The organism is Candidatus Venteria ishoeyi, from assembly GCF_030378065.1.
Lineage (GTDB): Bacteria > Pseudomonadota > Gammaproteobacteria > Beggiatoales > Beggiatoaceae > Venteria > Venteria ishoeyi.
In genome coordinates this window covers 1-115,343 of record NZ_JAUCGJ010000002.1, presented here as the reverse complement: position 1 = coordinate 115,343, position 115,343 = coordinate 1, and the positions used below count along the sequence as shown (strand labels likewise).

General features: G+C 45.0%; 98 protein-coding genes. 59 read left to right on the top strand and 39 right to left on the bottom strand.

The annotated features are described in order from the left end of the window. Positions 1-108: 108 nt before the first annotated feature. The gene (gene msbA / locus QUF61_RS01220; protein ID WP_289680069.1) at positions 109-1,875 is read right to left on the bottom strand and encodes a lipid A export permease/ATP-binding protein MsbA; all 1,767 of its coding nucleotides are present in this window, start codon (positions 1,873-1,875) and stop codon (positions 109-111) included. 173 nt (positions 1,876-2,048) lie between these two features. Here msbA and QUF61_RS01215 point away from each other — a divergent pair, with 173 nt between their 5' ends. Genes QUF61_RS01215 through QUF61_RS01195 form a run of 5 tightly spaced genes read left to right on the top strand, consistent with a single transcriptional unit; the run spans position 2,049 to position 6,199 of the window. Then, positions 2,049-2,483 carry a DUF1425 domain-containing protein gene (locus QUF61_RS01215; protein ID WP_289680067.1) on the top strand — a complete coding sequence of 145 codons (435 nt, stop codon included), beginning with the start codon at positions 2,049-2,051 and terminating at the stop codon, positions 2,481-2,483. Between the two features lie 2 nt (positions 2,484-2,485). After that, positions 2,486-2,908 carry a rhodanese-like domain-containing protein gene (locus QUF61_RS01210; RefSeq protein ID WP_289680065.1) on the top strand — a complete coding sequence of 141 codons (423 nt, stop codon included), beginning with the start codon at positions 2,486-2,488 and terminating at the stop codon, positions 2,906-2,908. A gap of 12 nt (positions 2,909-2,920) precedes the next feature. Next, positions 2,921-3,664: a pteridine reductase gene (locus tag QUF61_RS01205; RefSeq protein WP_289680064.1), complete on the top strand. Its 744-nt coding sequence runs from the start codon at positions 2,921-2,923 to the stop codon at positions 3,662-3,664. After that, the gene (gene mobA, locus QUF61_RS01200; protein ID WP_289680063.1) at positions 3,664-4,230 is read left to right on the top strand and encodes a molybdenum cofactor guanylyltransferase MobA; all 567 of its coding nucleotides are present in this window, start codon (positions 3,664-3,666) and stop codon (positions 4,228-4,230) included. The genes QUF61_RS01205 and mobA overlap by 1 nt, the downstream gene beginning before the upstream one ends. A 34-nt stretch (positions 4,231-4,264) precedes the next feature. After that, positions 4,265-6,199 carry a DNA repair helicase YoaA gene (locus tag QUF61_RS01195; RefSeq protein WP_103921484.1) on the top strand — a complete coding sequence of 645 codons (1,935 nt, stop codon included), beginning with the start codon at positions 4,265-4,267 and terminating at the stop codon, positions 6,197-6,199. Positions 6,200-6,330: 131 nt separating this feature from the next. Here QUF61_RS01195 and acs read toward each other — a convergent pair whose 3' ends face one another. The 4 genes from acs to QUF61_RS01175 all read right to left on the bottom strand — a co-directional run bounded on the left by acs (position 6,331) and on the right by QUF61_RS01175 (position 12,653). Then, positions 6,331-8,265, bottom strand: coding sequence for an acetate--CoA ligase (gene acs / locus QUF61_RS01190; protein ID WP_103921485.1), 1,935 nt, complete (start codon positions 8,263-8,265; stop codon positions 6,331-6,333). A gap of 123 nt (positions 8,266-8,388) precedes the next feature. Then, the gene (locus QUF61_RS01185; RefSeq protein WP_289680062.1) at positions 8,389-9,189 is read right to left on the bottom strand and encodes a hypothetical protein; all 801 of its coding nucleotides are present in this window, start codon (positions 9,187-9,189) and stop codon (positions 8,389-8,391) included. A 118-nt stretch (positions 9,190-9,307) separates the two neighbouring features. Then, entirely contained in the window at positions 9,308-9,940 is a 633-nt protein-coding gene (gene plsY / locus QUF61_RS01180; RefSeq protein WP_289680061.1) for a glycerol-3-phosphate 1-O-acyltransferase PlsY, read from the bottom strand. 22 nt (positions 9,941-9,962) lie between these two features. Then, positions 9,963-12,653 carry a penicillin-binding protein 1A gene (locus QUF61_RS01175; RefSeq protein WP_289680060.1) on the bottom strand — a complete coding sequence of 897 codons (2,691 nt, stop codon included), beginning with the start codon at positions 12,651-12,653 and terminating at the stop codon, positions 9,963-9,965. Between the two features lie 436 nt (positions 12,654-13,089). Here QUF61_RS01175 and lon point away from each other — a divergent pair, with 436 nt between their 5' ends. From lon to fdx, 9 genes are all read left to right on the top strand, one after another. Beyond that, positions 13,090-15,564, top strand: coding sequence for an endopeptidase La (gene lon, locus QUF61_RS01170; protein WP_289680059.1), 2,475 nt, complete (start codon positions 13,090-13,092; stop codon positions 15,562-15,564). 251 nt (positions 15,565-15,815) lie between these two features. Then, on the top strand, positions 15,816-16,325 hold the full coding sequence (iscR, locus tag QUF61_RS01165) for a Fe-S cluster assembly transcriptional regulator IscR (protein WP_103921490.1): 510 nt from the start codon (positions 15,816-15,818) through the stop codon (positions 16,323-16,325). An 18-nt stretch (positions 16,326-16,343) separates the two neighbouring features. Then, positions 16,344-17,558 (top strand): IscS subfamily cysteine desulfurase, encoded by a 1,215-nt coding sequence (locus QUF61_RS01160; protein ID WP_103921491.1) that lies wholly within the window; start codon positions 16,344-16,346, stop codon positions 17,556-17,558. 112 nt (positions 17,559-17,670) lie between these two features. After that, positions 17,671-18,051, top strand: coding sequence for a Fe-S cluster assembly scaffold IscU (iscU, locus tag QUF61_RS01155; protein WP_103921492.1), 381 nt, complete (start codon positions 17,671-17,673; stop codon positions 18,049-18,051). A 15-nt stretch (positions 18,052-18,066) separates the two neighbouring features. Next, the gene (gene iscA, locus QUF61_RS01150) at positions 18,067-18,390 is read left to right on the top strand and encodes an iron-sulfur cluster assembly protein IscA (RefSeq protein ID WP_103921493.1); all 324 of its coding nucleotides are present in this window, start codon (positions 18,067-18,069) and stop codon (positions 18,388-18,390) included. Positions 18,391-18,484: 94 nt separating this feature from the next. Then, a complete protein-coding gene (locus QUF61_RS01145; protein ID WP_103921494.1) occupies positions 18,485-19,003 on the top strand; it encodes a hemerythrin domain-containing protein in 519 nt (172 codons plus the stop codon). Positions 19,004-19,088: 85 nt separating this feature from the next. Further along, positions 19,089-19,625 carry a Fe-S protein assembly co-chaperone HscB gene (gene hscB / locus QUF61_RS01140; protein WP_103921495.1) on the top strand — a complete coding sequence of 179 codons (537 nt, stop codon included), beginning with the start codon at positions 19,089-19,091 and terminating at the stop codon, positions 19,623-19,625. A gap of 183 nt (positions 19,626-19,808) precedes the next feature. Beyond that, positions 19,809-21,704 carry a Fe-S protein assembly chaperone HscA gene (hscA, locus tag QUF61_RS01135; RefSeq protein WP_289680055.1) on the top strand — a complete coding sequence of 632 codons (1,896 nt, stop codon included), beginning with the start codon at positions 19,809-19,811 and terminating at the stop codon, positions 21,702-21,704. Further along, complete coding sequence (fdx, locus tag QUF61_RS01130; protein ID WP_103921497.1) at positions 21,701-22,039, top strand: ISC system 2Fe-2S type ferredoxin; 339 nt, start codon at positions 21,701-21,703, stop codon at positions 22,037-22,039. Before hscA ends, fdx begins: the two co-directional genes overlap by 4 nt. Before the next feature lie 94 nt (positions 22,040-22,133). On the opposite strand, the gene QUF61_RS01125 is transcribed toward fdx, so the two are convergent. From QUF61_RS01125 to purL, 15 genes are all read right to left on the bottom strand, one after another. Then, positions 22,134-23,015, bottom strand: coding sequence for a DUF4197 domain-containing protein (locus tag QUF61_RS01125; protein ID WP_289680053.1), 882 nt, complete (start codon positions 23,013-23,015; stop codon positions 22,134-22,136). A 21-nt stretch (positions 23,016-23,036) separates the two neighbouring features. Further along, positions 23,037-26,324, bottom strand: coding sequence for a response regulator (locus QUF61_RS01120; RefSeq protein WP_103921499.1), 3,288 nt, complete (start codon positions 26,322-26,324; stop codon positions 23,037-23,039). A 14-nt stretch (positions 26,325-26,338) separates the two neighbouring features. Continuing rightward, positions 26,339-27,091, bottom strand: coding sequence for a substrate-binding periplasmic protein (locus QUF61_RS01115; RefSeq protein ID WP_289680051.1), 753 nt, complete (start codon positions 27,089-27,091; stop codon positions 26,339-26,341). A 127-nt stretch (positions 27,092-27,218) separates the two neighbouring features. After that, positions 27,219-28,916 (bottom strand): two-component system response regulator, encoded by a 1,698-nt coding sequence (locus QUF61_RS01110; RefSeq protein WP_103921501.1) that lies wholly within the window; start codon positions 28,914-28,916, stop codon positions 27,219-27,221. Between the two features lie 159 nt (positions 28,917-29,075). Then, positions 29,076-30,839: a response regulator gene (locus QUF61_RS01105; RefSeq protein ID WP_103921502.1), complete on the bottom strand. Its 1,764-nt coding sequence runs from the start codon at positions 30,837-30,839 to the stop codon at positions 29,076-29,078. Between the two features lie 9 nt (positions 30,840-30,848). Further along, a complete protein-coding gene (locus QUF61_RS01100; RefSeq protein WP_289680047.1) occupies positions 30,849-35,588 on the bottom strand; it encodes a PAS domain S-box protein in 4,740 nt (1,579 codons plus the stop codon). Between the two features lie 38 nt (positions 35,589-35,626). Next, on the bottom strand, positions 35,627-35,821 hold the full coding sequence (locus QUF61_RS01095; protein WP_103921504.1) for a hypothetical protein: 195 nt from the start codon (positions 35,819-35,821) through the stop codon (positions 35,627-35,629). 68 nt (positions 35,822-35,889) lie between these two features. Then, on the bottom strand, positions 35,890-37,638 hold the full coding sequence (locus tag QUF61_RS01090) for a PAS domain S-box protein (protein WP_177428591.1): 1,749 nt from the start codon (positions 37,636-37,638) through the stop codon (positions 35,890-35,892). Between the two features lie 116 nt (positions 37,639-37,754). Continuing rightward, complete coding sequence (locus QUF61_RS01085) at positions 37,755-38,360, bottom strand: Yip1 family protein (protein ID WP_103921506.1); 606 nt, start codon at positions 38,358-38,360, stop codon at positions 37,755-37,757. A gap of 27 nt (positions 38,361-38,387) precedes the next feature. Continuing rightward, the gene (locus tag QUF61_RS01080; protein WP_289680044.1) at positions 38,388-39,683 is read right to left on the bottom strand and encodes an FGGY-family carbohydrate kinase; all 1,296 of its coding nucleotides are present in this window, start codon (positions 39,681-39,683) and stop codon (positions 38,388-38,390) included. A gap of 3 nt (positions 39,684-39,686) precedes the next feature. Then, the gene (locus tag QUF61_RS01075; protein ID WP_289680042.1) at positions 39,687-41,366 is read right to left on the bottom strand and encodes a tetratricopeptide repeat protein; all 1,680 of its coding nucleotides are present in this window, start codon (positions 41,364-41,366) and stop codon (positions 39,687-39,689) included. A gap of 26 nt (positions 41,367-41,392) precedes the next feature. After that, positions 41,393-42,643 carry a hypothetical protein gene (locus tag QUF61_RS01070; protein ID WP_289680041.1) on the bottom strand — a complete coding sequence of 417 codons (1,251 nt, stop codon included), beginning with the start codon at positions 42,641-42,643 and terminating at the stop codon, positions 41,393-41,395. 10 nt (positions 42,644-42,653) lie between these two features. Then, on the bottom strand, positions 42,654-43,661 hold the full coding sequence (gene hemB, locus QUF61_RS01065) for a porphobilinogen synthase (protein ID WP_289680040.1): 1,008 nt from the start codon (positions 43,659-43,661) through the stop codon (positions 42,654-42,656). A 34-nt stretch (positions 43,662-43,695) separates the two neighbouring features. Beyond that, a complete protein-coding gene (locus QUF61_RS01060) occupies positions 43,696-43,890 on the bottom strand; it encodes a hypothetical protein (RefSeq protein ID WP_103921511.1) in 195 nt (64 codons plus the stop codon). Between the two features lie 272 nt (positions 43,891-44,162). Beyond that, positions 44,163-48,026, bottom strand: a complete 3,864-nt coding sequence (purL, locus tag QUF61_RS01055; RefSeq protein WP_289680038.1) for a phosphoribosylformylglycinamidine synthase — start codon at positions 48,024-48,026, stop codon at positions 44,163-44,165. Between the two features lie 456 nt (positions 48,027-48,482). On the opposite strand from purL, the gene QUF61_RS01050 reads away from it, so the two are divergent. After that, on the top strand, positions 48,483-48,947 hold the full coding sequence (locus tag QUF61_RS01050) for a rhodanese-like domain-containing protein (RefSeq protein ID WP_103921514.1): 465 nt from the start codon (positions 48,483-48,485) through the stop codon (positions 48,945-48,947). 70 nt (positions 48,948-49,017) lie between these two features. Here the strand turns inward: QUF61_RS01050 and QUF61_RS01045 are convergent, their stop codons facing one another. Continuing rightward, complete coding sequence (locus QUF61_RS01045; protein WP_289680036.1) at positions 49,018-51,249, bottom strand: NADP-dependent isocitrate dehydrogenase; 2,232 nt, start codon at positions 51,247-51,249, stop codon at positions 49,018-49,020. A gap of 327 nt (positions 51,250-51,576) precedes the next feature. Between QUF61_RS01045 and QUF61_RS01040 the strand changes: the two genes are divergently transcribed. The 11 genes from QUF61_RS01040 (at position 51,577) to QUF61_RS00990 (ending at position 62,540) form a co-directional block, all read left to right on the top strand. Beyond that, positions 51,577-51,807, top strand: coding sequence for a type II toxin-antitoxin system VapB family antitoxin (locus QUF61_RS01040; protein WP_103921751.1), 231 nt, complete (start codon positions 51,577-51,579; stop codon positions 51,805-51,807). After that, on the top strand, positions 51,807-52,070 hold the full coding sequence (locus QUF61_RS01035) for a type II toxin-antitoxin system RelE family toxin (protein WP_286019525.1): 264 nt from the start codon (positions 51,807-51,809) through the stop codon (positions 52,068-52,070). The genes QUF61_RS01040 and QUF61_RS01035 overlap by 1 nt, the downstream gene beginning before the upstream one ends. 194 nt (positions 52,071-52,264) lie before the next feature. Further along, a complete protein-coding gene (gene aspS / locus QUF61_RS01030; protein WP_289680035.1) occupies positions 52,265-54,079 on the top strand; it encodes an aspartate--tRNA ligase in 1,815 nt (604 codons plus the stop codon). Beyond that, the gene (locus tag QUF61_RS01025; protein WP_103921754.1) at positions 54,079-54,813 is read left to right on the top strand and encodes a hypothetical protein; all 735 of its coding nucleotides are present in this window, start codon (positions 54,079-54,081) and stop codon (positions 54,811-54,813) included. The genes aspS and QUF61_RS01025 overlap by 1 nt, the downstream gene beginning before the upstream one ends. Further along, positions 54,810-55,889 carry an Obg family GTPase CgtA gene (gene cgtA, locus QUF61_RS01020; protein ID WP_289680034.1) on the top strand — a complete coding sequence of 360 codons (1,080 nt, stop codon included), beginning with the start codon at positions 54,810-54,812 and terminating at the stop codon, positions 55,887-55,889. Before QUF61_RS01025 ends, cgtA begins: the two co-directional genes overlap by 4 nt. 5 nt (positions 55,890-55,894) lie before the next feature. Then, a complete protein-coding gene (gene proB / locus QUF61_RS01015) occupies positions 55,895-57,016 on the top strand; it encodes a glutamate 5-kinase (RefSeq protein WP_103921756.1) in 1,122 nt (373 codons plus the stop codon). Positions 57,017-57,048: 32 nt separating this feature from the next. Next, positions 57,049-57,468, top strand: coding sequence for an SseB family protein (locus QUF61_RS01010; RefSeq protein WP_103921757.1), 420 nt, complete (start codon positions 57,049-57,051; stop codon positions 57,466-57,468). 357 nt (positions 57,469-57,825) lie between these two features. Continuing rightward, a complete protein-coding gene (gene ruvB / locus QUF61_RS01005) occupies positions 57,826-58,902 on the top strand; it encodes a Holliday junction branch migration DNA helicase RuvB (RefSeq protein WP_103921759.1) in 1,077 nt (358 codons plus the stop codon). Continuing rightward, on the top strand, positions 58,899-59,312 hold the full coding sequence (gene ybgC, locus QUF61_RS01000) for a tol-pal system-associated acyl-CoA thioesterase (protein WP_289680032.1): 414 nt from the start codon (positions 58,899-58,901) through the stop codon (positions 59,310-59,312). The genes ruvB and ybgC overlap by 4 nt, the downstream gene beginning before the upstream one ends. A 117-nt stretch (positions 59,313-59,429) precedes the next feature. Further along, positions 59,430-59,870 carry a hypothetical protein gene (locus QUF61_RS00995; RefSeq protein WP_289680031.1) on the top strand — a complete coding sequence of 147 codons (441 nt, stop codon included), beginning with the start codon at positions 59,430-59,432 and terminating at the stop codon, positions 59,868-59,870. A 36-nt stretch (positions 59,871-59,906) separates the two neighbouring features. Continuing rightward, the gene (locus QUF61_RS00990; protein ID WP_289680030.1) at positions 59,907-62,540 is read left to right on the top strand and encodes a serine/threonine protein kinase; all 2,634 of its coding nucleotides are present in this window, start codon (positions 59,907-59,909) and stop codon (positions 62,538-62,540) included. 119 nt (positions 62,541-62,659) lie between these two features. Here the strand turns inward: QUF61_RS00990 and QUF61_RS00985 are convergent, their stop codons facing one another. The 11 genes from QUF61_RS00985 to QUF61_RS00935 form a co-directional block, all read right to left on the bottom strand. Further along, complete coding sequence (locus QUF61_RS00985) at positions 62,660-63,427, bottom strand: OmpA/MotB family protein (protein ID WP_289680029.1); 768 nt, start codon at positions 63,425-63,427, stop codon at positions 62,660-62,662. Between the two features lie 15 nt (positions 63,428-63,442). Further along, complete coding sequence (locus QUF61_RS00980; RefSeq protein WP_289680027.1) at positions 63,443-63,982, bottom strand: GTP-binding protein; 540 nt, start codon at positions 63,980-63,982, stop codon at positions 63,443-63,445. Between the two features lie 6 nt (positions 63,983-63,988). Next, positions 63,989-65,182 carry a hypothetical protein gene (locus tag QUF61_RS00975; RefSeq protein WP_289680026.1) on the bottom strand — a complete coding sequence of 398 codons (1,194 nt, stop codon included), beginning with the start codon at positions 65,180-65,182 and terminating at the stop codon, positions 63,989-63,991. Between the two features lie 161 nt (positions 65,183-65,343). Continuing rightward, positions 65,344-65,703: a CZB domain-containing protein gene (locus QUF61_RS00970; RefSeq protein ID WP_103920747.1), complete on the bottom strand. Its 360-nt coding sequence runs from the start codon at positions 65,701-65,703 to the stop codon at positions 65,344-65,346. A 40-nt stretch (positions 65,704-65,743) separates the two neighbouring features. Further along, a complete protein-coding gene (locus QUF61_RS00965) occupies positions 65,744-66,106 on the bottom strand; it encodes a roadblock/LC7 domain-containing protein (protein WP_103920746.1) in 363 nt (120 codons plus the stop codon). Positions 66,107-66,212: 106 nt separating this feature from the next. Further along, entirely contained in the window at positions 66,213-67,547 is a 1,335-nt protein-coding gene (locus QUF61_RS00960) for a thioredoxin family protein (protein WP_289680024.1), read from the bottom strand. A 157-nt stretch (positions 67,548-67,704) separates the two neighbouring features. Further along, positions 67,705-68,283 (bottom strand): 5-formyltetrahydrofolate cyclo-ligase, encoded by a 579-nt coding sequence (locus QUF61_RS00955; RefSeq protein ID WP_103920750.1) that lies wholly within the window; start codon positions 68,281-68,283, stop codon positions 67,705-67,707. Positions 68,284-68,531: 248 nt separating this feature from the next. After that, entirely contained in the window at positions 68,532-68,864 is a 333-nt protein-coding gene (locus tag QUF61_RS00950; RefSeq protein ID WP_103920744.1) for a cell division protein ZapA, read from the bottom strand. Between the two features lie 28 nt (positions 68,865-68,892). Next, positions 68,893-69,102 carry a TIGR02449 family protein gene (locus tag QUF61_RS00945; RefSeq protein ID WP_286019409.1) on the bottom strand — a complete coding sequence of 70 codons (210 nt, stop codon included), beginning with the start codon at positions 69,100-69,102 and terminating at the stop codon, positions 68,893-68,895. A 12-nt stretch (positions 69,103-69,114) separates the two neighbouring features. Continuing rightward, positions 69,115-69,834: an MlaA family lipoprotein gene (locus tag QUF61_RS00940; RefSeq protein WP_289680021.1), complete on the bottom strand. Its 720-nt coding sequence runs from the start codon at positions 69,832-69,834 to the stop codon at positions 69,115-69,117. A 120-nt stretch (positions 69,835-69,954) separates the two neighbouring features. Next, positions 69,955-71,586 carry an alpha-D-glucose phosphate-specific phosphoglucomutase gene (locus QUF61_RS00935; RefSeq protein ID WP_289680019.1) on the bottom strand — a complete coding sequence of 544 codons (1,632 nt, stop codon included), beginning with the start codon at positions 71,584-71,586 and terminating at the stop codon, positions 69,955-69,957. Positions 71,587-71,979: 393 nt separating this feature from the next. Between QUF61_RS00935 and QUF61_RS00930 the strand changes: the two genes are divergently transcribed. The 20 genes from QUF61_RS00930 (at position 71,980) to QUF61_RS00835 (ending at position 93,188) form a co-directional block, all read left to right on the top strand. Next, positions 71,980-72,300, top strand: a complete 321-nt coding sequence (locus QUF61_RS00930; RefSeq protein ID WP_103920740.1) for an XkdW family protein — start codon at positions 71,980-71,982, stop codon at positions 72,298-72,300. A gap of 35 nt (positions 72,301-72,335) precedes the next feature. Next, positions 72,336-74,420 (top strand): DUF4350 domain-containing protein, encoded by a 2,085-nt coding sequence (locus QUF61_RS00925; protein ID WP_289680018.1) that lies wholly within the window; start codon positions 72,336-72,338, stop codon positions 74,418-74,420. Positions 74,421-74,562: 142 nt separating this feature from the next. Continuing rightward, positions 74,563-75,048, top strand: a complete 486-nt coding sequence (gene moaC / locus QUF61_RS00920) for a cyclic pyranopterin monophosphate synthase MoaC (protein WP_289680016.1) — start codon at positions 74,563-74,565, stop codon at positions 75,046-75,048. 171 nt (positions 75,049-75,219) lie between these two features. After that, positions 75,220-75,642 (top strand): cyclic nucleotide-binding domain-containing protein, encoded by a 423-nt coding sequence (locus QUF61_RS00915; protein WP_103920737.1) that lies wholly within the window; start codon positions 75,220-75,222, stop codon positions 75,640-75,642. 1 nt (position 75,643) lies between these two features. Further along, on the top strand, positions 75,644-78,490 hold the full coding sequence (locus QUF61_RS00910; RefSeq protein WP_103920736.1) for an NTP/NDP exchange transporter: 2,847 nt from the start codon (positions 75,644-75,646) through the stop codon (positions 78,488-78,490). 64 nt (positions 78,491-78,554) lie between these two features. Then, positions 78,555-79,412, top strand: coding sequence for a hypothetical protein (locus QUF61_RS00905; protein ID WP_103920735.1), 858 nt, complete (start codon positions 78,555-78,557; stop codon positions 79,410-79,412). 87 nt (positions 79,413-79,499) lie between these two features. Continuing rightward, positions 79,500-79,871, top strand: a complete 372-nt coding sequence (locus tag QUF61_RS00900; RefSeq protein WP_103920734.1) for a hypothetical protein — start codon at positions 79,500-79,502, stop codon at positions 79,869-79,871. 141 nt (positions 79,872-80,012) lie between these two features. Further along, positions 80,013-81,032, top strand: coding sequence for a protease SohB (gene sohB / locus QUF61_RS00895; protein WP_103920733.1), 1,020 nt, complete (start codon positions 80,013-80,015; stop codon positions 81,030-81,032). 32 nt (positions 81,033-81,064) lie between these two features. After that, positions 81,065-82,522, top strand: a complete 1,458-nt coding sequence (locus QUF61_RS00890) for an HD domain-containing phosphohydrolase (protein ID WP_289680012.1) — start codon at positions 81,065-81,067, stop codon at positions 82,520-82,522. Positions 82,523-82,643: 121 nt separating this feature from the next. Further along, complete coding sequence (locus QUF61_RS00885) at positions 82,644-84,911, top strand: transglycosylase domain-containing protein (protein ID WP_289680010.1); 2,268 nt, start codon at positions 82,644-82,646, stop codon at positions 84,909-84,911. Positions 84,912-85,021: 110 nt separating this feature from the next. After that, entirely contained in the window at positions 85,022-85,948 is a 927-nt protein-coding gene (locus QUF61_RS00880) for a diguanylate cyclase domain-containing protein (RefSeq protein WP_289680009.1), read from the top strand. Continuing rightward, entirely contained in the window at positions 85,945-87,099 is a 1,155-nt protein-coding gene (locus tag QUF61_RS00875; protein ID WP_289680008.1) for a saccharopine dehydrogenase NADP-binding domain-containing protein, read from the top strand. Before QUF61_RS00880 ends, QUF61_RS00875 begins: the two co-directional genes overlap by 4 nt. A gap of 79 nt (positions 87,100-87,178) precedes the next feature. After that, the gene (locus tag QUF61_RS00870) at positions 87,179-88,435 is read left to right on the top strand and encodes a glutamate-5-semialdehyde dehydrogenase (protein ID WP_289680006.1); all 1,257 of its coding nucleotides are present in this window, start codon (positions 87,179-87,181) and stop codon (positions 88,433-88,435) included. Between the two features lie 76 nt (positions 88,436-88,511). Further along, positions 88,512-89,501 (top strand): hypothetical protein, encoded by a 990-nt coding sequence (locus tag QUF61_RS00865; RefSeq protein ID WP_103920727.1) that lies wholly within the window; start codon positions 88,512-88,514, stop codon positions 89,499-89,501. 72 nt (positions 89,502-89,573) lie between these two features. Next, positions 89,574-89,822: a hypothetical protein gene (locus QUF61_RS00860; protein ID WP_289680005.1), complete on the top strand. Its 249-nt coding sequence runs from the start codon at positions 89,574-89,576 to the stop codon at positions 89,820-89,822. Beyond that, the gene (locus QUF61_RS00855; protein ID WP_289680003.1) at positions 89,815-90,069 is read left to right on the top strand and encodes a type II toxin-antitoxin system RelE family toxin; all 255 of its coding nucleotides are present in this window, start codon (positions 89,815-89,817) and stop codon (positions 90,067-90,069) included. The genes QUF61_RS00860 and QUF61_RS00855 overlap by 8 nt, the downstream gene beginning before the upstream one ends. A gap of 58 nt (positions 90,070-90,127) precedes the next feature. Beyond that, the gene (gene nadD, locus QUF61_RS00850) at positions 90,128-90,760 is read left to right on the top strand and encodes a nicotinate-nucleotide adenylyltransferase (RefSeq protein ID WP_289680002.1); all 633 of its coding nucleotides are present in this window, start codon (positions 90,128-90,130) and stop codon (positions 90,758-90,760) included. Positions 90,761-90,765: 5 nt separating this feature from the next. Beyond that, positions 90,766-91,176, top strand: a complete 411-nt coding sequence (gene rsfS, locus QUF61_RS00845; protein ID WP_103920724.1) for a ribosome silencing factor — start codon at positions 90,766-90,768, stop codon at positions 91,174-91,176. Positions 91,177-91,293: 117 nt separating this feature from the next. After that, positions 91,294-91,782, top strand: coding sequence for a hypothetical protein (locus QUF61_RS00840; RefSeq protein WP_103920723.1), 489 nt, complete (start codon positions 91,294-91,296; stop codon positions 91,780-91,782). Continuing rightward, on the top strand, positions 91,779-93,188 hold the full coding sequence (locus tag QUF61_RS00835) for a dihydrolipoyl dehydrogenase (RefSeq protein ID WP_103920722.1): 1,410 nt from the start codon (positions 91,779-91,781) through the stop codon (positions 93,186-93,188). Before QUF61_RS00840 ends, QUF61_RS00835 begins: the two co-directional genes overlap by 4 nt. 171 nt (positions 93,189-93,359) lie before the next feature. On the opposite strand, the gene QUF61_RS00830 is transcribed toward QUF61_RS00835, so the two are convergent. The 4 genes from QUF61_RS00830 to QUF61_RS00815 form a co-directional block, all read right to left on the bottom strand. Continuing rightward, positions 93,360-93,572, bottom strand: coding sequence for a hypothetical protein (locus tag QUF61_RS00830; protein WP_103918747.1), 213 nt, complete (start codon positions 93,570-93,572; stop codon positions 93,360-93,362). Between the two features lie 239 nt (positions 93,573-93,811). Beyond that, positions 93,812-95,557, bottom strand: a complete 1,746-nt coding sequence (locus QUF61_RS00825) for a hypothetical protein (protein WP_289679998.1) — start codon at positions 95,555-95,557, stop codon at positions 93,812-93,814. A 317-nt stretch (positions 95,558-95,874) separates the two neighbouring features. Next, positions 95,875-96,324: a hypothetical protein gene (locus QUF61_RS00820; protein ID WP_289679996.1), complete on the bottom strand. Its 450-nt coding sequence runs from the start codon at positions 96,322-96,324 to the stop codon at positions 95,875-95,877. Positions 96,325-96,426: 102 nt separating this feature from the next. Continuing rightward, a complete protein-coding gene (locus tag QUF61_RS00815; RefSeq protein WP_289679993.1) occupies positions 96,427-98,235 on the bottom strand; it encodes an Lcl C-terminal domain-containing protein in 1,809 nt (602 codons plus the stop codon). A gap of 223 nt (positions 98,236-98,458) precedes the next feature. On the opposite strand from QUF61_RS00815, the gene QUF61_RS00810 reads away from it, so the two are divergent. Further along, positions 98,459-99,292 (top strand): DUF6502 family protein, encoded by an 834-nt coding sequence (locus QUF61_RS00810; RefSeq protein WP_289679991.1) that lies wholly within the window; start codon positions 98,459-98,461, stop codon positions 99,290-99,292. Next, the gene (locus tag QUF61_RS00805) at positions 99,279-100,757 is read left to right on the top strand and encodes a DUF5666 domain-containing protein (RefSeq protein WP_289679989.1); all 1,479 of its coding nucleotides are present in this window, start codon (positions 99,279-99,281) and stop codon (positions 100,755-100,757) included. Before QUF61_RS00810 ends, QUF61_RS00805 begins: the two co-directional genes overlap by 14 nt. Positions 100,758-100,960: 203 nt before the next feature. On the opposite strand, the gene QUF61_RS00800 is transcribed toward QUF61_RS00805, so the two are convergent. Beyond that, the gene (locus QUF61_RS00800; RefSeq protein ID WP_103920717.1) at positions 100,961-102,649 is read right to left on the bottom strand and encodes a GspE/PulE family protein; all 1,689 of its coding nucleotides are present in this window, start codon (positions 102,647-102,649) and stop codon (positions 100,961-100,963) included. 148 nt (positions 102,650-102,797) lie between these two features. On the opposite strand from QUF61_RS00800, the gene amrS reads away from it, so the two are divergent. The 8 genes from amrS (at position 102,798) to QUF61_RS00760 (ending at position 107,865) form a co-directional block, all read left to right on the top strand. Further along, positions 102,798-103,835, top strand: a complete 1,038-nt coding sequence (gene amrS, locus QUF61_RS00795; RefSeq protein ID WP_289679986.1) for an AmmeMemoRadiSam system radical SAM enzyme — start codon at positions 102,798-102,800, stop codon at positions 103,833-103,835. 14 nt (positions 103,836-103,849) lie between these two features. Continuing rightward, positions 103,850-104,320 carry a copper chaperone PCu(A)C gene (locus QUF61_RS00790; RefSeq protein WP_289679985.1) on the top strand — a complete coding sequence of 157 codons (471 nt, stop codon included), beginning with the start codon at positions 103,850-103,852 and terminating at the stop codon, positions 104,318-104,320. 136 nt (positions 104,321-104,456) lie between these two features. Beyond that, positions 104,457-104,780: an ArsR/SmtB family transcription factor gene (locus QUF61_RS00785; protein ID WP_103920714.1), complete on the top strand. Its 324-nt coding sequence runs from the start codon at positions 104,457-104,459 to the stop codon at positions 104,778-104,780. Positions 104,781-104,814: 34 nt separating this feature from the next. Next, a complete protein-coding gene (locus QUF61_RS00780) occupies positions 104,815-105,018 on the top strand; it encodes a YgaP family membrane protein (RefSeq protein ID WP_103920713.1) in 204 nt (67 codons plus the stop codon). Between the two features lie 6 nt (positions 105,019-105,024). Beyond that, entirely contained in the window at positions 105,025-105,489 is a 465-nt protein-coding gene (locus tag QUF61_RS00775) for a rhodanese-like domain-containing protein (RefSeq protein WP_289679983.1), read from the top strand. 155 nt (positions 105,490-105,644) lie between these two features. Continuing rightward, positions 105,645-106,163 carry a protein-export chaperone SecB gene (secB, locus tag QUF61_RS00770; RefSeq protein WP_103920711.1) on the top strand — a complete coding sequence of 173 codons (519 nt, stop codon included), beginning with the start codon at positions 105,645-105,647 and terminating at the stop codon, positions 106,161-106,163. Between the two features lie 83 nt (positions 106,164-106,246). After that, positions 106,247-107,251, top strand: coding sequence for an NAD(P)H-dependent glycerol-3-phosphate dehydrogenase (locus QUF61_RS00765; RefSeq protein WP_289679982.1), 1,005 nt, complete (start codon positions 106,247-106,249; stop codon positions 107,249-107,251). Between the two features lie 35 nt (positions 107,252-107,286). After that, complete coding sequence (locus tag QUF61_RS00760) at positions 107,287-107,865, top strand: hypothetical protein (RefSeq protein ID WP_289679981.1); 579 nt, start codon at positions 107,287-107,289, stop codon at positions 107,863-107,865. A gap of 26 nt (positions 107,866-107,891) precedes the next feature. On the opposite strand, the gene QUF61_RS00755 is transcribed toward QUF61_RS00760, so the two are convergent. After that, complete coding sequence (locus QUF61_RS00755) at positions 107,892-110,636, bottom strand: hypothetical protein (protein WP_289679980.1); 2,745 nt, start codon at positions 110,634-110,636, stop codon at positions 107,892-107,894. After that, a complete protein-coding gene (locus QUF61_RS00750; RefSeq protein WP_289679978.1) occupies positions 110,617-111,699 on the bottom strand; it encodes a helix-turn-helix domain-containing protein in 1,083 nt (360 codons plus the stop codon). The genes QUF61_RS00755 and QUF61_RS00750 overlap by 20 nt, the downstream gene beginning before the upstream one ends. Positions 111,700-111,966: 267 nt before the next feature. Between QUF61_RS00750 and QUF61_RS00745 the strand changes: the two genes are divergently transcribed. The 3 genes from QUF61_RS00745 to QUF61_RS00735 all read left to right on the top strand — a co-directional run bounded on the left by QUF61_RS00745 (position 111,967) and on the right by QUF61_RS00735 (position 115,054). Then, on the top strand, positions 111,967-112,446 hold the full coding sequence (locus QUF61_RS00745) for a hypothetical protein (RefSeq protein WP_103920706.1): 480 nt from the start codon (positions 111,967-111,969) through the stop codon (positions 112,444-112,446). Between the two features lie 552 nt (positions 112,447-112,998). Further along, the gene (locus QUF61_RS00740) at positions 112,999-114,690 is read left to right on the top strand and encodes a TIGR03032 family protein (protein WP_289679976.1); all 1,692 of its coding nucleotides are present in this window, start codon (positions 112,999-113,001) and stop codon (positions 114,688-114,690) included. Positions 114,691-114,709: 19 nt separating this feature from the next. Next, positions 114,710-115,054, top strand: a complete 345-nt coding sequence (locus tag QUF61_RS00735) for a hypothetical protein (RefSeq protein WP_289679974.1) — start codon at positions 114,710-114,712, stop codon at positions 115,052-115,054. Positions 115,055-115,343 lie beyond the last annotated feature (289 nt).

Here is a 115,343-nt window from a genome sequence, read left to right as displayed (position 1 = left end):
TTATACCCAGTTTACCCGTGATATTTCACGGTAAATCTATTTAAGCTGTTTAAACTGAGTTTAATTGCTTGATAGTGTATAGCAGGTTTAAGCAATTAAATCTGGATACTACCCCACCTTCTGTATTGCGTACAGGCGCGCATAATGCCCATTTTTTTCCAGCAACTGCGCATGGTTGCCAATTTCCACAATCCGTCCCTGTTCCATCACCACGATACGATCAGCATTTTCAATTGTTGACAGGCGATGGGCAATAATCAAAGTGGTACGGTTTTGTTTCAGCAATTCCAATGAAGCCTGCACCTGTTTTTCCGCATGAGTATCCAGTGCGGAAGTGGCTTCGTCAAAAATTAATATTGGCGCATTTTTCAGCAGCGCGCGGGCAATTGCCAGACGCTGGCGCTGACCGCCTGAGAGTTTAACGCCGCGCTCGCCGATCATGGTATCCAGACCTTCCGGCATGGCATCAATAAACTCCAGGGCATAGGCGGCTTTTGCCGCTTCCCGGATTGCTTCTCTGTCCACATCAGCCATGCTGCCATAAGCAATATTCGCGGCAATACTGTCGTTAAACAATACCACATCCTGGCTCACCAAGGCCAAGTTATCACGCAGGCTTTTTAAGGGTAAGTCCCGAATATCGATACCATCAATCAATAATTGTGCTTCGCCACTACCTTCTGAAGCACCGCCTGCTGATACATCAGCAGGTAAATCATAAAATCGTGGCACCAGATTAGCCAGCGTAGTTTTGCCACTGCCGGATACGCCCACCAAGGCCACACTTTCACCAGGATGAATATCCAGGTTAATCGCCTCTAACACGGCGGGCATGGCGCTGCCATCGCTGTCAGTATAATGAAAGCTTAAGTCTTTAAATTGCAAGCGCCCGGATAAGGTAGATACCGCATGTTTGCCAGCATCTTTTTCAGGGCGCTGATCAATTAAAGCAAAAATACTTTCAGCGGCAGCCAGTCCCTGCTGAATCTGCTCATTAACTTTTGTCAGACGTTTAATAGGAGCAAGTAACATGCCCATTGCAGTAAATAACGAGACAAATCCACCCACGGAAATATCACCCTGGTTAGATAAGCTTGCTGCAATAAAAATAATTAAAGCCAGCGCCAAAGCGGTCAGAGTCTGCACCAGAAAAATACTAATATGAGAAATGACTTTGGTTTTAACTTCTAAAAAGCGCACCTGATCACTGGCAGTATAAAAACGCTTGGCTTCATAATCCTGACCACCAAAAATTTTGACCAGCTTATGCCCACTGATGGCTTCTTCCAGAATCCGCGTCACCTCTCCCATAGCATTTTGCATGGACAGATTATCACGGCGTAATTTTTTACTGGCAATGCGCACCACGACAATAATCACCGGCACAATTAAAAAAATAATTACCGATAACTGCCAGTTAAGATATAACATCCAGGCCAGCAAACCAGTAATTGCCAGGCTGTCACGCACCAGAATCACCAAGGCATCGGTGGTGGCTAACATCACCCGGTTGGCATCATAAGTCACCTTAGACAGCAAAGCCCCGGAAGAAGCATTATCAAATTCGGTGCTGGGCAGGCTCAGCAAACGCGCAAACATAATCTCACGCAGATCCAGTACCACTTTTCCCGCCACCCAGGTTAAACCCACCTGACTGACAAACGTTGCGCCGCCACGCACCAGCGCTAATAAAATCAGCCATAGCGGAATCATTTTCACGGTTTCCGGGTCTTTGCCGACAAAACCATCATCTAATAAAGGCTGCAATAGCGCAGGCAACAGCGGTTCCGTAAGGGCGCTGATCACCATTGCCAGCAACACCAGCGAAAAAACCCGCCAGTAGGGTTTGACCGAAGCCAATAAACGAAAATACATAGGCGAAATAGAATAAGGTAGGGAAAGAAAAGGCGTTAGACGATTTCTGTTAAAGAAAATAGCATTCATCATCAGTATAATTTATTTATGCTATTGTACCGGAATGAAGGTCAATAATGATGTAATAATTAACCTGAGTTCAGGTTAATTAGAAAAAACACCAGGAGTCAATCATGAAACTGAAATTATTCATCGTATTAACTGGCTTATTTTTAGTGACGGCTTGTACCGGCCCGGATTATAGCGCAGGCTCGGAAGGGCGCTTAAATGCACAGGGGCAGGCCAATATCAGCCAGTATCCAAATTCTGACGTGTTTATTCGCCAGTTAAAAGGGGAATGGGTGGGCGATCAGTATCGTGCGCGCGTCATTATTGAAAACACCAGCAGCATGACGGAAACCATGCAATATCAATTTAACTGGTACAATGCCGCAGGCGATGAGTTGGATATTGATGGTCATGCCTGGATCCCCGTTACGGTTTATGGGCATAATCAAAAAACCTTGACCAGCTTAAGTGCTGATCCCGGTGCGGTTAATTTTAGAGTGGTTGTGCGTCATTTATCTGGCACCACAACCTTTAAAACCAATTTCTTTGGAATTAAATAATCATGAATGCCATCAAATCCATCACGCCCAAAGCTGCGTTTGATTTAATTGAACAAGAGCCACGCGCGATTTTTGTTGATGTGCGCTCATCCATGGAGTTTCTGTTTGTCGGACACCCTAAAGGGGCGATTAATATCGCCTGGATTGATGAACCGGACTGGAGTATCAATCCGGATTTTGTTAAGCAGGTGCGCAAACTGGTATTGGGTGGTGTACATGAGCAAGGCAGTAACGACAGCGTGCCGGTAATTTTAATTTGTCGCAGTGGCGTGCGTTCTCTGGATGCGGGAGAAATCTTGCTGCAAGCAGGTTTTTCCAGGGTTTATAATGTGTTGGAAGGCTTTGAAGGCGCGCTGAATGCCAATCACCAGCGCAGCACAGTGGGCGGCTGGCGTTTTCATGGCTTGCCGTGGGAGCAGTGTTGATGGAGTGGACTGATGAAAAGTAACAAGCCTGTTGTTTTTATTACGGGTGCCGCCAAACGTGTGGGTGCGGTGGTGGCGCGGCATTTACATAGCCAGGGTTTTAATCTGGTATTGCATTATCGCCATTCTGCCCAGGAAGCGCGTGATTTACAAAGTGAACTACATGCCGTGCGCCCTGATTCGGTGTTATTGCTGCAAGCAGACCTTTTGCAATCCAAATTACTGCCCAGTCTGGTGCAAAAAATTATTCAGCACTGGGGGCGCCTGGATGCTTTAATTAACAATGCTTCCAGTTTTTATCCTACCCCGGTTGCCAAAGCCACTGAAGCTGATTGGGATGACTTGCTGGGCAGTAATCTTAAAGCACCGTTTTTTTTAGCACAGGCCGCCGCGCCTCATTTGGCAAAACAACAGGGTTGTATCATTAACATGGTCGATATTCACGGTAAACAACCGCTGAAAAAACACCCCATTTACAGCATTGCCAAGGCGGGATTAATTATGATGACTCGTTCTCTGGCGCGGGAGCTTGGCGCGGATGTGCGGGTGAATGCCATCGCTCCCGGTGCTATTCTATGGCCGGAAAATGATATGGATGAACTGGCACGGCAACGCATTATTTCCAATACTGCCTTAAAGCGTCCAGGCTGTCCGGATGATATTGCCCGCAGCATTGCTTTTCTGCTCAAAGATGCGCCATACATAACGGGACAGGTGATTGCCGTGGATGGTGGTCGCAGCTTGGGTTATGCTTGATGTTTCCTGAAAATATCAGTGGTATTATTCTCGCTGGCGGTCAGGGCAAGCGCATGGGGGGCAGGGATAAGGGGCTGGTTCCGCTTGCTGGAACACCGATGATTGCGCAGGTCATACAGCGGCTACAGCCCCAGGTTGGTAATTTATCGATTAATGCTAATCGCAATCTGGAAACTTACCGGCAATGGGGTCTGCCCGTTATTGCTGATGCCTTGCCGGATTACCCTGGGCCGTTAGCAGGCATTGCCGCAAGCCTGCAAAGCATCAATACAGAATATGCTCTGTTTGTACCCTGTGACAGTCCATTTTTACCCACTGATCTCTGTGTCCGTTTATGGCATGAATTGCAACAACAACAGGCGGTTTTATGTTATGCCAAAGACAGCCAGCGTCAGCAGCCGTTGTTTGTACTCATGCGCACGGATTTAGTGATACACTTATCTGAATATTTAAATAACGGCGGACGCGGCGTACAGCGCTGGTATCAGGAGCTGGCTGCTACCGTTTGTGATTTTTCCGGGCAAACCCAGGCATTCAGAAACATTAATCAACCAGCAGACTTATAGCTGTTCTGACACTTTCTACTTTTTCTCTCCAATCATGCACGCAAAAATTAATCAAATTTTTTCCAAAGATGGCAAGTTATCGCAAAATATCAAAGGTTTCGCGCCGCGTGAAGCGCAGCGGGAAATGGCTTTGCAGATCGCCACTATTGTGGAAAAAAATGAGGATCTGGTTTGTGAAGCCGGAACCGGCACGGGAAAAACCTTTGCCTATCTGGTACCCATCTTACTTTCCCATAAAAAAGTGATTCTTTCCACCGGTACCAAGCCGTTACAAGAACAGCTTTTTTTTCGGGATCTGCCCACTGTGCGTAAAGCCCTGGGGGTTCCCGTACAAACGGCTTTGCTCAAAGGTCGGGCGAATTATCTTTGCCGTTTTCGGCTGGATAATACCCGGCAAAGCGGGTTTTTATTTAATGATTTGGCAAGTGTGGATCATCTGGAGCGAGTGCATGAATGGGCTGGACGCACCTACAGCGGTGATATTGCAGAGCTGAGCGAAATTCCAGAGCGCGCCAGCATCTGGTCGCAGGTGACATCCACCACAGATAATTGCCTGGGTCAGCATTGCCCGGATTATGAAGAATGTTTTGTGGTCAAAGCTCGCCGTGAAGCCAATGATGCCGATATACTGGTGATTAATCATCATTTATTATTTGCCGATATGTCGCTGCAAACCGGCGGCCTTGGCGAGTTATTACCCGGCGCGGAAGTGGTGGTATTGGATGAAGCACATCAATTGGCGGAAATTGCTTCTAACTTTTTTGGCTTGCGTTTAGGCAGTCGGCAATTGCTGGATCTGGCAAAAGACAGTGCACAGGCGGAAGTGCTGGAAGCCGAAGGTAATGCCGACATCACCACCCTGGCAACGGAAATGGAAGCAGGAATACGTGATGTGCGGCGGGCATTTGGCAATGTACCAGAGCGCGGCAGTTGGCAACTGCTGGAGAAAAACAAGGATTTTCAGGAAAAACTGGAAAACTTGAAATCGCAACTGGACGGTTTGGAAGCAGCACTGGAAAAAATTGCTGAGCGCGGTAAAACGCTGGAAAACTGCCACCGTCGCGCCGAGGAGTTAAAAACTCAGTTACAGTTTATTCTGCAATTTGCCAGTGGTGATGAGCGGGTGCGCTGGTATGAATATTATAATCAGGGTTTTGCCCTGAATCTGACGCCCTTATCCGTGGCTAATCAATTTCAGGAATATCGTGAAACCCAAAAGCGAAGCTGGATATTCACCTCTGCCACCTTGTCGGTTGCAGAAGATTTTCAACATTTTTGTGCACAATTGGGCCTGGAAAATCCCCACAGCCAGCGTTGGGAAAGCCCGTTTGATTTTCGCCACACTGCTTTAATGTATGTGCCACAGGATTTACCCCAGCCCAGTCAGGCCGATTACACCGAAAAAGTCATACAAGCAGCTTTGCCGGTATTAAAGCTCAGCGAAGGCCGTAGTTTTTTATTGTTTACCAGTTATCGTGCCCTGCAAATTGCTGAAGATATTTTATCCGACATGTCCAAACAGGATTTCCCCTGGCCTTTACTGGTGCAGGGACAACAACCCCGCGCAGAATTATTATCCCAGTTTCGGACACTGGGTAATGCGGTTTTATTGGGTACGGGCAGCTTCTGGGAAGGCGTGGATGTGCGTGGTGATGCCTTATCCTGCGTGATTATCGACAAACTGCCTTTCGCTTCTCCCGGTGATCCGGTATTGGAAGCCAGGATTCAATATCTGCGAGAACAGGGGGCTAATCCCTTTTTTGATTATCAATTGCCACAGGCAGTAATTGCCTTAAAGCAAGGGGCAGGGCGTTTGATTCGTGATGTCAGTGATCGGGGGCTGTTGATGATTTGTGATCCGCGTCTGGTGGAAAAATCCTACGGGCGTACTTTTCTTGACAGCCTGCCCGGTATGCCAAAAACCCGCTATCTGGATGTGGTTAAACGATTTTTTGCGCAATTTAAGTAATCTATTCCCAATCTGGAGAGATTGAGAACAGGATGTAAGAGACCTTGTAATGCAAGGTCTCTACGCAACATCAGAAACTGTTGCTAAACCTATTGCGCCCGACTCATGACGATTTAGCAACAGCTTCTCAATTATTGATTTGCGCGATTGGCAATCAAATCATCCACTACGGAAGGATCCGCTAAAGTTGAAGTATCCCCCAGACCTTCGGTTTCATTGGCAGCAATTTTACGCAAAATACGCCGCATGATTTTACCGGAACGGGTTTTAGGCAAGCCGGGCGCCCATTGAATCACATCCGGGCTGGCAATCGGGCCGATTTCCTTACGCACCAATTGCACCAGTATTTTACGCAATTCGTCCGTAGCTTCCACGCCAGTATTTAAGGTGACATAAGCATAAATGCCCTGACCTTTAATATCATGTGGATAACCCACTACAGCGGCTTCAGCAACATGCTCATGTAATACCAGCGCGCTTTCAACTTCTGCCGTACCCATGCGATGACCCGAGACATTAATCACATCATCCACGCGCCCGGTAATCCAGTAATAACCTTCTTCATCACGACGCGCACCATCACCACTGAAGTAATAACCGGGATAGGTGGTGAAATAAGTATCAACAAAGCGCTGGTGATCACCGTACAGGGTGCGCATCTGTCCCGGCCAGGAGGCTGTAATAACCAAATTGCCGCTGGCGGGATTACCTTCCACGATCTTACCCTCAGCATCCATCAACGCAGGTTTCACGCCAAAGAATGGGCGGGTGGCGGAACCCGGTTTTAAGTCTGTCGCACCAGGTAATGGGGTGATCAGAATGCCGCCGGTTTCCGTTTGCCACCAGGTATCGACAATCGGACAGCGTTCTTCACCCACTACGCGATAATACCATTCCCAGGCTTCCGGGTTAATCGGCTCGCCAACGCTCCCCAACAAACGCAGGCTGCTGCGATCATATTTCTTAACAAAATCTTCACCCTGACCCATTAAGGCGCGAATTGCTGTCGGGGCAGTATAGAACAGGTTGACCTTGTGTTTTTCAACAACCTGCCAGAAACGTCCGGCATCCGGGTAAGTGGGTACACCTTCAAACATCAGCGTGGTTGCGCCGTTAATCAGGGGGCCATACAGAATATAACTATGCCCGGTAACCCAACCCACATCTGCGGTACACCAGTAAATATCCCCATCGTGATAATCAAAGATATATTTATGCGTAATCGCGGCATATAAACCATAACCAGCAGTACTATGCAGCACGCCTTTAGGTTTGCCGGTAGAACCTGAGGTATAAAGGATAAATAAGGGGTCTTCTGCGCCCATGTCTTCTGGTGGGCAGTCGGTAGAAGCTGCGGCAACGGCTTCACCATATTTAACATCACGTCCTTCCTCCCAGTTGACATCACCTTTAGTGTGTTCGACCACAAAAACGGTATGCACATTGGGACAGTGGCTGATGGCTTTGTCTGCATTTTGTTTTAACGGCACCGGGCGACTGCCACGCAGACCTTCGTCAGCGGTAATAATCACCTGGCAATCAGAATCCAGAATCCGGTCTTTCAGCGCTTCCGGTGAGAAACCGCCAAATACCACGGAATGCACCGCGCCAATGCGCGCACAGGCCAGCATGGCAACGGAGGCTTCGGGGATCATCGGCATATAGATACACACCCGATCACCTTTTTTCACGCCACGCGCTTTCATGGCATTACCAAAACGGCAGACCATTTCGTGTAATTCACGGTAGGTGATATTTTTATCCACGCTGGGATCATCACCTTCCCAGATAATTGCCGTTTGCTCGCCACGAGTTTCCAGATGACGATCCAGGCAGTTATAACTCAGGTTCAGTGTACCACCATCAAACCAGCGAATATTCGCGCTGTTATAATCCCAGTCCTGTACCTTATCCCATTTTTTATTCCAGCTTAAAAAAGCTTCTGCCTGCTCTGCCCAGAAACCATCGGAATCTTCGATGGAATGCTGATACATTGTTTCATACTGCTCAGCATTAATCAGGGCGTGCGCCGCAGTTTCCGCCGCGACTGGATAGACTTTTGACATTGTTTTCAGACTCCTTTTTTGGTCTTAGGTTCCAACCTGCTATTGAACGCGTTTGCGTTCTTTAATATTACCACTTGAGTGGTATGTTCAAATTAATTTTATATCGTTTTAGGGATAAAAATTTTATTGACAACCAAATGCCTTTTTCGCATCACCCGTCTCAATTTTAACTTGTCCCGCTTCAAACCAAGCGTGACGACCGTCTGCGGCGATGGCGCTGCTACGGGTTGACGGGTAAAAACAACGCGGATATTTTGCTGTGGTTTTCAGTGGAGGATGATCTTTATCGACCTGCCAGACCGTTGTTTGATCGCTGCCTGCAATCAATAAATAGCCCATAGGATGCCAGGTAAAAAACATTTGCTGTTCCAGTTCCAATTCATAACTGCTGACAGTTTGCAGATTTCCTGCTTGTAAAAAATCAATAGTCAGAGAATTACAGGTCTGACTATACAGATTGACCAGCCATAAACCATCCGGGGAGGGTAAAATCAGGGGGGTTTGCGCATAGCTGTCTTTTTGCCCCTGGCAAAGCTGCATGGCAGGGGTTTTGGTTTCTATAATAGAAATGGCATTACCATTGGGGGTAATCCGGTCAATGCGCAGGCCACCATTTTGTAACTTAAATCCGGCGATCAGATAGCCCTGTTCTTTAATATAGTGCAGTTGCATCACTGTCTGTGGAAACACTTCTGTAATCTGTTGCCGATCAGAACCATCGGGGCGCTGCGTTACAATCTGGTATTGTTCTGAATTCGGGTTTTCCGGGTTATTCACCGGAATAACCACTGCTAAAGCCGTATCATCAGTGGACCAGACCACAGGCGTTTTTGTGCTATTGGGATCATCAGGTTTCAGCAATTGCGAGCCGCAAGCGGTCATGAATAAGGAACTGATAAGTAGAAATAATGTTTTAATTTTCATGTGCTGTCATCCATAAAAAAATTACCATGTAACCTGAAACCGACATACTGATAACTGTTTTTTTGTGTTTCAAACTGTCAAAACCTGCGAAAAAAAAGCGTTTGCATAACACTGATTTTTAAGCTGATTTTTTATGACCAATTTTATCTTCAAGACCATTGATCAGTTTATGAATATTAGAACGATGTCGCCAGAATAATAGGATACTGATTAAAGCAGTGATACTGGTATAAGGCAAGGACTCCGTCACAATGTACATATATAAGGGTACCATCGCAGCAGTGGTTAATGCCGCCAGAGAAGAATAACGAAATAACACAGCCATGACTACCCAGGTGATAAACATTAACCCCCCCGCTGCTGGCGAAAGCGTGGCTAAGGCACCAAAACCTGTGGCAACACCTTTTCCACCCTTGAATTCAAAAAATACCGGAAATAAATGTCCCAGAAAAACAGCCAGCGCAGTGAGTGCGATAACCAGTTGCGCATATCCCCCGTCATCTGCCATATAAGCATAAATGCCGTATGCCAGCAATACTGCTAACACACCTTTTAAGACATCTAAAAATAAAGTCAGAGCCGCTGCCTTTTTACCGCCACTGCGCAGCACATTAGTTGCGCCGGGATTACCGGAACCCTGGGTGCGGGGATCAGGCAGGTCAAATAAGCGGCAGACAATAATGGCCGCAGAAAAAGAACCCATTAAATAGGCGGCAGAAATAAGCAATAAAGGCAGTATTATTTGAGTCATGGTATTTTGTTATTACTTGAGTTTAAAATAACTGATCTGCGTCAGGAGAACCGGCATCATCCGGGCCTTGTCCAGACATATACAAATCTTCCATTTTTTGCGCGTAGCGCGTAGGGGCTGTTCGCCTCTCAAAGTATTCACTGATGGCATTACTTTGTTCAGGTCTTGCTAATAAACCGGTCTCGGGATCAATGCGTAAAGTCACGATGCCCGCAGGTCTTGGCAGATTATGTTGTGGCTTACCGGCTAAAGCAACGCGCATATAGTGTATCCACATGGGCAGAGCGGCACTGGAGCCGGTTTCCCTTTTTCTCCCGACACGACCCAATGAGCGCGGCTGATCAAAGCCAACCCAGGCGGTCGTGACAATATCGGCATTAAAACCGGAAAACCAGGCATCATGTTGATCATTAGTGGTACCGGTTTTGCCTGCTAAATCATTACGTTTTAAGCGCTTGGCACGAACTGCGGTACCTTCAGTAATAACACTTTTCAGCATGGAGGTCATCAGCCAGGCATTTTGTGGGGTAATGATTCTGGGGGCATATTGTGGCTGATTTGCCTCGCTGTCGGGTTTGCTATTATTTTGAGGATCAGGTTCAAACACCGGGCTTTTGGCAATTTCGATTTCTTCCACTGTTTTTTCCTTGAGCAAAGCGGCTAAACCCATTGGCAGCGCTGCTTTTTCATCCACTTCCAGTGGCAAATCGCAACTGCGGCAAACCACTTGGGGATTGGCTTGATAGAGAATCTTGCCTTGTGGGTTTTCAATGCGTTCAATAAACCAGGGTTTAATGCGATAACCGCCATTGGCAAATACGGCAAAACCGCGAATAATTTCCAGTGGGGTTAATTCCGGCGTACCCAGTGCCAAAGTCAAATTAGGCGGTAGGCGATGGCGCTCAAAGCCAAAACGGGTGGCATAATCCAATGCTTTTTGTACACCCATTTCGTGCATCATGCGGATCGAAATTAAATTCAGGGATTTTGCCAGGGCTTTACGCATTCGGGTGGGGCCGGTAAAATGATGACTATAATTATTAGGCTTCCAGACCTTGCCTTTATAATCTGTAAATACAACGGGTGCATCATTAATAGTGCTGGCTGGCGTATAACCATGATCCAGAGCGGCTGAATAAACAAAGGGTTTAAAATTAGAACCAGGTTGGCGTCTTGCCTGGATAATGCGATTAAATTTACTGTGATAAAAATTAAAACCACCCGATAAGGCTAAAATTGCCCCATTTTCCGGGTTCAGCGAAACCAGTGCACCTTCAACCTGAGGGATTTGTGCCAGATGCCAATATTTTATTAAAGGTACGGATAAATCTTCTGTTGATGCCTCAGTGTCTTCCTGCGTTGTTTCTGCTGGTTTTTTCGCTACCTTTTTTTCTACTTTTTGCGGTGCGGGCTTTAAGAAAACGATATCACCGACTGTTAATACATCCGCTGCGGTTTTAGGCGTAGGTCCGCGGCTGGAGTCATTAATATAAGGTGCAGCCCATTTCAGACCTGACCAGGGAATTGTGACTTGTTCATGTTTCCAGGTATAAGCCTGGGCAGATTGATTTTCCACGGCAAGAACCAAGGCTGGAGTCAAACCTGCTTTAGGTGCATATTTTTCTAAAATTTTCTGCCAGTGTTGTTCTTGTGGGCTGACAGCTTCTGTTGTTAGTGCTTGCTGTTCATTGTCGGTTGCAGGGGGCAATAGGTCTTCAATGGCAATCTGAGCAATTGCTCCCCGGTAGCCATGACGATGATCATAATCAAATAAATTTTTGCGCACTGCTTGCTGTGCGGCTTTTTGCAAGGGAGTATCGATACTGGTATACACCCGATAACCTCCCGTATAGGCATCTTCCGGGTAGTTTTTCAGCATATAGGTACGCACCATTTCCGCCACATAAGGCGCGTCAAAATCTTTGCTGAAACGATAACGTTTTGCCGTAATCGGCGCAGCAATGGCGGCTTCATAGCCTTGCGTATCGATAAAACCTAATTGCTGCATACGCTTGAGAATATAATTACGCCGTTCTAATGCACGTTTGGGGTTACGCAGGGGGTTATTGGCAGAGGGTGCTTTGGGTAAACCTGCCAGCATGGCATATTGTGCCAGCGTCAACTCATTAAGCTCTTTATCGTAATAAATACTGGCTGCGCTGCCAAAGCCATAAGCACGGTGGCCTAAAAAAATGGTGTTCAGATAAAGTTCCAGAATTTTATTTTTACTGAGTATTTTTTCAATTTCCCAGGCAACCAGCATTTCTTTGAATTTACGTTCCAGCTTTTTTTCCCTGCCAATACTTTTGGGAAACAGATTACGGGTAAGCTGCATGGTAATGGTACTGGCACCTTGTCGCGCCTTAAAGCCAGATTTAATGAAACTGACACCAGCACGCACCACGCCATGAAAATCAACGCCATGATGCTGATAAAAACGGGCATCTTCAATGCTTAAAATCGCCTGTATCATTAATTCGGGGATTTCTTCAAATTTTAATAACTTACGCCGTTCATCGCCAAATTCCGCCAGTGCTGCGCCATCTTTGGAATAAACCCGCAACGGTTCCTGCATATGGATATTGTGCAGACCATCTGTGGGTGGCAGTTGTGGATAAATAACAGTTTTCAGATAGGCATAAGCAATAATAGCAATGATGCTCAGTAATAATAAAAAATAAAGCGAGATACGTAATGTTCTGGCAAAAATCATGCGGAAGTTCATAACAAAAAAATTTGGAACCTTGTGGTTTTTAAAGTAACTGATGTGACACAACGGCTTGTTTTTTTATTATAACCGTTCAACACGCTATAATCTGGTCTTTTTCCCATAAAAAAACCTGTCCTGAAAAAACAGGACAGGTTTTTTAGTAATCAAGTTAAATTTTAACAATTGGCGATAGCTGTATCATACTTCAGCACCGTCATCATATTTAATTCTTAGCAGTTTGATACAGGATAAATTAAAATAATTTTGCGATAGAAAACAGAATCCATAACAATGTCCTGTGACGTTAAGGAGTGAGGATGAAATAAGTTTATAAATAACCACTGCTTCCGACAATTCTGCTATTTATCAAATCATTGAAAAATGCCAGGTCGCCTCCACAACAGGCAAACTACTTATTTATTTTTATCAGGGATCTCCCATGACAGATGCTTCCGATACCGACACTGAATCAGTCAACAACGAACAGACTACAGAAAATCAAGATACTGAGCATACCGGTGAAGAGGATACCGGGAAGACTGAGGAAAAGGCTAAGGAAACAGGGGAGGATGGTGATAATGCATCCCTGATACATTATAAGGATGTACTGCCTTCTCATTTACATATCCTGCCATTGCTCAATCGTCCATTTTTCCCAGGTCAGGTCGTGCCACTGCTGATTGAAGCAGAAGGCTGGAAAAAAACCATTAAGGCAATTGTCGAAACCGAGCATCAGGTTTTCGGTTTGATATTGATGCACAATGAAGATATCAAGGATTTGCGCCAGGAAAATTTTCATCAAATGGGCACAGCTTGTCGTTTGCACCGGGTCATTAAAGAAGATGATAAGCTGCAAATTCTGGTTGAAGGCTTACAGCGTTTTCGGATTGAGTCCTGGGTTACGCAAAAGCAACCCTTGGTAATTCAACCACATTATTACCCTGAAGAAAAACACGATAAGGTTGATGAACTCAAAGCATATATTCTGGCGGTGATTAATACCATTAAGGAATTATTGCCACTCAATCCTCTCTATGGTGAAGAGTTAAAAATCTTTTTAGACCGTTTTGGCGCTGATGACCCCAGCCACCTGGGTGATTTTGCCGCCAGCTTGACCACTTCCAGTAAACAGGAATTACAAAACATACTGGAAACCCTGCCGATCTTAAAACGTCTGGAAAAAGTGTTGCAATTGCTTAATCAGGAATTGCAGACTGCCCGCGCCCAGGAGCAGATTCGCCAACAGGTTGAGTCCAAAATGGATAAGCAGGAGCGCGAGTTTCTGTTACGCGAACAACTCAAGGTTATTCAAAAAGAGTTGGGTCTGGAAAAAGATGATCGTACCTCGGAGTTGGAAAAGTTTCAGGAACGCCTGAAAAAGTTAAAACTACCAGATGCCACGGCAAAAGTGATTGAAGAGGAAACCCGAAAACTATCCATGCTGGAAACCGGATCGCCGGAATATACCGTGAGCCGCAATTACCTGGATTGGCTAACCTTGATGCCCTGGGGCGTTTATTCCAAGGATAAGTTGCATATTCAAAAAGCCCGGAAAATCCTGGATCGGGATCATGAAGCCTTAAAAGATGTTAAAGATCGTATTATTGAATTTATCGGTGTGGGTAAGTTACGCGGCAGTATTGGCGGTACAATTTTATTATTGGTCGGGCCGCCAGGGGTGGGTAAAACGTCAATCGGGCGCTCAATTGCCGATGCCATTGGTCGCCAGTTTTTCCGTTTTTCCGTGGGCGGCATACGCGATGAAGCAGAAATCAAAGGCCATCGCCGCACCTATATCGGTGCCATGCCAGGTAAATTTATTCAGGCCATGAAAGAAGTGGGCACGGCAAACCCTGTTATTATGCTGGATGAAATCGATAAAATCGGTGCATCTTATCATGGCGATCCTGCATCCGCTTTATTAGAAGTTTTAGATCCAGAGCAAAATACCGACTTTCTGGATCATTATCTGGATGTGCGTTTTGACTTGTCCAAGGTATTATTTATCTGTACAGCCAATCAACTGGATACGATTCCTCCGCCGTTACTGGATCGTATGGAAACCATTCATTTGTCGGGTTATCTCACCAGTGAAAAGCTAAAAATTGCAAAAAAACACTTATTACGCCGTCAACTGGAAAAAACCGGCCTGAAAAAAACGGATGTGCGTTTTACCGATGCCACAATTTGCCAGATTATTGAGCAATATGCCCGCGAGGCAGGTGTGCGCACCTTGGAAAAACGTCTGGGCGCAGCCTGTCGGAAAGCCGCTATTAAAATCCTGGAAGGTGAAAAACCTCCTATCAAAATCAGTACCAAAAATCTGGAAGATTATTTGGGGCGACCGGTATTTGAAAAAGAGCCGCCTTTGCATGGCATTGGCATCGTCACCGGGCTTGCCTGGACTGCCTTGGGCGGTGCTATCATGAGCATTGAGGCGCGGCGCATCCATGGATATAGCCGTGGCTTTAAGCTGACAGGTCAGCTAGGTGATGTTATGCGCGAGTCAGCAGAAATTGCTTATAGTTTTGTCTTATCAGAAAGCGCACGTTTTGGCATTTCAGCAGATTATTTTGAAAAAGCTTTGATTCATTTGCATGTTCCGGCAGGCGCAACCCCTAAAGATGGCCCCAGCGCAGGTATTACCATGACTTCAGCCTTAATTTCATTAGGTTTGAATAAAACCATAAAACATGGTTTTGCAATGACAGGAGAACTCAGCCTGACAGGGGAAGTCCTGCCTATTGGCGGCATACAGGAAAAAGTCATTGCCGCACGGCGAGTGAATATTTTTAAATTAATTGTTCCTCATGCCAATAAAGGTGATTTTGAAGAATTACCGGAACATATTCGGGAAGGCGTACACGCACACTTTGTAAAAAATTATAAAGAAGTGTTCAAACTATTGTTTTAGCCTCATTTTTAATAAAATCTTGAAAATTCCTTGAATTTTCAGAGAAAGGCCTTTATTTATCAAGATAAATTTTGCGGTTATTTATAACCGCAAAAGCATAAAAACATCGACAACAAAATACCCAGTGCAAAACTAGAAAATAAGTGTCGGATTATACTTGACTGTTTTTCTTGGTTATTGTTATAATTAACCCCACTTATAAAGTGGCTTGCGTTTAGATATATCTTATAAAAAGACAGGGGAACAATTGAATGAGACTTACAACAAAAGGGCGTTATGCCGTCACTGCAATGCTGGATTTAGCTTTGCACAATCAAGAAGGCCCGATCACCTTGTCTGATATTTCTCAGCGTCAGGGTATTTCGCTGTCTTATCTGGAACAATTGTTTTCCCGTCTGCGTAAACAGGGCTTGGTGAACAGTGCGCGGGGGCCTGGCGGGGGCTATCAATTATCCCGTGATGCATTTCAAATTGCTGTGGCTGATGTGGTCACTGCGGTGGATGAAACCGTTGATGCAACGCGCTGCAAAGGCAAACAAAATTGTCATAATTCCAAAGCTTGCCTGACCCATGAGTTGTGGAGCAATTTAAGTGATCAGATTCATGATTTTTTAAGTGGCATTAATCTGGGGCAACTGGTTGCAGATTATGAACAAAGCAAGGGTCTGGATTTTGACAAGGATGCGCCAAGTACCTGTAAAAATATCCGGGTACGCAAAACCAATAAAAAAACTAAAACACAATCTCAGGCAGCTGTGTAATCAAACATGGAGTACCGCATGAAGCGACCGATTTATCTGGATTATTCCGCAACCACCCCGGTTGACCCCCGGGTTGCAGAAAAAATGATGCAATACTTGACGCCTGATGGGATGTTTGGTAATCCCGCCTCACGCTCTCATCAATTTGGCTGGGATGCTGAAAAAGGTATCGAAACAGCGCGTCAGCAAGTGGCGGATTTGATTAATGCAGATCCCAAGGAAATCGTCTGGACTTCCGGTGCAACAGAATCTGATAATCTGGCGATTAAGGGTGTTGCGCACTTTTATCAGAAAAAAGGCAAGCATATCATCACCAGCAAAACCGAACATAAAGCGGTGCTGGATACCTGTCGTCAGTTAGAACGCGAAGGTTTTGAAATTACCTGGCTGGATCCTGACAGTGATGGTTTAATCAGTCCGCAACAGCTAGAATCTGCGTTGCGTGATGACACCATCTTAGTCAGCCTGATGCATGTCAATAATGAAATTGGCGTGATTATGGATATCGCGGCATTAGGTGAAATTACCCGTGCGCGCAAAGTATTGTTCCATGTTGATGCTGCACAAAGTGCCGGTAAAGTGCCAATAGACATGCAAACCATGAAAGTGGATTTAATGTCCTTTTCCGCGCACAAGGTATACGGCCCCAAAGGTATCGGTGCATTATATGTGCGGCGTAAACCACGGGTGCGCCTGGAAGCACAGATGCATGGTGGTGGACATGAGCGTGGTATGCGCTCTGGCACCTTGGCCACACATCAGATTGTGGGTATGGGTGAGGCTTTCCGACTGGCAAAAGTAGAAATGGCCAGTGATAACGAACGCATTCGCATGTTACGCGATCAATTGCTCAATGGCCTCCAGGATATGGAAGAAGTTTATATTAACGGCTCCGTTGAACAGCGCATTGCTGGCAATCTTAATATCAGCTTCAACTTTGTTGAAGGTGAATCTTTGATTATGGCGCTGAGCGAGTTAGCGGTTTCTTCTGGATCAGCCTGTACCTCAGCCAGTCTTGAACCTTCTTATGTATTACGCGCATTAGGCCGTAATGATGAGCTGGCACATAGCTCTATTCGTTTCACGCTGGGGCGTTTTACCACAAAAGAAGAAATTGATTACGCGATTCCATTGATTCGGGAAAAAATTGAAAAATTGCGTGAACTCTCACCATTGTGGGATATGTATAAAGAAGGTATTGATATCAGTACGATACAATGGGATGCACATTGAGCTGATGTTACGCAAAAGCTTCTTTTTCGCAGGTTTTGAAGGTTGGAAGCTGGCGTTTAATTCTATATAATAATCTACTGATTTACTAAATCATTAAGCAGGAGAAAATATCATGGCCTACAGTGAAAAAGTCATGGATCATTACGAAAACCCTCGTAATGTTGGTGTCATGGATAAAGATAACAGTGATGTCGGCACCGGTATGGTTGGCGCACCCGCCTGCGGTGATGTCATGCGCCTGCAAATTAAGGTGAATAACGAAGGTGTTATTGAAGACGCCAAGTTTAAAACCTATGGCTGCGGCTCTGCCATTGCTTCTAGCTCTTTATTAACCGAATGGGTACAGGGTAAAACGCTAGATGAAGCCGCAGAAATTAAAAATACGGATTTAGCGGAAGAACTGGCCTTGCCACCTGTTAAAATTCATTGCAGCGTTCTGGCAGAAAGTGCGATTAAAGCCGCGATTAAAGATTATCAAGATAAACAAGACTAGCTCAGGAGTCTATCAATGGCGATTACCTTAACCGAAGCAGCCGCTAAACATATTAAAAAATCCCTGGCAGGGCGAGGCAAGGGTGTTGGGCTGCGTCTTGGTGTTAAAACCAGTGGCTGTTCCGGCATGGCTTATGTATTGGAATTTGCCGATGTGGTTGAAAAAGAAGACCAGGTTTTTGAATCTCATGGCGTACAGGTTTTAGTTGACCCCAAAAGCATGTTGTATATTGATGGCACGGAACTGGATTTTACCCGCGAAGGCTTAAATGAAGGTTTTCGTTTTAATAATCCGAATATAGAGGATGAATGCGGTTGCGGTGAAAGCTTCACAGTATAGGTAATGGGTAGACACTGATTGGCTTGAGATATGATCACCGCTGCCTTTCTTAATTATAGTTGTTTAAAAACGGGGCTTATTAAAGGAGGACATAATGTTCAACTGGCTCAAGAAAAAACCAACGGTGTCAAAACCAGAAGAAGTTTCCACTGAAGCAAAAAATACATCCAGCCAATCTTCCCGTGGTCTGGTGAAATTTCATGAAAATCTGATTGATGATCTCATTGTTGAACACAAAGAATTATTAAATATCTATACCGCAATGCTTGAGGGTTTGGATACTAAAGCATATGGCAGCGTTGCTCAGAATCTCAGTGATTTTTCAACACTGTTACATGCACATTTGCTAAAAGAGCATGTGGAACTTTATGTCTATCTTGAATACAGTTTGCAAAATGATGAACAAACTTTTCAACATATGCATGAAATTCGTACCGAAATGGATCATATTTCCAGTACAGTCATGGGCTTTTTACATACTTACCAACGCGATCCCGTTTCAGCTAAAAATGCTGAAGCCTTTAAAAAGAGTTTATCTGAAATTGGTGAGGTGTTGGTTTCTCGCATTAAACGGGAAGAAAGCAGCTTGTATCCACTCTATAAGATGGCATAATTTTAAATTATCAGTTAATTTTCATAAATAGTAAAAGCACATCCGCTAACAATCACACCCAAGCAACCCATAAAATTGATGGATTATGTCTGATAATACATTGCTTACTGAAAACTATTTTCAGCTTTTCAAATTGCCTATGCAATTTGAACTGGATATCACAAAATTAAGAACAGCCTATCGTGAACTGCAACGCCAGTTTCACCCGGATCGTTTTGCTCATGCCAGTGATCAGGAACGCCGCATTGCAATGCAGAAAACAACGCAAATCAATGAAGCCTTTCAAACACTCAAGCAGCCCTTAAAACGTGCGCAATATATGCTGAATTTAAAAGGTATGCAGCCCGATCCTCAAGTTACGCCACCGTTAGAACCAGAATTTTTAATGACTCAAATGGAACTACGTGAAGCACTAGAGGGTATTTCCCAACAAGCCGATCCAAGCATGGTTTTAATGGGATTCAACGATACGGTTAGCCAGCATATTCAGCAGTTTTTACAACAGTTTTCGACTTTATTTCAACAAGAAAAATTGGCACAAGCACAAACCTGTGTTAACCAACTGCATTTTTTTTACAAATTGCAGGAAGAAGCCGAGAAATTAGAGGAAACGCTCCTTTAATATTTTTTGGCGCTTAGGTGCTAAAAAATATTAATTTCAATTCAATACGTGAGGTTTTAGCGGTTTTCAGTGCAAAACAGCAAAATCTAGCACCTATTATCAATAACTTAGTATGAAGTGAAAGCGGTTTTCAGTGCCTTAAGCACGGAAAGAAGCTTACACTGAACTCCGGTTAAAAAAACTATGGCATTATTACAAATTAGCGAACCCGGACAGAGTACCGCGCCCCATGAACATCGTTTAGCCGCAGGCATTGATCTGGGAACCACTAATTCCCTGGTTGCCACTGTGCGTAGCGGTATTGCAGAGACCTTAGCCGATGAAAATGGCCTGCATTTGCTACCTTCCGTGGTGGCTTATCTTTGTGATGAAATGCCGCTGGTGGGTCATGAGGCACAAGATCGGGCTAATCATGATCCACATAATACCATTGCCTCCGCCAAACGCTTATTGGGACGTGGCCTGGACGATGTAAAAACACTGGGCAGCCAGTTGCCTTACGATTTTATTGAAGAATCCGGTATGCCTCGTATCCGCACGGTTGCTGGCGAACTCAGCCCGGTACAGATTTCTGCTGATATTTTACGCAGCTTGAAGCAACGCGCAGAAAGCTCCTTGGCGGGTGATTTAACCGGCGTGGTGATTACCGTACCGGCTTATTTTGATGATGCCCAGCGGCAGGCAACCAAAGATGCTGCGCAACTGGCGGGACTTAATATTCTGCGCCTGCTTAATGAACCCACTGCCGCCGCTGTTGCTTATGGACTGGATCAACAGGCAGAAGGTATTTTTGCCATTTATGATTTAGGCGGTGGCACTTTTGATATTTCCATTCTGCGTCTGCATCAGGGCGTGTTTGAGGTGATGTCTACCGGTGGAGATTCCGCGCTGGGCGGTGATGATATTGACCGCATGATTGCTGAATGGTTACTGCAACAGGCAGAAATTGGTGAAAATGCCAGCCCACATTTATTGCGCCAGATTTTAGGTGCTGCGCGTTTGGCTAAAGAACAACTCAGTCACCACGAACAGGCAGACATCCAACTCATACTGGAAGATGAACAAAAAACACCCTGGCAAATTCAGCTCAGCCGTGAAAAATTTGATGCCCTGGTCGATCCACTGATTTCCAAAACCCTGTTACCCTGCCGCCGTGCTTTGCGTGATGCGGGTTTAAACCCTGAAGATATTCAGGAAGTGGTAATGGTGGGAGGATCAACGCGCGTGCCACGGGTGCGGGAGCGAGTCGGTGAATTTTTTCAACACGAACCGCATGTTGATATCGATCCTGATAAAGTGGTGGCCATTGGCGCAGCGATACAAGCGGATATTCTGGCTGGCAATAAACCTGACAATGATATGCTGTTACTGGATGTGGTGCCACTTTCGCTGGGCATTGAGACCATGGGCGGATTAGTGGAGAAAATCATCCCACGTAATACCACGATTCCCGTTGCCAAGGCTCAGGATTTCACCACATTTAAAGATGGTCAAAGCGCAATGGCAGTACATGTACTGCAAGGCGAACGTGAATTAATCACCGATTGTCGTTCTCTGGCGCGTTTTGAACTACGTGATATTCCGCCTATGGTCGCAGGTGCGGCCAGAATTCGTGTGACGTATCAGGTTGATGCCGATGGTTTGCTCAGCGTTTCCGCGCAGGAACAAACCACAGGTGCACATAGTGAAATCAGCGTTAAACCCTCTTATGGTTTATCTGATAATGATATCGAAGGCATGTTACGCGATGCCATGACTTCTGCGCAACAAGATGCGCAGGCGCGTACCTTACGCGAGCAACAAGTTGAGGCCGACCGGGTCATCAACGCCTTGCGCGCAGCATTAAAGGCCGATGGTCATCATCTACTCAAACGCAGTGAATTTGAGAACATCCAGCAGCATCTTGATAGCTTATTACACGTAACCCGCGGCGATGATCCGCAAGTAATTAAACAAGCCATTGATAAGCTTGATCAGGTAACCCAGGAGTTTGCCGCACGCAGAATGGATAGCAGTATCCGTAAAGCCATGCAGGGGCATCACGTAGAAGATTTTCAAAATGAGGACGCAGCATCATGACACAACTGATTTTTTTACCTCATGAAGAACTGTGCCCGGAAGGCATGGCGATTGATGTTAAACCGGGTACCAGTATTTGCGATGCCGCGCTGGAAAATGGCATAGAATTGGAACATGCCTGTGAAAAAGCCTGTGCCTGCACCACCTGTCATGTCATTGTACATGAGGGTTTTGGTTCGCTGGAAGAAGCATCCGAGGATGAAGAAGACTTGTTGGATAAAGCCTGGGGTTTGGAAGCAGAATCCCGACTGGGATGTCAGGCGCTGGTTGCCGATGCCGAACTGGTGGTTGAAATTCCGCGTTATACCATTAACCATGCTAAAGAGAATCATTGATCCTGCATTCGCTGTAGGGCGCAAAAAGACCTTCCAGGTTTTAAAAACCTGGAAGGTCTAAAATCCATTAAAATAGCATGAAATAAAAGCAGTTTTACTGAGTGCCAAAGATTTTTTTCAGTAAATCAGTAGCCTGCGCTGCTGCACCGCCCTTGCGGATATTGGCTTCCTGTTCTGACAAGGTCTTGAATAAACCCTCTAAGGCTTTATCAGTAACATACGCATCCAAATCCACGGTGGCAGGTAATTCAATACCGACCGCTTTCCCTAAAGCGCCCAAGTCTCCCAGACCCGCCATTTTATTGACATCAAGATTGCCCATTTTGGCAGTCAATTGTTTATAGGCTGCTGTTGCGCCGGTACTTGCCGTAGCTTTAGTGATAATTGGCAAAATACGTTGTTTTAGTGCTTCACTGCTGTTTTTTTGAAAATATTCAGTCAAACTATTTTCTGGGCCGTTGATTAAGCCCATTGCATCAGTGACACTCATGGCTTTAATGGTTTCGTTGAAAACCTCGGCAGCTTCTGGAATAGCCTGCTCAGCCGCTTTATTCATCGTTGCAATCGCATCATCAACACGCTTTCCCTGGCCTGCACTGCGCAGTGCTTTTTCAATTGATTTCATGGAATCAGGGATACCAATCTTAAGTGCGGGGTTATTAGAAAAACCACCTTCCTGGCCCAGCATTTTGATGGCTTTTTCGGTGCCGATGGATAAAACATCTTTAACGCCACCGGAAAGTTGCATACTACTCAAACCTGCACCAAGTTGACTGGCTTTAGCACTTTTCTCAACAGCTTGCGCTGTTTCTGCACTCGTTGCTTTTGTTTCCGCCGTGTTTGCCTCTCCACCAATTGCCTGTTGTAACAGTGCTTTACCCATATCTTCCATTGAAACCGCATCGGCTTGTACACTGCTGCTCAGTAAAACACCGGCAATCAGTCCATAATATTGGGTTCTGGTATATTTTTTCATGAATTTTTCCTTTGAAGTTATTCATATTTTTTCAGTCTTGTTGATATTTAAAGACTTTAGCAACTGTAATGCCTTTGGGTAATTCAGTTTGTTGATACTGTCCCCTACTGCTTCCAGTTCTTTGACAAGCGTGGTGTTTGTAACTGCTGCCATAATCTTATCATAGACTTCGCTGGCTGCCATGTCATTGTCAACCAGTAAGCTGGTAAGTTTATGGAAATATTGGCTAATATCTTCGCTGCTCTCTTGTTTTATTGTTTCTGGATTTTGTGGGGGTACTAAATCCAGGCTTGCGATAGCATCCACAACTTCATACTGACACTGTTGCAATTGCTGCAACGCAGCTGTGTTAGGTTTTCCTGCTTCCAGGATTTGTTGTAATGTCTTGGCGGCTTTATACAGTGGCATCATAGAGAGGTTACCAGCACTGCCCGCCAGAGCGTGCGCTATATTAGCAGCTGATTGCAGGGTGTTGGCGGCAATATCTTTGTGAATACGGTGCATGAATGTCTTACTTTGCACTGGAAAATCACGCAGTAAACGGTGGTAAAGTATCTGATTACCTCTTAGGCGCACCAGCCCATCTGCTAAATTAATACCAGGTACCTGCTGGGGAAGGTATTTATCCTCGGTTACTTGAACGGATGCGGGTACCATTTTTTTAGTTGTAATACCCAGTTGCTTGCTCAATTCTATTAATAATTTATCCACATCCACCGGCTTGGCAACGTGTGCATTCATACCCACCTGACGGCACTTCTCCTGCTCTTCTTCCAGGGTGTGAGCGGTCATCGCGATGATTGGCAATTCACTGGCATCTATCTGCCTGCGAATGTGCCGGACTGCCTCATAGCCATCCATCACTGGCATTTGCAAATCCATCAGTACTGCGGCATAGGTGGACGGATTTGCTTCAATACATTCTACCGCCTGCTGTCCATTTTCCACCAAAGTCACCTTAAAGCCGTTTTGTTGGAGAATTTCTTCGGCAATAATGCGATTAGTAGGGTGATCCTCGGCGATCAGGATATGCCGCCCACCACCATCAATATGCAGATTTTTATGTGATATGGTGACGAATGCGCGCCGATGCGCCTTAGGCAGATTTTTGCCAAATAAACTCATCAGGGTGTCGAACAACTGTGAGGCACTAACTGGCTTGTGCAGATAACCAACAATACCGTCCCGGCTGGCCTGTGCCATTACTTTAGCCTTTTCGTAGGCGCTCACCATCAAAATCAGTGGCGGAGTCGGCAGTGCAGGGTTGTGGTTGATATGCCGCGCCGTATCGCAGCCGTTCATTTCCGGCATCATCCAGTCGAGCAGGATAACATTGTAGTCTTGTTCATCAGGGTTGTTATGAGTTTGTTCCAGAATTGCAACCGTTTCTGCCCCGGATTTCAGCAGTGTAAAATCAAAGCCCAGTGAGTCCAGGATGGTAGCCATCACTTGGCGCGAAGTATCATTATCATCCACAACCAGAAAGCGCAGTTTGCGTAAATCCGTCGGTACCGTAAGTGGCTTATGTTTCTCCTCCGCTTGTAATCCAAAATAGGCACTGAAACGAAAAGTGCTGCCCTTACCCGGCAAACTTTTGACTTCAATATTACCCCCCATCGCCTCCACCAGATAGCGACTGATCACCAGACCCAACCCGCTACCACCAAAGCGCCGGGTAATACTGTTATCACCCTGCTGAAAGGCTTCGAACAGGTGCGACTGCTGAGTCTCATTCATGCCGATGCCGCGATCTTTGATAGTGAAGCACAGGCACGCTTCATCTTCGCTCTGCCATTTCACTGCAATAGAAATCAGTACCTCACCTTGTTCGCTGAATTTAATCGCATTACCAGCCAGGTTAATCAACACCTGCCCCAAGCGAGTCGGATCCCCGACTAAAGCACGCGGCACTTCCAGTGGAATGGAAAACAGTAATTCAAGTTTTTTGCGCTCGGCCTCTTGTAGAAGTAATTCAGTTACATTATCTAACACCTGATCCAGGTCAAAAAAAACCAATTTCAGTGCCAGTTTATTAGCTTCAAGTTTGGAAAAATCCAGTAGATCATCAATCAGGCGGATGACATGAGTCATGGAGTTGTGCATGGAATTGATGTAGCCCGCTTGTCGCTCACTCAACTGTGTTTGTTTGAGCAGGTAGGCCATGCCGGTTACTGCGTTCAGCGGGGTACGGATCTCATGGCTCATGTTAGCCAGAAAGCGGGATTTGACCTCGCTGGCTTCCTCAGCCATATTTTTGGCTTCCTGCAATGCCTGTTCAGCCTGTTTGCGCTCGCTGACTTCCATCAAGGTGAGCAGGAATAATTTAATTTCATTATTTTTATCCAGGATCGGAACCAGCGCAATATCCCAGTAACCTGCATCACTTCCGGGATGTGTGAAAAAGTGATATTGCTGGGCGGATTTACGCTGAAATATTTTATTTTTTTTGGCTTCTTCAATTTCTTCTTTTAAGCTGGTGGGAAAAATATCAAAATGTTTGCGTCCCAGTAAATCTACTACATTTTGATGACAGGCTTTTGCATAACTTTCACTGACCCGGATATAATTGCACTGTTTATCGAGTAAAACCATACTATCCAGGGAGTGCTTAAAAATAAGATCTAACAGGTAAGCCTGATCGATAAGTTTTTTTTCATTGAGCAACTGCTTTTCATTCAGCTCATTATAATCAGTAATAACATCGCTAATTTCATCGTTGCCAGACCAGGTGACAGGTTGCCATGGATTATTTTCCTTCATTGATTGCATCGAGTTATGTAAACGCTCCAAAGGTTCTAAAATAACACGATAAGCCACAAACCAAGTCACCAATACCAGCGCTGACAATAAAACCAACATGATCAGCACATTGATTTTGATGTGTTCCATAAGTTTGGCAACAACCAGGCGGTTGTGTACGGAAAGCACCAGTTTACCGATATACTCTTCGGTTTGTTCATTTTTATAAATAATCGAACGTATTGTTGATAATTGTTTATCCTCGGGGGGAGAATCTGTATTACCCGCTTGAGCAACCAGGATGCCCGTATCATCAAATACCTGTATGGCATGAATATAGGGGAGCTTGCCAGCCTCCAGGGTGAGTTTACGCACCAGTTCCATATCATACTCCCACAACCCATCTAGTAGTGTATGCTGTTGTACATCTGCGGTATTTTTCAACTCATCTTGCAAGTTTGCATATTGCTGTAAATAAAAACGAGTTTCCAATACGATTAACAGCACCAAAACACTCAGCCCTACAAGCGGGATATAATAGAACAACAACTTGGCACGTATGGAGTTCATCTATAAATTCCTTATTATCTTGCAAGTTTAAGTTTTGTAATTGCTTGATTAATCCTGTGCATAATATTATCGTCTGTTTTCAGACTACAAAGAATATAACGAAAGCAACCTGGGAAAATATCCTTGAATGTTTTTAATTCTATTTGGGATTGATAATCAGGTAGGCTCAGCAAGTATTCTGCTTGTTCTTGAATCAATAAAAAATAATCAAAACGTCCTTTTAAAAGCATACGAATCATACCCTCCCCGCCTTGATTGGTCATGACCACTTGCGGTGATAATTCTTTAATACGATCATCGATATAAGGACCATAAGAATAGCCTTTTTTCAACCCTGCTTTCAGACTGTTATCTGCAAACAAGTGGGTAAAAAAGGTGTGTTTTTTAACCGCTGCATCATTAGCTCTAATCATAATGACGCGCGCTCCATCCTGATAGATTGGCAAACTATATTTGGCAAATTTTTCTCTTTCAGTATTTTTGAACCAACCGGTGCCACATAATGCCTGGGTATTTTGTTCTAATTTTTTTAATACCGCTTTGGATGAGGTAATACGCCAACGAAAAGGCACTTTTGCCATTTCAAAAACCTGCGCAGTTGGTTCTGCGATAATCCCACTGATATTATCGGTATCTTTGATATTAAAGAGAGGAGGGCGATCATAAATATAAACACCCAGTGGTGGCAGGGTATTTTCTGCAAACAATGGTGAATAAAAGCAATAAAAAATAAATAGAAGAATAAGTCTTAGATTGCCTGATATCATGAACATTCCCTGTTGTTACAACTTTGAAGTTTAGCGTAGTACTTATCCCTGTAGGAATGAGGATGAAATAAGTCCAGATTCTGAAGTTATAAAATTCTCACTCCTATCTAAAGCTCATGCTATAAGTCTATAGCGACTCCTTTTCTTTCAACCATGTGACAAAATTATCAAACGGCATCGGTTCGGCAAATAAATACCCCTGAATCTGATCACAGGCTTTACTTGTCAGTAGCGCCATCTGCTCTTGTGTTTCAACACCTTCGGCAATGACCTCAAGGCCAAGACCATGAGCCATGGCGATAGCTGCCGTGACTAAGGCTTCGTCATCTGGACGCTGAGTTATTTCCTTTATAAAAGAACGGTCGATCTTAACCAGATCAAAAGCAAAATTTCGCAGATAACTGAGTGATGAGTAACCGGTGCCAAAGTCATCCATAGACAGACGGATATTCATTTCATGTAAGGTTTGCAGTGCGTCTTTAATACAATCCTGATTCCCCAGCAATAGTCCTTCCGTCACTTCCAATTTGAGGTTTCCTGGTTGCATTCCGGTCATTTGCAACACTTTCTTTACCTGTTGCGTCAAATCCTCACGCCGGAACTGTTGTGGTGAAACATTCACTGCCAATGACAGCAACCGTCCATCTGCCCTTCGCAAATTCCAAAACTGCCGACAACCCTGCTCCAGTACAAAGGCACCAATAGGCCCAATCAGTCCGGTTTGCTCGGCAATATCAATAAACGCTTCGGGGGATACCCATCCCAATTGAGGGCTGTTCCAGCGTAATAGCGCCTCAGCCCCAATCACCTGGTTGCTGAGCACATCCACAATCGGCTGATAATAGATCAGCAACTCCCCCCGTTCCAATGCACCATGTAAGTGTGTTTCCATTTGCATGCGCCGGTTCACATGCTGATTCATTTTTTCATTAAAGAGATGATAATTGTTCCTGCCGGCATTTTTGGATTGATACATGGCGGTATCGGCATTCACCAATAACTGTTTGTAATCATTACTATCGTCAGGGCTGATAGCAATGCCGATACTGGTGCTGATGACATAATCCATCCCCGCTATTGGCATCGGTTGAGTGAAACTTCTCAAAATCTGTTCTGCAACCGGTATGCTATCATTGACCTGTTTCAGTCTGGGCAGGATAATAACAAATTCATCCCCCCCCAGACGTGCCACCGTATCACCTTTACGGATACATTGTCGCAGACGTTTTGCCGCATCAACCAACACCTGATCACCTGCATCATGACCCAGGGTATCGTTAATGGTTTTAAAATTGTCCAGATCAATAAATAACAGCCCGGTTTTGGTATACTCGCGTTGTTCCTGGAGTATGGCATAACGCAGTCGATCCATGGCCAGACTACGGTTTGGTAATCCTGTCAGTCCGTCATACAAAGCCTGACGCAGAATTAATTCTTCACTGCGACGTAGCTGTAACTGGTTTTTGACTCGCACCCTGACTGTGGTCGGGCGCACCGGTTTGGTCAGATAATCTGCGGCACCGATACGAAATCCCATCTCCTCATCTTCATCTTGATCCTTACCGGTGATAAAGATAATCGGAATATTCCGGGTTTCAGGGTTTGCTTTCAGCTCGCGACAGACCTGATACCCATCCATATCCGGCATCATCACATCCAGCAGGATGACTTGCGGCTTTTGTTCACGGGTGATAGTCAGGGCTGTTTGGCCGTTAGTAGCAAACAATACCCGATATTCATCAGCCAGGATTTGGTTCAGTACCTGGATACCATCAGGCAGATCATCTACTATCAGTACAGTAGGTTTATCCAATGATTCAGTCATAAGGTTTCAGTCATAAGGTTTCAGTCATTTGGCTGTTTTTTTTCTCCATTTTCTGTGTTGTGAAAACCGTTACATAGCTTGCTATGCGCCTGTTTTCGCGCCTTGAGAATACGAATAAAAATCCTGCGCCAACTGCGTAAGTTATTTAATTCCCATTCCTTAGCCTGTTCGCAATGTTTCCATCAGGCGTTTTAGTTTGGCAATATCTAAATCCTCTGCCAAATTCAGAATCTGTTTGGCAGTTCTAGGGCAGCAACCGTCTTGCACCAGCGCCTCTGCAAATTCAATAATAGTCATGATGTCACCTTTTTTTATTGCAGTATCAATTTGCATCAGTTGACTTTCATTTAAGCTTTGCTCAGGTTCTTCCGTATCCGTTACTACCTCGCTATAACACCATTCAAGGGGAAGTAAGCGAGCTAATGTGGCGAGCAATTTGTCCAAGCGCAACGGCTTGATAAGGTGAGCATTACACCCAGCGCGTCGACTTTGCTCTCGATCCTCTTCAAAAGCACGGGCGGTCACTGCAACAATCGGTATTTCCAACGGCAGCGCGCGCAGGGCACGGGTTGCTTCCAGACCATCCATCTCCGGCATACGCAAGTCCAGCAGTATCAGATCCGGTTGCCATTGCTGGACAATTTCCAGACAGCGTTGACCATTGCCTGCTTCTTCAATAGCAAATGCCAACGGTTCCAATAAACCACGCAATACTTCACGATTATCCGCCACATCATCAACCACCAAAATGCGCAGCTTACCTTCACCGTGCGTGCGCTGATAGCTGATGACACGGCCTGTCTCCGTGTTGTCTATAGCCTCGGCATGCGTGGAAATTACTTCTACTGGAATCTTGGCGCAAAAGGTGCTGCCTATGCCGGGTGTACTGGTGAGACTCAAGCTCCCCTCCATCGCTTCCACCAGCGCACGGGATATGGATAGTCCCAGCCCCGTGCCTTGTCGTTTATGGTGATCTTCCCCGGTTTGGCTGAAAGCTTCGAATATCTTGTCGTGTTGCTCTGGCGCGATACCAACACCCGTATCTATTACATCCAGAATCAACTGGCCTGCCTCGAAAGTGGTGCGCAAAGTAATGCTGCCGCGTTCGGTAAATTTCACCGCATTTCCCACTAAGTTCATCAGGATTTGACGCAGGCGCTTATCATCACAATAAAGGTATTGGGGCAAGGGGATGGAATTTTCATAGCGGAACAGGATATCCTTTTGTTCTGCACGGATTTTAAACATGTAGCTTAATTCCTGAAAAAAACTTTGTGTATTCCAGGTGCAGGGAAGGAGTTCAAAACGACCCGCTTCGATTTTTGCCAAATCCAGAATATCATTAATCAAAGTCAGCAGATAATCACCACCACGTCGAATTAATCGTATTTCTCGTTTATGCTTGTCCGCCAGACTATCATCTCGTTCCAATATTTGTGCAAAGCCAAGTATTGCATTGAGCGGTGTGCGCAGTTCATGACTCATATTAGCGAGGAAAGCACTTTTGGCATGGTTAGCAACTTCTGCCTGTTGTTTCGCCTGCGCCAGAGCCAACTGCACATTAACGCGAGCCAAGATCTCAGTGGCCTGAAACGGTTTGGTGACATAATCAACACCACCGGCCTGGAATGCCTCCATCTTATTTTCCATGCCCTGCTCGGCACTGATAAAGATTACCGGGATATCCCGCGTTGCCGCGTCAGCCTTCAGCTCATGGCATACTTCATAGCCATTCATGCCGGGCATGAAAATATCCAGCAAGATCACCTCTGGTCGCTGTGCATGGACGATGGACAGGGCCTTAGAACCGTTGGTGGCAAATATCACCTGGTACTTGTCAGCCAGGATCTGGTTAAGAATATGGATACCATCTGGAGCATCATCGACTACCAGCACGGTGGGTTTTTGTGCTTGTTCTGACATACTAATGCCTTAATTCATAATTTGTTGTAACAGGCGTAGTGCCTGCACGTAATCCAGTGCAGCGATGTGCTTGTTTACCGGTTGCAGCACTTTAGCGCTATCTGTGTCCAGGGTGGTCAGGGTGCGTTCACACAGCATAGCGGCATCCATATCATTGGCAATCAGCAGGTCAGCAAGTTTTTCTAGTTGTGGTGCAATCTGGCGCAGACTTTCACCACCTGATCTGTTGGACTCGTTAACCTGGGATGATACTAAATCAAGGCTATCAATAGAACTCACAACCTCAGCAAAGCAGTACTCAAGTTGCTGTAAGGCTTCCTCAGTATTTCCGCCGCTTTCTAAAATCTGTTGCAGTGCCTTGGCTGATTTACGCAATGCGATCATACCCAGGTTGCCACCACTGCCTGCCAGGATATGAGCCGTTGCGGCAGCATTTGTCACTGTATCGTTGTGCAGTTGCTCCAGCAATGGACGGGATTGCTCGGAGAAATCTCGTAACAACTGTGTATAGAGTTTGTGATTACCCATGACCCGGGCAAGGCCATCAGTCAAGTTGATACCAGGCACGGATGCAGGTAACCCGGCATCAGTAATGGCTGATTTTTGCGCCTTATTAGTAGGTTCCAGGTGTAGCCAATGAGTTAGTTCAGTAAGGAGTTGATTGACATCCACCGGTTTGGAAACATGGCTGTTCATCCCGGCTTCATGACATTTCTCACGCTCCTCCCTGATAGCATGGGCCGTCATGGCAATAATGGGGATTTCGGCGCAACCTGGCAGGTGGCGAATACGCCGGGTGGCTTCGTAGCCATCCATTACCGGCATTTGTACATCCATTAATATCAAGTTGATGCTTTTTGGGTCTCGTTGCAAACGTTGCACTGCCAATTTCCCATTTTCTGTCGTTTCTACCGTGAAACCATTATGCTCTAAAATTTCACTGGCAATTTGACGGTTGATTGGCTGATCCTCCACGACCAGGATATGTCCTGTACTGGTTTTGAACCGGGGTAATGAAGGTTCAGGGCTGGGCTTGTACTGTCGAGCCTTGGCGACATCCTGATCCAGCAGACGCATAATGCTGTTAAACAGTGTAGCAGGATTAATTGGTTTATGCAGATAAGCTGATATACCAGCCTGTTGCGCCTGCGGCATCACCTGCGCCTCGGCAAAAGCACTGATCATGAGAATTTTTGGTGGCTCGGGTAGCATCGGGTCGGTGTTGATGCGTTTAGCGGTCTCGATACCATCCATTTCCGGCATCTGCCAATCCAGCAGAATAATGTCATAGCACTGCTGTTCCACATGGTAGCTTCGTTTCAGCTCAGCAATGGCCTCCCGGCCAGAAGCCACCGTGGTACATTTAAATTCCAAAGTGTGCAGAATTTCCTTTATTATCTCACGTGAAGTACTATTATCATCAACCACCAGAAAATGCGTACTGCGCAGTTTCTTCGGTACCTTGAAAAGATTGGGCTGCGCCCCTGGTTGTACGTCAAGTAATACTGTGAAATGGAACTCACTACCCTCTCCCAATACACTCTCGACTCCAATCTCTCCATTCATTTGCTCCACCAGATAGCGACTGATAGCCAGACCCAGGCCGGTGCCACCGTAGCGGCGGGTGGTGCTGCTGTCACCTTGTTGAAATGCCTCGAACAGTCGTTCCAACTGAGATTTGCTCATGCCAATACCAGTATCGCAGACGCTAAAGCGCAGTAATACGCTGTTATCCTCCCTGCGCTCCACTGCAATGGCAATAACCACCTCGCCCGTATCACAGAATTTGACTGCATTGCCAGCCAGGTTGATCAAAATCTGACCCAGGCGTGTGGGATCGCCTATCAAGGCATAGGGTACTGCTGCCGAGACCTTGAACAGTACTTCCAGTGACTTGTGTTCAGCCATCGGTACCACAAAGTCATAAAGTTTATCCAGAATCTGATTCAGTTCAAAAGACACCGATTCCAATTCCAGCTTGCCAGCTTCCATTTTGGAGAAGTCCAGAAGATCGTTGATCAGGCTAATGACATGATTCATGGCGCGTTGGATACTATCGACATACGCCTCTTGCTTATCACCTAAAGAGGTTTGCTGGAGCAGATAGGCCATTCCGGTCACCGCATTGAGCGGGGTGCGGATTTCATGGCTCATGTTGGCAAGAAATTCAGATTTGACGCGACTGGCCTGTTCAGCGGCCTCTTTGGCTTCCAGCAATGCTTTTTCAGCTTTTCTGCGTTCGGTGATATCTTTGATCAGGCCGAAAACACAGGCTTTGCCATCCCATTCACCGAACCATACCCGAGTTTCCACCGGTACCTGTTGACTGTTCTGGGTTTCCAGTGGCAATGGGTAGTTGCTAATCTGGCCTGTAAGCATTTTGTGAAATATTACCTCGGCTTCTCGGCGTTTATCCGCAGGATGCAAATCCAGGATATGCATGGTCTTGAGTGTTTCAGGAGAATAGCCCAGCGTCTGTATTACCGCGTCATTGGTGAACAACAACGCACCTTGCTGGTCGGTGATAATAATCATGTCGTCCATGGTTTCGAAAAAACTGCGAAAGTTCTTTTCGCTGGTACTGAGCCTTTGCCGAGCCACATCGGCATCTTCCATCATATTGAGAGTGGCCTTGCGAGCTTGTTTCAATTCCTGGACATGTTGCTTCAACTCAGCCTCAGCCTGTTTGCGTGCAGTGATATCTCTGTCAATACCGCGATAGCCAAGAAGTTTACCCGCATCATCAAAAAAAGGACGGCCACTGGATTCCAGGATCACCTGCTGACCATTTTTGTGGAGATTTAGATTAATCAAATTATTAAAAGGCTCTCTTTTTGCCATTAACACCTTAAATTCAGAACGTACTTTTTCAGCCTTATCCATTGGCATTAGATCAAAACTGCTCTTTTTACCGACAATTTCTTCCGGGCTGTAGCCAAGAATATCGTACACCCGGGGGCTGGTGAAGGTAAAATTACCTTGAGGGTCAAGTTCCCAAATCCAGTCCGCAGTCGATTCGATCAAAGCCCTGAACCTGTCCTCGCTTTTTCGTATCATCATTTCGGTCTGTTTGCGTTCAGTGATGTTAAAGTGAGTGCCAATCATGCGCAGGGGCTTGCCATCAGCATCCCATTCCACGGTTCGACCACTGTCCAGCACCCACACCCAATGTCCTTGTTTGTGACGCATGCGTGACTCATACTGATAACTTTTGCGCTCACCATTCCAATACGCATTTAATGCCTTATTCGAGTCCTCCAGATCGTCAGGGTGCACATGCATCATCCAGGTCTTAATGCTGACGGGGGCCAGTTCTGCCAGACTGTAACCAATGATCTCCGCCCAGCGTTCATTGAATACGACTTTACCGCTTTGCACCCTCCAGTCCCAGATACCTACGTTGGTGTTGCTGATGACTTGTTCCAAGTGGAGTCTGGCCTGCTCATGCTGGCGTGACAGTGTTGTCAGTTCAACTTCACGGCTAAGGGCATCGTGTGCCATATCATTGAATGCATGGGCCAGTTCAGCCGTTTCGCTGCCCTCAGCAAAGCCTGTCAGTTTCTTGAAATTACCCGCTTTGAAGTTAGATACACCGACACTGAGTTGTTCCAGGGGTCTGCTAATAATCTGATTTAACAGTAGAATTCCGGCAGGAATAAATAGCAATGCGGCAATTGCCAGTAGCCAGTAAATGGCGCGTTGATAAGTATTCAGCACGGTAAATAGTGGATTTTGGTGTTCTGCCAGGAGTACAAATATGCGAATGCCACCGGGCAGGGTCAAATAGGTTTTACCAACAAAATGCTCGGCACTAAAGAGATATTGCACGGGGGCCAGTTGCAGCGTATGAGTGCTAGAATTATTATGTATCCGTAGCGACAGTTTTTCCTCATGGCTATGTTTGGCGTTATCATGTTTGCTGTGTTTATGTTCGATGTTCCAGTGTTGGATGCGCTTACGCATGGTTTTCTCATAAGCAGCATCACCACGCCAGGTTTTACCATGCCAGGTTTTACCATCCAGACTCAGAGCAAAATGCAGGTTGGAATTTGCGGTAATATACGCCATGAAGACATCATCCAGAATTATGGAAGCGGTGATCAGACCGATTTGCTGTATCCCTTGAGAAGGCTTACTCAGCAAGGGCTGGGTGTAGGTGATGGAGAGGTATGGCTGATGACCGACAAGCCATTGACCCTGGCGGCTGATGTCGGGGCGGGTCGTTTTCAGCCTGTCAGGAATGGCTTTTATCGGCTGGAATGTTTCATTTCCGAGTACATCAATACGGGGTACTGGCTTGCCCTCATTATAGGATAAATACCCCTTCTCCCGACCTTGATACAGACTGAAGGCTGCTGGAACAAGAGAGCTGTCGTGGATAATCAGTCCATCTACCTTGCTGGCCATAAGGTATTGGGACAAGTGGGTTGCCAGTTTGCGCTTTTCTTCATCAAAAATCAGTGGCTGATAGTTTACACGATCCTGAAACTTATCGATTAGATGAGCGGTGGCAATAAGTTCTTCCTGCGCTGCCAGATAGGTAGTGCTTTTTTGCAAGGCCTCAAGACGACTGGTCAACTCATTTTGCAGAATATGGAATGTTGCTTCCATATCAAAAATTGCACTCTCTTCCTGCATACCTGAAAACAGCCAGGAAAATAAGCCGCCGACCAGCATCAACACCAGCATGATAGATGCCAGCCAAAGGGTCAGGAGCTGATATTTAATTCTTTTAGGCAATAGATTCATCTGTTTGCCATTAAAATCTGCCCAGCAATATCTGCTGCCTATTTATCACAGGTGGGATGGGTGAAACTGGCCTCCTGCCACCTTTGCAACTTGTCCTGGAGAATATCAATAATATAAACTGGCTTTTGTGTGGGTACAATAAGCTCATCGCTGACATGAGCAACTGTTGACATTTCAATTGATAAGCCTTTAATAAAATTAATGAATTTATAATCATTACTATCCTTAGGCATGTTTCATCCTCACTCCTTAGGAGTGAGGATGAAATAAATGCAGAAACTGGGCACAGGATTTTTATTCATTAGTGCAAGTGATAACGCGGATCCTTTCCCTGTTCATGCAGCAATGCATTGATCTCTTTTTTTAATTCGATCATCTTCAGTTCACGTCCTACTGCCAACCGGTTGAATTGCTCCAGTTCTTCCATTCGTTGCTCGTTTTCCCGCTGCGTCGCCAGATGTTCAGTAATATCTTCACAGGTAATTACCGCACCAGTGACTTTATCAGCATCATAGATTGGGGTAACACGATAAATGACGGGAATGCAGTTCCCATCAGCACGCCACAAAACTTCATCCTCCACTTTGAGTACCTGACCGGTTTTGATAGCATGTTGCATACGACAGATGGTGTGAGGGTACTCCTTACCATTGGCATGATGGGCGTGAACCAGTGGGTGCAGTTTTTTACCTACCAGTTCGGTTGTATTCTTATAACCCAACATCTGGAGCGCGGCGGGATTACAGAAGGTACAAATACCATCGCTAGCCAGACCAAAGATGGCTTCGGTTGTGGATGACATCAGAGATTGCCAGATTGCAGCCTGTTTGCTGGCAGTGCGCTCCATTTGAATGCGCACAGTAATATCAGTGGATATACCACAGATGGCATAAGTTTCTCCCGTTGTCGATTTAAGGGGAAACTTGATGCTTAGATAGGTATGAATGCCGTCATCCTGCCTGATAACCTCTTCCACCTCCACAGCTTTGTCCTCTGCAATAACTTTTATATCATTACTGTGCATGAACTCCGCCTGTTCCGGTGGAAACAGCTCAGCCACCGTTTTGTCATGAATCTCTTCATTGCTGATATGAAACAATATTTCAAACTGCCGGTTGATGAACTTGTACCGTCCCTCCAGATCCTTGATATAGATGAGCGATGTTGTATTATTCAAAACTGCTTCCATCTGCCGCCGGGCATACTCAGCTTTTTCATGCAAAAATTGCTGCTCTCGCTCCCGTTCACCCAGCGCATTCACCATTATATTGAAAGCTATAATAGTGTGTCCTAACTCATCTTCTACAGTAGTCGGCAGGCGAATGGAAAAATCCCCATTGGCTATTTTGGCACTGGCATTGTTTAAGTTTCTCAAATGCCTGAGAATATTACGCTCTAATAGCAGAAACAACAAGCCGAGAGCGATGAGTAGAGGGAATAAATAAATCACGGCTTCGGTGACTAATTCCCGCCAGAGTATTGTGCTGATTTCTTCTGATGGTAACTTGATGCTCAGTAGGCCGCGTAGATCGCCCTCTTTGTAATTAAAGGCTGTATTATAGTGTTTGGCAATGGTAGAGGGTGCATCCTGCTCGTTGCCATGACACTTCAGGCAGTATCTCTCTACATAAATAGGTGTGCTGTAGTGGTAGGAGAAACGGCCTTGTTTATTTCTGAATGATATCAGGCGTTCGTGTGCATCCGGGTTGGCACGAAACCAGTCCATTGCCTCCAGTTCCAGTTCATCAGCACTTTGGGTAAGATTGCGCGGACGGTCAGAGACATTATTGAAACTCATACCCGATTCTGACCAGTTAGGAAAATCTATAGAAATTCGGGTCAAGGCGTGAGCAGGCAGAAAGCCCAGAGTTTTATCATTGAGTGGTAGACCGCTATCGAGAAACTGGTGATGATAAATACGACGGGTGGCCATCAGCATGGCGCGGATATCGCGCGCATCCTTCAGGTGCTCGTTGGTAATATCCCGTTGGATACGGAAATAATCAGCAATAGCAATCAATACAATAGCGCTTACCAAGGTAAGCGCCATGATCAGGATAATCTTTTTTTTCAGTGACAGTTTCATAGGATTTTTAATGATATATATTTGCAGACTCAATCACTAAAATTCTCGCTCCATAGCTTAAAAAAAGTGGCTGCATAACATCAGGAAGTAAAGTTGGGCGCTAAGCCATATCCCCATAGCAGTGCCGTCATTGCCAACATGGCAACCAGTACAATCAGACCAACCATAAGTATAGCACTGGAAAATAAAAATCCGCGCTCTTCAGGAATTTGCATAACAATGGGCAGTCCCAGATAAAGCAGATAAATGGTATAGGTCAGTGCAGGCAGGGCTAACAATAAATTAATCCAAAGCATCGGATAGATAAACATGAAACCTGATAACATCAGTGGGCTGACAATATATAAAGCCAGTAATATACATTGCGTAAAATTGGGATTTGCTGCATAGGTACTGCTCATCCAACGCAGCATATAAGCCATAAAGAATACACCTGCAACCATCGCCAACCAGGATAAAACCGCCATTGGCAGCGCACTTTCCGGGGTTAAAAATACTGAATTTTGAATAAAACCCATTTTCCAGCCAATTTGGGTCATGCCAAAATAAGCAGAAATTGCAGGAATCAAGGGTAAAATCAAAACATGGCGGGCATAACATGCGCCCATGGAACAAGGTGTGTCACGAATCATCGCCCAAGTCAGCGCCGGTTGATAAAGTAGTCCCCAGAGATAACGAAAAGTCATTTTTGATTTCCTTGCCCTATGTTGATGTCATGTCGATATTGAGCGCACATAATAAGCAGGTAAAACAGCCGCGCCGCAGGTGGTTTCATGATAGATGTTATCCAGCAGGGGCGCATTTAATTTTTGCGCCCGAATCTGCGTCCAGGCCGGATTACGCGCGCCACCACCCGTACTACGAATGGATTTTAACACAGGCGCGCCCAACGACTGCAAACGCGCATAGGCCTGTTGCTCAATATTGGCAATCCCTTCCAGCATCCCCTGAAAAAATACACTGTCTTGTTCTGGACGCGGTGTCAATTTGGGGGGGTAGTGACTGTCCGCTACGGGGAAACGTTCACCCGGCGCGCATAAGGGATAATAATCCAAACCCGTACTGTGTTGCGGACGTAAGGCGGTACTCATTTCCTGCATTTGCGCATCAGAAAAATATTGACGTAATACCGCGCCACCACTGTTTGATGCGCCGCCTACCAGCCATAAATTACCCAGGCGCTGGCTATAAATACCGTATTCCGGGGCATTCACCGGATGTTCTGATAAAATTTTAACCACCAGCGTTGAACCCAGTATGGTCAAAGCCTCACCCGGCAGACTGGCCCCCGTTGCCAGAAAAGCGGCGGTACTGTCGGTAGTGCCTGCACAAATATAGCTGTCAGCAGATAAACCAAATTGTGCCTGCCATTGTGGATGCACCCGCCCCAATATACTGCCGGGAGGGTAAACTGCGGGGAATTGCTGCCAGTTGATTAAACCGGCTTGTTCCAGCGTTGTCAGCCATGCCGCCCACTGCTGATGTTGGGGGTCATAACCCAGTTTAAGGCAATTATTCTCATCGCTGAAACCATAATGACCCAATAAACGTCCTGTGATCCAATCTGCCTGGTGTAGAAAATAACGCGCTTGTGGCAACCGTGATCGTAAATACAGATATTTTGCCAAACTGGAAGTGGGGTTGTGCGTGAGGCTTGGTACAGGTGCCATTTCTTGTAACAGATGCGCTTGTGACAAACTGCGAGCATCATCATACATTAAACCTTCGCTCAATGGCTTGCCATTTTCATCGGTCATTAAGACGCTGGCTGAAGTCGCATCAATGCTGATGGTTGCTACCCGTTCAGGATCAATTTGTACGCATAAGGCAGCCATGACGCTAAAAACGGCATTCCACCAATCTTCCGGATTCTGAGTGCTGGTATTGTCCTGACGTTGTGAAGTTGGCAAATCCGTCTGCGCATAGGCGCAAGGATGTTGCTGCCCATCCAGCGCAACGGCACGACAACCGGAAGTCCCTAAATCGATACCAATACTTAAATCACGCATTGCTCAGGGTTCCAGTGTTGGGTTGGTTGAAGTTGATGGGGCTTGCGGCAGCTTGCGCCCGGCTTTTTTTGCTTGCAGATACCAATAACGCGCTTGCAGCAGATCTTTATCAACGCCTTTACCCGACTCATACCAGTTACCGAGGACAAAACGTGCTTCAGGATGCCCCTGAAATGCTGCCAGTCGCAACCACTTTAAGCCCTCCTGCTCACTGGCAGGTACTTCTAAACCATAGCCATACATCATGCCCAGATTATGCTGAGCATCGATATGACCGGTTTGCGCGGCTTGTTGAAACCAGCGCAAGGCTTCATTGCCATCTTTAGGAATCGCTTCCCCTTGCAGATATAAGGTGCCTAATTGATGAGCGGCATTGACTTGTCCCGCTTGCGCCGCCTGCCGTAACCAATATATGGCTTTACCCGGATCGGCTTTGATGCCCAGTCCTTGTAAATATAAGTTGCCTAATTGCCGGGCAGCGGGGGGGAAAGCTTTGCTGCTGGCTTGTGCTGTGGCTTTTTGCAGCCAGATAACAGCTTGTTGCTGAGCGTGTTCCGGTGTCTGTTGCCCCCCTTCCCCCCGTAGATACATCAACGCCAGATTATATTGCGCTTCCCCCATACCCTGCTTTGCTGCCCGTTGAAACCATGTTGCGGCCTGGGTGAGATTTTTTTCCAGACCCAAACCCTGGCGGTTGAATACGCCTAAGTCAAATTGTGCTTGCGCATCACCCTCTGCTGCTGCTCGTTTAAGCGCGGGTAAATTGGTTTCCAGCTTGTTACGTTCAGCATCAATTTTCTGTTGCAGCAATTGTAACTTACGCTGAGATTCGCTATCTCCTTGCTTAGCTGCCTGTTGATACCAATGAATGGTGCGCGCCAGATTACCCTGCGCATTTTGCTCAGCCTCATATAATACAGCAATATTAAACTGCGCTTTCACATCGCCCTGCATGGCGGCCTGGTGATACCAATAGGTGGCTTTTACCAAGTCCTGCTCCACCCCCTTACCATGAGCATACATCACCCCCAGATTAAACTGGGACATCGCATGTCCCTGTAATGCCGCACGCTCAAACCATTTTGCTGCCATAGGATAGTTATTGGGAATGCCTTTACCCTGAAAATAGAGGCTGGCAAGATTTACCTGAGCCTGCGCATTATCTTGTCTGGCAGCCAAATTAAACCAGTACAGCGCATGTTCTTCAGGGGTACTGGCTTTTATTGCACTTTGCTTAAAACCAGCAAGACGCTCATTACGATACAGCACGCCCAGATTATTCTGTGCCGCCATATGCCCTTGTTGCGCCGCTTTTAAATACCAGTGCGCAGCCTTGTGCTCATCTTGCTGAATACCTTCACCATTGGCATACATCAGTCCTAAAGCATATTGCGCTCTGGCAATACCCGTGTTGGCATATTGCTGAAAAATGGGCAGGGCGCGCTTATAATCCTGGCCTTCATAAGCTTTTAAGCCTTGTTCCATGGCTTGCTTAATACCCGCTTCCCGATTTTTATCAGCGCCCTTGTCAGATTGAGCATCAGATTTCGCATCCGTAGTTGCTACGCTGCTTTTAGCCGGGTTTTCAGGGCGTATTTCGGTATCAGTACAGGCATGAAGTAATAATAGACTGGGTAATAAAGCAGATAATAAGTGATGAGACAAACGATGGGTTTTGTTCATTATTAAATTTCTCTACAAGGATAAATTTATTTTGTATGATATTTTTTCGCCGGGTCTACAAAGCGCACTTCTTCTGCTTCCTGCTCAGCTAATATCGCTTCCACGGTTTCTAATACTACAACCGGAATCGCCTGTTCCGGTAATTGGCTTTCAAACTCGACCTGATATTGAAAACCATCCTGTTTCAGTGCTTGCAACAGTTTAGGCAGGTCTTTACACCACTTGTTTTCCTGCTGTTGTAAAAATGCGCGCTCTGCCAGACTTAAAGCCGCCTCACTACGCTGTTCTCGCTCGTGCGCAACCTGAAAACTGAGTTTATAATTGGGTTGCAGCGCAAAACGGACTTGCTCACCGCCGGGAATCTGCCAGCTTTGCAAACCTTCCTGACTGGAACTGACAGCACTGTAGCCCAGCGCTTGCAAATGAAAATCCACCCGTGAACGAATGGTTTCCTGGAGGGCGGCTTCCTCTAAACGGCTATCAATACTTCCTTGTAATTGTTGTGATTTTTTCTCCAGCACATCCAAAGCACCGGTTTGTACACTTGGCTCATTCAAAATGGTGAGTAAATGCTGTTGCAGCGCCAGCACTTCCTCCTGCTGGGTACCAGTTTCTGCCAGATGTTGATAAGTCAGTAACGTTTCCAGGAGGTTACTGGCGCGTTGTTGAATGTGCTTCACCTGCTGACTTTGGGTGTTGAGTTGCTCGGCAAAGTGGGTGATGCTGCGCTGAGTTGTGGCAACAAAGTTGCGTATATTTTCCAATGCCAGCAGGGGCGTACTTGCCAATTGTTGTTGCAAAGGTGGCAACTGTGCTTGTAATGCTGGCACGGGAGAATTTTTTTGTTGAACCAACTCTGGTGCCAGATTTTCCAGCCATGCTGTCATCTGCTGCAATTGTTGCTGACCCACAGCCATGTTTTCAGTATCCAGAAAACTTTGTGCCTGAGCGCCCGTTTGTGGCAAATCCTGTTCACTTTCCTGTTGCATGGTATGCTGTTGCAGGCTTAATTCAGACAAGGCGTTACGCGCCGCTTCACGGCTGTTGCGTAGTTGTTTCATGTCCGCTTCCTGCGCACTTTGAAAACTTTCCCAGTCTGCCAGTTTCTGCTTGGCTGCCCGCATTTGCTGACGCGCCTGGGCGCGTTGCTCAGCCTGGTGGCTGCGCCACATCTGATAGGCGATACTGCCCGCCGCAATTAAAGCTGCACCGCTGGCAACGGCAGCAAGCGCGGTACCACTGGCAGCAGCAGATACAATAACAACCTGACCACTCATCAGCGGAACATCAGGCGCTGTCTTGCAACCATAAAGCCGCAGATTTGGCAAAATAGGTTAAAATCCCATCCGCCCCGGCGCGTTTAATACTGAGCAAGGATTCCAGCACAACTGCGCGTTCATCTAACCAGCCATTTTGTGCAGCCGCCATGAGCATGGCGTATTCGCCACTGACCTGATACACAAAAGTAGGCGCGCCAAAGGTATCTTTAACCCGGCGCACAATGTCCAGATAGGGCATACCGGGTTTCACCATGACCATATCCGCCCCTTCCTGCAAGTCCAGTTCGACTTCCCGCAGCGCTTCGTCACTGTTAGCCGGATCCATCTGATAAGTCTGTTTATTGCCAGTGCCCAGATTAGCAGCACTACCTACGGCATCACGGAAAGGGCCGTAATAACTGGAGGCATATTTTGCTGAATAGGCCAGGATGCGGGTATTACGCTGCTGGTTTTGTTCCAGTATGGCGCGAATCCCGCCGATACGCCCATCCATCATATCCGAGGGGGCAACTATGTCAGCCCCCGCCTCGGCATGGGATAAAGCCTGCTTAACCAGCGCGGTTACGGTTTCATCGTTGACCACATAACCGGCATCATCCAGTAAGCCGTCCTGCCCATGCGTGGTAAAAGGGTCCAATGCCACATCGGTAATTACCCCAAGCTCCGGGAATTCTGCTTTCAGGGCACGCACGGTGCGTTGCGCCAAACCTTCCGGGTTCCAGGCTTCAGCGGCATCCAGTGATTTTTTTTCAGTGGGCGTGACGGGGAATAAAGCCATTGCGGGTATACCCAGCTTAACCAGTTGCTCGGCTTCTTTTAGTAATAAATCAATACTCAAGCGTTCGATACCGGGCATGGAGCTAATGGCTTGGCGCTGTCCCTGACCTTCCAGCACAAAAACCGGATAAATCAAATCGTCCGTAGTGAGGCGGTTTTCCCGCATCAGGCGGCGGGAAAAGTCATCACGACGCATCCGTCGTAAACGTGTTTGGGGGTAGTTTGCATGGCTGTTCATGAAAATAGTAGGCTCCAATTGTGCGAGTTTATGCTCATTTTTTATAAGGTTTAACGCGAATTAATAGCTTAAAATCTTTATTGACGGAACGGGTGGCAGGAAATAATTCTGTAAGATCGGCAGCCAGACGTACATCCAAACCATTTAATTGTTTTCCATTAGCCGGTTTTTGCGCTGACTGAAACTTATTACCAGGATGATTGCGTCTGTTCGTATTATATTTTGCCATCAGTCTGCCACCCCTTATTATCGCTTAGGAGTGAGGATGAAATAAATGCAGAAACTGGAGAAAAAGACCAGCCAAGTTGCTGAAGTTATAAAATTCTCACTCCTTATGATTATACCTGAACTCAGAAGTTGTTGGTAAACTGTCATGAGAGCGCCATCAGAATGATGGCAGCCCCTGAGAATAAATAGAATGTTGGCATTTTCAGCATCGCCAAGCAGATGCCAGACCTTCCAGGTTTTCAAAACCTGGAAGGTCTTTCGCATTCAGATTAATCAGGCCAGCCAGTTCCTGGCATTATAAAATAACTGCATCCAGGGACTTTCCTCGCCCTGCCAGTTTTCCGGCAGATAGGAAAAACGATTGCTGAGGAAAATCCGCTCCGGGTGTGGCATCATGATGGTAAAGCGTCCATCTTCAGTTGTCATGCCGGTGACACCGCCCAGCGAGCCGTTGGGATTGGCGGGATAGGTTTCGGTCACTTTTCCGTAATTATCCACATAACGCAAGGCCACCAGATTTTCCGGGCTGTCGCCATACGCCCGACCTTCACCGTGCGCCACCACCACCGGTAGTTTCGCGCCATTCATGCCCTGCAAAAACAGTGAAGGGCTGTCAGTGACTTCAACCATCACCAGCCGCGCTTCAAATTGTTCGCTGCGATTGCGTACAAAACGCGGCCAATGTTCCGCACCGGGAATCAAATCATGTAATTGTGCCATCATCTGACAACCATTACACACGCCTAAGGCAAAGCTGTCACCACGGTGGAAAAACTGATTAAATTCATCAAAAGCACGTTGATTAAAACGAATGGAATTTGCCCAGCCACCACCTGCGCCCAGCACGTCACCATAAGAGAAACCGCCACAAGCCACCAGCCCCTGAAAATCTTTTAAGCTCACACGTCCGGCAATTAGATCACTCATATGCACATCTATGGCATCAAAACCGGCGCGATCAAAAGCGGCTGCCATTTCAATCTGACCATTAACACCCTGCTCGCGCAACACTGCCATGCGTGGGCGGGTGCTTTGCACGGCAGGTGCCTGAATCTGGAAATCTGTCTGGATAAATAAACCAGGGTTTTTATCATCCAACAGGCGGTCATATTCTTGTTTAGCACATTCTGGGTTGTCGCGTAGGGTTTGCATTTGCCAGGTGGTTTCTGACCATAAACGCTGCAAGTGCTGGCGCTGATAGGGCGCATCGCTAACCCCCAGCGCTGATAATTCCAGATTATCCTGATTATTGGGCCTTGCAACTTCAAATACACTGTCCCCAAAGTCACTGTTTTGCTTAAAATATGCCTGCACAGCAGCAACGTCATCTGTTTTAACCTGAATCACCGCGCCCAGTTCTTCATTAAACAAATAAGGGAATAAATCAGCCGCTGCAAACGCTGGTGGCACTGTTAAGCTTAAACCGCCCTGTCCGGCAAACATCATTTCACACAACAAGGCATACAAACCGCCATCGGAGCGATCATGATAAGCGAGGATTTTACCCTGCTGGTTCAGCGCCTGAATACCCAGGAAAAAGTCTTGCAAATCCTTGGCTTTAATATCAGGTACGCTATCACCTAATGCCTGGTAGACCTGTGCCAAAGCTGAACCACCCAGACGATTTTGGCCCTGCCCCAAGTCGATCAATAATAAACAGGTATCAGAATCAGGGCGCAATTGCGGGGTGAGGCAACGGTTAATATCCGCCACCCGTGCAAATGCAGACACAATTAAGGATAAGGGTGATGTCACGGATTTCTGCTCATCCCCTTCCGCCCAACCCGCTTTCATGGACAAAGAATCCTTACCCACAGGAATGGCAATGCCCAGTTCCGGGCAGAAATCCATGCCTACGGTTTTTACCGTATCAAACAAGGCAGCATCTTCTCCCGGCTGTCCGCAAGCCGCCATCCAGTTGGCGGAAAGTACAATATCACTCATTTCCTTAATCGGTGCTGCCGCCAGATTGGTTAGCGCCTCGCCCACTGCCATGCGCCCGGAGGCAGGGCCATCCAGCAAGGCCAGCGGACTGCGCTCACCCATGCTCATGGCCTCGCCAATCGTATCGGCAAAGCTACTGGCAGTCACTGCGCAATCGGCAACTGGCACTTGCCAGGGGCCGACCATTTGATCGCGAATTACCAAACCGGTAATCGAGCGGTCGCCTATGCTAATCAAAAAGGTTTTATCCGCTACACCGGGCAGGTTTAACACCCGCTGCATGGCTTCCTGTAAATTCAGTTGTTCCAGTGGAAAAGCTTGTTCCGGCGCGGCAGCATGACTGACATCGCGCTGCATTTTCGGTGGCTTGCCCAGCAGCACTTGCAGCGGCATCTCTACCGGCGTGGTGTTTTGCAATGGGTCAAGCAGTTTCAAATCCTGCGCTTCTGTGGCTTCGCCCACCACGGCATAAGGACAACGCTCGCGCTGACACAGGCTGTCAAATAAATCCAGATGCTCGGCATCAATCGCCAAGACATAACGCTCCTGCGATTCGTTGCTCCACAATTCCATCGGTGACAAAGAAGGATCAGCACTGGGAATTTTACGCAAATCAATAATGCCGCCGCGCCCACTGTCGTTAATCAGTTCCGGCAGTGCGTTGGACAAGCCACCCGCGCCCACATCATGAACGCTATAAATCGGATTATCGTCACCCATGCGCCGACAGGCATCAATCACTTCCTGGCAGCGCCGCTGCATTTCCGGGTTGCCACGTTGCACTGAAGCAAAATCCAGGGTTTCATGGCTTTGTCCGGCATTCATGGAGGAAGCTGCACCGCCGCCCAGACCGATTAACATTGCCGGGCCGCCCAGCACGATGAGTTTCGCGCCCACCGGCATGATTTTTTTATCCAGATGCATGGGGCGGATATGCCCCAAACCACCTGCCAGCATGATCGGCTTATGAAAACCCCGGCGTTTACCCGCCACATCCAGTTCAAAACTACGGAAATAACCACACAGATTTGGGCGACCAAACTCATTATTAAATGCGCTGCCACCCAGTGGCGCTTGCAGCATGATTTCCAGCGCCGTGGACATGCGCCCCGGCGTGCCGTAGTTATCTTCCCAGGCGCGAGGCTTATCCGGTAAATTCAGATTGGACACAGAAAATCCGGTTAATCCTGCTTTGGTACGCGAACCCAGACCGGTTGCCGCTTCATCGCGGATTTCTCCACCGGAACCCGTTGCCGCCCCAGGAAAAGGTGAAATCGCCGTAGGATGATTATGGGTTTCCACCTTCATCAGAATCTGCGCCGCTTCTTGCTGATAGCTGTAATGATGATTCTGGGTATTGGGGCTGAACACCTGCGTGTCAAAACCAGCCATTACCGCAGAATTATCATGATAGGCCGATAACACCTTGCCGGGGTGGGTGTTATGGGTATTACGAATCATACCAAACAGGGACTGCTCCTGTGGCTGCTTGTCGATCACCCAATCGGCATTAAAAATCTTGTGGCGGCAATGTTCGGAATTGGCCTGAGCGAACATCATTAACTCAGTATCACTGGGATCACGCTGCAAAGCCGTGAAATTTTCCACCAGATAATCCATTTCTTCTTCAGACAAGGCCAGTCCCAAATCTTGATTGGCCTGCTGCAAAGCACTTTTACCCTGCTTGGCAATCGGCACTGTCACCAAACTACCCGCTTCGGCGTGGGCAAATAACCGGGCTTCTACCTGCTCCAGACTCTGGTTATTCGATACCGGCAATAAAATCTCTGTCATGCGATCATGCAGCAGCTGATCCAGCATTTGTAAACTGGCAGTATCGAAAGTGGTTTCACAGCCCAGTTGCCACAACACACCGCGCTCAATCCGGCTGATGCCCTGCAAACCACAGTTACGCGCAATATCCGTGGCTTTGCTCGACCAGGGTGAAATCGTACCGGGGCGGGGAATCACCAGCCATTGTAGCTGTGCAGGGTTATTGCTTTCCTGCACCTGCTCTTCATTAACGGTATAAGACAGCAAATGTTCAAGCTGGCTTTGCTCGGTTGCCGCTGCGCTGTGATCCATTTCAATAAAATGGATAAAACGTGCACTGATTGCGCTTAATGCCGGAACTTTTTGTTGCAGTTGTTCGCAGCGAAATGGGGAAAGTGCGAGATCACCGTAATGTAGCATGGTTTTTCTTTACCTGTTGGAAGGATTAAATCAGTCCCCAAGCCCCAAAGGGGCGTAATACTTATAGCCCAAAGCAATGCCCTGGGCAGGTAATTATTTTGAGTCAAGCCCTGAAAGGGCGAAATAACAATATCAATACCCATTATTACGCCCCTTCAGGGCTTGGTCAATCTTATTTTGCTTAGCCGGGACGCTGCCCTGGGCTATATTAATATTGCCCCTTCAGGGCTAAAACAAAGGATCAACAGAATTCGTTATAAATAGAAAAAGCCTTATGTCGAATTCGGGTTAAATAAGCTGAATAAATATGCCTGATTCAGTAATCAATAGCAAATACACAAGTGTTAATTTATCAGAGCATAGTTAAATAATCAGACTATACTTAAATAAGCAGGGATAATGATTGTTTCGCTGTAACGGGGACGTAAAACCTTGTTTTAACAGGGAGTGTTTATCATGAACATAAAACAAATTTTAGTGATAGTCATTATGAGCTTGTTTGCAGTTACCACTGTGCCTGCTTATGACACCGAGCTTGCTGATTCTTATGCGCAACTGTTTCAACCATTTACAGGGAAAGCCAGCGCTAAATCCATGCAGATGATCAAAGTACCAGATTTTGTCAAGGCAATAAAATCAGGTAAAAAACTGGTGGTTTTAGATGTGCGAACCCCTGGAGAACGGGTAATTATGGGCACTAATCTACCTGATACCTTAAATATTCCTATGGGACAGGTATTTAAGCCTGAAAATCTCCAACGTCTGCCTGACAATAAAAAAATTGTTGTACTGTGCGCAAAAGGCTCAAGAGCCAGTGTGATTGCACTGACACTGCGCCATATTGGCTTTAAACAAGTATTTATTCTCAAAGGTGGACTCGCTGCTTTAGCGCAATATTTAAATCCAAAATCAGCAAATTAGGGTATCACCTTGTCATAACGGCCTGTTATTTTCTGGCTCCCACGCGCCTTGCGTGGGAGCAAGCCAAGCACTACACAAGCGCAGCCAATGCCGCATTCAGCGTCACACTGGGGCGCATTGCCTGACTGATTTTCTCAATATCGGCGTGATAATAACCGCCAATATCAACCGGTTTGCCCTGGGCGGCATTGAGTTCATCCAGAATCTTCGCTTCATTATCACTCAGTTGCTGGGCCAATGCTGCAAACTTTGCTTTCAACTCGGCATTCTCATCCTGATTCGCCAAGGCTTGCGCCCAATATAACGCCAGATAAAAATGGCTGCCACGATTGTCTAATTCATTGACCTTACGCGAAGGTGATTTGGCATTTTCCAGATACTTGCTGTTGGCGGTATTCAGTGCTGCCGCCAGCAACAGCGCATCTTTATTATTGGTTTTGCGCCCAACATCTTCCAGGGTCACGGCAAGTGCCAGGAATTCACCCAAAGAATCCCAGCGCAGATGGCCTTCATCAACAAATTGCTGTACGTGCTTGGGGGCCGAGCCACCCGCGCCGGTTTCAAACAAACCGCCGCCTGCCAGCAAAGGCACGATAGAGAGCATTTTAGCACTGGTACCCAGTTCCAGAATGGGGAAGAGATCGGTTAAATAATCACGCAAGACATTACCGGTGACGGAAATCACGTCCTTACCGGCTTTAATCTGCTCACAGGTAAAACGCATGGCCTGTACCGGAGCCATGATTTTGATATCAAGGCCACTGGTGTCATGCTCAGGCAAGTATTGATTAAGTTTTTTAATCAGATTGGCATCGTGAGCGCGATTTTCATCCAGCCAGAAAACTGTGGAAGAAGCGGTGGCTTTTGCGCGATTGACCGCCAGTTTCACCCAGTCCTGAATCGGCAGGTCTTTGGTTTGGCACATGCGCCAGATATCGCCTTGCGCCACGCTGTGTTCCAGCAGAGTTTGGCCACTGTTATCAAGTACCCGTACCGTACCATTGGCGGGGATTTCAAAGGTTTTGTCGTGGGGGCCGTATTCTTCGGCTTTCTGCGCCATTAAACCGACATTGGCGACATTGCCCATAGTTGTTACGTCAAACGCGCCATGCTCCTGGCAGAATTTAATACATTCCTGATAAATAGTGGCATAACAGCGGTCAGGAATCATGGCTTTGGTGTCATAAGCCTCACCATCAGCCCCCCACATTTTGCCAGAGGTGCGAATTGCTGCCGCCATAGAGGCATCAATAATCACATCACTGGGGACGTGAAGATTGGTAATACCCTTATCAGAATTGACCATTGCCAGTCTGGGACGGGTGTTGTAAGTGGCCTGTAAATCCGCTTCTATTGCGTTGCGTTGCGCTTCCGGCAGATTCTGGATTTTAGCATAGACATCACCCAGGCCATTATTGGGATTCACGCCCAAGTCAGCAAAGGTGTCGGCATATTTTTCAAACACCGTTTTATAATAAACCGTCACCGCATGTCCAAATAAAATGGGATCGGAGACTTTCATCATGGTGGCTTTGACGTGCAAAGACAGCAAAATATCCTGTTCCTTGGCGGCACTGATTTCCTTTTCATAAAAAGCGCGCAAGGCTTTAATGGACATGACCCCGGCATCAATCACTTCACCTGCCTGTACCGGTGTTTTTTCTTTTAACACAGTGCTTGTACCGTCATCGGCAAGCAGTTCAATTTTGACCTCACCCGCTGCATCAACCACCACAGATTGTTCGCTGCCATAAAAATCATCGCCGTCCATATGCGCGACATGTGACTGGGAATCTTTTGTCCATGCGCCCACCCGGTGCGGATGTTTTTGTGCATATTGTTTGACCGCCGCCGCAACGCGCCGGTCGGAATTACCTTCACGCAACACCGGGTTGACTGCACTGCCCAGCACTTTGGCATAACGGATTTTAATAGCGGCTTCCGCGTCATTTTGCGGCGCGGCAGGATAATCAGGAATAGCGTAACCTTGCGCTTGCAGCTCTTTAATCGCTGCGATCAATTGTGGAATTGAGGCGCTGATATTGGGTAATTTAATGATATTCGCTGCTGGTGTTTTTGCCAGCTCACCCAGTTGTGCGAGGGCATCCACTTGTTGTTGTTCGGCAGTCAGATTTTCAGGGAAATTTGCAATAATGCGTCCTGCCAGGGAAATATCACTGCTTTCCACCGCAACATTGGCGGCATGGGTGAATACTTTAATAATGGGCAGGAAAGAATAGGTTGCCAGTGCCGGGGCTTCGTCCGTGAAGGTGTAAACAAGTTTAGATGTTTGATTTGTCATGTATTTTCCTACGTGTTTATGAGGGCGACAATGCTGCCAGACAGTATATAAGCAAGTGTTGTATCAGGACAAGCACAAGGCAGTAATTAAAAGTACGGTTATCATGTGTGTAGTATATTTTTTATGTACACTTAAGTAAGGCAACTCGCAGCGAATAATATAGCTGTTTTGCGGGTCTTTTTACCCGTCTTCGGCGTTACAAAAATAGTTGCATAGAATGATTATGCGCCTGTTTTTGTGCCTTGAAGGCGAATAAAAATCCTGCACATTCCAGGTACATTATTTCTTGCGAGCTACCTAAATGAAACAAAATTTTGGGAGGTATTTATGCAAACAACATTAAATATTGATGAACAATTGATGGCTCAGGCCATGCAAATTAGTGGCATTGAACAGAAAGACGCTTTGCTAGAGGCCAGTTTACGTTTGTGGACGGCGCTTGATGAGGAAATGTTGGAGGATTTATTGGATGCACAGGCGATTCGTAAAGCCCGTACTGAAAATATCAGTGAGGGAACGATTTCTTTGCAAACCTTGAAAGCCAAGGCTGGTTTGTGATGTATCGCATTGCGTTTAATCGTAATGCTGCCAAGACTTTTGAAAAGTTGGAACGGTCTTTACAAAAACGTATTTTGGGCAAAATAGAAGCTTTAGCTATGGAGCCTAAACCATTGGATTCCAGAAAAATTATGGGTATGGATAACGCATATCGTATCAAAGTAGGGAATTACCGAATTGTTTATGATATTTTTGATGAAACCTTGTTAATTGAGGTGTTGCGTATTGGACATCGGCGTGAAGTGTATCGAAACTTAAAATAAATCGCACAATTAAGGATTGCTCATTATGGCATAGCGCAGTATCATTCAGGGTTTTGCTTTGATTTATAACTGATATTACGTAATTCCGCTGCTTTTGGCAGTTGTTTTGGTTTAAACCTTACATTTTCCCAATCGCCAACAATTCAGCTTTTGCGTAACTCCATATTTACAACATATTTATCACAGAGGTTTTCATGCGTAGCCGGTATTGCGGAGAAGTAGACGAGAGTCTGGTTGATCAAACCGTCACCTTGTGTGGCTGGGTTCAGCGCCGCCGAGATCATGGTGGGGTTATTTTTATTGATTTACGCGACCGGGAAGGCCCGGTTCAGGTTGTGTTTGATCCCGATACAGTCGAGGCTTTCGCCACTGCCGAGCAAGTGCGTAATGAATTTGTGCTGCGCATCACCGGGCGCGTGCGTTTGCGTCCGGAAGGTACGGATAATCAAGACTTGCGCACCGGTAAAATTGAAGTGCTGGGCAAGGAACTGGAAATTCTCAATAGTGCGGAAACCCCGCCATTCCAGTTAGACGATACCGATGTGCATGAAGATATCCGCCTGCGTTATCGTTATGTGGATTTGCGTCGCCCGGAAATGCTGGCACGTTTTAAACTGCGCCATCAAGTCAATCAGGTACTGCGCAGCTTCCTCGACAAACAGGGTTTTATGGAAATTGAAACCCCGATGCTGACCAAAGCCACCCCGGAAGGTGCGCGTGATTATCTGGTGCCTAGCCGCACCCATCCCGGCGAGTTTTTTGCGCTGCCACAATCGCCGCAGTTATTTAAACAATTACTGATGATGTCGGGTATGGATCGTTATTATCAGATTGTACGTTGTTTCCGTGATGAAGATTTACGTGCAGATCGCCAGCCAGAATTTACCCAGTTAGACCTGGAAATGTCTTTTGTGGATGAGCAGACACTGCGCGATCTGATGGAAAACATGATGCGTAATCTGTTTAAAACCATCATGGATGTGGATTTGCCGGAAAGCTTCCAGACCATGAGCCATGCAGAAGCCATGCGCCGCTTTGGTTCGGATAAACCGGATTTGCGCAACCCGCTGGAACTCACTGATGTCGGCGATCTCATGGCTGGCGTGGAATTTAAGGTATTTTCTGGCCCGGCAAATGCTGAGGATGGACGGGTTGCCGCGCTGCGCGTGCCTGCCGGTTGCAAATTGACCCGCAAGCAAATTGACGCATATACTAAATATGTCAGTATCTACGGTGCTAAGGGTCTGGCTTATATCAAGGTCAATGCAGTTGAAAAAGGCCGCGAAGGTTTACAATCACCCATCCTTAAATTCCTGCCAGATGATGTCGTGAATGCAATTGTCGAGCGCACTGGCGTGGAAAATGGTGATTTGATTTTCTTTGGTGCGGACAAAACCCATATCGTCAACGAAGCTTTAGGCGCTTTACGCCTGAAAGTGGGCGAAGATATGGAACTGGTGGAAGCGGGTTGGAAAATCCTCTGGGTGGTGGACTTCCCCATGTTTGAATGGGATCCTAAGGAAAAACGCTGGTTTGCCATGCATCACCCCTTCACCGCGCCAAATACGGACGACATCGCCAGCTTAAAAGCCGATCCCGGCAAAGCCTTGTCGCGGGGTTATGACATGGTGCTTAACGGCTCTGAAATCGGTGGTGGTTCGATTCGTATTCATCAGCCGGAAATGCAATCAGCCGTATTTGAAATGCTGGGCATTGCTGAAGAAGAAGCCGAAGAAAAATTTGGCTTCCTGCTCAATGCGCTGAAATACGGTTGCCCACCGCATGGTGGCGTGGCCTTTGGCCTGGATCGTCTAGTCATGTTAATGACGGGAGCCAGCTCCATTCGTGATGTGATTGCCTTCCCTAAAACCCAGACTGCCAGTTGTCTGCTAACCAGCGCACCATCAGATGCCGGTAGCGGTCAGTTGCGAGAACTGGGTATTCGTCTGCGCCAAAAACCCCAGGATCAGCAAGCTCAAGACCCGCAAGCCCAGGAAACTCAATCCTGATGGCTGAGGAGGAAGAAACCACCGAGGTAGGCTCTGATGATAATCCGGGCCTGCTGGAAAGAATTAAAAAAATGAACAATAGCACGAAAGTGTTTATTGTCGTGGCTTCAATTATTGTGTTGGTTTTTTCCTCCGTAGTGTATTGGCTATTGGTAGAAAACGCTAAAGAGAAAGAGAAAGCTTTAAGTAATGAGGGGGACAAAAAGCCAACCCCGGTTGTGATAAAACCTGAAGACAAGAAAATACCACCCGTTGTGACGATAGCGCCTCCGGAAACAACAAAACCGGATAAAAAGCCGGATAAAAAGCCGGATAAAAAGCCTCCGCCGACACCACCTCAGCCCACGCAACAACAACAAAATCAGGCCATGTTAGCTGATACCACCCAAAGCTGGTTGGCAACCGTGAAACTAGTATCTGATATGGAACAGCAACAGGCAGACTTGTTACAAAACTTGATGCAAAAAGTAGATGATAAAACAACGCCATCGCTAAGCGTTCAGTCGATCACGCAACTGCCAACGCCGACAAGCGCACATAATAAAGGCATTCAGGCGTTGCACATACCTACGCCGAAACCATTTATTGCAAATAAACCCTTGGTGCCAAATACAATGAACAAAATCCACGAAACCAACTGGATGCAGGTTTTTCAATCCATGGAGCAGTTGATGTCAGTGCATCAACAAAGCATGTTGCGCTGGTCGCAAATTTTACAGGAGCAAACACAATGAAATTTGTCGATGAAGTCACGATTGAAGTGCAGGCAGGTAAAGGCGGCAGTGGTTGTTTGAGCTTCCGTCGGGAAAAATTCATCCCTTTTGGTGGCCCCGATGGCGGAGATGGCGGAGATGGCGGCAGTATTTTTCTGCAAGCAGACAACGCTCTCAACACCCTGGTGGATTTTCGTTTTAAGCGTTTATTTCGCGCACAAAATGGTCAACCCGGCATGGGTAAGCAGCGCACGGGAAAAGGTGGCGAAGATTTTTATATCAAAGTGCCAATTGGCACGGTCATCCACGAAGCTGACACTGGCGAGTTCATCGGTGATCTGACTGAAGATGAGCAGGTTATCAAAGTGGCTCAGGGCGGTTTTCATGGCCTGGGTAACACACGCTTTAAAAGCAGCACCAATCAAGCCCCACGGCAAACCACCCTGGGCAGTGAAGGTGAGCAGCGGCGCTTGCGCCTGGAATTGCAGGTACTGGCTGATGTTGGCCTATTGGGTATGCCCAATGCCGGTAAATCGACTTTAATTCGCGCCGTTTCCGCCGCGCGCCCGAAAGTGGCTGACTACCCATTTACCACCTTACATCCCAATCTGGGCGTGGTGAAAGTTGAAGCCCACCGCAGTTTTGTGATGGCAGATATCCCTGGTCTTATTGAAGGTGCGGCAGAAGGCGCGGGGCTGGGCATACGTTTTCTAAAACACTTATCACGTAACCGTTTATTATTACATCTCATTGATGTTTTGCCTGTTGACCAATCAGATCCGGTGGCAACAGCGCATACCATTGTTAGTGAACTGGAAAAATATAGCACTGATTTAGCGACGCGGGAACGCTGGTTGGTACTCAATAAACTGGATTTACTGCCAGAAGATGAGCAAGAAAAACATTGTCAAGATATTATTCAGGCCTTAAATTGGGAAGGACCGGTATTTAAAATATCAGCCATCTCAGGACAGGGTTGCCAACGCTTATGTGGTGAAATTATGAATCATCTTGAACAGTTGATGGAAAATCAAGCACTGGAAGAACAGACGCAAGTGGCAGACAGTACCGAGATGGATGCTGAAAATGGAGCATAAGCCTCATGAAAAGACCGCACACAGGAATTAAACAGCGCTGGGTTATTAAAATTGGCAGTGCCTTGATTACGGCGGAAGGCAAAGGTATTGATCAAGTCGCGATACAGGACTGGGTAAAACAAATCAGTCAATTATGTGATGATGGACATGAAATCATTCTGGTGTCTTCCGGCGCAGTTGCAGAAGGCATGGCGCGATTGAACTGGACAGAGCGCCCAGCAGAATTATTTAAATTGCAGGCTGCCGCTGCGGTTGGGCAAATGGGCATGGTGCAGAGTTATGAGTCTTTTTTTCAGGCACAGGGGCGGCATACGGCGCAAATTCTGCTGACACATGATGATCTTTCCAACCGGGAGCGTTATCTCAATGCCCGCAGCACGCTGTGCAGCTTGTTAGAACTGGGTGTTATCCCCATTATTAATGAAAATGACAGCGTGGCGACCGAAGAAATCCGCTTCGGTGATAATGACTCGCTAGGTGGTTTGGTAAGCAATTTAATTGCTGCTGATTTTCTGGTGATTTTAACGGATCAGGCCGGTTTATTCAGTGCCGATCCCCGTACTGATCCCGATGCCGAATTAGTCAGCGAAGGCCTGGCCGATGATCCCAAGTTACTGGCAATGGCCAGCAGCGCGGGCGGCTTACTGGGACGCGGTGGTATGCAGACCAAACTACGCGCTGCGCATTTGGCGGCGCGTTCCGGTGCATCAACCCTGATTGCCTATGGTCGGGAAGCGAATGTATTAACCCGTCTGGCAAGCGGAGAACCCATTGGCACCTGGTTATATCCCAATCAAGCCCCCATTACTGCACGTAAACGCTGGCTGGCCTCGCACCTGCAAATGCGCGGTTGCGTTTACCTGGATGAAGGCGCGGTTTTGATGTTAAAAGAAGCCGGGAAAAGCTTGCTTGCCGTGGGTGTCACTCAAGTAGAAGGGGATTTTAAGCGCGGTGAGATGGTGCTGTGCCTGACACCAGAGGGTAAGGAAATCGCCCGTGGCCTGATTAATTACAGTGCTGAAGAAACCTGTAAAATTATGGGTCAGCCCAGCAAAAATATTGAGTCCATTTTAGGTTATGTGGATGAACCGTCTTTGATTCATCGTGATAATTTGGTACTTGTCTGATTTTGATTTTTTGATAAGGAAATAGACAGCTTATGCAGACAGAAGATTTTAAGGTCAGCAATGATCTGGAAAAAAAACTGGTTCAAGCCCAGGAAGGGGAAATTTCCGGTGAGCAATTCATGCTGGAACTATTAGATACTCAGGTTTTTATGCCGGTATATGATAAACATCAGGTGGCGGGACTGCAAACCAGTAAAAATGCCGTACCGCTATCGCTAAAAAGTGATGATGGTGAAGAAGCCATTGCCGTATTTACCAGCCCTGACCGGGCGCAGCCTATTGTTGCCGATTTTCCAGGTTATGGTAGTGGCGGTTTATTGGTGGAATTTAAGTGGGTATTGGAAAAAGTTGCTGGCGGTTACGGCGTTGTACTGAATCCTGGTTGGCCTGTAGGTATTGAACTGGCTTCGGAGATGGTGGAACAGTTGCGCCAGAATCCACAAGGTGGATAATTGATACCCAAAGTAGTCGATGCAACTGGTGATCATGTTGCCGGACAGCCTCCCAGGAGGCTGTCCGAGAACACAAGACCTGCGGCTGGTTTTGCCATAAGACAGGTTGCTCAGCAGTCGCCAGTTTTTGTTAAAATACTGCTCCCATTCCAATTCCACGCCGTCCTGCGTGATGTCACAAAAATTAATAAATGAGTTCTCTTTTTCCGTAAATCAAGTGGAGTTTTTGGAATCGGGATAAGTGATGTTATCCCTAAATATTACTTGTTCAGTGTACAATAGCCCATTTTGATCGCTGGAGAGCAGAAAATTGAAATTTGGTTCAAATAATAAACAAAAATCTATTTCTGTATCAATATGAGCATTGAAACGGATCGTTTAATCACCGCAGAAACGACTACCCCGGAAGAGCAGCGCATCGACCGGGCAATCCGTCCCCGGCGGTTGCAGGATTATGTCGGTCAGCCAAAAGTGCGTGAGCAGATGGAAGTATTTATTCCTGCTGCGAAAAAACGTCAGGAAGCATTGGATCATGTGCTGATTTTTGGGCCGCCAGGACTTGGTAAAACTACGCTATCACATATTATTGCCTATGAAATGGATGTCAATCTACGCCAGACTTCCGGGCCGGTGTTGGAAAAAGCCGGTGATTTAGCGGCCTTGCTGACCAACCTGGATGCCAATGATGTGTTATTTATTGATGAGATTCACCGCCTCAGTCCAGTAATTGAAGAAGTGCTGTATCCAGCGATGGAAGACTATCAACTGGATATTATGATCGGCGAGGGACCGGCGGCGCGTTCGATTAAAATTGATTTGCCGCCGTTTACGCTGGTGGGCGCAACCACCCGTAGTGGTTTGCTAACTTCTCCCTTGCGTGATCGCTTTGGCATAGTGCAGCGTCTGGAATTTTATGATATTGAACACCTGACGCATATTGTGCAGCGTTCAGCCGGGATCTTAAATACCCAAATCAGCCCGGAAGGTGCGCATGAAATCGCCCAGCGCGCGCGCGGCACGCCGCGTATTGCCAATCGTCTGTTGCGCCGGGTGCGCGATTATGCGGAGGTTAAAGGCAATGGTGAAATCAGTCAGGAAATTGCGCAAAAAGCATTGAATATGCTTGATGTTGATACTTATGGGCTGGATATGCTGGATCGTAAGTTATTGTTATCAATTATGCAGAAATTTGATGGCGGGCCAGTAGGCCTGGACACGCTGGCAGCCGCTATTGGTGATGAGCGTGGTACCATTGAAGAAGTGATAGAGCCGTATTTATTACAACAGGGATTTTTAATGCGTACACCACGCGGTCGCGTTGCCACCCGCATGGCATGGGCACATTTTGGTTTAACTCCACAATTGGACAAAAACCGGGCAATGCCCACTGGCGATGCTCCAGAGATTATTGCGACAACAAGTGATACGCCATGAACAAAGTCTTTGAATGGCCGGTACGGGTTTATTATGAAGACACCGATGCCGGTGGCGTGGTCTATCATGCCAATTATCTGAAATTTATGGAGCGCGCCCGCACTGAATGGCTGCGTGCGTTGGGATTTGAACAGGATCAACTGCGTCAGGATTATCAGCGGATATTTGTCGTGCGTGCTTTAAGCATTGAATATCTGTCTCCTGCGCGTTTTAATGATGCCCTGATTGCCACCGCAGAAATCACTGAAATCGGTAAAAGTAAGTTGGAAATGCAGCAATATATCTTGTCACATGAGCGTGAGCGGATTTTGACTAAAGGCCAGGTGCAACTGGTGTATGTACATAGCGAAAGTTTTCGCCCACAACGGATTACGCCTGTCATTTTAGATGCTGTTAATAATCCGTTATGAATATTTGAATTTTCTCGGCATAGTTCACTTGCAGTGAATATGCTACCCTATTACTGAATAACTGAGAATATTCAGATAACTAAAAATAGCCATTTGAGGCAAAAAGGCAGGCACCGTATGTATATTCAATACCACAGGGGTATATGGCCCTTACTTTCCATTTTGATTGCCTTAAGCGGATGTATCCCGGAAGAGTTTCGTCCGGCGACAGGAGAAGAAACCGATCCTGTTAAATCAACAGATAGGGCTAAACCAGTTAAAACCACGGCAACTGTAAAGCCAAAAAAAGCACTTGGCACACCTAAGGTGAAAAAAGCCAGGAAACCCAGCAAAGCCAAGAAACCCGGTGAGGTAAAAAAATCTGAGCAGATCTGTCAGATTACTTTAACAGCACCCAGAAATACGGCGGCTGAAAATTATTATGTCAAAGGTGAACGCTTTTTTAACAATAACGAAGTCAGTAAAGCAAAAAAAGCTTTAAAGACCGCAACTTGCCTGAACCCTGAGCACAAGCAGGCAAAAGAGTTATTAGAGCTGTTACAAGCGACTTATCCATAAACAAACTTTTGGCACTGCCTGAAGGTAATAAAAATCGTGGACGATTTCAAAGCCGCACTTGATACATTTATCCGGGGTGAAACCGGATTTGGTCAACTGATCCGCCTGCTTGCTGAAACCCTGGATAAAAATCCTGAGCATCTAGTTGAATTACGCAAGCATATCGATACATTGCGTGATTCCCGGCAATTATCCATGCCGGACTATGCTAAGCTGGATATGCAATTACAACAATATGAAAAACATGCATCAAGCGGAAAGTCTGAAACCCCGGATAACCGTGCGGATTGGCGCGCGCCAGCGCAATGGCAGGATGGCTGGAATAATGAAGCGCAAGCAATATTAGCCACAGATAGCATTATTAAACAGGCATATCGCTTAAAAGAAGCCCTGCCAGATAGTCTCTCAGGAGAAACCTGGCGCGCAGTTGATTTAGCGCCCGAAGGACAGCAGACTGGTCGACGCAGTGTTGTGCTGCATTTTTTGCAAGCTGAGTTAAAATGTTGTCCCCATGCTATCAGAATGTTTAGCACCTGGTTTGAACATTATCAGCATCTGGAGCATCCTCATATCAGCCCGGTTTATGAACTTGGGCGTGCAGGCAGCAGCGTGTTTATTGTTGCTGAACCCCCGCCGGGGCTGTCTTTATTTGAACTGCTGGAAAAAAATCCCGCTGGTCTGCCCCTTGCCGAGGTTAAGATTATCTTGCAAGGCGTGACGCTTGCCGTTGAATATGCACATGCACACGGTGTTGCCCATCTTGCGCTCACATCACATAGTATTTTTTATGAACCCGTGCAAAAAACAATCAAAGTACTCGACTTTGGGCTGATTCGTTTGCTGCGACAGGTGGCGCAAGAACAACCAGATGCCGTGGCGGAAAAGACCCTCAATAATATTGATGCCTATCTAAGTTGTGAGATGTTAACGGAACTGGATAGCGCAACACGTTGCAGCGCGGTTTATACCTTAGCTTGTCTGGCTTACGAGCTATTATCCGGGGTGCATCCTTTTGGTCGAAAAGCCTGCCCTGAAGCCAGTTCCAAGAACTTTTTACCAACCCAGCTTAAAGTGCTGACAGCAAAACAATGGTCTGCCTTATCCCAGGGTCTGGTTTTTGATAAACAGCAACGCACCCAAACACCCGATAAATTTTTTGCAGCCTTGTTTCCTCAAAAAACTCATGCTACGGCCTTAAAATTAGGCGCTGCTTCACTGGCTGTGATATTACTTGCCGGTACATTTTGGTTCTATTTTTTCATCTGGCAATACCAATCCGTCAGAAACGGGGTGCTGACAGGTCAAGAAAATAGTATCAGCCATTTGGAAACGCGGCCTCCAGCATTTCAAAAAGCCGTTTTAAATACGGATGATGGTGCAGTTAAAAAAGCACTGGTTGATTTTTATACTCAACAGTCCGAAGAAAACAAGGCTGGAAAAACAGTTTTTTCCTATCTGGAGCAAGCTTTTTCACCACAAATCAGAAGCTTAATTTTGCAAGATAGTGATGTCCAGGCACAGGTAACAGCGCAGTACCTGCAAAAAATCACCGCTGCCAGTGTTGCAGATAAGTTTGAGCAGGCCACGGCATACCTGGCTGAATTAGATGCAATGTATCCTGATGCGCAACGCTTAAATATGCAGCAACAAAAAATTCAACAGGAAAAAGCGCAGCGCCTGCAAAACCTGACCCAAAAATACCAGGACTGTCTCAGCGTTATTCAAGCGCCCTTGCATGATAGAACCCCTTGCCTGACGGAAACCCGGCAACAGATTAGGCGCATTGCACCACAGCATGAACAATTACAAGACCCCGCATTAGCACTGACCTACCGAACCGAGGCTGAGAAGCTGCTCACCAGCAAAGCCTATGATCAAGTCAAGGTTTTACTTGCTGATTGGCAACAACTGTTACCTGAAGCCTCACCTGAGCGAGACAGTTTGCAATGGAAATTGGAGCGCAGCCAGCTTGTTGGTGATTATCTCCAGCAGGAAGATTTTAGCGCCCTGGACAAAGCATTAAATGAAGCTTTAACCTTATATCCTGAATCTCCCAGCTTTAAAGCTTATCAGCAGGAAATCAATGCGCACCGGCAGCGCTTGTTAAACGATCTGGGGCAAAAATATCAAGCTTACCGTGAGCAGGGGAAGTTGTTGCCAGATGATGCCGGTGAAGACTTGTTTGATGTGCGGACGCGGATAATGCATATCGACCCGACACATCCTTTATTGCGTGATGCCAAGCTGCACAAGGTATTCTTTGACAGGGTGGTTGAGTTTGCGGCAAAAGATGAAGATTCCCTGCCACATCTCAAAAAACTGGTGCTGACATGGCGCACCCTGTTCAGTGCCGAGACGAATTTTACACCCGCAGATCAGGAACAATTTGAGCGGGCGGGTAATCGCATTGCACTGCGTTATTTACTGAAAAGTCAGAAATTAACTGAGCAGGGTCAGCAAGAACAAGCAATGGCTTATCTTGAATTTGCCCTGACATTAAGTCCGGCAGACAGTGTAAGCGAAAAGCTCAATGCAGCATTGAGCGTACTGCAACAACAGGTAACGGCACAGCCTGAGATACCGATTCAAGCAGAGGAGCCAGAGACAGCGGAAACATCTGCACCAGTGCTGCAAGAAAAACCTATAGCACCCGTCACTTCCCCGGATTAAGGCGGCACTAGTTGCTTCAAGCCAGCACCGCCAGAAAAAGTAGCAAGGCATGAATTGGTTTTGTGATGAGTACACGCTCGACCAGACATTCCGCCTTCCTCAATCAAATTCAGCTTATTCTACTGGATGCCTGATTGTTTAAAATCTTCCAGCATTTTCATCAGATCACCGCTGAGCGGGGTGCGCATGGTAAAGCGCAGGTCTATGCGGCGGTTTTTCTGGCGTATTTGCGGGGTAAAATCATTTTTGAATAAACGCCGGGTGGCAGCATAACCGCTGACTGAAAACAATGGTTTGCCCTGACGATTTTTCATGCGTTTAAATTGTTTTTGAGCACCGGGTTTTTCGCTCCAGAATTTCCATAGTGCAATTGCACGATAGGTGGATAAGCCCCAATTGCCCATATCTGAATGCGTCAGTGGTTGGCTATCGGTATGGCCTTCAATAAAAATGGTATCAATAAGATTTAAGCGTCCCGAAGCGTGCAAGGCTTTTTCCAGCACGCCACCAATGAGAGACACGGTTTTGTATTTAGCCTCCGGGATTGTGTAGTGACCGGATTTAAAATGGAGTTGAGTTTCTGGAATACTGAGTACAGAGTAATTATCAGTGATTTCCACCTGCACATTTTGCAATGCCAGCTTGCGTTTCACCTCTTCCAATAATTCCCGGCGCATTTCTTCAACCTGCGCTAATTCAAGTAAAGCTTGTTGTACTTTTTGGCGGGTTTCCTGGGCTAAATCAGTTTGTTGATCCAGTTTAATCATCAAGGCGATCAATGCCAAAATAAAAATAGCCAATAAACCCGCGAGAATATCAGAAAATGATAAAAGGTAAGGATTTTCTTCTTCTGCAATATCTGAAGCAGGGGGGGGACGATGAAACAAAAAATGGGGTTCCTATTATGTTATACCGGGATCAAGTGAATATAATAAGGCTTGCACCAATAAAGAAACATCCTGTTTATTACGGGCATCAATTTCAAATATTGGTGGATTGATGTTTAATGCTCTGAAGTGCTCGTAATAGAGTTCCAGGCCTGGTTCAGGTTTGACATCCATGCGCGTAATACCAATAACAAGCTTACCCTCTTTTAAGAAATCTCTAAAAGCATGTAAAAACGCTTTCATTTCCCGAATAGGATAACGGTGGGCATGATCAATCAATAGAATTAATCCCAAACCACCCTTAATAAGAATCTCCCACATAAAGTCAAAGCGTTCTTGCCCTGGCGTACCATACAGATGAATTTTATCGCGATTACCCAGCTTCATCAGCCCATAATCCATTGCTACAGTAATCCCTTTTTTGCCAATATAACTATCGAGTATTTCATTGGAAGCAGCATCGGTGCGGATGGTGGCAATATCACTTAAAGCAGTAATGGCGGTAGTTTTGCCCGCACCAGAGGGGCCGGTAAAAATAATTTTATAATCTGCCATAATATTTTAAATCTTTAGTCCAAGGTGTGACAAAATTTTTCTGAACAAGCCCCGTTGTTCAGTGTGTTTAGCACTGAGTTTTAGCGTTTTGTGATGATCTTTGGTTTGATGATCGGGATATGCCAGACCAATGGCATATACCGCATTATAAAAAGTAAACACATCGCGTTGTGGAATTTCCAATAAACGAGCCGTTTCTGCCAGACTGCAAGCTGTTTCTATCCACAGTGCGGTGATCTGCATGGCATGGGGGGGGATCAATAAACGCGTAAAATTCGGCCAGCGTGATAAAACAATGGCTTGATCCAGCGGTGTGTCAGCCATGATACGACCACGCGCAGTCCACAGCGACAGTTTCCAGGTGAATTGTTCTAAATAATAATGATAAAACGCAACACTGGCAGTTTTAATCTGTTGTTCTAATTCTTCCGGCGGCACTGTCAGCATTTTCACATGTTCAGCCTTAATTGGCATGGTTGCCATCGTAAATAAACGTTCTTCCTGCACACTGGATAATAAACGATTTTTAGCTGGATGAATCAGTAACTCACCAAAAAATCCCTGAATGTGAATACAGCACTGCTGTTGTTTTGCCAAATGCATGGCTTTGCTGAATAAACCTTGAAAATATTCATTGGCATGATAACTGATGCTGGCAACTGCTTTACGATCTTTCAGGTTAATGTCAGGATGCTCACCACAAATCCTGTTATCAGCATATTGGCTAAAATAATGTTGTTGATATTGCTCTAATGTTTGAGTTGTGTGTTTGACATCCTGTGTTTGCTTTTTAGGAGAAGCAGTACCTGCTTTAGTCTGGGTTTCAGTCTGGCTTGCAGGTATCAATTCAGTTAAAGTAAGGCGAAATTGTTCGACTTGTTGTTTTAATAATGTAAGTTGTTCTAATAGGATGGTTAACTTAACTGGCTTTTTGATAAACAGGTGCTTTTTACCAACCCAGTCATATAATGACAATACCAAAGTGGGCATAGCTGGGTGTTGTTGTTGATAAATTTCCCACAGTGCTTTAGAGCCTAATGTATCCATATCAAAAATACACGCTTCGGCCTGCGTTTCTTCAACCAGAATAAAAGCCGCTTGCGCATGTTTTTCAAATACCATTTTCAGCATATCAGATGTACGGGTATCCATCCCCTGTTTCATAATGCGTATCGGGTTTTTCGTTGAGTTTGGCATCATTGATAATGCAAAATCCTGATTATACTGATTGGAAATCAGGACATTTGATCCAGTTCCAACAGCTTATTATAAATTTCTGGATATTCAATCCTAAGCAAAAACAGTATTTTATAAAACACTGTTTTTGCTATAAAAAATTAATTAAGCTGTGTTTAGCTTAATTAAGACATGCCGTCTAAATCTAATAATTTGTTATAAATATTGGTGGATAAGACATGCATATCCGTTTCTGCTCTACGCGCCCCTTCTTCATCTCCCGCTATTTTTTTAGCCAGCGCATCTTTGCTGATATCATGAAATTTTTCATGGGGTTCTTTCAGCGCATCAAATGTTTCCTGTGCTTTAGGATCGGACAGGGAGGCGACTTCATCAGCACCTTCACCATAAATCCATTGCCCCAATTTACAATCAGTGTGCGCAGTACCTTGAAAATCACTCTTACCTTCTAAGGTGGCATTGATTTTTTTCAAATATTGCACATGATCGTTGAGGCGTTGCAAAAAAAAGGCTTTACCCGCCATTGTCTGTTCTCCATCGTATTATTTTCATTACGATAAATGTTTATACCAGTTTGCTGATAGCCTCAGCAGAGCGTTTAACATCCAGAAAAATTAGTCCCAGCTTTGCACTGGCATTTGTTACAACGCTGACAACAGTATTTTCACCTGCATACATCATCAGTACATAACCGGCGCTACCTTTTATCAGCACCTGTTCAAGATTACCGCGCGCTAATTCTGAAGCAGTGCGATCCCCTAAAGATAACATTGCAGCAGCCATTGCTCCAACACGATCTTCATCCATTGTTTGTGGCAAAATTGCTGAGAGCACCAGTCCATCGGTAGAAATAACGGCTGAAGCTTCAATATCTGCGGAACTGCTATTTAACTCATTTAATGCAGCCATGATCATATCATCACGCATTCGTTTTCTCCTTTTATCTTAAAGCATATTAATAACATCACACTTGCCGTGTTTTTATATACCACCCGACTTATCATAGTCTATTTCGGTACTAAAAATCCTATTCTTACTTCTTATTCATTAATGTTCGCTGCTGCTTTGATTGGTTACGCAATTTATGCATATACCAACGCATCAGATTAGGTCCATAATTGCGATAGCCCTGTTCCAGCACGAAATCCAGCGCGACATTCAAACGGTGCAAACCAACAATCGATTCGATGCGTAAAATTTCACGTCCCCACTCATCAAAAAATAGAAGAGAAGGTGTATAAAATAAACCTAATTTTTTAGCCCATGCACTGGCTGTAAGTTTTCGTCCCTGCGGCGTGGTTAATGGTGTGTCCCCCTGCAAATTGAATTGTACCACTTCCATTTGTTTTAATTTTTCAAGAATATCTGGATTGGTCATGTGCTGTTGATGAAAACGGTCACAGGCATGACATTGCCCCTGTTCAAAAATCACCAGTAATGGTCTTTTTCCGGGTGTTTTTCTGCGTTCTAATTGATAAGGTGGCAGCATAAACAAGGGATTTTTATGTAGCGTATAATCTTTTGGCGGTGGTGGTTTTACTGCGGCAATATATTCATTAAAACTTTCTTTGAGATATTCCTTACCCTGTACATAATCTAATGCAGCACGAATTACATAAGCCGGGTAATAACCCCGCAGGCGTAAGACAGAATGTGCTTTTTTCAGTGTTTTATCATAGACATAAAACAATAATGAGGGGGTGAAATAGGTTTCTTCGGAGGCTGCGTATTCACTTTCTGTTGTCAGAATGCCTTCAGGGGTGGTGAGTACAATGCCGCCCATCGCATTAATGCCCACCACGTCAAAATAATGCCGGATATAGGTTTTAATATCAGGTTGTTCTAGGATAACATCCTGTAACTGCTCACAATAAGCACAATTTGGTGCAGCAAAATACAATAATAAATTTTTGTTTTGTTTTGCCGCCACTTTTAAATCATGATGTAAATTTAACTGACTTTTTTTGAACCAGTCAGGATAATGCAGATATTTCTTATCATTTGAAGGCGGGTGATCAATAAATTCATAATCCCGTGCATCGTCTACCGGGCCATCTGCCATTTCAATCAATAACGGCATATTATCATCAGTTTCATCCACGGTAATTGATAAGGGTAGCGCATCATCGGCTGTAATGGGTGTTATCGACTCAGGCAATTGTTCAGCGTTAATTTTCTCCAGTCTGTTTTCCCCACCTGATTCAGGCAAGGGATTGCTGTGTTGTATCATTGACAGCTCAGCATTGGCACGCCTCGCCTCAGCTTGGAGTTGGCGCGCCTGAATCGCTGCTTCAACCATGCTAGTGTCGCTACCAAGCAAAACACCGATAGAAGCTAATAATGAATAAAACAGGGAAGATATCAACATGTTCAGCTTTAAGAAAAAGTAAAATTTAATAATCGTATTATTGTACTGCGTAACTTCAGCAAATAACTTGCCATTAAATAATCTGAAATCAATGTAAGGTTTTTTAATGAAAATCAGTCAAGTTCAGCTACTGAAAGAAGCTTATACCGAACTCAGTTTAAGTGCAATCAAACACACCTTTTTCGGTTGCAAATAAGCGCATTGGCACATCCCAGAAATTACCTTGCAGCGTGCCTACCTGTTGTAATTGATGAGCGACACCCACCAAAGTGGGTTGTTGGTAATATGTATTGCGCTGCAAATAAGCAAAACTACGATCATAAAATCCGCCACCCATGCCCAAGCGATTGCCCATTGCATCAAACCCCACCAATGGCATCAAAACCATATCTAATGCCCATGGTGGACGCATGGCTGTTCTGTTTTGCGGTTCGAGAATACCAAAGTGGTTTTTTTGCATTACTGAATCTGGCGTATAAGGACAAAACCACAATGCTTGGCGGTGTGCCTGCAAAACCGGCAGGTAACAGGATTTTCCCATGCCCCAGAGTTTGTTTATCAAAGGCTTGAGATCCAATTCTCCATCATTGGCTAGATAACAGGCAATATGCTGACTACGTAAAAATCGGGGGTGATGTCCTAAATGTCTAGCCAGATGCTGTGCATGTGATTTTTGCTGATGAGGGGAGAGCATTCGGCGTTGCTGGCGTAACTGTTGTCTTAATGCTTGATTCATGACAAAAAAAACCCGCTGCTTAGCGGGATTCATAATTAAGAGGTGTTCCCCAGGTGCGGATGGATCGTCTCGAACCGGTATGGTTCAAGTGGAAACATTAATTGCGCATCAGGCTCCTCAATAAATGAGTATGCACAACAGCACAGATTCTCTGTCTCCGATCTATCTGAGTCTAGGTTCAAGCATTTGCTGCATCCGGCAGCCAGAGGAACACCAAACCGGTTGGATAAAAAGCAGAAATTCAGATTTTAACGCTGAGCCTCCAAGGCTGCATAAATTTTTTGTTCTAAGCGTTGAATTTCAATTTCTATTTTTTTCTGCTCTTTTTCCTTATCTTCTAAGTTCTCAGTATAGCTGTTTTTTTGAGTTTTGTATTGTAAAAGTTCATGTACGATATTTAAAGCAGCCATTACCAGTAAACGTTCTGTACCGACTACTTTACCACCTTCTCGTATCATTTGCATCTGTTGAGCGAGATAATCTGCGCAGGCTTTCAAATCCTCACGTTCACCTTCCTGGCAGGCAACGACATATTCCTTATCAAGAATATGTAAAGTGAACTGTCTGGCACGTTGCCTCATGTTCTGAAATTCCTCATCATTGGGTACCTTATGATTCTGGATCCAGGGCTTTTAAGCGTTCAATCATGGCATTAATCCGGGTTTTGGCTAATTCCGTTTTTTCTACTAAACGGGTGCGTTCTTGTTTAAGTTGTACTTGTTCTGTGCGTAACTGCTTATTTTCCTGTTTTAGTTGCTCGCAATGCGCAATCAAGGCGTCAATCCGAGTTTCTAAATTGACTAAAGTCCCCCTATCCATCAACCATGCCTCTTACAAATCATCAAATAAATCCGCATCGGATACGTCGTCAGTCGAGTCGATCTGACCATCTTTAACCAGCGCTTCCCGGCGTTGTATATAAGCATTACGCACAAAAGCATAAGGATCGGTTGTGGCTGAGCGCAGCACGCGTTCTATCCCTAAGAGTTGAACCCGTTTATCAATCATTTTTAAGGTTGTGGTACTGTACATGACTCTTTTTCTTGTATTATCATTTTGAATAGCCAAACGGGGATCGGTATAAGTATCAACAATAAACCCCGCAGTATCACGTATATTACTGGGACCAAAAAAAGGTAATACAATATATGGCCCGGGTAAAACCCCCCAATATCCCAGGGTCTGCCCAAAATCTTCTTCATGTTTGGGCCAACCATATTCTGTAGCAGGATCAAAAAAACCCAGAAAACCAACAGAGGTATTGAGTAGCAAACGCCCCGTATCCTGACTTGCCTGGACAATTTTTAATTGCAAGAGATCATTGGCAATAACCACGACATCATCAAGGTTATTAAAGAAGTTACGAATACCCTGGCGAAAAGACTCAGATCCTGCTGCAATATAAATACCTGCCAGTGGTTTTAGAATCATACGATCCAGATCTTCATTAAATGCATAAATCGCCCGGTTAGTCGTTTCCATAGGATCTTCTGGAATCGGTGCCAAAGGCGCATTAGCACAACCCTGAGTAATGAGCAGTATGCACAACATGATTACTATTCTGTTTGTTTTCAAAAAAGACATACTAACAAAACCCACCCTTAAATCAGAAGCTATTGGTAAACCTATTAAAAATATTGTACAGTAGTATTTTTTTGAGCAACACATCCATTACGTAATCACTGAAGGTTGTTCACGCTTGGTGTAATGCTTAACTTTAGCCAGCTCATCTGCAATTTGAATTAAATCGGCTAAGGCTTCTTGTGCATCCAGATCATGCAAATCAGTATTCGCTTCAAAACGTTCAAGATAAATCCGCAATGTTGCACCCGCAGTACCCGTGCCCGATAAACGAAACACAATACGCGAACCATCTGCAAAACCGATACGAATACCTTGCTTTTCACTACGGCTGTTATCCACCGGATCGGTATAACTGAAATTATCGGCAAAAGTGATGCGTGCACCGGAAATCGTTTTACCGGGCAGGCTGTCAAATTGCGCTTCCAATTCATCCATCAAGGTTTTGGCCTGGGCTGCATCAACATTTTCGTAATCATGGCGGCTGTAAAAATTACGCCCATATTGCGCCCAATGCTGTTTCAGAATTTGTTGCACCGACTGCTGACGCACCGCGAGAATATTCAACCAGAATAAAACCGCCCACAAACCATCTTTTTCCCGCACATGATCAGAGCCAGTGCCAAAACTTTCTTCGCCACATAAGGTCACCTTACCAGCATCCAGTAAATTACCAAAAAATTTCCAACCGGTTGGGGTTTCATAACAAGCGATACCCAGTTGCTTGGCAACGCGATCTACGGCGGCACTGGTTGGCATAGAGCGCGCAACCCCTGCAATACCCTGGCTGTAACCCGGTACTAAATGCGCATTAGCCGCCATCACTGCCAGACTGTCAGAGGGCGTGACAAAACAGCCCTGGCCCAGAATCATATTACGATCCCCATCACCATCAGAAGCTGCGCCAAACTGTGGAGCGTTCGTACCATATAAAATATCAACCAGTTCTTTGGCATAGGTCAGATTGGGATCGGGGTGGCCCTTGCCAAAATCTTCTAACGGTTCGCCATTAAGCACGATATTACCCGCACCCAGGCGATCTTCTAAAATCGCTTTGGCATAAGGGCCGGTAACTGCGTGCATGGCATCAAAAGCCATGCTGAAAGCACCCGAGTTAAATAGCTGTTTAATGCGCTCAAAATCAAACAAGGTTTCCATCAATTCGGCATAATCAGTGACTGAATCAATCACCTCAACTGGCATATCCCCCATCTTGACGCTGCCCAACCGATCTAAATCAATATCCGCTGTCTCTATGCTTTGATAGACACTAATATCTTGCGTAATTTGATAAATCGCATCCGTGACTTTCTCTGGTGCGGGGCCACCATTGCTGATGTTGTATTTAATGCCAAAATCCCCATCCGGGCCACCGGGATTATGACTGGCAGACAAGATAATGCCGCCAAATGCTTTATTTTTACGAATCACTGCGGAAGCTGCGGGTGTGGATAGAATGCCACCCTGTCCAACTAATACGCGACCAAAACCGTTGGCTGCTGCCATTTTTAAGATGATCTGAATTGCAGTACGATTGTGATAACGCCCGTCACCACCCAATACCAAGGTTTTACCCTGGAAATCCTCCAGTGCGTTAAAAATTGATTGTACAAAGTTTTCCAGATAATGTGCCTGCTGAAAAATACTGACTTGTTTGCGCAAGCCGGAAGTACCCGGTTTTTGTCCATTAAAAGGCTGGGTCTGAACCTTGATAATTTCCATATTTATACTCCCGCTGAAATCAATAAATCCTGCTATTTTAACCTGAACCCAATATAAGGTTCAGCTTAATTTGGATATTTTCATAGAAAATATCATTCAAAATACACAGCATCTTTAACAGAAAAGGTTATAATCCCGGCAATACCGCTTCTTTTCCGTGCCTACAGCACAAAAAAGAAGCCTTTGCGTAACATATTAAGGAGTGAGAATTTTATAACTTCAGCAACCTGGCTGGTTTTTTTCTCCATTTTCTACGTTGTGAAAACAGTTACATAGCTTGCTATGCGCCTGTTTTCACGCCTTGAAAATAAATAAAAATCCTGCGCCCAGTTTCTGTATTTATTTCATCTTCACTCCTAAATAGATAAATATTTTCATAGGAGAAGCTAAGGTATGGACTTAGATGCTTTCAGTATTTCTGCAATCATTGTCACTATTTTAACTGTTGTTGCAATTTTCATATTAATTCTGCGCAGCAACCGTCAAGGTCATGAAAAACGTGAACGTATTGCAGAATATGCCGCTAAAATGTCCCGTCATCACGGGGTGCGGGAATATTGTAAAACCTTACAAAAAATGTATCCTGATGCCTGTCCAGGGCTGGATTACATCATTACCCAGGATGAACTGGATAATCCTTACATTGAAGTATGGCTGCTAGATGTACCCAAACCTTCCGATGTTGAAATTAAACAGCAGATGGAAAATCAATAACAAACTAATGAGTACCGGCTAAAAAGTTCCAACGCATGATAGCGACCATCGCTTTACGCGAGCTGCGAAGTTTATTTTCCTCACCCCAGCTCTGGATGCTGCTGGCCCTGACGCTGACTTTACTGGCCTGGTTTTTTCTACTCAGCACTGATTATTATCTGAATCAATATCAACACCAAGCTGATGCTGAATATGGCTTCACCCTGGTTATCGTAGGTAATTTATTCAGCAAGGCGGCACATCTTTTATTATTGATTCTGCCCCTGCTGAGCATGTCGCTGATCAACGCAGAGCGGCGTCAACAAACTCTTGCTTTACTACTTTGTGCCCCCGTTTCCCCCTGGCAGATTATTGTTGGCAAATATCTGGCTTTGCAAGCTATATTGCTGTTTTTATTAGCACTGCTCAGCCTGATGCCATTGGCTCTAATCAGTGGTGGCAGCTTGGACGTAGTACATACACTCAGCGCACTATTGGGCTGCTGGCTGTTAATGTCCCTGTTTGCGGCTGTGGGTCTGCTATTTTCCAGTCTCAGCAAATCGGCAATGTTAGCGGCGGGTGGCAGCTTCAGCTTATTGCTGTTGTTATGGGGCATAGACTGGCAGGGCACGGGTGATGATCCGCTGGTTGCCTGGTTATCAACCCAGCACCATTATGCTGCTTTATTAAAAGGCCAGGTGCGTCTGCAAGATGTTGTCTATTTTCCACTGCTGGCGTTGCTGGCATTGTGGCTGGCAACAAGTACCTTAGCCAGACAAGGACACCGCCATGCGCTGGCATTTAAAAAATCTATCAATCTATTGTTGCTATTCATTGCAATCAGCCTTGCCTGGTTAAGTGTTAAATATGATAAACAATGGGACTGGACAGCTAATCACTCACATAGCTTGTCTTTCAAAAGTCAGCAAATATTAAAACAATTACCAGAACCCCTGCAAATTACCGCTTATGTTGGTGCGGAAAAACCAAAATTACGTCAGGCGATTCGGCAATTTCTCCATACCTATCAACAGCACAAAAATAACCTGCACCTACATTGGTTGGATCCTGCCTTGCTGCCAAACAGCTTGCCAGATAAGCGGCACCCTGAAGCACTGCTACACATACGTTACCAAACACGGGAAGCCTTTGTCTCCGAACTCAAGGGAAACCTGTTTACCACACAATTACAAGGTCTGACGCGCAGCCGTCAACATAATATTAGTTTTCTGCGAGGGCATGGCGAGCGCGACCCGCTGGGTAATGCGAACTTCGATTTAGGCACCTGGGGCATTCACCTGACAAAGCTTGGCCTGCAACTGCATTTACTGGACTTGGCACAAGCACCGCAAGTGCCTGATAATACCGATGTATTGGTGATTGCCAGTCCTCGTATCAGCTTAGCCCCAGGCGAAGTCCAGGCAGTGCTGGATTATCTGCAAACAGGCGGACAGTTATTATGTTTGTTTGATCCCAGTCTTGCACCTGATTCCCTGCAAGGTCTGGCACCGCTTGCCAAACACTTAGGTTTTGAATTATTACCCGGTCAAATCATTGATCCCAGCAGCCAGCGTTTATTTGGTCTGCGCAATGCCAGCATTGCAATGGTCAGCAATTACCCCGCACACCCCATTAGCAAAGCATTGGGGCGTACCCTGTTTCCCCAGGCAAGCGCACTGAAATTAAACACACAACAAACCTGGGAAAGCACCGCGCTGTTACAAACCGGTGAACAGGCATGGCGCAACACAGACTGGCAAAAAACATCAAAAGCACTGGAAGATAATCCAACAAACCAGGAAAAACAAACCCTGGGTATTCTCTGGCAGCGAACGCTTAATAATTCAGATAAGCTTGCAGCCAACAGACAGCGAATTGCAGTATTAGGGGATGGGGATTTCCTCTCCAACCAATATGTTGATAATCACAGCAATCTCGAATTAGGGATTCAATTGCTCAACTGGTTATTGGCAGAAGAAACCCAAATGGAGATTCCGCTGCATACAGCAATTGATGCCAAACTGGTGCTTTCTGAATCCCTGCGCATCCTGTTGACGTTGGGTTTTTTATTTATATTACCGGGCTTTCTATTGCTGATGGCAGTATTTTTTGCATGGCAAAAGCGGCGCAGGATAAGCTGATTGCATGAATACCTATTCTTTACTGCACAGAATTTGCCATCTAATATAACAAACTTAGGTTAAATAAATTGATATTATATATTGATAGTACATGATAGCAATTTGCTGTTTATTTTAGTTTTCCACTTAATATAAGATATTTATGTCAGAATTAACCCATTTTAATCAAGCCGGTGAAGCCCATATGGTGGATGTCGGCGACAAACAACACAGCCATCGACTTGCCATTGCGGAAGGCCGGATTTATATGCAGGCGGAAACCCTGACATTGATTGATACCGGTCAGCATAAAAAAGGCGATGTTTTAGGTATTGCCAGAGTCGCGGGTATCATGGCGGCAAAACGCACGGCAGATTTAATCCCCTTATGTCATCCGCTGGCTTTAACCAAAGTCGGACTGGATTTAACCTTAGAGCATGGTCAACCGGCGGTTTATTGTCAGGCTCAGGTGGAAACCCGTGGTCAGACCGGGGTGGAAATGGAAGCTTTGATGGCAGTTGAAATTGCCTTGTTAACGGTATATGACATGTGTAAAGCCGTGGATCGCGGCATGACACTCAGCGGTATTCGCTTGCAGAAAAAAACTGGCGGTAAATCTGGTGAATGGGTGCGGGCAGCCGCAGGATAAAGCTGGCACGTTCAATGCAGATTGACCATGAATCATAAAAACACAATGAGCACTTATAGGTTTTAAGATATTAAATATCCAAATTTAGTACTGGAAGTCCACCAGAAACGAATTATTCTGGGAAACTATTTATCTGACAGCCTATATCAGTCTCCAGTCTGGAAGTGACGCATGATCCCATTGGAAAAAATCATTGTTCTCAATAAGGTGCCCTTATTTTCGGCACTGAACACCGAGGATATTTATATGATTTCTACCATTGCCAGCGAAGAAGCTTATGGCGATGGACACACCCTGTTTTATCAGGGTGATGTGGGGGATAAGCTATTTCTGGTGGTATCTGGTGAAGTTGATATTTTACGGGAAAAAGACGGGGTGGAAACCCATGTCGTCACCATTGGTGAAAATGATTTTTTAGGTGAGCTGGCCTTATTTGATGCCGAAACCCGCACTGCAACTGCACGTTGTCGGGGGCCTTGCACTTTTTTGGTTATTGATAGAAATGACATGGAGCAACTGGCGCATGAATATCCAGCCATTGCATTTGGTTTTATTAAGGTGTTGATCAGCCGTATGCGGGGCATGATGAATTAATATGATGCGCTTTCTGAACCAATTGTTTCCAGTTAAAACCAACGAATGGGAAGCGGTACGCTACTTTTTCCTGGTAATGCTGGTGTTTGCCTTTGGTTCCAGTATTGCGCGCAGTATTGGCATGACACTATTGGTAGAGCATCTGGGGGGCGAGGTGTTGCCGCAGATTTTTATCATGGTGGATACCACAGCCATGTTGGGTTTGTTTGCTTATGCCAAGTATACTAAAACCGTCAGTGGCCTGCGCATACTGATTTTCTTTTTTATTGTTGCCACCATTTTTACCTTACTTTCCCAATTTTTATTTTTCCTGCCCTGGAGTTGGGTCTACGGCCTGTTTTTTGTTGGCTTTTTCTTTATTTATATTCTGATATCCATTCATATCGGCAGTGTGGTTGCGGCCTATTTTAATACTGTGCAGTTAAAACGGGTCACGGGATTTATCAATGCGGGTTTGCCTATCGGCGGCATCCTGGGCGGTAGTTGTCTGGTTTGGTTGTTGGATGTAATCCCTGATCCCAGTTCACTAATTCTGGTGACAGCATTTGCTTATTGGTTGGGCATGTTGTTATTACGGATGATTCAACGTCGTTTAACGCCAGTGCGTAGTTCACACGGTGATGCACATCAAAAACCACGCAGCACGATTGAAGAATTAAAAAATGGCTTTTTTTATATTATCCATTCCCGGCTGATGCTGTATATGGCGATTGGTTTGTTGCTGTTTGTGGTCGGCAGCAAATTTCTGGAATATCAATATCAAGCTTTGATTTACCCGGAAATATTCCCGGAAGCCAAGGAAAGAGCCTCCTTTTTTGCCATTTATGAAATTTTTGGTAACACCGCCTGGTTGTTGTTACAGATTTTTGTGACTTCACGTTTATTCATGAAATTGGGCGTAGGTGCCAGCAATTTATTACATCCCGTTTTAATGTTGCTGGTATCGCTGGGTTTATTATTCCGTTTTGGTTTTGTGGCGGGGGTGATCTCACAATTTGTTAACCAGGAAATGCGTGGTGCTTTGCGCACCCCTGCCAATAATTTATTATTTAATGCCGTACCGCCAAATATGTGGGGTACCACCAAAGCTTTTCTTAACGGTATTATTTTTCCATTGGCAACGGTCATCGCCAGCTCAACCTTATTATTGCTCAAGGAGCATTTACCCAATACAGAGCTGATGTTTTATCTCCCCTTGTTGACGCTGATTTTATCGATTATCGGCATCATTATGGCATTGCCCCAATGGGCTGCTTACAATGCCGGGGTTTATGGTTTGCTGGACAATAACCTGTTTTCACGTAAAGCCAAGGTGGGTAAACTTAACAGCTTAAAACAAATGCTGGAAACCAAACTCAGCGGTGAAAAAACCCAGGAGGTCATTGCTGCGCTGGAAATGGTGCGTGTGGTCAAGCTTAAAGGTTTTGAGCATCCGATTGGTAAATTACTACGCCAAAGTTCCGATACTGATATCAAGCGTCATTGTGTTGAAACCTTATCCGTGTTACCTCCGTCAGAGTCCATTCTGAAGCATTTATTACATGCGCTGCGTTTGGAGAACAATCCGGCAACGCTGCATTTGATATTACATACATTGCAACACTTTAACCTTAACGTGGTTGAACTGACTCAGAATGTTGAGCGTTTTTTATTACACCCTTCGCCCTTAGTATTTACTGAAGCCTTATTTAATCTGTACCAGCACCCTGATTGTTCCAGAGAACAACGCGATGATCTGGAACAGCGTTTATTAATTCGTCTGGCACGCCCGGATTTACCTGATTTTTCCTTGTATTTACGTTTATTAGGACATTTTCAGAATCCTGCTTACAGTCGTATGGTGATGCCCTTTTTAGAAAATACCAATATCAAAATTCGCTTAGCTGCATTTCAATCTTATATTGATATGCTGGGAGAGCAGCTAAATCCCTATCGGGCTGACTTTATTGATGTTTTACAAAATGATGATGCCAAGTCAATGAAAATTGCCGCCCTGCGTGCTTTGCGAAAATGCAGCGCGGCAACCGACTGGATACCAGTGATTCAGTTATTAGGCTCCAAAGAACATATATTGGTTAATGAAAGCAAAGCTTTATTACACTTGCAATTAGCGCAGGCACGTCCCGTACTGGAACAACGGGTATTTCAGCCGGATATTCCAACTGAAGAACGCTTTGAAATATTATCATTGATTTATCAGCAGTTATCGGATAAACAGTGCCTGCAACTACAACAGGAAGCCGATCATGCTTTGCAGCATTTTATTTATTTAATGGCCTTATTATGGTTATACCGCGAAAAAGAGCCGGATAACCCCAGCAAATCACTGGTAGAAAAAATATTATTGGAAATAGCTTATGATCACTTGCGTACCGTGATAACCGCAATCACTTATTTATCCGGGGAAACCCGTGAGTTTTTCCACCGTATATCCCAGGGTTTGCTTTCTGAAAGTCGCGCGAATCAGGGTAATGCACTGGAAGTTATGTCTAATGCCCGAGAGAGCTATCTTGCGGATCGCTTATTACGTTATTTTGATGAACGCCCGACCTCTCTGGAGATGCTCGATAAGATTCATCAATCGTTGTTTAAAATGCCCTTATTATTGACTGAAGATACAGAACTCATGCCGGATAACCCGCAGGATATGATAAAAACTGACTCCGGCCACTTAAATATGACAAAATATTGGGTATTAAATGCCCGCTATTATCAACAGGCACTGATGTCAATCGAACATACGCTGCTCAGAGCTTGTCTTTATTATAGTCATGACACCACCAGCAGTCATATGGATGTCTTGTATGAGGATGAAAAAACCCGCGAATTACTGGGTGTGATCGGTTAAGCTATCCGCTATTTTAATAACACTGTGAAGTGAAAGAATACGGTTATCAATAGGAAAATAAAATATGAGAGTTATAAAATCCCCCATCTTTTTGCTGGGTTTATTTTTGTTCCTGTTGCAGGGCTGCTCAGCACCTACCGCAGCAGTCAAACCTGTAGCAGAACAAAATATGCAGAATTTGAACGCACTGACTGCAAACAGCCACTTGCTCCAGCAAGTCTATGAGCCGCTGTTAACTTCAATCGGCAATGCCCTGATTATTGATTATATTACAACGATGGAAGCAGAGATGATTGCCGTGGTTGGGCCACCAGTCTTATCACCTAAGGCTAAGGACTGGGAACAAGCATTTAAGAAAGTACGCAACACTTTTTTTAATAAACGCGCCAAATTTTTTGAACGCTATCAGCATGTCAAATCTTCGCTGGAGCGTGGCATCAGTGAACAAGACCGACGTAAGCTGATGATAAAAGAAGGTTGGATTTATAGCGCAGTTCAGGATGCTGAGTTCACACCAAAAAAAGCACATGATTTGTTAAAAACATTAAAGGAATTACGTCGGAGCAATAATAAACAGGGGCGTGATAATATTTATTACAAAGAAGCGGAACGACGCTTAAGCCGCTATGATGCGAAGCTGGCCTATTATACCCAAAGTACTTTGGCATCCCTGCAACTATTAAATGGTCTGCAACGGGAAATCAATGAAGAACTGGATTTGGCACGCACTCATGGTCAGGCAATTTTAGCTTATACCCAGAGTGAAATTAATATGAAAAGTACCATCCGCAATATTGATCAGAAAGAAGTTGCCAGTCTGTTAGGGGTATTAGGCAATAAGTATATTGATGATGAATTTTATCGTAATGCTGCGGTGAACCTACTGACTAAAGGTAGTCAGGTGTTTGCAGACAGTCTCTAACCATTAAATAAGGTGTTACGCAAAAGCTTCTTTTTTGTGCTTTAAGGCACAAAAAAACCACTTTTGCTCCACAAGGAAACCATACTGATGTCAACCCTCACACCCGAAGAAATAGCCAAATTTGAACAAGCCATGCAAGGCGACAGCCCTGTACATGACCCAGACTGGAAAGTTACGCAACAAATGCTGAAAATGGTTGCGCTGCAAGGTAAATACATCATTGAATTGCAAGCGCAACTAGATGCCTACATGGGGGCAAATCAAGCTACTTCGGCGATGTTCATTGATGCTTTGCAACAATCTTCACAAGTACAAACCGTGGACAATCAAATCAGTGAGGCTGATGCTGAAGCGGCAGTAACCGGCTTGAGCCAAGCGGTGGAATCTTATCAAAATGGTCAACAGGTTGCACAATATGCAGGTAATGTGCTGAAATTTGCAGCAGCCATTATCCTCTGATAGCATCAACACCTTTTCGTAATATTTCGCTTGAAAAAAGCTGATATTGCACTCAGTACCTATACCAAACCTGGTAGTATTTTTTTGATCTATCAGGTTTCTGTGTTTAGGGTGGATTGAATTTTAAGGAATAAGCAGCAAGTGGAATTTTTATTAGAGTATGGATTATTTTTGGCAAAGACACTGACCTTATTGGCGGCTGTATTGCTTGTCATTGGAGTTGCTGTTTTTGCAAGCCATCGTCACCAGGATGAAGAAGGCGAACTGAAAGTTATCAAATTGAATGAGCGTTATAAACAGTATCAAACACTGTTAGAAGATGTCATTCTCAGTGAAGAAGCCCAAAAAGCACGGGATAAAAAGGAAAAAGAAGCCCAAAAAGCACTGAAAAAACAGCAAAAAGAAGGGGATGAAAAACATAAAAAGCGTATTTTTGTTTTAGATTTTCACGGTGATATTCGCGCTACGGAAACCGATGCCCTGGCAACGGAAATTACTGCAATACTCACCACGGCGCAGGCCGATGATGAAGTGGTTTTACGCCTGGAAAGTGCTGGTGGCGTGGTACATGGTTACGGCTTGGCGGCCTCACAATTACAGCGCATTCGTAATCACGGTTTGCAACTGACGGTTGCCGTGGACAAAGTGGCAGCTAGCGGGGGTTATATGATGGCCTGTGTTGGTCACAAAGTGCTGGCTGCGCCATTTGCAATCCTGGGTTCAGTCGGTGTGTTGGCGCAAATTCCCAATTTTAATCGCCTGTTGAAAAAACTGGATGTTGATTTTGAACAATTAACAGCCGGAGAATATAAACGCACCTTAAGCATGTTTGGTGAAAATACCTCACAGGGGCGTGAAAAATTTACTGAAGAGTTGGAAGAAACCCATCAGTTATTTAAAAGTTTTATTCAGGAAAACCGTCCCAGTCTGGATATTGTTAAAATTTCCACGGGAGAGCACTGGTTTGGAACCCATGCCAAAGAACTGGGTTTGGTTGATGCCTTGATAACCAGTGACGATTATTTATTGCAAGCGGCCAAAGATGCAGATTTATATTGCGTGACTTATGAAGCAAAACGTAATTTTTTGGAGAAATTTGGTATTAATATTCATCACGGCATCAGCCGATGGATTGCAGATAAGCAATTTGAGCAAGGTTGAGTCAGTTTTAATTGCCTGAGTGAGTCTTTTGCATGAATAAAATCAATGATACCTGTTTTCAGGCTGAAATTCTGGTCGTCGATGATATTGCAGCCAATTTGAAGCTGCTCAGCGATATTTTGCGCGCCCATCATTTTAAGGTGCATGGCACCTTGAGTGGACAACTTGCCTTGCAAGCCTTAAATCGTTTGAAGCCGGATATTATTTTACTGGATATTAAAATGCCGGGTATGGATGGTTATGAGGTGTGCCATGCAATTAAAGCCAACCCGGCATGGCAGGGTATCCCGGTTATCTTTATCAGTGCCTTAGATGAGCCACACGATAAGGTTAAAGCTTTCGCCAGTGGCGGCGTTGATTATATCAATAAGCCGTTTCAGGAAGCGGAAGTGCTGGCACGCGTTAAAACCCATATCACGCTGTTCCGAACCAGTCGCGCTCTGGAAGAATCTCATGCTTTGCTGGAGCATAAGGTGATGCAACGCACGGCTGAGTTAAAAGCCAGTGAGCGACGCTTAAAACAGGCGCTGAAAATGGCATCCCTGGGCAACTGGGAAATGGATTTAAAGACAGGTAAACTGTCCTGGTCTGATGAAATTGTTGATATTTTTGGTTTTGGAAAAAATACCTTTAACGTGTCTTTCGAAGGTTTTATTGACAGTGTGCACCCTGAAGACCAGGAAAAAGTGAAACAAGCTTATCAGGAAGCTGTTGCAGAAAAAAAATCCTGCGATATTGTGCATCGGATTATCCGCAAAGATAATTATGAAACCCGTTTTGTGCATGAGCACGCAGACCCTATTGATAATGCACAAAACGACAGCACCTATTTTTTTGGTACGGTACAGGACATCACTAACCTGGTCAAAGCTGAGCAGAGCAGTGACTTGTATCAGAAAAAATTCCACCATGCCTTAATTCAGACGATTGAATCTGTTGCAGCCACTTTAGAAAAACGCGATCCTTATACTGCCGGGCATCAAAAACGGGTTGCCGACCTATCGACCGCCATTGCCACTGAAATGGGCATGGATGCGCATATGATTGAAGGCGTGCGTCTAGGTAGCAGCATTCATGATATTGGCAAGGTACATATTCCTGCTGAAATTCTTAACCGCCCCGGTAAATTGGCGGAAGTGGAATTTGAAATTATTAAAAGCCACGCCCAAAATGGTTTTGAGATTCTCAAAGAAGTGGAGTTTCCCTGGCCCGTTGCCCAAATGATTCATCAGCATCATGAACGTCTTGATGGCTCAGGTTATCCTGAAGGGCTTAAGGCGGATGAAATTATTTTAGAAGCCCGCATTATTGCAGTAGCCGATGTGGTGGAAGCGATGGCTTCACATCGTCCTTACCGCGCGGCAAAAGGCATTGAACTGGCACTGGCGGAAGTGGAAAAAGGTGCGGGCAGCATTTTTGATCCACAAGTTGTCGAGGCCTGTTTGCGTTTATTTAGGGAAAACCGGTATCAGTTAACTACACATTTTTAATGAAGAATGGGGCTTATGCCAACAAATTCAAAGAATCTGACAGGTCTTAAAGACCTGTCAGGTTTCCGTGAGAAATTAATTATCTGAAAAACTATAAAAATAACAGGAGCGCATAATATCAGTGAATAAATACGCTCAAAAATTAACTATAAAATGGCTGTGGCTGTTTTTATTGTTCTTAATCTTACTGCTGGCTGTGCAAACCTGGTTTTCTTTGCACCCCATACCCGCAGACTTAGGTTTTGATCCCAGTCGAGTGCGTAAGGTACAGATTGTTGATCGAAACTATCAGCCTTTAACGGTCACTTACCAAAATCGCTGGAATTTGCACGAAACCGTGCCTTTGCATAAAATCCCCAAAGCATTGCAACACGCTTTTGTGATGGCTGAGGATAAACGTTTTTTTGAGCACAGCGGTGTGGATTGGTGGGCGCGTGCACATGCAATGTTACAAAACATCCGTGCTGGGCGGGTGGTACGAGGTGCCAGCACCATCACTGAACAATCTGTGCGGATGTTGCATCCCAGGCCGCGCACCTTCTGGTCACGCTGGCTAGAGACCTTTGAAGCCTGGCAACTGGAAAGACATTTTTCCAAATCAGAAATTCTGGAGTTCTACCTCAATCAGATTCACTATGCCAGACAACGGCGTGGCGTTTTACAGGCAGCGCGAGATTATTTTGATCGCGATCTGGATACCCTGGTGCTCAAAGAAATGCTGGCCTTATCGGTACTCGTGCGTTCTCCGGGGCGTTTGGATTTGCGCAAGGGTTTTAAGGAAATCAGACGACCATTACAGGTACTAGCCAAGCGCATGTTGGATGCAGGTTTAATCAACGCCGCCGCATATCAGGCCATCGTACAAGATAAAATCCATTTGCAGCAACCAGAAGCCTTAATCCAGGCCAGCCATTTTGTGCGTTATTTATATCAGGATTACGCAACACAGATGCCTGCCACACTTAGTAAACGTTTGCAGCAAAAAGGTCGTCTGCACACCACTTTAGATGGTGAGTTACAGCATTATGCCTGGCAATTGCTCAATCAGCGCATTGCTGACTTACAAACCCTGGGGGTAAAAAATGGCGCGATGCTCATTGTTGATCATCACAGCAAACACATTTTGGCCTGGGTCAATAGCGGTGATTTTAAAAGGGAAAATCCAGGCAGTCAAATTGATGCTGTGATTACTCCCAGGCAACCCGGCTCCACGCTGAAACCTTTGTTATATGCCTTAGCTCTGCAACAAGGCTGGACTGCGGCAACGCTGATTGATGACAGCCCCTTAACTGAAGCGGTGGGTACAGGCTTGCATCAATATCATAATTACAGCCGTAGTTATTATGGTCGCTTACGCCTGCGCGATGCGCTGGGCAATTCTCTGAATATTCCCGCCGTGCGTACTGCGCAGTTTGTGGGCATTGACACATTTTTAAAGACCTTAAACCAATTAGGCATGAATAATCTGGATCAACATCCAGATTTTTATGGTGATGGTCTGGCTTTAGGCAATGGTGAAATTACACTGCTGGAACTGGTTGGCGCTTACGCCACTCTCGCCAGCCAAGGCATTTATCAGCCATTACAGTTATTGATGCAACAAACACCCACTGTGGGACATACGGTATTCAGCCCGGAAGTTTGCAGCATTATTGCGGATATTTTATCAGATAGCGATGCTCGCAGATTTGAATTTGGGCATAGTGCTTTATTAGATTTTCCAGTACAAACTGCGGTAAAAACCGGTACTTCAAATGATTATCATGATGCCTGGGCAGTGGGATTTAACCACCGTTACACAGTGGGTGTGTGGCTGGGTAATCTGGATCGCCAGCCTATGCAGCAAGTATCTGGCGCAACAGGTCCTGCATTATTATTACGCGCTATTTTTGCAAAACTCAATCAATATCAGGAAACCCAACCACTTTACCTCAGTCCAAAACTGTATCAGGCAGAAATCTGTCGTGATAGCGGGCAACTGGCAACGCAAAAAACAGGAAAAATACAAACTACAGCAGATTGCGCAACCCGTATGGAATGGTTTATTGCAGGTAGCCATGCCAATGCGCTCGTTGCTCAAACAACACAAAAACAATCAGCTCAGCCCATATTACGTTTAAAACAGCCAGTCAATGGCTTGCGTCTGGCACATGATCCCAGAATTCCGGATGCCCTGGAAGCATTCGATTTGCGTTTGCCACATGACCTGCCAACCTTGGCAGTGGAATGGTTAATTGACGGTAAGGTCATTGCAGTGACAGGAAAAACAATAACCCAGCAAAGCTGGCCTTTGCAAACAGGGGAGCATACTGCCCAGGCCAGAGTTTGGCTAAAGTCTACGGGAGAGAAGCCTGAAATTACCCCCAAGGTAGATTTTCATGTGTTTTAACCTGAACCCGACATAAGGTTTTTTAAGTAAAAATACTGAAATCCAGCACAAATTATCAAAACTCAGGTGTTATACTTCCACGTTTTTTCATTGTCTTCACAGGAACGCACATGCGCCTGAATACCGCATTATTTGACCATATGAATGATGGTGTGATATTAACCAACAAAGAAGGGGTGATTGAGCGTGCAAACACCGCCTTTTTACACAAAACCGGATACACGCTAAAAGAAGTTATTGGAAAAAAAGGCCGCTTTTTTCAATCCAGGCCACATAACCTGGATTTTTATCAAAAACTATGGGCACAACTGCGTAGTGAAGGGTATTGGCAAGGCATTGTTGATGATCGTAAAAAAAATGGTTATCTCTTTAAGACCTATTTAAAAATCTTTGCTATTCAAAGTGCAAATAATGACAAAGCCACGCATTATCTGGGCATTTATACCGATGTTGATTTAAATAGCCATGATTATGAGGCTTTGTTATATCACGCCAATAATTATGATCATTTAACCCAACTACCTAATACTGCATTATTTGTGGAAAAAATAACCGGCATTCAGGCATTAGTGCAACGTTACAATACCCGTTTTGCCTTATTGCGTATTGCGCTGCACCGTTTTGATGCAGTTCACCGTCTCATGGATTATGCTCTTGCTGATGAAGTGCTGTTACAGGTGGTAGAGCGTTTAAATAAGCGTTTACGCAGCACGGATTTGATGTCACGTATGGCAGATAATGAATTTATCATGGCCTTGGTAGATGTCAAAGATTTTAGCAGTATTGAACATGTTGCCGGTAATATTCTGCGTTGGTTACAAATGCCGTTCATGCTTCAGGCGCATACCGTAACAATTTCTGCACATATCGGCATTGCGGTTTACCCTGATGATCACAAAGACATTAAAAAATTAATGGGGCAGACAAAACTGGCATTGACACAGGCCAAAATGTCTGCCGAAGGAGGCTATGCTTTTTTTAACGCACCCATTGCCCAATCTTCTGATTTTCAAATTAATGATAATACGCAATTATGAATAACATAACGCAACAAGAAAATAACAACAAAAAAGACTTCCTGATTATTGGTGGCTATGGCAACGCAGGTTTTGCACTGGCTTATCAATTATTAAAAAATACCCAAGCAACACTACTCATTGCAGGCAGAAATCAACACAAAGCCAAAGCCGTTGCTGGTGATCTCAATGCCATGAATGCTGAAGAATGGATATTTCGAGTTTCCGGCACTGCTTTGGATGTCACTGATAAATCTGATTTGTACAAGGTATTTTCCCAGGTTTCCTGCGTTATTTTAGCCGCGCCATTGATTCCTTTTTTAGATCGCATTGTTGATGCCGTGGTTGCCACAGGTATTGATTGCATTGACTTGCAAACCGGGGGTAGAAGCCGACGTATCCTGGCTGCACGCAAAAACGCAATAACACAGGCAGGTTGTTGTTTTATTGCCAATGCAGGTTTTTCTCCAGGCTTACCCGCTATTTTACTGCGCCGTTTTGGTGATGATATTGAAAAGCTTAAAACGGTGCGTTTTAACCTGTTACAAAAAATTGACTGGGACAGCGCACAACCTAGTGATGCCCGACTTGCAGAGCTGTTGGAGATTATTGACTCTGCCATACCACAACTGTATCAAAATGGTACATGGCAAAAAGCCAAATTCTGGCAGCACCCAAAATGCAGCTTCCCCGGTATATCCGGTCATTATCGTTGCCATCCGGTCAAATTAGCCGAGTTGGAAAATTTACCACAACATTACCCTCACCTGGAAAAATTAAGTTTTAATCAAGCTGATCTGAACACCATCTTTAATCGCCTGTTGGTACCGCTGGCAGGACACATGCCCGCAGAAACTTATCGCCATAAACAAGTGCAGCGTGCACGTCAGGTATTAAGCTTTTCTGCCAAGCCACCGTTTAAGGGGGTGATGCAGGCTATTTTCCAGGGTACGGCGGGGATTGAAGATAAACAAATCAGCGTGACTATTCAGGCAGACAACCTCTATGAACTGACAGGTATTGCCGCTGCTGCCTGCATTTTACAATATCTGGATGGTACGATTAAACAACCAGGACTCTGGTATCAGGGACTTTTACTTGATCCGGTGCGAATGCTGAAAGATATGCAGATGCTGGGCGCGGATATTGAGACAAAATCATCAATTGTGTAACGCCCCCCATTGAAGAAGACTTATCACGACCGTATAGAGTCTGTATAATCCTTGGTTTTGTAAAAAAACCGGATTATTCATGAACGTACAAGAATTAATGCACAGTATCGGGATTCAGGCGCGTGATGCTGCCGTGGTCATGGCGCGCGCCAGTACGGCGCAAAAAAACCAGGCACTGGAAGCAATTGCCGAGCAATTGCTGGCTGATACCGCAACTTTGCAAGCAGCGAATGAAAAGGATCTAAGCGCGGGTAAAAGTCGTGGACTGGACGCCGCTTTATTAGATCGTCTGGCCTTGACCCCAACACGGATTGCCGCAATGGCGGAAGGTTTACGGCAGATTGCCAGTCTGCCTGACCCGGTGGGTGAAATCACTGATTTATGCACCCGCCCCAGCGGTATTCAAGTGGGTAAAATGCGCGTGCCTTTGGGTGTGATTGGCATTATTTACGAGTCGCGTCCTAACGTGACTGCCGATGCCGCAGCACTGTGTTTGAAATCAGGTAATGCAGCAATTTTACGGGGTGGTTCTGAAGCCATTCATTCCAATCAAGCCATTGCTCAGTGTGTGCGGGTTGGTTTGGAATCTCAGGGTTTACCCGCAACTGCGGTACAGGTGCTGGAAACCACAGATCGTGCAGCAGTTGGTGAGCTGCTGAAAATGAAAGCTTTTGTTGATGTAATCGTGCCACGTGGCGGTAAAGGTTTGATTGAGCGCGTCAGCAATGAAGCAAGGGTGCCCGTGATCAAGCATTTAGACGGTATCTGCCATGTTTATATTGACGATCAGGCGGATATGGATAAGGCGGTTGCCGTTGCCTATAACGCCAAAACTCAGCGTTACGGCACTTGTAACACCATGGAAACGCTGCTGGTGGCAGAAGGTATTGCAGCGCAGATTCTACCCATGCTGGCAGAACGTTATTTGCAGGCGGAAGTGGAATTGCGCGGTTGCGATAAGGCCCGCACAATTGTACCGGCAATGACCACAGCCACTGAAGAAGATTGGGCGACAGAATATCTGGCTCCCATTTTATCAATTAAAGTTGTCAGCGATATGGATGCTGCCATGTCTCATATTCGTCACTACAGCTCACAACACACCGAAGCCATTATCACTGAAAACTGGACGCGGGCGCGGCGTTTTCTGAACGAGGTTGACTCCAGTTCAGTAATGATCAATGCCTCAACCCGTTTTGCCGATGGTTTTGAATATGGTCTGGGTGCAGAAATTGGCATCAGCACAGATAAAATTCATGCCCGTGGCCCGGTGGGTCTGGAAGGTTTGACTTCACAGAAGTTTATTGTGCTCGGTGATGGGCATATTCGTCTATAGATTTTCAGATAATACCTGAAAATCTATAGCATTAAGTTTACTTAGTTTTTAGTATTAGCGGGGAGCGTCCAGGGTTATGGCAATTTTGCGATGTAATACATGTAGCCATATGAGGGAAGTGAGAAATGATTATATTGGAAAATCTGTCTCCTGCCCAAAATGCAAAAATTCAACACCGATCCATGACACAGTTATATTTGTTGAAAAAGTGATTGAAAAATATCATAGTGTATCTAACAGATTACGTCAGATAGAAAAACAAACCCAGACTCAGCTTATATCATCAAAATTACCCGAAAAACCCACGCTCCCTGCTGATGTTGATATTTTTAATACTACGGCGATGACTCAGAAGAAGGAATATGAACCGATTCTTCAATGGTTTAAGCAAAAAAAGATTCAGCTTAACATTAATCACAAAGCACTTGATACAACCGGTTTTTTTGATGAAATTGCATTAGCATTAGGAGAGAAATATGATGTATTAAAGGAGATCACAGATAGAATTAAACGTACACAAAATAATAACTATACATCAGTTACGCTTAATCTCTCCAAACATAGCCAAAAAGATACAAAAACCATAATTTCATTTTGTGAAGAGCTATATGAATATGCATTTGTTTCAAAATATTTTTATAAGAAAAAAGATAAGCGAGTCCATTTAACCCTGCAAACAATTCCAGGTATTATTAATTTTTTTAATGGAGAATGGTTGGAATGGTTTGTTTTTATGAAAATACTGACTCACTTCCATGAAAAGAAAGTGCAGTATGCCTGCTTAAGAAGTTTTAAGATTAATTTTCCCAATGAAGATATTCATGAATTAGATGTGTTTTTTATAAATCAAAATAATATTCCTGTATATATAGAATGCAAGTCAGGTGAATTTCGCTCAGAAATAGACAAATACATCAGGTTACGGAAACGCTTATCGATTAACCCCAAACATTTTTTAATCCTTGTTTTAGGTTTAAGTGATAAACAGGCACAGGGGTTAAGCAGTATGTATGACATGACATTTGTTAATGAACATAATTTCATGGCACATTTACCATTGGAATAAAATTAATAGATAATTTAGGCTTGTTTAAAAATACATTCCTTTTAGTAAAGTAATTGAAAAAGGAGAAGCATAATGAAACAAATTTGTTTACAGCTTGAAGATGATTATGTCCAAAAATTTATGGAACTATTAAAGGCATTACCAGAAAATAAAATTTACAAAACCTATACTTATACGGATGACCTAGGTGATCTTATTGAGGTCAAAGAGGGGGTTGCAGAGGTTATAGCAAGCACTGAGGATGTGGAAGCGATTCAAGCGGCGCAAGAGGGAGGGATTTATACCTTAATGGATATTAAGAACGCGCGTCGTGATGTATAAAGCCTACTTCAGTAAGCAAACCAAAAAATTTTTGGCTAAATGCGATAAAAGTATTTTTGAACGCTTTGAACAGCAGCTTGTTATGCTTATCCAAGATCCTTATTCCCAGTCACTCGATATTAAAAAATTAAAAAATCATACTTGCTACCGCCTGAGAATTGGAAAGTATCGGTTTTTATATGAAGTGCGAGAACAGGAATTAATCATCTTTTTTGTTAAAGCGGATAGTCGTGGTGGAGTGTATTAATGTTTTTCCATATTGCTACAATCTGTTACTTTCCGGGAAACAATGGGGTGTATAACAAATGATCGGAATTTTAGGCGGTACATTTGATCCCGTGCATCATGGGCATCTGCGGGTGGCTCTGGAAGTGCGTCAGCGTTTGCATATGGAGTCTGTGCATTTAATTCCTTCAGCGCGCCCACCGCATCGTGGCGAGCCTCAGGCCAGCGCAGAACTGCGTTTCCAGATGCTGCAAGCGGCGATTGTTGATACCGAAGGTCTGCTTGCCGATGACCGTGAATTACGCCGCCCCGGTGCGTCTTATATGGTGGACACACTGGCGGAACTGCGTGCGGAAAAGCCACAACAGCCGCTGGCCTTGATTCTCGGCATGGATGCTTTTCGTGGCCTGCATCACTGGCATCAATGGCAAAAACTTATTGAATTTGCCCACCTGGTGGTGGTGTATCGCCCGGAAACCTCAATCCCGATTGAGCCAGAAATTCAGCAATTTCTGGTAAAATACCAGACCCGCAAACCTAAACGTTTGCGCCAACAGCTCTCAGGCAGAGTGCTGTTGCAGGAAATACCCGCCTTAACTGTTTCTTCAACGCGCATCCGTATGCAGGTTGCCAATGGCGAAAATCCACGTTATCTATTGCCGGATGCGAGCTTGGCGCTGATAACCCAACATCAACTTTATATGAAAGCTTAATCATTATGTCTGATATTACTACACTCACTTCAGCAGTTTCTCCTCTGGCTGCAACTCAACTCTCCACCGAACAACTGCGCGATCTGGTTATTGATGCCATGGAAGATCTGAAAGCACAGGATATTTCCGTGCTGGATGTGCGGGCAATCAGCGATGTTACCGACATCATGATCATTGCCAGCGGCGCATCCAACCGCCAGGTAGCGGCGATTGCCAATAATGTCGTGGAAAAAGCCAAAGCTCAAGGGCAACAACCCGTGGGTACTGAGGGTGAAAATAACTCAGAATGGGTGCTGGTTGATCTAGGCGATGTTATTGCCCATGTCATGCAGCCGGAAGTGCGGGCTTTTTATCAACTGGAAAAACTCTGGGAAACTGCGCCGGAACAGGTGGTTAATGAACTGGCTTCACGTTAGTTTATAGGTTATAGTTTTTCATAGGCTAAAAGTTTCCAGCGTGGGTGCTGCCAACATGCCAAGCGCTGTCGCTGCCAGGAAATTATGTGCCTGAAAATCTCTATAAGGAGCCTGCCCATGCTTTTACTGTTGCGATTTTGTTGTTCATGTTTGCTGCTTGCATCATTCTCAGTTTTATCGGCAAAAACTGATGAAGCCAGTATTTATCAGTATGCCGTGCAAGCTGATTTTGCAGCAACTTATAAAACCTTGCATAGCGGCTTGCAAGCTGAAGGTTTTCGACTTAATGCGCTACCAGACTTTACCGCCTATTCAGTATCGGATAAGCAATATCAATACAGTGTTAAAAAAATTAACCGCCTGACGATTTACCAAAGCCAGGAGACAATGGAGATCAGCCAGTTGGAACCTGCGCTGCTGGCTTTGTTTCCCTTGCGTTTAACGCTGATTAAACAAGCAGACATGTCCATTATTTTGTTTTTACGTCCCTCTCATCTGGCACAGGCAGATAGTCCGGCCTTACCTTTATTACGGACAATTGAGCAGAAAATCATTCAGCGTATAGAACAAACATTAAGCCCGCTGGCGTCACAGGAACAGCCATGAATATCGATAGAAAAGTGTCTGTTGCGATTATCGGTGCTGGTACTGCAGGTCTCTATGCAACGCCGGATGTGCGTGATGCCACAGAGGGTGATTTTTTGCTGATTGAAGCAGGTAATTATGGCACCACCTGCGCGCGCACTGGCGGAATGCCCAGCAAAGCACTGGTACGTTTTGCGGAACAGGCGCAAAGTATTACGGAACTACGGGCTTTTCAAACGGGAAAAGTGAGCAATGCGCAAATAGATCAGGCCGCAATTTTGCGCCATATTCGCAAATTACGGGATCGATTTGTCGCACGCGTCGTCAACAGCATGAAACGAATTCCTGCTAACAACCGGATGCAGGGTTTTGCCACTTTTGTTGAGCCAAATATTCTGAAAGTGCGTAATAAATTGATTCAGGCCGATAAAATCATTCTGGCGACTGGCTCCAGCCCGGTAATTCCTGAAGGCTGGGAAAAATTTTCAGATCGCATACTCACTACCGACACCCTGTTTGAACAAAAAGACCTGCCCCCTGCAATCACCGTGATTGGCTTAAGCGGTATCGGCCTGGAATTAGGCCAAGCACTGCAACGGCTTGGCATTGAAATCAGTGGCTTTGATTTTCAGAAAAAAATTGCTGGCTTACAAGACCCTGTAGTGAATAAAACCGCAATTCATCTGTTGCATCAGGAAATGCCGCTATGGTTGGGCCGTGCGGTGCGGGTTAAAGAAGATGGTCGGCAATTACGGGTATTTAGTGGTGATAACAGTGAACTATCCGATAAGTTACTCATCACTTTGGGGCGTAGACCTAACCTCAAAGGACTGGGGCTGGAGCGTTTTATTTCCCAAACCGATGCCAGAGGTATTCCCAGCTTTGATCGCACGACCATGCAAATTGCTGATTACCCGATTTTTCTGGCAGGTGATATTGATGGTGAATCCACCTTATTTCATGAAGCCTGTGATGAAGGTCGTATCGCGGCTTATAATAGTTGTTATGAAAAGCAGGCATTTCAGCGCAAACAGCCATTCCATATCACTTTCACTGATCCGAATATCGTTCAAATTGGCAAAAACTGGCATGAAATCAAAGGTGATCCCAATATCACTATCGCTGAGTTAAATTTCCAATTACAAAATCGTGCAGTGATGATGGGTGAAGATCATGGGATATTGCGTTTATATGCCGATAAAACCACCCATAAACTGGTGGGTGCGGCAATGATTGCACCCCGTGGTGAACATTTAGGGCATTTATTAGCCTGGAGTATCGAACAGGGGCAAACTGTAGGGGATTTATTAAAAATGCCGTTTTATCATCCCGGTATTGAAGAGGGTCTGCAAACCACGCTGTATCAACTTTATGCGAGGATGCGTGATCGCAATGATAAAAAACCACCGGAATTGCATGTTATTTAACCTGTTGGACTTTGGACAAATTTGCCCAAAGTCCAAATGTTTACTCAAAATGGTTGGATTTCCGGTTTTGAGTATATAGGAGCGAGAATTTTATAACTTCAGCAACTTGGCTGGTCTTTTTCTCCATTTTCTGCGTTGTGCCTGTTTGGACTTAGGCAGTTACATAGCTTGCTATGCGCCTGTTTTCACGCCTTGAAAATGACTAAACAACCACCCGCTAAAAGACGGGTGGGTTAGAGCATTTGGCGGCTGAAAGCCGAGATACAGGGCGGACAAGCCCTGTTGTTTAGCCCCAACGGGGCGCATTAATATAGCCAGGGGTAACACCCCTGGAATTGTATCCGTGCCATTCACGCCCTGAAAGGGCAAATTAAAATATTGCAATCATTTTAACCTGCCCTTTCAGGGCGTAAACGTGTCATTCTCTACCTTGGGGCGTTGCCCCAAGCTATATTAAAATACCCCTTTGGGGTGTTAGTGCTAAAACCCATATTTTAAGTTTTACCGTTAAACATCAGAGATAAATCTGTTCGCCTGAAAGGCGAAGGTTTTAACCTTGTGCATGGAAAATAAAAATCCTGCGCCCAGTTCCTGTACTTATTTCATCCTCACTCCTACTCAAATTACTCTTCATCAGCATCAAATTCAGCTTCATCACCAACAGGTTTTGCATAAAATAACTGCTGATCACCATTGGTATTGATAAATTCAAATACTTCACCAAAAGTTACCCACTTGTAATATGGGGTTTTCTGAGGTGCGGTGTAATTGAGTTGAATATTGAAATCAGGCGTAGCATCCCAAAGGAAATTACTGTGCAGTCCAACGAAGTTTATATGACCATTGCTCTTAAATTGGAATGCTCCATTTTTTATATAAGGAAATGCTACTTCTTCGCTTTCAGCTTCGTCAGCCACAGAAGGATACAGCATTTGCATGGTACCATCTTCATAAATCATCTGGGCAACTTCATCAATACCTGGTGTACCAATAATAGTGATACCAGGAATTGAACCTGCTGGTGCTTTTAACATAAATGGATCACATCTTCCAGCAATAACACGTCCTAATGAAGGAATAGTGATTTTAAGATTACCTTTTTTGTTGACTTTAATTTCGCCACCAGGGTTAATATTTAGCAGCAACTTAGGTGCTTTTGGTGCGCCTCGTAATTTGATTCTCAGACCTGATGAAGTAACAAAAACAAAATGTCCTTTTTTATCTATAGAAATTTCTGGTACAGCACCTTCTTCAAGCTGCTCTACACCATCTGAATCAGGCATAAGGCTAAGTTCAACATCATCGCCTCCTGTAACTTTAATATTTCCCATTTCTTCTTGTTGAATGTTAAAGCCAGTTAATCCCTTATCTATCAGAAGCTGCTGGATTTCATCAAGAATACTATCACCAGCTTCAGCTCCACCACCAAGAGATATAGTTGAATTTAAATCAAACAGTGTTGGAAGAGTGAGACCAACAGGTAAAACTGTAATATCAAACTTTAGTTCACGCAATTTCATCTTGTGATGTTTGCCATGTTTGTGATGTTCATGATGATGATGATGTTTGGTATGCAACTTACCAGTTTTCACATCAATCGTCCAACCTACAGGCATAAAGGCTTCAATGTCTACTGGAGTTACTAAAAGTGGGTTGAGATTTAGGAAAAATTGAAATAAATCACCATCTGGCATTTGTATAAAAGCATCTTTATTTAGAGATGATAACAAATCCATGCCTAGGATATTGATGACTTCTGGAGAAAAACCACCCATATTATCCAGCGTTAAACCAGCTACAGCATCTATGGTTAATTTATTAAACAGTTCAACTGTAAAACCACCTACTGCATCGTGTTTAAGATTTGCGAGTTGTTCGGCTTGAAGTCCAGTTACTGCTTCAGGGTCTAAACTGCTGATTTGTTCAGCACTAAAACCACTCATGGCATCAGGATCAATACTACTGAGTTGTTCTTTGTTAAAACCGCTTACTACATTAGCAGGAATATTTGCAATTTGTTCAGCAGTAAGTCCACTTACTGCATCAGCAGATAACAAGGCAATATGTTCAACTGTTAGGGATTCCATTACACTTGGATTAATAGAACCAGCACTATCTTTGTCTACAGTTGCTAGATCAATTTCTATGATAACATGACTGTCAGTTGCGGTTTCATCCAGAACAATAATTACTCCTGAACCAGCTTCTACTGTGGTTGGGGTTGCGGTTTCATCCAGAATAATAATTACTCCTGAACCAGCTTCTACTGTGGTTGGGGTAGTAAGATCATTTTGGATAGCTGCTGGAAGATTTAATGACATTGTCATTAAGGCTGTACTAATTGCAATGGCAAGTTTGGTTTTACTCATGGGTTAAATTCCTTAATTGGGTTAAATGTTTTTTACATTATTTAAATTGGAGCGGGTGTTGATAAGGTAACTCACAAGAAATACCCCCCGTAGCGCGCAGGATTTTTATCCATTTTCAAGGCGTAAAACCGGCACATAGTGAGCTATGTAACAGTTTTTACAACACGGAAAATGGGTAAAAAGACCGGCGAAATGGAGGGGTATTATTTGCTGCGAGTTAGCTGAGTATAGCCTAGATTTTATAAATAAATAAGTAGGTAAGCATAAGTCTTTTAACATTTACTTTAACTAAACTTGGCACTCTGGCTAAGTTTAGCTTATCTTCTTGGACGGTCGGGTCTAAGAACGAGTTTGCCTCTATCTTCTTCACAGGTTCCTGTTAGTGTTTCACCACGGCGGTCTTTAAGCTGTGATCTATCGCCTGCGCTTTTTCCTTCACAAGCGGTGTAGGCTTCTGGGGGTGGGCCGCGTCTATCTCTATTGCCTTCTCTATCAGCATTACCTTGCTGGTTATCAGAACGGGGGCCGCGTCCTCCTCTGTCGGGGCGAAGCACTAATGTACCATTTTGATCTTCACAGGTTCCACTCACTGTATCACCGCGTGGACTCTTAAATTGTGAGGTATCGCCAGCATTTTTATTTTCACAGGCACTATAGGCTTCTGGGGGTGGGCCACGTCGCCCTTGTGGTTCAGCGTAAACTAGGGCAGATTGACTGGCTAATACCAGGGTTAGAGAGGTTAATAAAGTGGTTGTTTTGACTCTCATAGTTTTTCTCCATTCTATGTTTAAGATTTTTAAGTGCATCACTTTTATTAAGTGATGCACTTCATATTGTTAGACTAACCTTAATTCTCCCTTAATTCCCCCTTAGTTTAAAGGTGCGTTTTCTGGTACACAAGCTAAGCTGTTGTTGACAACCATAAGACAAACTCCGCTTAAATCGCCTTGAGGTGTTTGTATCGTGCAACTGCTATTTTCTGTTTGATTAGCACATGCGCTTAGTGCTTCTTGTGGTGGCTGTTGACCATCTGGTGTTGTTGAGTCTGATGGTGGAGGCTGTGTCGTATCTCCACCTGTATTGGGATTGACAACTGCTACGCTGCCGCCTGTATGAATCGCATCACTAACGCCACCACGGACTAAGCGCACATAATTGTTAATCCGAATCGCATCACCTTGAGGGCCATGACCAGTTGGGTAATCACTGGCATTACCAGTTTTGGGATCACTACGTTGGCTGCCTGCGCCGTGGACATCATGCCAGCTACCATTCATATAACCCAAGGAACGACCAAAGGCGACATAGGAACCACCTGCGCCCATACCGTTGGAGGAGACATGGGTGGTGCTGCTCCAATAATAGGCATAATCATCTTGTCCAGCTTCGTTGCTGATGACGGTGGTATTTAAAATAGGGTCAATAGCAGCACTGTTGCTGGTATCTGGAGAACGGCTGTAATCGACAATAAATTGCAATTCTTTGACATTAGGTAAACGCCAGTCGTTATAGCCTAAGTAGTTTTCGGCATTTTTCTGTGTCGCCCAGGTAAGAGCTTGTTGCCAGTTCATGCCTTCACTACTATCATTTTGTGTCCACATCAAATTGCTGGCTTGGTCAGTCACCGTGCCATCATTATTGTCTACAAATTGATTATTACCATACACTTCACCGCGTACAGGTTGGACATAAAAAGTTTTATCCTGCCCCATCAATTGCAAGCCATAACCTTTGATGCGCCCATCGGCAAAGTTCACCCCAAACAACAGTTGCTCACCACTGGCGGTACTAACATATAGGCTGCTACTGGCATATTGAGCATCAATAACCCGCTCATTTGCATTGGTATCACCATAATTGAAGCCAAACACCTCACCGTCTATATAGGGAATGAAGCTGGAAGTATCATTGCTAGTTTCACCACTGGGGTCTGCGCCTCTGAAATCCATTAAGGAATATTGTTCTTTAATGCTGGGCAATCGCCAATCGTTATAACCTGCATGGTTTTGGCTGTTCAAACTGTCAACATAAGCCCCAGCATTACTGAAGGAAAATTTATCGCTGGCATTGATTGCTCCATCGCCGTTGGTGTCAACGCTTTGTACCCACATCAAGCCAGTGACATTATCTGTAACCGTGCCATCGCCATTGTCGCTATATTGCGCTTGTGTACCTGTGTATTGTGCATCTTGACCAAAAAATTCACTGCCAGCTTCAGGGCAGGATATGGGAACACTATTGTCATAACAACTGGTTTGTCCAGTATCAACAATAACACCAGAGACCTGTACAGGGGGATTTGTGGTAGTAATCTCTGTTAGCTGTGTAAGTTCAAACTGGTAGCTGCCTGCCAATTGACTCAGTTCCGCATAAAATTGTTTTGCATTCAAGTCAATGGATTCAATCACTAAGCCCCCTGTTTCTGCTCGGTAAGTCGCATCAGGATCGGCACTGGCATTAACACTGACAATTGAGTTTTGTTGTAACTCAAGGATTACAGGGTTGGCATTAATGACTAATAAATCCAGTTGATAACTACCCAAGATGCCCGCATCAGTTTCCGGGATATGTAAAATCTGGCTATTGTTATCAAAATAAGAATTTGCCCATGCGCTTTGGCTCAGTGCCAAGGCAATACTGGCGGATAAGGCCAGAGTTTTGAGATTTTTATGGTTCATGATAACTCCCTTGCTCTATCAGAGATGAATAAAATTACTTAAAATCAATAATAGCGATATAAACCACACATCATTTCTGGTCTAATTAAACCAAAAAACATACAATGCCTCTACTTTTTTATTATTTTTGGACTATATTTACTGATAAGTGGTCATGTTTTTTAACAGTCAAAATAAAAAAACAGTACAACTAATTAGCAACTGGATAAATAGAGTCATCACTATGGATGAAAAAATTCAACAGGCATTAAGCATTAGTTTATTGCGTATATTCAAGTCATTAGCACGTCTGGTATTGCGCTTAGGCATGTCTTATGAGCAGTTTGATGAACTGGCAAAACAAGCCTTTGTTGAGGTGGTAGAGAAAGATTTTGCCCTGCCTAAGCGTAAACAGACAGATTCACGCATTGCCGTGGTCACGGGTTTGTCACGCAAAGAAGTCAAACGCTTACGCAATTTGGTCAAAGATCATGGCCAAGTACCCGTGCAATATAACCGTGCGGCACGGGTACTCAACGGATGGTTACGCAAAGCTGATTATTTAGATGAACAACAACAGCCCAAAGTGCTGCCATTAGAAGGTGAATCTGATAGTTTTACTGCCTTGGTAAAAGAATATGGCGGGGATATTCCAGTACGGGCGGTGTTGGATGAATTATTACGCATTGGCGCGGTGCAACGTGATAGTAACAACCATATTAGCTTGAGCAAACAGGCTTATATTCCCACCGATAATATGGCGGATGCTTTGGTGATTATAGGCACAGACACCGCATTATTATTAGATACCCTATTACACAATTTCAGCCAACCAGCAGAAAAATCCTATTTACAATTAAAAGTTTGTTATAACAATTTACCTGCCGAAGCCTTACCTGTATTGAGCAAATTATCTTCCGAAGAAGGCCAAGCCTTATTGCAAAAACTCAACCGCTGGTTTGCCTTACAAGATCGTGATGCCAATCCTGATGTAATCGGCAGTGGGCGTTATCAAGCCGGGGTTGGCATTTACTTTTTTGCCCATGAAACCAGCGAGAATCTCAATGAAACCACATAAAATTATAACAATTGCCTCGATATTATTATCCCTGTGGGGCTGTAGTGGTGGTGGTTTAAGTCTCGCTGAAGGTGGTGTTGAAGGTACGGGTTTGGGCGTTGGCTCAATTTCCGCTTTTGGCAGCATTGTGGTCAATGACATCAAATATGAAACCGAACAAGCAGAATTATTTATCAATGGTGTAGCCAGCGACATCAGCCAATTACATATCGGTATGTTTGTCAGTGTCACCGGTGAGGATAAGCAGGCTCAAACCATTCAATATTATGACTTATTACGGGCAAAACTGCGTTATATTAGTGACGAAGGCAAAAGTTTAATTCTGGCAGGACATACAGTATTAGTGGATAACAATACTGCGTTACAAGGTTTTTCAGATTTGCAACAACTGCAAATAGATGATTGCTTGCGCGTCAGTGGCTTGGCCTTGGGAACCAAAGGTATTCCGGCAACCTTTATCCAACGTTTGCCAGCACAAGACTGTGAGCAAGTTATTGTCAGTGGCTTGGTTTCCCATTTAGATCTCAATAACCAATATTTTTATTTGGCTGGTCTCAAAGTATCCAGCCAAAATCCCCAAAGCCAAGTGCCACTAAAAGCAGGACTTGCAGTAACAGTAATGGGGGCAATGACCCAAACAGAATTGACTGCTACACATATCATTGGGATTACCCCACTAAAACCCGTGCCTCACGGCATCGCCAATATTTACGGCACGATCACTAATTTTAACAATAGCCAAGATTTCAGTATTGAACACCAGCCTGCCCGTATTGATCCCAATAGCGATTGGTCAAGCGATATTTTGGCACAACTACAACAGGGTGTGCAGGTGAATTTACGCGCTAAGATTGCCGCAGATGGAGTGCTAGAACTAACTCCTGAACAACTACAATTTAGTAATAATAGCTCCTCACTGATACCGCATAATGAACCCTATCGTATTAGCGGGGAATTAGAATATATTAATCTGGAACAACAACAACTCACAGTTGCTGGTATCAGAGCTTATTACCATCCCCAAACCCAATTTCGAGACATCACCGAAGCCCAGCCCCGACTCCATGCCCAACACCTACGCATTGGTGACTCACTGACTATTGCCGGGTTTCAACAACAAAATGATTTACTTGAACTGAGCCAGGTATTCTACGAACCCTTTACTCCAGCCAATCAACGTCAATTGCAAGGGCTGGTGACTCAAATTGACCAACAAACCCAAACACTATGGATTTTTAACCACCCCATCCAAGCAGATCCACAAAGTGAATTTTTTGATATTCGCAATCAAAACATTACTCAGCCCCCGTTAGGTGTGCGCCTAAGTGCCCCTGAAAATACGCAAATAACAGCAACTGAATTTTTCCAATCTTTAGCGCAAGGCAGTTTGGTTTATGTATTTGCTCAGGTACTTGATGAGCAGATTATTGTGAAACATATGATAGTGATGGATATAGAGGATTGAATATTTCCTTGAACAAAATTAATCAGCCCAATAAGGAGTGAGAATTTTATAACTTCAGAAACCGGGCTGGTCTTTTTCTCCATTTTCTGCGTTGCGCCTGTTTGGACTTAGGCAGTTACATAGCTTGCTATGTGCCTGTTTTCATGCCTTGAAAATGAACAAAAATCCTGTGCCTGGTTTCGGTTCTTATTTCATCCTTGTTCCTAAATCCGTCCGGTCAAATCAATCACCCTGGATAATTCTTCCAAATCCGTGTCACCGGCTAAAACACGTTGTGCACCATCTTCTGCAAGTGTAATAAAGCCTTCACTGACAGCCACTTGTTTGAGTTCGTGTACATTAGTTTTATGCGCTATCTGTCCCATCAGCGTATCGTTCATGCGTAAAATTTCCATTAATGCCAAACGTCCTTTATAACCACGCTGATTGCATTGCGGACAACCATTGGCCTGATACAGGGTAAGTGCCTGACTGGTATCAATGCCTAACAACTTGTGTTCCAGTTCTGAAGCACTATAAGCTTGTTTACAATGGCTGCATAAACGTCGCACCAGACGTTGACCAATAATGCCAATGATATTATCTGCCAGCAGGTCGGGTAATACCCCAATATCCAGCAGACGCGGGATTGAACCGATGGCGGAATTGGTATGTAGGGTGCTGAAAACCTGGTGTCCGGTCATGGCAGCGCGAAAGCCCATTTCCGCCGTTTCCTGATCGCGGATTTCCCCGATTAATACAATATCCGGATCCTGGCGTAAAATTGCGCGTACCCCTTGGGCAAAATCCAGTTTTACTGCTTCATTCACGGAAGTCTGGCGCACCATGCTCAAATGATATTCCACCGGATCTTCCAGGGTCATGATGTTGACTTCTTCGGTGTTCAGGTAGTTGAGAATGGAATATAAGGTTGTGGTTTTACCACTGCCGGTAGGGCCGGTAACTAATATCACGCCCTCAGGTCTTGCCAGCATTAATTCCAGCAGGTGTGATTGTTCGGGTTTCAGACCCAGTTTTTCCAGCGGAACAATGCCTTTTTCACGATCCAAAACACGCAGAACAATATTTTCACCATACACGGTGGGCTGGGTGGAGACACGAAAATCAATTGGTCGTCCTGCCAGGGTCAATGAAATGCGTCCATCCTGGGGTACGCGGGTTTCCGCGATGTTCATATCGGACATGACCTTAACCCGCACTGCAATCGCTGACCAATAGTCCTTATGCAGGCTGCGCACCTGCTCCAGCACGCCATCTATGCGATAACGAATCCGTAAAAATCCCTGCTCGGGTTCAAAATGAATATCGGATACGCCACGTTTGACGGCATCGGTCAGCAGCGCATCAACTAAGCGCACTAAAGGTTGATTATATTGATCCTGATTGGCAATGCTTTGATAATCGACTTCCCCGGTTTCGATTTCATGTAAGATGCCATCTAGCGATAAATCAAAACCATAAGCGGTATCAATGGCTTCCAGCAGAACCCGTTCACTGGATAATACCGGCCTGACTTCAATCTGATTACCCAGATGCGCGGTTAATTGATCCAGGGCGATGACATTAAAGGTGTCAGCCATCGCCACCACCAGCAGATTTTTCTGGGCATCATAGTTGACTGGCAATAAGGTATGACGCTGGGCAATACTTTGCGGCACCATTTGTATGGCTTCGTTATCCAGTACAATCTGTGATAGATCAATACTTTCCTGCTGGTAAGAAGCACTCAGAAAATCACGCAGTACAGTTTCAGAAACAAAACCCAGATCAACCAGAATTTTTCCCAGTTGCTGATAATTACGTTTTTGATCGGTCAGCGCAATTTTCAATTGGTCTTGGCTGATAATACTGGCTTCAACCAGTAACTCTCCCAGTTTGCGATGTGCTTGCACGCTCTATTTATCCTTGTTCCTTAGGTGATTTCTGTTAAAGAACACCGCATTAAGTTTGTATTTTATTCTCTGGCAATCGCCTTATTGCTTTCTTCTGCCATACTAATAAGAAATGGCCTGAGTAATTTCTTATTGGAGACAGTATACAATGTATAGAGAAATTTCCCCTGGTGTTGTTAATACCCAATATTGGCATCCTATTGATGACAAGCGCATACAATGCGATCTGTGCCCACATTTTTGCCAGCTCAAAGAAGGGCAGCGCGGTTTATGTTTCATACGCGCCAATCAAAATGCAAAAGTGGTGCTGACAAGTTATGGGCGTTCCAGTGGTTTTTGTGTCGATCCCATAGAAAAAAAACCACTGAATCACTTTTTTCCCGGCAGCAGTATTTTTTCGTTTGGCACCGCAGGTTGTAACTTATCCTGCAAATTCTGCCAAAACTGGGATATGAGTAAATCCCGGGAAATGGATATTCTTGCTGCACGCGCAGGCCCGGAAGAACTGGCAAAAACAGCGCTGCAACGGGGTTGTCGCAGCATGGCCTACACTTACAATGATCCGGTTATTTTTCTGGAATATGCAGTGGATGTGGCACAGGCCTGCGCAGAGGTGGGGGTTCACTCCGTTGCGGTATCGGCAGCTTATATCAATTCCCCGGCACGGGAAGATTTTTTCCGGTATATGCAGGCGGCAAATATTGATTTAAAAGCGTTTTCCGAGACTTTTTATCGGCGTTTAACTGGAGGGCATTTACAGGTTGTGCTTGATTCCCTTGAATATCTGGTTAAAGAAACCCAGATATGGCTGGAATTGACCTGTTTATTAATTCCTGGCGAAAATGATACTGATGCGGAATTGGAGGCCATGACCCAATGGATAGTCGAACATCTGGGAAACCATATCCCGATCCATTTTACGGCATTTCATCCGGCCTGGAAAATGATTGATAAACCACGCACACCACTGGCAACTTTGCAAAAAGCACGCAATATTGCATTGGCAGGCGGCCTGCTTTATGCTTACACAGGCAATGTCCGGGATATAACCGGCAGCACCACCTGGTGTACTCACTGTAATCGGGCGCTGATAGTGCGTGATGGTTATAGCATTGTACACAATCACCTTACTTCACAAAGTTGTTGCCCTTATTGTGGGACGCAATGCGCAGGTATTTTTTCATAAGGAGTTTCAGTTTAATGTTTCTGATAACAAAAACACATTTTATGCTACTTGCAGGTGTGCTCTTGAGTCTGTTGACAGCGCCGGTTTTTGCGCGGGACAAAGACAATATGGACACATTTACCGATGTCATTGCCCACGATGCCTGGATACGGGAAGCACCACCGAGCATCCGGGTATTGGCAGGTTATCTGAAACTGGAAAATAAAACCGGTTATGATATACGCCTGTTACGTGCGAACAGTCCTGATTTTATGCATGTGGAAATTCATCAGATGGCAATAGAAGGGGGCGTTGCGCGTATGACAGAATTGCGGGAATTAATGATTCCACCCTATCAGACGATTAGTTTATTGCCCGGTGGCTTGCATTTGATGATGATGGGTAGTAAAAAAGCATTAAAACAAGGGGATAAGGTTAAAGTCACTTTATATTTCAGTCATGGCGCACCATTATTCTTGGATATGGAAGTGAAAAAAAGCTTTTAACGGCGTATAGAACTGTCCAAAAATATTAAGATATTGTAATATATCCGGCTATTACTTGAATTCCATACTAACAGTACAAAGTATATTCTCTTGCGCCCACTATTTTAATGGGCGCGCATTATGTTGGAAACACACTATGACAGACAACAGTCCCATCGCCTTGATTACCCAGGATGAAGATATTGAACGCGCATCCCGTTCAATGAAAGCCATGTCCCATCCCCTGAGATTAAAAATCCTTTGCATTTTGGGGGAAAGTGAACTGAGTGTTCAAGATATTGTTGAGCATGTCGGTACCTCCCAGAGTAATATTTCCCAGCATCTTGCTATTTTGCGTGACAAGGGTATTCTCGCTTCCCGCAAGGATGCAAACCGGGTATATTACCGCGTCAGTGATGCGCGCACATTGCGCCTTATCAGTATGATGCGGGACGTTTTCTGTTCATTCTGTCATAACTGATTTTTTTACTATTCATCATACGAGGGGTTTTTTTATGAAATTAAATAATATTATTTTTGCAATGGCCGGTAGTTTTGTTCTATTAAGCCTGGTATTGGGCGCATCCGGCAGTCCAATTTATCAACATGAATATTGGCTGTTTCTGGCAGCTTTTGTGGGTTTAAACCTGTTTCAAAGCGCCTTTACCGGGTTTTGTCCCGCTGCAATGATTTTAAAAAAACTGGGAGTGCAGGAATAATCCCTTATGGAGAATCTCCCTGAGTTTATTGCAAACCATAGCTTACTGGTTTTTGCTTTTGTTGCCATTGCCGGATTCTTATTCTGGAACCTGCTCAATGATGGTCCGGGCGCAGGGCGCTTGAGTCCTAATGAAGCCGTTGATTATATTAATCATCAAGAGGCCGTTGTCATTGATGTACGGGAAAACAATGAATTTGAAAATGGACATATTATTGATTCCATTCATATTCCACTGGGGCGTTTGAAAACCGGTCTTAAACCACTGGAAGTACACAAAACCAAACCCGTGATTATCAGTTGTATGTCTGGTTCACGCTCAGCACAAGCGTGTAACACCTTGCGCAAAAATGGTTTTGAACAGGTATTTAACCTCAAAGGCGGCGTGATGGCATGGCAAAATGCAAGTCTGCCGCTAGTCAAAGGCAAAGTAGCCAAAGAAAAACAAAAAAAGAAAAAAGATAAGTCATAAAGAAAGTAATCATCCTGGAGGCTTAATTTATTTTTTTGCTCCCCCAGGATTAAGCAGCGTTGCATAGGGATGATTTTTTTGACCGAAAAAATCAATATAGCCAAAAATGAAGCCCCTGCGTAACATCAGTTATTTATTAATCAGGAATTATCACCGTGAGTGAAAACGAAAATCCACAGCAAAACACACAGCAACCACCACAACAGTATGTGGCAGCACAAAAAATCTATACCAAAGATATTTCTTTTGAAACCCCCAATACACCGGCTTTATTTATCAAGCCTTCACAACAACAACCTCAGGTAAACTTCAACTTATCTGTCAGCAGCAGCAATCAGGGTGAAAATCTGTATGAAGTGGTTGTCAATATCACTGTAACGGTGAAAATGGAAGATAAAACAGCATTTCTGGTTGAATTGCAGCAAGCAGGTTTATTTGCCATTGCGGGTTTTGCCCAAGAACAAATGCCTTATTTAATCAACAGCTACTGCCCGAATATCTTATTCCCATTTGTACGTGAAACCGTTGCTGATTTGGTCAGCCGTGGTGGTTTCCCGCAATTACTGTTAGAACCTATCGATTTTGACAGCTTATTCCAGCAGCAGGTGCAACAGCAGCAAGCGCAACAACAAGCGCAACAAACTGAAGAAGCCGGAACTGCAACGGTTAATTAAGTGAGTTCGATCTAGGCTTCATTCATCGCTTATGGCGATGAAAGTTGCTTCCACCTCATGCTAAATCCTTGAAGGAATCAACAATGCAAGAATGTGATTTTCTGGTTATTGGTGCAGGCTCCTGGGGCACTGCGCTGGCAATTTTACTTGCCAGGAATTCACATCAGGTCTGGTTATGGGGTCATGATGCGGCGCATACTAAAGAATTACAGCAACAACGCTGTAATCAACGTTATCTGCCTGAACAAAGTTTCCCCAAATCACTGCAAGCCATTGACGATTTGGAAGCAGCGCTAAAATGTGCCAAGCATGTGCTTATTGTCGTACCCAGTGGTGCTTTTGCTGAAGTAGTTGCGCGTATTGCGCCGCAATTACCGGAAGCAACCGGCATCTGTTGGGCAACAAAGGGGCTGGAGCAACGCACACAGCAACTCCTGCATCAAGTTGCGCAGCAGCATTTTGGCAAAAACAAACCAATGGCCGTCATCTCCGGCCCCACCTTTGCTGGTGAAGTCGCAGCCGATCTACCCACCGCCATGACCATTGCCGCAGATCAACTGGAATATGCTGAATCGCTTGCGGCGTATCTGCGCAATGCCCACTGCCGGGTGTATACCAGCACCGATATGATAGGCGTGCAACTGGGCGCTGCCGCAAAAAATGTGATCGCCATTGCTGCGGGCATTGCCGATGGCATGAAACTCGGTGCTAACACCCGCGCAGCCCTGATTACCCGTGGCTTGACCGAAATCATGCGTTTAGGTGTCGCACTAGGCGGACAACGTGAAACCTTTATGGGATTGGCGGGTTTAGGTGATTTGGTATTAACCTGCACCGATAACCAATCACGTAATCGGCGTTTTGGCTATGCCCTGGCGCAGGGTGAAGGCATTCAACAAGCGCAACAGGACATTGCGCAAGTGGTTGAAGGTGCTCATGCCGCCAAACAAATTGTCACGCTGGCGCAGCAACATCATATTGAAATGCCCATCAGCGAGCAGGTGAACCTGGTTTTACAGGGCCAATGCACGGCTCAACAGGCGGTACACAATTTGTTATCGCGTGATCCCAAGCCCGAAATCGAATAAAACCTGAGTTTGAAGTGAGCTTATTGCATATATCTATGCTTAAACGCTTGCGGCAGGCTGTTGTTGATTTTATTCTGTTACCCCTGCGTTTTGTACACTACGCAAAAGCCTTTCTTATTACCGGTGCCATTGAAATTGAAACCCCGTTTCAGTTCCAGCTTAGTCCTCAATTACAATATCAAGGCCGCTTTAAAACCCTGATTCAACTCGATGGCGACCAACTCAATATACTACCTGATCTCATTGACTTCCCCCCGGCTCTAGGTTGGCAATCCTGTGTGCAAACATACAGTGAACAACACTTTGCCAAAGTGGACAGGGCGCTGCGACAACTTGACGGCTTAGGCAAAACTGCGGCTCGTATTTCTCAGCTATTTGGCAGCACCTCAGGTTTATTGTCAGGCTGGATGTTTGAAGTACCCGAAAACTTCCAGCGTCTAATCGCACCATTACTGCGTAGACTGACAGAAATCCACCCATTATTTGCCGATATTTCCGGCTTTTTACTGTTCTCACTCGCCAGCGCTCTGGTTGCTGGTGGTCTCTATTATCATCTGCTTCACCCACTGTTAATGACCTTGATTATTCGCCGGATAAAGCGTTTATGGCGTTAAGGAGACCTGTAGCAGGAAAGCTTAAACTATTGCGTTAAAAACCAATGCCGAATTAACTCAACTTGAAAGCAGTATTCTTGCGCAACAGGTTCTTCTAATATATCCTGTTGTTTTAATTGAGTTAAACAGGCTTGCAGGTTTTCTGAAGCAAATGGTATTTCCCGCAAGTGAACTAAGTCCAGCGTTGCCTGCTGCTCAACTTGCCGGGCGATAAACTGCAAAACCTTGCGTCCCAATTCACCTTGTGCGTGCCCTAAGTAAATCAAAAACTGACTGGCGCTTTGTAATGCCATCGGTATCGCGGCTTCTACATCAACAGCAGAAACTTTGTTTTTTATTTCAGCCTCTTGACGATTTTTTACTATTACAATGGCCTTACACAAATATTGCAGCAAGGCAGGGTGTCCATGGGTCAACGCCAATATTTTTTTAATTGCAGCCTCATGGTATGACAGCTTATGTCTAACCGGGAGCACAATCAATTCCCGCGCTTCCTCAGCCTGCAAATACCCCAGGCGCAAAGTTTCCACATTAATCAGATAACTGGCCCAGTCAGGTGACAGATAAGCCCCGGTTAATAAAATTTTGAAATGTGGGCGGTGCTGGATAATATGCCGCAAACTGCCCAGTATCATATTTCGTTCCAGACTGCCCTCAACAAATGCCAGCTCTAAACTTTCCAGCTCATCAAAAGCCAGTAATAATGTTTGTCCGCTCAAAGCATCTTCAACACTATCCAGCCATTCGTTAAAATCCGTTACCGGCTCTCTTTGGAACATTTTCCGATTAATATCAGGCAGAACCAAACGTCCACTTTGCCTGGCGCTGCGCGTGACAATACGGCTGACATTATAAAAAAATGCAGCAGGATTGGCAGCGGAAATGCCCTGTAAATCCAATACCACCGGCACATAATCATGGCTTAAGAAACGCTCTAAATGATTCAGTAAGGAGGTTTTGCCCATGCGCCGTTGCCCCAACAGTAAAATAGGCGGCGCATACACGGCCTGCAACAGTTGCTCTATCTGGGTGGCGATGTCACGGCGTCCGACAAAAACCCCGGTAATCGCTGTAGTCAAAGGAACGCCTGTGATGTAGGGATTTTTAAATGGGCGGTTTTGCTCAATACGCTGACTCAAGTCCCGTACCTGATCGTTAAGCAAGCTGCGCCAATGCTCTACAATCCGGCACAGGCGCAAGCTTTCTGCATGTTGGACGTGGGTCAAATCTTTCAGCAATAAACCCGCTACATCCATATCAGTTTCTAGAGATTGGCATTGAATGGGTTTATCAGATGCCGATAAGCTCTGTTCTATTGCATCACTGAGTTTGCTAAAACGTATCAAATGATTTTGTAACGTTTCTGGTGGCATGGGTAAATAATGGTGTACGGTTTTAATTGCTGCCAAAGATTGGCATCGCTCCAAAGCCCGAATAAATAACTCCAGTTGCGCGTTTAATACTGCCCAATACTGCGGCGTCTTATTTAGATAAGAAAATGCAGCCTCAGCCGCCTGACTATCACGTTCCGCCACCAAAACCAGATGTTTATCCAAACCATACAGCGGCAACCATTGATGCTCATCCCAATAAGCACTGTGGTGGGATAATAAATTCCCCTCATCATGATGTTGTTCAGCCCGATACAAAAACTGGTTATAAGGCATTTGCAACAGATAAAACAAAGGCGATTTCCACCAGTGATAGGTCAGACCCAGCGTGAACCCTGCGATACTGCCCAGCAGCGCATGCCCCACAGGCTGCCCTGTAAATAACATTACCAGCAAATAAACCCCGGCACTGCCCAGTAACCCCGCAACAATGCCGCTCCAGTTATCAGCCATCCCCCTGGTCAACAAATAAGGTAAACCAAATAATACCGGAAACAATAAGCCATTCATCAAGCCACCAGCCAGTGGCTGTAATAAGAAAAAATCAGCAATAACTTCAGCCTGGCTGAGCAAAGTCACAATCCCTAAAGCAAAAGTGCCTGCTAATAACACCGCAGTCCACCACAGTCGGGTATACAAAGCAAATGCCAGCCCTACGCCCAAAGCCGTACCCGTTGCCCAGAGTATCAATGAATTGGGGAAAAAACGGAATAAAAGTGTGTGGAAAATAAATGCAGTAATAAAAATAATGCCAGCTGTGCTAAACAGACCAAGCACTACAGCTATAATTTGTTTTAGCGAAATGCAGCGAATACGCTGCAAGAAAAGGTTGATATTTGAAAAAACAACACTGTGTATTTGGATGTTGGCAAGCCGTATTTTTTCATTTTCTTGATTAACTTTTGAATTCAAAGTACTCAAGCTGACAAGTACATGGCTGGCCATGCCCAAGGCGGTTAAACCTGCAATCAGACTCCAGACAGGTGCCAATTGGTATAAAAAACCAATCAGCATCCCCCCAAGCAGTGCAGCTACTACGGAAAAAGCAAAGGAGACGATGATACCGCCAAATATCCCGCCAACAAGGCTGATGGTCATGCTATACACAAAACCACGCAACGCAATTTCAATACTTCCCGACAATAACAACCACAAGCCTGAAATGATACCAACATAAAACGGCCCGATAATATACGCAACAAATAGCAAGTGCCGTATTTCAGCTTGCCGCCAATGTGCAGGTTTCAGATCAGACAGAGTAAAACCTGGTGCTAAATCTGGGGCAATTTCAGCAACGATGCACCGCCATTTCGATGGTTGAAAAACCAGATAAAACAGAAGATAAAAACAGGAAAATAAATTATGAGAATAAATAGGCATAAGTTTCTTTCAGGGCCAGACAATCTGCTTGCCAGTTTTGCTCCTCATATTTCAGTGCATTGAGCCGAATCTTGCAGCACTCCTGCAACACCACAGGCCAAGTACCGAGCTTGTCTATAAACCAAATACTGTCTTCATCGGTAATACCCATATGGGTTAGAAATTCCTCAGCTTCTTCAGGGCTTAATGCCCCTAATGTTTTTCGCTCAAAGACATTAAAAAATGGTGAGGGTTTACCCAGTTCTGCCGCCCGCGCCTCCAACTGCGCGGGTGCTTGGCGCGAAGTGATACAAAACCCAATGCGCTTGCCTGCCGGACTGCTCGCCAGATGGCGCATGGTATTCCAAAACCGCTGGTCTAACGCTTCTGATTCCAGTCCGAATTCAATATCATCCATCAGGATAATGGCTGGCGCGGTTAATTGATCTTCAATGATTTCTGTAAAGTGATCTAAATCACAAGCATCAGGTGCAGGTAAACTCAATTCAGCCAAGATATGTCGCAAGAGTTTCTCCAGGCTTAAAGTCTTGGCATAACGAAAATCCACATAAACCCATTGTAAATCCTCGCTTAACCAATCTCTATACTGCTTTGCACGCAACCGGGTTGCATGATGAATATCCCTTAAATAATTGAGTAAAGAAGTTTTACCACTGCGCTTTCCCCCGGTAATCGCAATATGTTCAAACACAGGACGATTCCAGGCATCAAAGATTTCTTCAAGTACACGAGTGCGACCAAAAAAATCAACGGGGCGACGTATGGAAGTGGTTGTAGTTGGCACCGTCTGATACACCATAACGACAGGATGATTATCAGACCACCTTGGCTCTTTTACCATCTTATAGCCCGCACTATGCAATAACAAGCTGGTATCTGCGGTATCCAGACTCAATGCCTGAGCCAGTTTAATCATATGGTTATAGTCAGGATGCTGTACTGCACCTTTCTTCCACTGACTGATAGCCGCTTTACTCACTCCAATTTTCTGTGCTAATTCAATATCTTTCAGGCCTGATTTTCTGATAAGTCTGGGTAAAACATTCTCTAGTGTTAATTCCATTTTATTTCCCTTATTTACATTATGTTAAATGCACTTAACTTTATGATTAAGTATTTGTAAATCCAGCTTAACTTGATTAAGGCTAAAATCAGTTCATGATAAAAACTAAAAAACCTTAGAATTTATTTATCATTATATACATTATACGATTTATTAGTTAATAGATTAAGCAAGCATAATTTAATAAAAAATGGATTAAAGCCTCATTAATTTTGGTTTCCAATATTTATAACTTTATGCTTATTTCTAATTGCTGAGGATACAATAATGAACCCAAATATTATTCGTCATTTTCTTTCAGAAGAAGAACAACGTAATGGATATTTTCATCTTAAATGTGAGGATACAGATACCTGGTTTGGTTATTACATATTAATTGCAACAAAAAAAAGAGCAATCCTTTTAAGACATGATGTATTTTCAACCAAAGAAAAAAGTGACAAATGCTGGAGTCAATTGGCCAGCGTAAGATTCCAACATGGCTCATGGTATTCTTATAGTCAGCTTACTTTGAAATTTTATCGTTACCCTTGCCATAATCCATTACAAAGGAACAGTAAAGTTAAATGGAATGTTTTTTTTAATTCAAAACATAATGTGGAAAAAATGATTCACTTTCTGCAACAGCAAGAGGATAACGCCAGATCATATCGTGCTGAACTAGACCATAAATATATGGCAATGCACCCACATATGGGCGCATTCAGGGTGGTTCATGGTGCTTTGCCGCATAGGAAACAGGATTGAATAATCACTAAGGAGTGAGGATGAAATAAGTGCAGGAACTGGGCGCAGGATTTTTATTCATTTTCAAGGCATGAAAACAGGCGCATAGCAAGCTATGTAACTGCCTAAGTCCAAACAGGCACAACGCAGAAAATGGAGAAAAAGACCAGCCCAGTTTCTGAAGTTATAAAATTCTCACTCCTAACCAGCACTTTACTGCAATATTCAAAATTATGTAAAAAAACAAAAAATCAGCAGCAGCACTCGCAGTGAGACGGGAAGAAAAAGTCTAGGAGGCTGTCCGAGAACTCAGGTTTTCAAAAAACTAGATTTTTAAATTATTGATAAATAATGGGTTAAATATAGCAAAATAATTAATTTTGCTATATTTAATGTAGAAAATTCTGCAACATTTATACGGGAGTAATAATAACAAAGCAGTAATCCTGAAGCGATAAGGCGTTTACTCCTACGCCGGAAAGGGGGCTAAAACCCTGTAAGGTCAAAGACCTTACGGGGTTTATTACTGTTTAGCCTGCATTCAGTATCAACATGCACATAGGGAGTATCCTAGTGTCCAGTTCACTCAAAATTCAAGGCCACAGCCTCCGCCTCCGCCCCAGCAAAGCGGAAGATGTGGAGGTATTGTTCCGAGCTTACCATAACCCAAATTTTCTACACCTGTTTGCCACAGGGCGCAAGCCTCCGCAATCCCTTGAACAAATACGTTGGGCTTTGCGTAAGCGTGCTGTAATAGAACCGGAACGACTGGGTTCCCTGGAATGGATGATAATCCACCACCGGCATGGCCCTATCGGTTTGGTAGCTTTGCATGACTACAGTGAAAGTCAGGCGGAATACCGCATTGGATTGTTTAAACCCTGCAACCGGGGTCTTGGTATTGAAGCCACCATGCTGGCGCTGGATTTAGCTTTTAACCAGCTCAATTTACGGCAAGTCTACAGCCTGATTTATAAAAATAATCTTGAAGCTGGAGAAATGCTGAAACGGATAGATTTTCTGCCACAAAAGCAACAACCTGCGCAAGCATGTAACAAACAAGGCAATCCCGTAATACAATACACTACTGTCTTAACCCTGGAAAGATTCAGAAACAGTCACAAGCTGGCCCGTTATGGACAGCGCCTTACCGGGCGGAATATTACGGCAACGGAAAATCACACGCCCCCGGTTTTCTATAACAGACGGTCAGTGCGGAGGCAATCACAGGCCACAGCTTTTGCTTGTAACTATGACCCTGAATTTGCAGCATTAATCTCCCGCCTCGGCTGCACGCTGGCACTCAGCACCTATCAGGCTGGTAAACTCATCCTGCTCAGCGCCCAGGGGGAAAAACTCATACAACTGCCGCGCAGCTTTAACCAACCGATGGGACTGGCAGTATCAGAAAAATACCTGGCGGTGGCACAGCAGGAAAAAGTCACCATCCTGAGCAATGCCTCTAAACCTGCATCGGAATACCCGCACCAAGCCAATACTTATGATAATTTGCTCCTGCCTCGCACCACCTATCACACGGGCGATTTGGACATTCATCACATAGCCTGGGGCAAAGCCGGATTGTGGGCAATAAATACACGTTTATCCTGCTTGAGCCTGATTGATGGTGATTACAACTTTGCCCCATGCTGGCAACCACCATTTATTCGCCGACTCACGCCCCATGACCACTGTCACCTCAATGGCCTCGCCATGCAGGGCGGTAAACCATGTTACGTCACCGCGCTGGGTGATACCGACACGCCCGAAGGCTGGCGTAAAAATATACTGAAAGGTGGCGTGCTGGTGGATGTGGACAGTGGAGAAACCATCACCAGAGGATTAGCCATGCCCCATTCACCACGTCTTTATGATAAAAAACTGTATCTGTTGAAGTCGGCGCACGGTAGCTTGCTGCAAATTGATACCGATACCGGCAAGGCCCACGAACTGGCCCGCCTGCCCGGTTTTGCCCGTGGTATGGCGCGTTGCGGCGATTATTTATTTATTGGCTTGTCGAAACTGCGTGGCAAGTATTTCAACGACCTGCCTATTGCTAAAGGTAAGTTATTTTCCGGTGTCATGGCTTTTCACCTGCCCAGTGCTAAAATTGTGGGCAGTTTGCATTATCTGAATGGCTGTGAAGAAATTTATGATGTGCAGGTGCTGCCTGGCCTGTCTCGGTTTGGTATTTTAAATGCACAAGGGGAAGGGTTTCGGCAGGATTTGAGTGTGCCAGAAGTGTATTTTTGGCGTAATAATTAAAATTTCCACTGGAGCGGAATTGTTGCTTGAATCCTTGTTTAAGCAGCAGTATAGCAGTCTGCATGATGCGGTGGACTGCTTCTTTGTCGCAAAAAAACCAGATGAAGCAGCCAAAGAGCGCCAGGAAAAGGCACTGGAACGGATAAATATTCTGTTGCCAGCCTTGCCCAAACTATCAAAACATCCATTTTGGTTGACAGGAATAGATGCAACACCGGCATTGCATCCGTATGCAAGTACGCTGTCAGACCACGGTGTAACCTATTACCCAAACCCCGCACCAGGAAACAAACCAATTGGTGTAGGGCATAGCTACTCGGTATTAGCATTACTATCAGAGCATGAATTCCAAACGCCACCTTAGGTAGTCCCATTGAGTTGTGCCAGGATACCCACACAACAGAGCACCAACCAAGTAGCAGCAACGCAGATGACCTCATTACTGAGTGAAGCAGGTTTACCAATCGGACTTGAGTTAATAGTAGGGCAATCGCATCAAATTTACTGCATAGTCAATATCTTATAGAGATAGTCTTGATCAAGAGCAGCTTTAAGTCGTTTATTAGCAATACCCGTTTTATGAGAAGAATCCTGCTTAAGTAAACTCAAAGCAATATGACGTAGCACTGCAAAATTCTCAGGTCCATTATCTT

Coding starts and splice junctions, on each gene's coding strand:
- QUF61_RS00900 (WP_103920734.1), top strand. CDS start 79,500: ATGTCAACCCTCACACCCGAAGAAATAGCCAAATTTGAACAAGCCATG.
- proB (WP_103921756.1), top strand. CDS start 55,895: ATGAAAAGACCGCACACAGGAATTAAACAGCGCTGGGTTATTAAAATT.
- QUF61_RS00755 (WP_289679980.1), bottom strand. CDS start 110,636: ATGCCTATTTATTCTCATAATTTATTTTCCTGTTTTTATCTTCTGTTT.
- QUF61_RS00815 (WP_289679993.1), bottom strand. CDS start 98,235: ATGAACCATAAAAATCTCAAAACTCTGGCCTTATCCGCCAGTATTGCC.
- ruvB (WP_103921759.1), top strand. CDS start 57,826: ATGAGCATTGAAACGGATCGTTTAATCACCGCAGAAACGACTACCCCG.
- QUF61_RS01095 (WP_103921504.1), bottom strand. CDS start 35,821: ATGCCTAAGGATAGTAATGATTATAAATTCATTAATTTTATTAAAGGC.
- mobA (WP_289680063.1), top strand. CDS start 3,664: ATGTTTCCTGAAAATATCAGTGGTATTATTCTCGCTGGCGGTCAGGGC.
- iscU (WP_103921492.1), top strand. CDS start 17,671: ATGGCCTACAGTGAAAAAGTCATGGATCATTACGAAAACCCTCGTAAT.
- QUF61_RS00835 (WP_103920722.1), top strand. CDS start 91,779: ATGAATATCGATAGAAAAGTGTCTGTTGCGATTATCGGTGCTGGTACT.
- QUF61_RS01080 (WP_289680044.1), bottom strand. CDS start 39,683: ATGCGTGATTTAAGTATTGGTATCGATTTAGGGACTTCCGGTTGTCGT.
- QUF61_RS00910 (WP_103920736.1), top strand. CDS start 75,644: ATGATGCGCTTTCTGAACCAATTGTTTCCAGTTAAAACCAACGAATGG.
- QUF61_RS01195 (WP_103921484.1), top strand. CDS start 4,265: ATGCACGCAAAAATTAATCAAATTTTTTCCAAAGATGGCAAGTTATCG.
- QUF61_RS01110 (WP_103921501.1), bottom strand. CDS start 28,916: ATGACTGAATCATTGGATAAACCTACTGTACTGATAGTAGATGATCTG.
- QUF61_RS00780 (WP_103920713.1), top strand. CDS start 104,815: ATGAAATTAAATAATATTATTTTTGCAATGGCCGGTAGTTTTGTTCTA.
- QUF61_RS00945 (WP_286019409.1), bottom strand. CDS start 69,102: ATGGATAGGGGGACTTTAGTCAATTTAGAAACTCGGATTGACGCCTTG.
- QUF61_RS01115 (WP_289680051.1), bottom strand. CDS start 27,091: ATGATATCAGGCAATCTAAGACTTATTCTTCTATTTATTTTTTATTGC.
- cgtA (WP_289680034.1), top strand. CDS start 54,810: ATGAAATTTGTCGATGAAGTCACGATTGAAGTGCAGGCAGGTAAAGGC.
- QUF61_RS01210 (WP_289680065.1), top strand. CDS start 2,486: ATGAATGCCATCAAATCCATCACGCCCAAAGCTGCGTTTGATTTAATT.
- QUF61_RS00975 (WP_289680026.1), bottom strand. CDS start 65,182: ATGATGCCAAACTCAACGAAAAACCCGATACGCATTATGAAACAGGGG.
- purL (WP_289680038.1), bottom strand. CDS start 48,026: ATGCTACATTACGGTGATCTCGCACTTTCCCCATTTCGCTGCGAACAA.
- hscB (WP_103921495.1), top strand. CDS start 19,089: ATGTCTGATAATACATTGCTTACTGAAAACTATTTTCAGCTTTTCAAA.
- QUF61_RS00950 (WP_103920744.1), bottom strand. CDS start 68,864: ATGAGGCAACGTGCCAGACAGTTCACTTTACATATTCTTGATAAGGAA.
- QUF61_RS00980 (WP_289680027.1), bottom strand. CDS start 63,982: ATGGCAGATTATAAAATTATTTTTACCGGCCCCTCTGGTGCGGGCAAA.
- QUF61_RS01175 (WP_289680060.1), bottom strand. CDS start 12,653: ATGATTTTTGCCAGAACATTACGTATCTCGCTTTATTTTTTATTATTA.
- QUF61_RS00855 (WP_289680003.1), top strand. CDS start 89,815: ATGTATAAAGCCTACTTCAGTAAGCAAACCAAAAAATTTTTGGCTAAA.
- QUF61_RS01125 (WP_289680053.1), bottom strand. CDS start 23,015: ATGAAAAAATATACCAGAACCCAATATTATGGACTGATTGCCGGTGTT.
- QUF61_RS01090 (WP_177428591.1), bottom strand. CDS start 37,638: ATGGCGCTTACCTTGGTAAGCGCTATTGTATTGATTGCTATTGCTGAT.
- QUF61_RS01205 (WP_289680064.1), top strand. CDS start 2,921: ATGAAAAGTAACAAGCCTGTTGTTTTTATTACGGGTGCCGCCAAACGT.
- QUF61_RS01045 (WP_289680036.1), bottom strand. CDS start 51,249: ATGACAAATCAAACATCTAAACTTGTTTACACCTTCACGGACGAAGCC.
- QUF61_RS01040 (WP_103921751.1), top strand. CDS start 51,577: ATGCAAACAACATTAAATATTGATGAACAATTGATGGCTCAGGCCATG.
- QUF61_RS00765 (WP_289679982.1), top strand. CDS start 106,247: ATGCAAGAATGTGATTTTCTGGTTATTGGTGCAGGCTCCTGGGGCACT.
- QUF61_RS00870 (WP_289680006.1), top strand. CDS start 87,179: ATGAACGTACAAGAATTAATGCACAGTATCGGGATTCAGGCGCGTGAT.
- lon (WP_289680059.1), top strand. CDS start 13,090: ATGACAGATGCTTCCGATACCGACACTGAATCAGTCAACAACGAACAG.
- QUF61_RS01100 (WP_289680047.1), bottom strand. CDS start 35,588: ATGAATCTATTGCCTAAAAGAATTAAATATCAGCTCCTGACCCTTTGG.
- QUF61_RS00825 (WP_289679998.1), bottom strand. CDS start 95,557: ATGAGTAAAACCAAACTTGCCATTGCAATTAGTACAGCCTTAATGACA.
- QUF61_RS00875 (WP_289680008.1), top strand. CDS start 85,945: ATGAATAACATAACGCAACAAGAAAATAACAACAAAAAAGACTTCCTG.
- QUF61_RS00890 (WP_289680012.1), top strand. CDS start 81,065: ATGAATAAAATCAATGATACCTGTTTTCAGGCTGAAATTCTGGTCGTC.
- QUF61_RS00840 (WP_103920723.1), top strand. CDS start 91,294: ATGCTTTTACTGTTGCGATTTTGTTGTTCATGTTTGCTGCTTGCATCA.
- QUF61_RS01105 (WP_103921502.1), bottom strand. CDS start 30,839: ATGTCAGAACAAGCACAAAAACCCACCGTGCTGGTAGTCGATGATGCT.
- rsfS (WP_103920724.1), top strand. CDS start 90,766: ATGTCTGATATTACTACACTCACTTCAGCAGTTTCTCCTCTGGCTGCA.
- QUF61_RS01215 (WP_289680067.1), top strand. CDS start 2,049: ATGAAACTGAAATTATTCATCGTATTAACTGGCTTATTTTTAGTGACG.
- QUF61_RS01075 (WP_289680042.1), bottom strand. CDS start 41,366: ATGAACAAAACCCATCGTTTGTCTCATCACTTATTATCTGCTTTATTA.
- QUF61_RS01035 (WP_286019525.1), top strand. CDS start 51,807: ATGTATCGCATTGCGTTTAATCGTAATGCTGCCAAGACTTTTGAAAAG.
- amrS (WP_289679986.1), top strand. CDS start 102,798: ATGTATAGAGAAATTTCCCCTGGTGTTGTTAATACCCAATATTGGCAT.
- QUF61_RS00750 (WP_289679978.1), bottom strand. CDS start 111,699: ATGGAATTAACACTAGAGAATGTTTTACCCAGACTTATCAGAAAATCA.
- QUF61_RS01160 (WP_103921491.1), top strand. CDS start 16,344: ATGAAGCGACCGATTTATCTGGATTATTCCGCAACCACCCCGGTTGAC.
- plsY (WP_289680061.1), bottom strand. CDS start 9,940: ATGACTCAAATAATACTGCCTTTATTGCTTATTTCTGCCGCCTATTTA.
- QUF61_RS00935 (WP_289680019.1), bottom strand. CDS start 71,586: ATGGAAATTATCAAGGTTCAGACCCAGCCTTTTAATGGACAAAAACCG.
- QUF61_RS01010 (WP_103921757.1), top strand. CDS start 57,049: ATGCAGACAGAAGATTTTAAGGTCAGCAATGATCTGGAAAAAAAACTG.
- QUF61_RS01050 (WP_103921514.1), top strand. CDS start 48,483: ATGAACATAAAACAAATTTTAGTGATAGTCATTATGAGCTTGTTTGCA.
- QUF61_RS00820 (WP_289679996.1), bottom strand. CDS start 96,324: ATGAGAGTCAAAACAACCACTTTATTAACCTCTCTAACCCTGGTATTA.
- hscA (WP_289680055.1), top strand. CDS start 19,809: ATGGCATTATTACAAATTAGCGAACCCGGACAGAGTACCGCGCCCCAT.
- acs (WP_103921485.1), bottom strand. CDS start 8,265: ATGTCAAAAGTCTATCCAGTCGCGGCGGAAACTGCGGCGCACGCCCTG.
- iscA (WP_103921493.1), top strand. CDS start 18,067: ATGGCGATTACCTTAACCGAAGCAGCCGCTAAACATATTAAAAAATCC.
- QUF61_RS01145 (WP_103921494.1), top strand. CDS start 18,485: ATGTTCAACTGGCTCAAGAAAAAACCAACGGTGTCAAAACCAGAAGAA.
- QUF61_RS00745 (WP_103920706.1), top strand. CDS start 111,967: ATGAACCCAAATATTATTCGTCATTTTCTTTCAGAAGAAGAACAACGT.
- nadD (WP_289680002.1), top strand. CDS start 90,128: ATGATCGGAATTTTAGGCGGTACATTTGATCCCGTGCATCATGGGCAT.
- QUF61_RS00860 (WP_289680005.1), top strand. CDS start 89,574: ATGAAACAAATTTGTTTACAGCTTGAAGATGATTATGTCCAAAAATTT.
- aspS (WP_289680035.1), top strand. CDS start 52,265: ATGCGTAGCCGGTATTGCGGAGAAGTAGACGAGAGTCTGGTTGATCAA.
- QUF61_RS00775 (WP_289679983.1), top strand. CDS start 105,025: ATGGAGAATCTCCCTGAGTTTATTGCAAACCATAGCTTACTGGTTTTT.
- QUF61_RS00995 (WP_289680031.1), top strand. CDS start 59,430: ATGTATATTCAATACCACAGGGGTATATGGCCCTTACTTTCCATTTTG.
- QUF61_RS00940 (WP_289680021.1), bottom strand. CDS start 69,834: ATGTTGTGCATACTGCTCATTACTCAGGGTTGTGCTAATGCGCCTTTG.
- QUF61_RS01060 (WP_103921511.1), bottom strand. CDS start 43,890: ATGGCAAAATATAATACGAACAGACGCAATCATCCTGGTAATAAGTTT.
- QUF61_RS00915 (WP_103920737.1), top strand. CDS start 75,220: ATGATCCCATTGGAAAAAATCATTGTTCTCAATAAGGTGCCCTTATTT.
- fdx (WP_103921497.1), top strand. CDS start 21,701: ATGACACAACTGATTTTTTTACCTCATGAAGAACTGTGCCCGGAAGGC.
- QUF61_RS00960 (WP_289680024.1), bottom strand. CDS start 67,547: ATGTTGATATCTTCCCTGTTTTATTCATTATTAGCTTCTATCGGTGTT.
- QUF61_RS00760 (WP_289679981.1), top strand. CDS start 107,287: ATGCTTAAACGCTTGCGGCAGGCTGTTGTTGATTTTATTCTGTTACCC.
- QUF61_RS01185 (WP_289680062.1), bottom strand. CDS start 9,189: ATGAAAATTAAAACATTATTTCTACTTATCAGTTCCTTATTCATGACC.
- msbA (WP_289680069.1), bottom strand. CDS start 1,875: ATGTATTTTCGTTTATTGGCTTCGGTCAAACCCTACTGGCGGGTTTTT.
- ybgC (WP_289680032.1), top strand. CDS start 58,899: ATGAACAAAGTCTTTGAATGGCCGGTACGGGTTTATTATGAAGACACC.
- QUF61_RS00810 (WP_289679991.1), top strand. CDS start 98,459: ATGGATGAAAAAATTCAACAGGCATTAAGCATTAGTTTATTGCGTATA.
- QUF61_RS00930 (WP_103920740.1), top strand. CDS start 71,980: ATGGACTTAGATGCTTTCAGTATTTCTGCAATCATTGTCACTATTTTA.
- QUF61_RS01085 (WP_103921506.1), bottom strand. CDS start 38,360: ATGACTTTTCGTTATCTCTGGGGACTACTTTATCAACCGGCGCTGACT.
- QUF61_RS00965 (WP_103920746.1), bottom strand. CDS start 66,106: ATGCGTGATGATATGATCATGGCTGCATTAAATGAGTTAAATAGCAGT.
- QUF61_RS01070 (WP_289680041.1), bottom strand. CDS start 42,643: ATGAGTGGTCAGGTTGTTATTGTATCTGCTGCTGCCAGTGGTACCGCG.
- QUF61_RS00905 (WP_103920735.1), top strand. CDS start 78,555: ATGAGAGTTATAAAATCCCCCATCTTTTTGCTGGGTTTATTTTTGTTC.
- QUF61_RS00970 (WP_103920747.1), bottom strand. CDS start 65,703: ATGGCGGGTAAAGCCTTTTTTTTGCAACGCCTCAACGATCATGTGCAA.
- QUF61_RS00880 (WP_289680009.1), top strand. CDS start 85,022: ATGCGCCTGAATACCGCATTATTTGACCATATGAATGATGGTGTGATA.
- QUF61_RS00865 (WP_103920727.1), top strand. CDS start 88,512: ATGGCAATTTTGCGATGTAATACATGTAGCCATATGAGGGAAGTGAGA.
- QUF61_RS00805 (WP_289679989.1), top strand. CDS start 99,279: ATGAAACCACATAAAATTATAACAATTGCCTCGATATTATTATCCCTG.
- QUF61_RS01120 (WP_103921499.1), bottom strand. CDS start 26,324: ATGAACTCCATACGTGCCAAGTTGTTGTTCTATTATATCCCGCTTGTA.
- QUF61_RS00785 (WP_103920714.1), top strand. CDS start 104,457: ATGACAGACAACAGTCCCATCGCCTTGATTACCCAGGATGAAGATATT.
- hemB (WP_289680040.1), bottom strand. CDS start 43,661: ATGAACAGCCATGCAAACTACCCCCAAACACGTTTACGACGGATGCGT.
- iscR (WP_103921490.1), top strand. CDS start 15,816: ATGAGACTTACAACAAAAGGGCGTTATGCCGTCACTGCAATGCTGGAT.
- QUF61_RS01025 (WP_103921754.1), top strand. CDS start 54,079: ATGGCTGAGGAGGAAGAAACCACCGAGGTAGGCTCTGATGATAATCCG.
- moaC (WP_289680016.1), top strand. CDS start 74,563: ATGTCAGAATTAACCCATTTTAATCAAGCCGGTGAAGCCCATATGGTG.
- QUF61_RS00925 (WP_289680018.1), top strand. CDS start 72,336: ATGATAGCGACCATCGCTTTACGCGAGCTGCGAAGTTTATTTTCCTCA.
- QUF61_RS00955 (WP_103920750.1), bottom strand. CDS start 68,283: ATGAATCAAGCATTAAGACAACAGTTACGCCAGCAACGCCGAATGCTC.
- QUF61_RS00790 (WP_289679985.1), top strand. CDS start 103,850: ATGTTTCTGATAACAAAAACACATTTTATGCTACTTGCAGGTGTGCTC.